At 59.4% G+C, this 113,566-nt stretch carries 112 protein-coding genes, 1 other RNA gene and 3 pseudogenes (1 of these 116 cut by a window edge); 41 read left to right on the plus strand and 75 right to left on the minus strand.

The annotated features are described in order from the left end of the window. Positions 1-184: hypothetical protein (locus tag BUB69_RS29010; RefSeq protein WP_217654465.1), on the plus strand; the 184-nt coding region annotated here is incomplete at its 5' end. On the opposite strand, the gene BUB69_RS15225 is transcribed toward BUB69_RS29010, so the two are convergent. Continuing rightward, positions 161-1,102: a cupin domain-containing protein gene (locus BUB69_RS15225; RefSeq protein WP_073168568.1), complete on the minus strand. Its 942-nt coding sequence runs from the start codon at positions 1,100-1,102 to the stop codon at positions 161-163. The two genes, BUB69_RS29010 and BUB69_RS15225, sit on opposite strands and share 24 nt — an antisense overlap. A 323-nt stretch (positions 1,103-1,425) precedes the next feature. Next, positions 1,426-1,506 (minus strand): annotated as a pseudogene (locus tag BUB69_RS29015) (cupin); the annotation flags it as partial. Between the two features lie 159 nt (positions 1,507-1,665). On the opposite strand from BUB69_RS29015, the gene BUB69_RS15230 reads away from it, so the two are divergent. Beyond that, positions 1,666-2,277: a TetR/AcrR family transcriptional regulator gene (locus BUB69_RS15230; protein ID WP_024684896.1), complete on the plus strand. Its 612-nt coding sequence runs from the start codon at positions 1,666-1,668 to the stop codon at positions 2,275-2,277. A gap of 18 nt (positions 2,278-2,295) precedes the next feature. Here BUB69_RS15230 and BUB69_RS15235 read toward each other — a convergent pair whose 3' ends face one another. From BUB69_RS15235 to BUB69_RS15255, 6 genes and pseudogenes are all read right to left on the minus strand, one after another. Next, positions 2,296-2,775, minus strand: a complete 480-nt coding sequence (locus BUB69_RS15235) for a DUF3237 domain-containing protein (RefSeq protein WP_073168168.1) — start codon at positions 2,773-2,775, stop codon at positions 2,296-2,298. A 42-nt stretch (positions 2,776-2,817) separates the two neighbouring features. Beyond that, positions 2,818-3,921 carry a polyamine ABC transporter substrate-binding protein gene (locus BUB69_RS15240; protein ID WP_073168170.1) on the minus strand — a complete coding sequence of 368 codons (1,104 nt, stop codon included), beginning with the start codon at positions 3,919-3,921 and terminating at the stop codon, positions 2,818-2,820. Positions 3,922-3,961: 40 nt separating this feature from the next. Further along, positions 3,962-5,299 carry an alginate export family protein gene (locus BUB69_RS15245; protein WP_073168172.1) on the minus strand — a complete coding sequence of 446 codons (1,338 nt, stop codon included), beginning with the start codon at positions 5,297-5,299 and terminating at the stop codon, positions 3,962-3,964. Positions 5,300-5,398: 99 nt separating this feature from the next. Then, positions 5,399-5,545 carry a DUF2845 domain-containing protein gene (locus tag BUB69_RS29640; RefSeq protein ID WP_425439376.1) on the minus strand — a complete coding sequence of 49 codons (147 nt, stop codon included), beginning with the start codon at positions 5,543-5,545 and terminating at the stop codon, positions 5,399-5,401. Beyond that, a pseudogene (locus BUB69_RS15250) lies at positions 5,494-6,678 on the minus strand (serine hydrolase domain-containing protein); the annotation flags it as partial. The gene BUB69_RS29640 and the pseudogene BUB69_RS15250, both read right to left, overlap by 52 nt. Positions 6,679-7,331: 653 nt before the next feature. Then, positions 7,332-7,892: a hypothetical protein gene (locus BUB69_RS15255; protein ID WP_073168176.1), complete on the minus strand. Its 561-nt coding sequence runs from the start codon at positions 7,890-7,892 to the stop codon at positions 7,332-7,334. 501 nt (positions 7,893-8,393) lie between these two features. Between BUB69_RS15255 and BUB69_RS15260 the strand changes: the two genes are divergently transcribed. Beyond that, positions 8,394-8,627 (plus strand): DUF6124 family protein, encoded by a 234-nt coding sequence (locus BUB69_RS15260; protein WP_073168178.1) that lies wholly within the window; start codon positions 8,394-8,396, stop codon positions 8,625-8,627. A 40-nt stretch (positions 8,628-8,667) separates the two neighbouring features. On the opposite strand, the gene BUB69_RS15265 is transcribed toward BUB69_RS15260, so the two are convergent. The 4 genes from BUB69_RS15265 to BUB69_RS15280 all read right to left on the minus strand — a co-directional run bounded on the left by BUB69_RS15265 (position 8,668) and on the right by BUB69_RS15280 (position 11,931). Then, positions 8,668-9,825 carry a phospholipase D-like domain-containing protein gene (locus tag BUB69_RS15265; protein WP_073168181.1) on the minus strand — a complete coding sequence of 386 codons (1,158 nt, stop codon included), beginning with the start codon at positions 9,823-9,825 and terminating at the stop codon, positions 8,668-8,670. 1 nt (position 9,826) lies between these two features. Further along, a complete protein-coding gene (locus BUB69_RS15270; RefSeq protein WP_024684903.1) occupies positions 9,827-10,408 on the minus strand; it encodes a YceI family protein in 582 nt (193 codons plus the stop codon). An 81-nt stretch (positions 10,409-10,489) separates the two neighbouring features. Then, positions 10,490-10,828, minus strand: coding sequence for an amidase (locus BUB69_RS15275; RefSeq protein WP_073168182.1), 339 nt, complete (start codon positions 10,826-10,828; stop codon positions 10,490-10,492). Further along, positions 10,825-11,931 (minus strand): serine hydrolase domain-containing protein, encoded by a 1,107-nt coding sequence (locus BUB69_RS15280; protein ID WP_073168183.1) that lies wholly within the window; start codon positions 11,929-11,931, stop codon positions 10,825-10,827. Before BUB69_RS15280 ends, BUB69_RS15275 begins: the two co-directional genes overlap by 4 nt. A 433-nt stretch (positions 11,932-12,364) precedes the next feature. Between BUB69_RS15280 and olsB the strand changes: the two genes are divergently transcribed. Both olsB and BUB69_RS15290 read left to right on the plus strand, forming a co-directional pair. Further along, entirely contained in the window at positions 12,365-13,120 is a 756-nt protein-coding gene (olsB, locus tag BUB69_RS15285; protein ID WP_073168185.1) for an L-ornithine N(alpha)-acyltransferase, read from the plus strand. Beyond that, complete coding sequence (locus tag BUB69_RS15290; RefSeq protein ID WP_073168187.1) at positions 13,120-13,908, plus strand: lysophospholipid acyltransferase family protein; 789 nt, start codon at positions 13,120-13,122, stop codon at positions 13,906-13,908. The genes olsB and BUB69_RS15290 overlap by 1 nt, the downstream gene beginning before the upstream one ends. On the opposite strand, the gene BUB69_RS15295 is transcribed toward BUB69_RS15290, so the two are convergent. Beyond that, positions 13,839-14,465, minus strand: coding sequence for an acyl carrier protein phosphodiesterase (locus BUB69_RS15295; RefSeq protein ID WP_073168189.1), 627 nt, complete (start codon positions 14,463-14,465; stop codon positions 13,839-13,841). The genes BUB69_RS15290 and BUB69_RS15295 overlap by 70 nt on opposite strands. Positions 14,466-14,629: 164 nt before the next feature. On the opposite strand from BUB69_RS15295, the gene BUB69_RS15300 reads away from it, so the two are divergent. The 3 genes from BUB69_RS15300 to BUB69_RS15310 are packed head-to-tail and all read left to right on the plus strand — an operon-like array spanning position 14,630 to position 17,210. After that, a complete protein-coding gene (locus BUB69_RS15300; RefSeq protein WP_073168191.1) occupies positions 14,630-14,944 on the plus strand; it encodes an ArsR/SmtB family transcription factor in 315 nt (104 codons plus the stop codon). A gap of 28 nt (positions 14,945-14,972) precedes the next feature. Continuing rightward, on the plus strand, positions 14,973-16,139 hold the full coding sequence (locus BUB69_RS15305) for an MFS transporter (RefSeq protein WP_073168193.1): 1,167 nt from the start codon (positions 14,973-14,975) through the stop codon (positions 16,137-16,139). A gap of 21 nt (positions 16,140-16,160) precedes the next feature. Next, complete coding sequence (locus tag BUB69_RS15310) at positions 16,161-17,210, plus strand: alkene reductase (protein WP_073168195.1); 1,050 nt, start codon at positions 16,161-16,163, stop codon at positions 17,208-17,210. Positions 17,211-17,278: 68 nt separating this feature from the next. Here the strand turns inward: BUB69_RS15310 and BUB69_RS15315 are convergent, their stop codons facing one another. The 4 genes from BUB69_RS15315 to BUB69_RS15330 form a co-directional block, all read right to left on the minus strand. Then, a complete protein-coding gene (locus tag BUB69_RS15315) occupies positions 17,279-18,034 on the minus strand; it encodes a hypothetical protein (protein ID WP_073168198.1) in 756 nt (251 codons plus the stop codon). Between the two features lie 150 nt (positions 18,035-18,184). Further along, complete coding sequence (locus BUB69_RS15320; RefSeq protein ID WP_073168200.1) at positions 18,185-19,045, minus strand: coiled-coil domain-containing protein; 861 nt, start codon at positions 19,043-19,045, stop codon at positions 18,185-18,187. 86 nt (positions 19,046-19,131) lie between these two features. Beyond that, positions 19,132-20,124, minus strand: a complete 993-nt coding sequence (locus BUB69_RS15325; RefSeq protein WP_073168203.1) for an NAD-dependent epimerase/dehydratase family protein — start codon at positions 20,122-20,124, stop codon at positions 19,132-19,134. 73 nt (positions 20,125-20,197) lie between these two features. Next, positions 20,198-21,097, minus strand: a complete 900-nt coding sequence (locus BUB69_RS15330) for a LysR family transcriptional regulator ArgP (protein ID WP_073168205.1) — start codon at positions 21,095-21,097, stop codon at positions 20,198-20,200. Positions 21,098-21,192: 95 nt separating this feature from the next. Here BUB69_RS15330 and BUB69_RS15335 point away from each other — a divergent pair, with 95 nt between their 5' ends. From BUB69_RS15335 to BUB69_RS15380, 10 genes are all read left to right on the plus strand, one after another. Next, positions 21,193-21,795, plus strand: coding sequence for a LysE/ArgO family amino acid transporter (locus tag BUB69_RS15335; protein ID WP_073168207.1), 603 nt, complete (start codon positions 21,193-21,195; stop codon positions 21,793-21,795). Between the two features lie 193 nt (positions 21,796-21,988). Further along, positions 21,989-22,570 (plus strand): superoxide dismutase [Fe], encoded by a 582-nt coding sequence (gene sodB, locus BUB69_RS15340; RefSeq protein WP_073168210.1) that lies wholly within the window; start codon positions 21,989-21,991, stop codon positions 22,568-22,570. 394 nt (positions 22,571-22,964) lie between these two features. Next, positions 22,965-25,016 (plus strand): putative bifunctional diguanylate cyclase/phosphodiesterase, encoded by a 2,052-nt coding sequence (locus BUB69_RS15345; RefSeq protein ID WP_073168212.1) that lies wholly within the window; start codon positions 22,965-22,967, stop codon positions 25,014-25,016. 194 nt (positions 25,017-25,210) lie between these two features. After that, positions 25,211-26,581: an imelysin family protein gene (locus BUB69_RS15350; protein ID WP_073168214.1), complete on the plus strand. Its 1,371-nt coding sequence runs from the start codon at positions 25,211-25,213 to the stop codon at positions 26,579-26,581. A 197-nt stretch (positions 26,582-26,778) separates the two neighbouring features. Further along, positions 26,779-27,663: a DUF4123 domain-containing protein gene (locus tag BUB69_RS15355; RefSeq protein WP_073168216.1), complete on the plus strand. Its 885-nt coding sequence runs from the start codon at positions 26,779-26,781 to the stop codon at positions 27,661-27,663. 32 nt (positions 27,664-27,695) lie between these two features. Continuing rightward, on the plus strand, positions 27,696-31,139 hold the full coding sequence (locus BUB69_RS15360; protein WP_073168570.1) for a toxin VasX: 3,444 nt from the start codon (positions 27,696-27,698) through the stop codon (positions 31,137-31,139). 352 nt (positions 31,140-31,491) lie between these two features. Then, a complete protein-coding gene (locus BUB69_RS15365; RefSeq protein WP_073168218.1) occupies positions 31,492-32,205 on the plus strand; it encodes a hypothetical protein in 714 nt (237 codons plus the stop codon). A 103-nt stretch (positions 32,206-32,308) separates the two neighbouring features. Continuing rightward, a complete protein-coding gene (locus BUB69_RS15370; RefSeq protein ID WP_073168220.1) occupies positions 32,309-33,736 on the plus strand; it encodes a di-heme oxidoreductase family protein in 1,428 nt (475 codons plus the stop codon). A gap of 33 nt (positions 33,737-33,769) precedes the next feature. Further along, complete coding sequence (locus tag BUB69_RS15375) at positions 33,770-34,834, plus strand: imelysin family protein (RefSeq protein ID WP_073168222.1); 1,065 nt, start codon at positions 33,770-33,772, stop codon at positions 34,832-34,834. A 16-nt stretch (positions 34,835-34,850) separates the two neighbouring features. Continuing rightward, on the plus strand, positions 34,851-35,948 hold the full coding sequence (locus BUB69_RS15380; protein WP_073168224.1) for a DUF1513 domain-containing protein: 1,098 nt from the start codon (positions 34,851-34,853) through the stop codon (positions 35,946-35,948). Here BUB69_RS15380 and BUB69_RS15385 read toward each other — a convergent pair. From BUB69_RS15385 to colR, 6 genes and pseudogenes are all read right to left on the minus strand, one after another. Then, a pseudogene (locus BUB69_RS15385) lies at positions 35,945-36,301 on the minus strand (hypothetical protein); the annotation flags it as partial. The gene BUB69_RS15380 and the pseudogene BUB69_RS15385 sit on opposite strands and share 4 nt — an antisense overlap. 545 nt (positions 36,302-36,846) lie before the next feature. Further along, positions 36,847-37,074: a hypothetical protein gene (locus BUB69_RS15390; RefSeq protein WP_073168227.1), complete on the minus strand. Its 228-nt coding sequence runs from the start codon at positions 37,072-37,074 to the stop codon at positions 36,847-36,849. Continuing rightward, complete coding sequence (locus BUB69_RS15395; RefSeq protein ID WP_073168229.1) at positions 37,071-37,793, minus strand: lipopolysaccharide kinase InaA family protein; 723 nt, start codon at positions 37,791-37,793, stop codon at positions 37,071-37,073. Before BUB69_RS15395 ends, BUB69_RS15390 begins: the two co-directional genes overlap by 4 nt. Before the next feature lie 5 nt (positions 37,794-37,798). After that, positions 37,799-38,479 (minus strand): class I SAM-dependent methyltransferase, encoded by a 681-nt coding sequence (locus tag BUB69_RS15400; protein WP_073168231.1) that lies wholly within the window; start codon positions 38,477-38,479, stop codon positions 37,799-37,801. Positions 38,480-38,687: 208 nt separating this feature from the next. After that, the gene (locus BUB69_RS15405) at positions 38,688-39,977 is read right to left on the minus strand and encodes a sensor histidine kinase (protein WP_073168233.1); all 1,290 of its coding nucleotides are present in this window, start codon (positions 39,975-39,977) and stop codon (positions 38,688-38,690) included. Continuing rightward, positions 39,967-40,650 carry a two-component system response regulator ColR gene (gene colR, locus BUB69_RS15410; RefSeq protein ID WP_004881475.1) on the minus strand — a complete coding sequence of 228 codons (684 nt, stop codon included), beginning with the start codon at positions 40,648-40,650 and terminating at the stop codon, positions 39,967-39,969. The genes BUB69_RS15405 and colR overlap by 11 nt, the downstream gene beginning before the upstream one ends. A 178-nt stretch (positions 40,651-40,828) precedes the next feature. Between colR and BUB69_RS15415 the strand changes: the two genes are divergently transcribed. Continuing rightward, entirely contained in the window at positions 40,829-41,569 is a 741-nt protein-coding gene (locus BUB69_RS15415; RefSeq protein WP_073168572.1) for a phosphatase PAP2 family protein, read from the plus strand. 101 nt (positions 41,570-41,670) lie between these two features. Here the strand turns inward: BUB69_RS15415 and groL are convergent, their stop codons facing one another. The 4 genes from groL to BUB69_RS15435 form a co-directional block, all read right to left on the minus strand. Further along, a complete protein-coding gene (gene groL / locus BUB69_RS15420; protein WP_024686728.1) occupies positions 41,671-43,314 on the minus strand; it encodes a chaperonin GroEL in 1,644 nt (547 codons plus the stop codon). A 49-nt stretch (positions 43,315-43,363) separates the two neighbouring features. Next, entirely contained in the window at positions 43,364-43,657 is a 294-nt protein-coding gene (locus BUB69_RS15425) for a co-chaperone GroES (RefSeq protein ID WP_004881479.1), read from the minus strand. 254 nt (positions 43,658-43,911) lie between these two features. Then, entirely contained in the window at positions 43,912-44,406 is a 495-nt protein-coding gene (locus tag BUB69_RS15430) for an FxsA family protein (protein WP_073168235.1), read from the minus strand. 67 nt (positions 44,407-44,473) lie between these two features. Beyond that, complete coding sequence (locus BUB69_RS15435) at positions 44,474-45,205, minus strand: HugZ family pyridoxamine 5'-phosphate oxidase (RefSeq protein WP_073168237.1); 732 nt, start codon at positions 45,203-45,205, stop codon at positions 44,474-44,476. A 137-nt stretch (positions 45,206-45,342) separates the two neighbouring features. On the opposite strand from BUB69_RS15435, the gene BUB69_RS15440 reads away from it, so the two are divergent. Next, entirely contained in the window at positions 45,343-46,101 is a 759-nt protein-coding gene (locus BUB69_RS15440; RefSeq protein WP_073168240.1) for an SDR family oxidoreductase, read from the plus strand. 53 nt (positions 46,102-46,154) lie between these two features. On the opposite strand, the gene BUB69_RS15445 is transcribed toward BUB69_RS15440, so the two are convergent. Then, positions 46,155-47,162: a DUF481 domain-containing protein gene (locus tag BUB69_RS15445; RefSeq protein ID WP_073168242.1), complete on the minus strand. Its 1,008-nt coding sequence runs from the start codon at positions 47,160-47,162 to the stop codon at positions 46,155-46,157. 157 nt (positions 47,163-47,319) lie between these two features. On the opposite strand from BUB69_RS15445, the gene BUB69_RS15450 reads away from it, so the two are divergent. From BUB69_RS15450 to BUB69_RS15465, 4 genes are all read left to right on the plus strand, one after another. Continuing rightward, positions 47,320-47,676 carry an MGMT family protein gene (locus BUB69_RS15450; RefSeq protein WP_073168244.1) on the plus strand — a complete coding sequence of 119 codons (357 nt, stop codon included), beginning with the start codon at positions 47,320-47,322 and terminating at the stop codon, positions 47,674-47,676. Positions 47,677-47,730: 54 nt separating this feature from the next. Continuing rightward, complete coding sequence (locus tag BUB69_RS15455) at positions 47,731-49,281, plus strand: AmpG family muropeptide MFS transporter (protein ID WP_073168246.1); 1,551 nt, start codon at positions 47,731-47,733, stop codon at positions 49,279-49,281. A gap of 39 nt (positions 49,282-49,320) precedes the next feature. After that, positions 49,321-49,671 carry a hypothetical protein gene (locus BUB69_RS15460; RefSeq protein WP_073168248.1) on the plus strand — a complete coding sequence of 117 codons (351 nt, stop codon included), beginning with the start codon at positions 49,321-49,323 and terminating at the stop codon, positions 49,669-49,671. A 109-nt stretch (positions 49,672-49,780) separates the two neighbouring features. Then, positions 49,781-50,092, plus strand: coding sequence for a hypothetical protein (locus BUB69_RS15465; RefSeq protein ID WP_073168251.1), 312 nt, complete (start codon positions 49,781-49,783; stop codon positions 50,090-50,092). An 80-nt stretch (positions 50,093-50,172) separates the two neighbouring features. Here BUB69_RS15465 and BUB69_RS15470 read toward each other — a convergent pair whose 3' ends face one another. Further along, positions 50,173-51,003, minus strand: a complete 831-nt coding sequence (locus BUB69_RS15470; protein ID WP_073168253.1) for a mechanosensitive ion channel family protein — start codon at positions 51,001-51,003, stop codon at positions 50,173-50,175. Positions 51,004-51,120: 117 nt separating this feature from the next. Then, on the minus strand, positions 51,121-51,600 hold the full coding sequence (locus BUB69_RS15475; RefSeq protein ID WP_004881488.1) for a YajQ family cyclic di-GMP-binding protein: 480 nt from the start codon (positions 51,598-51,600) through the stop codon (positions 51,121-51,123). A 171-nt stretch (positions 51,601-51,771) separates the two neighbouring features. On the opposite strand from BUB69_RS15475, the gene BUB69_RS15480 reads away from it, so the two are divergent. From BUB69_RS15480 to BUB69_RS15490, 3 genes are read left to right on the plus strand one after another with little or no spacing between them, the layout of a single operon-like run. Continuing rightward, the gene (locus BUB69_RS15480) at positions 51,772-52,692 is read left to right on the plus strand and encodes a putative 2-dehydropantoate 2-reductase (protein ID WP_073168256.1); all 921 of its coding nucleotides are present in this window, start codon (positions 51,772-51,774) and stop codon (positions 52,690-52,692) included. A 44-nt stretch (positions 52,693-52,736) separates the two neighbouring features. After that, entirely contained in the window at positions 52,737-54,773 is a 2,037-nt protein-coding gene (locus BUB69_RS15485; protein ID WP_073168258.1) for a sensor histidine kinase, read from the plus strand. Between the two features lie 15 nt (positions 54,774-54,788). Further along, the gene (locus tag BUB69_RS15490) at positions 54,789-55,367 is read left to right on the plus strand and encodes a cob(I)yrinic acid a,c-diamide adenosyltransferase (protein WP_073168259.1); all 579 of its coding nucleotides are present in this window, start codon (positions 54,789-54,791) and stop codon (positions 55,365-55,367) included. 555 nt (positions 55,368-55,922) lie between these two features. On the opposite strand, the gene BUB69_RS15495 is transcribed toward BUB69_RS15490, so the two are convergent. The 4 genes from BUB69_RS15495 to secA form a co-directional block, all read right to left on the minus strand. Next, a complete protein-coding gene (locus BUB69_RS15495; protein WP_073168261.1) occupies positions 55,923-56,870 on the minus strand; it encodes a Nudix family hydrolase in 948 nt (315 codons plus the stop codon). A 2-nt stretch (positions 56,871-56,872) separates the two neighbouring features. Beyond that, entirely contained in the window at positions 56,873-57,499 is a 627-nt protein-coding gene (locus tag BUB69_RS15500) for a glutathione S-transferase family protein (RefSeq protein WP_073168263.1), read from the minus strand. 51 nt (positions 57,500-57,550) lie between these two features. After that, positions 57,551-58,768, minus strand: a complete 1,218-nt coding sequence (argJ, locus tag BUB69_RS15505) for a bifunctional glutamate N-acetyltransferase/amino-acid acetyltransferase ArgJ (protein ID WP_073168265.1) — start codon at positions 58,766-58,768, stop codon at positions 57,551-57,553. Between the two features lie 110 nt (positions 58,769-58,878). Then, on the minus strand, positions 58,879-61,617 hold the full coding sequence (gene secA, locus BUB69_RS15510; protein ID WP_073168267.1) for a preprotein translocase subunit SecA: 2,739 nt from the start codon (positions 61,615-61,617) through the stop codon (positions 58,879-58,881). Positions 61,618-61,922: 305 nt separating this feature from the next. Between secA and BUB69_RS15515 the strand changes: the two genes are divergently transcribed. Further along, positions 61,923-62,378 carry a DUF721 domain-containing protein gene (locus BUB69_RS15515; protein ID WP_024687123.1) on the plus strand — a complete coding sequence of 152 codons (456 nt, stop codon included), beginning with the start codon at positions 61,923-61,925 and terminating at the stop codon, positions 62,376-62,378. 94 nt (positions 62,379-62,472) lie between these two features. Here the strand turns inward: BUB69_RS15515 and lpxC are convergent, their stop codons facing one another. From lpxC to rsmI, 18 genes are all read right to left on the minus strand, one after another. Continuing rightward, positions 62,473-63,384 carry a UDP-3-O-acyl-N-acetylglucosamine deacetylase gene (gene lpxC, locus BUB69_RS15520; RefSeq protein WP_073168272.1) on the minus strand — a complete coding sequence of 304 codons (912 nt, stop codon included), beginning with the start codon at positions 63,382-63,384 and terminating at the stop codon, positions 62,473-62,475. Positions 63,385-63,496: 112 nt separating this feature from the next. After that, positions 63,497-64,684, minus strand: coding sequence for a cell division protein FtsZ (gene ftsZ, locus BUB69_RS15525; protein WP_024687125.1), 1,188 nt, complete (start codon positions 64,682-64,684; stop codon positions 63,497-63,499). A 78-nt stretch (positions 64,685-64,762) separates the two neighbouring features. Beyond that, positions 64,763-66,019: a cell division protein FtsA gene (gene ftsA / locus BUB69_RS15530; RefSeq protein WP_004881500.1), complete on the minus strand. Its 1,257-nt coding sequence runs from the start codon at positions 66,017-66,019 to the stop codon at positions 64,763-64,765. Between the two features lie 14 nt (positions 66,020-66,033). Further along, the gene (locus BUB69_RS15535) at positions 66,034-66,900 is read right to left on the minus strand and encodes a cell division protein FtsQ/DivIB (protein ID WP_024687126.1); all 867 of its coding nucleotides are present in this window, start codon (positions 66,898-66,900) and stop codon (positions 66,034-66,036) included. A gap of 3 nt (positions 66,901-66,903) precedes the next feature. Beyond that, entirely contained in the window at positions 66,904-67,863 is a 960-nt protein-coding gene (locus BUB69_RS15540; protein WP_073168274.1) for a D-alanine--D-alanine ligase, read from the minus strand. Continuing rightward, a complete protein-coding gene (murC, locus tag BUB69_RS15545) occupies positions 67,860-69,320 on the minus strand; it encodes a UDP-N-acetylmuramate--L-alanine ligase (protein ID WP_073168276.1) in 1,461 nt (486 codons plus the stop codon). The genes BUB69_RS15540 and murC overlap by 4 nt, the downstream gene beginning before the upstream one ends. Next, on the minus strand, positions 69,313-70,383 hold the full coding sequence (gene murG / locus BUB69_RS15550; protein ID WP_024687129.1) for an undecaprenyldiphospho-muramoylpentapeptide beta-N-acetylglucosaminyltransferase: 1,071 nt from the start codon (positions 70,381-70,383) through the stop codon (positions 69,313-69,315). The genes murC and murG overlap by 8 nt, the downstream gene beginning before the upstream one ends. Further along, positions 70,373-71,587 (minus strand): putative lipid II flippase FtsW, encoded by a 1,215-nt coding sequence (gene ftsW, locus BUB69_RS15555; protein ID WP_073168278.1) that lies wholly within the window; start codon positions 71,585-71,587, stop codon positions 70,373-70,375. Before ftsW ends, murG begins: the two co-directional genes overlap by 11 nt. After that, a complete protein-coding gene (gene murD / locus BUB69_RS15560) occupies positions 71,584-72,930 on the minus strand; it encodes a UDP-N-acetylmuramoyl-L-alanine--D-glutamate ligase (protein ID WP_073168280.1) in 1,347 nt (448 codons plus the stop codon). Before murD ends, ftsW begins: the two co-directional genes overlap by 4 nt. A gap of 5 nt (positions 72,931-72,935) precedes the next feature. Continuing rightward, complete coding sequence (gene mraY, locus BUB69_RS15565; protein ID WP_024687132.1) at positions 72,936-74,018, minus strand: phospho-N-acetylmuramoyl-pentapeptide-transferase; 1,083 nt, start codon at positions 74,016-74,018, stop codon at positions 72,936-72,938. Then, a complete protein-coding gene (locus BUB69_RS15570; protein WP_073168283.1) occupies positions 74,018-75,388 on the minus strand; it encodes a UDP-N-acetylmuramoyl-tripeptide--D-alanyl-D-alanine ligase in 1,371 nt (456 codons plus the stop codon). Before BUB69_RS15570 ends, mraY begins: the two co-directional genes overlap by 1 nt. Next, a complete protein-coding gene (locus BUB69_RS15575) occupies positions 75,381-76,844 on the minus strand; it encodes a UDP-N-acetylmuramoyl-L-alanyl-D-glutamate--2,6-diaminopimelate ligase (RefSeq protein WP_073168285.1) in 1,464 nt (487 codons plus the stop codon). Before BUB69_RS15575 ends, BUB69_RS15570 begins: the two co-directional genes overlap by 8 nt. Beyond that, on the minus strand, positions 76,844-78,571 hold the full coding sequence (locus BUB69_RS15580; RefSeq protein WP_163032155.1) for a peptidoglycan D,D-transpeptidase FtsI family protein: 1,728 nt from the start codon (positions 78,569-78,571) through the stop codon (positions 76,844-76,846). The genes BUB69_RS15575 and BUB69_RS15580 overlap by 1 nt, the downstream gene beginning before the upstream one ends. Continuing rightward, complete coding sequence (ftsL, locus tag BUB69_RS15585) at positions 78,571-78,864, minus strand: cell division protein FtsL (RefSeq protein ID WP_024695252.1); 294 nt, start codon at positions 78,862-78,864, stop codon at positions 78,571-78,573. The genes BUB69_RS15580 and ftsL overlap by 1 nt, the downstream gene beginning before the upstream one ends. Further along, positions 78,861-79,802 carry a 16S rRNA (cytosine(1402)-N(4))-methyltransferase RsmH gene (gene rsmH, locus BUB69_RS15590; protein ID WP_073168289.1) on the minus strand — a complete coding sequence of 314 codons (942 nt, stop codon included), beginning with the start codon at positions 79,800-79,802 and terminating at the stop codon, positions 78,861-78,863. Before rsmH ends, ftsL begins: the two co-directional genes overlap by 4 nt. Positions 79,803-79,804: 2 nt before the next feature. Continuing rightward, a complete protein-coding gene (gene mraZ, locus BUB69_RS15595; protein WP_004881513.1) occupies positions 79,805-80,260 on the minus strand; it encodes a division/cell wall cluster transcriptional repressor MraZ in 456 nt (151 codons plus the stop codon). Positions 80,261-80,566: 306 nt separating this feature from the next. Beyond that, an RNA gene (rnpB, locus tag BUB69_RS15600) (RNase P RNA component class A) lies at positions 80,567-80,924 on the minus strand. Positions 80,925-81,012: 88 nt separating this feature from the next. Continuing rightward, on the minus strand, positions 81,013-81,882 hold the full coding sequence (rsmI, locus tag BUB69_RS15605; RefSeq protein WP_073168291.1) for a 16S rRNA (cytidine(1402)-2'-O)-methyltransferase: 870 nt from the start codon (positions 81,880-81,882) through the stop codon (positions 81,013-81,015). A gap of 274 nt (positions 81,883-82,156) precedes the next feature. Here rsmI and BUB69_RS15610 point away from each other — a divergent pair, with 274 nt between their 5' ends. From BUB69_RS15610 to BUB69_RS15625, 4 genes are all read left to right on the plus strand, one after another. Continuing rightward, the gene (locus BUB69_RS15610; RefSeq protein WP_073168293.1) at positions 82,157-83,971 is read left to right on the plus strand and encodes a penicillin-binding protein activator; all 1,815 of its coding nucleotides are present in this window, start codon (positions 82,157-82,159) and stop codon (positions 83,969-83,971) included. Continuing rightward, positions 83,968-84,342, plus strand: coding sequence for a YraN family protein (locus BUB69_RS15615; RefSeq protein ID WP_073168295.1), 375 nt, complete (start codon positions 83,968-83,970; stop codon positions 84,340-84,342). The genes BUB69_RS15610 and BUB69_RS15615 overlap by 4 nt, the downstream gene beginning before the upstream one ends. Before the next feature lie 124 nt (positions 84,343-84,466). After that, the gene (locus BUB69_RS15620) at positions 84,467-85,060 is read left to right on the plus strand and encodes a phosphoheptose isomerase (RefSeq protein WP_073168297.1); all 594 of its coding nucleotides are present in this window, start codon (positions 84,467-84,469) and stop codon (positions 85,058-85,060) included. Continuing rightward, positions 85,057-85,635: a BON domain-containing protein gene (locus tag BUB69_RS15625; RefSeq protein ID WP_073168300.1), complete on the plus strand. Its 579-nt coding sequence runs from the start codon at positions 85,057-85,059 to the stop codon at positions 85,633-85,635. The genes BUB69_RS15620 and BUB69_RS15625 overlap by 4 nt, the downstream gene beginning before the upstream one ends. A gap of 49 nt (positions 85,636-85,684) precedes the next feature. Here the strand turns inward: BUB69_RS15625 and BUB69_RS15630 are convergent, their stop codons facing one another. From BUB69_RS15630 to rplM, 7 genes are all read right to left on the minus strand, one after another. Then, entirely contained in the window at positions 85,685-86,101 is a 417-nt protein-coding gene (locus BUB69_RS15630) for a ClpXP protease specificity-enhancing factor (RefSeq protein WP_073168302.1), read from the minus strand. 17 nt (positions 86,102-86,118) lie between these two features. Beyond that, positions 86,119-86,736, minus strand: a complete 618-nt coding sequence (locus tag BUB69_RS15635) for a glutathione S-transferase N-terminal domain-containing protein (RefSeq protein WP_073168305.1) — start codon at positions 86,734-86,736, stop codon at positions 86,119-86,121. 222 nt (positions 86,737-86,958) lie between these two features. Next, the gene (locus BUB69_RS15640) at positions 86,959-87,738 is read right to left on the minus strand and encodes a cytochrome c1 (protein ID WP_073168307.1); all 780 of its coding nucleotides are present in this window, start codon (positions 87,736-87,738) and stop codon (positions 86,959-86,961) included. Then, positions 87,738-88,949, minus strand: a complete 1,212-nt coding sequence (locus BUB69_RS15645) for a cytochrome b (protein WP_073168310.1) — start codon at positions 88,947-88,949, stop codon at positions 87,738-87,740. Before BUB69_RS15645 ends, BUB69_RS15640 begins: the two co-directional genes overlap by 1 nt. Further along, the gene (gene petA, locus BUB69_RS15650; RefSeq protein WP_073168312.1) at positions 88,949-89,542 is read right to left on the minus strand and encodes a ubiquinol-cytochrome c reductase iron-sulfur subunit; all 594 of its coding nucleotides are present in this window, start codon (positions 89,540-89,542) and stop codon (positions 88,949-88,951) included. Before petA ends, BUB69_RS15645 begins: the two co-directional genes overlap by 1 nt. Before the next feature lie 254 nt (positions 89,543-89,796). Further along, entirely contained in the window at positions 89,797-90,189 is a 393-nt protein-coding gene (gene rpsI / locus BUB69_RS15655) for a 30S ribosomal protein S9 (protein ID WP_024687149.1), read from the minus strand. Positions 90,190-90,203: 14 nt separating this feature from the next. Further along, positions 90,204-90,632 (minus strand): 50S ribosomal protein L13, encoded by a 429-nt coding sequence (gene rplM / locus BUB69_RS15660; protein WP_004881525.1) that lies wholly within the window; start codon positions 90,630-90,632, stop codon positions 90,204-90,206. 493 nt (positions 90,633-91,125) lie between these two features. Between rplM and BUB69_RS15665 the strand changes: the two genes are divergently transcribed. Next, entirely contained in the window at positions 91,126-92,022 is an 897-nt protein-coding gene (locus BUB69_RS15665) for a GlxA family transcriptional regulator (RefSeq protein ID WP_163032153.1), read from the plus strand. 77 nt (positions 92,023-92,099) lie between these two features. Here the strand turns inward: BUB69_RS15665 and zapE are convergent, their stop codons facing one another. The 3 genes from zapE to BUB69_RS15680 form a co-directional block, all read right to left on the minus strand. Next, a complete protein-coding gene (zapE, locus tag BUB69_RS15670) occupies positions 92,100-93,194 on the minus strand; it encodes a cell division protein ZapE (RefSeq protein ID WP_073168318.1) in 1,095 nt (364 codons plus the stop codon). A 61-nt stretch (positions 93,195-93,255) separates the two neighbouring features. Then, on the minus strand, positions 93,256-94,605 hold the full coding sequence (locus BUB69_RS15675; protein ID WP_073168321.1) for a tryptophan--tRNA ligase: 1,350 nt from the start codon (positions 94,603-94,605) through the stop codon (positions 93,256-93,258). A 27-nt stretch (positions 94,606-94,632) separates the two neighbouring features. Next, positions 94,633-95,262, minus strand: coding sequence for an alpha/beta hydrolase (locus tag BUB69_RS15680; RefSeq protein ID WP_073168324.1), 630 nt, complete (start codon positions 95,260-95,262; stop codon positions 94,633-94,635). Between the two features lie 145 nt (positions 95,263-95,407). Between BUB69_RS15680 and BUB69_RS15685 the strand changes: the two genes are divergently transcribed. Next, on the plus strand, positions 95,408-95,842 hold the full coding sequence (locus BUB69_RS15685; RefSeq protein ID WP_073168326.1) for a Z-ring associated ZapG family protein: 435 nt from the start codon (positions 95,408-95,410) through the stop codon (positions 95,840-95,842). Between the two features lie 183 nt (positions 95,843-96,025). Here BUB69_RS15685 and cysN read toward each other — a convergent pair whose 3' ends face one another. The 3 genes from cysN to BUB69_RS15700 form a co-directional block, all read right to left on the minus strand. Beyond that, positions 96,026-97,924 carry a sulfate adenylyltransferase subunit CysN gene (gene cysN, locus BUB69_RS15690; RefSeq protein WP_073168329.1) on the minus strand — a complete coding sequence of 633 codons (1,899 nt, stop codon included), beginning with the start codon at positions 97,922-97,924 and terminating at the stop codon, positions 96,026-96,028. Positions 97,925-97,936: 12 nt separating this feature from the next. Continuing rightward, entirely contained in the window at positions 97,937-98,854 is a 918-nt protein-coding gene (gene cysD / locus BUB69_RS15695; RefSeq protein ID WP_073168331.1) for a sulfate adenylyltransferase subunit CysD, read from the minus strand. Positions 98,855-99,007: 153 nt separating this feature from the next. Continuing rightward, positions 99,008-99,766 (minus strand): Nif3-like dinuclear metal center hexameric protein, encoded by a 759-nt coding sequence (locus tag BUB69_RS15700; RefSeq protein ID WP_073168333.1) that lies wholly within the window; start codon positions 99,764-99,766, stop codon positions 99,008-99,010. A gap of 110 nt (positions 99,767-99,876) precedes the next feature. Here BUB69_RS15700 and algW point away from each other — a divergent pair, with 110 nt between their 5' ends. Continuing rightward, positions 99,877-101,037 carry a Do family serine endopeptidase AlgW gene (gene algW / locus BUB69_RS15705; RefSeq protein WP_024687158.1) on the plus strand — a complete coding sequence of 387 codons (1,161 nt, stop codon included), beginning with the start codon at positions 99,877-99,879 and terminating at the stop codon, positions 101,035-101,037. Between the two features lie 291 nt (positions 101,038-101,328). On the opposite strand, the gene hisC is transcribed toward algW, so the two are convergent. From hisC to BUB69_RS15755, 10 genes are all read right to left on the minus strand, one after another. Next, a complete protein-coding gene (gene hisC / locus BUB69_RS15710) occupies positions 101,329-102,381 on the minus strand; it encodes a histidinol-phosphate transaminase (RefSeq protein WP_073168336.1) in 1,053 nt (350 codons plus the stop codon). Continuing rightward, complete coding sequence (gene hisD, locus BUB69_RS15715) at positions 102,381-103,727, minus strand: histidinol dehydrogenase (protein WP_073168338.1); 1,347 nt, start codon at positions 103,725-103,727, stop codon at positions 102,381-102,383. The genes hisC and hisD overlap by 1 nt, the downstream gene beginning before the upstream one ends. Positions 103,728-103,851: 124 nt before the next feature. Continuing rightward, the gene (hisG, locus tag BUB69_RS15720; RefSeq protein ID WP_004881537.1) at positions 103,852-104,487 is read right to left on the minus strand and encodes an ATP phosphoribosyltransferase; all 636 of its coding nucleotides are present in this window, start codon (positions 104,485-104,487) and stop codon (positions 103,852-103,854) included. A gap of 155 nt (positions 104,488-104,642) precedes the next feature. After that, positions 104,643-105,908, minus strand: a complete 1,266-nt coding sequence (gene murA, locus BUB69_RS15725) for a UDP-N-acetylglucosamine 1-carboxyvinyltransferase (RefSeq protein WP_073168341.1) — start codon at positions 105,906-105,908, stop codon at positions 104,643-104,645. A gap of 22 nt (positions 105,909-105,930) precedes the next feature. Beyond that, positions 105,931-106,170, minus strand: coding sequence for a BolA family protein (locus tag BUB69_RS15730; protein WP_073168343.1), 240 nt, complete (start codon positions 106,168-106,170; stop codon positions 105,931-105,933). A gap of 113 nt (positions 106,171-106,283) precedes the next feature. After that, complete coding sequence (locus BUB69_RS15735) at positions 106,284-106,589, minus strand: STAS domain-containing protein (RefSeq protein WP_073168345.1); 306 nt, start codon at positions 106,587-106,589, stop codon at positions 106,284-106,286. After that, positions 106,586-107,239 (minus strand): MlaC/ttg2D family ABC transporter substrate-binding protein, encoded by a 654-nt coding sequence (locus tag BUB69_RS15740; RefSeq protein ID WP_073168347.1) that lies wholly within the window; start codon positions 107,237-107,239, stop codon positions 106,586-106,588. The genes BUB69_RS15735 and BUB69_RS15740 overlap by 4 nt, the downstream gene beginning before the upstream one ends. A gap of 10 nt (positions 107,240-107,249) precedes the next feature. Next, positions 107,250-107,717 (minus strand): outer membrane lipid asymmetry maintenance protein MlaD, encoded by a 468-nt coding sequence (gene mlaD / locus BUB69_RS15745; protein WP_024687466.1) that lies wholly within the window; start codon positions 107,715-107,717, stop codon positions 107,250-107,252. Further along, on the minus strand, positions 107,717-108,514 hold the full coding sequence (gene mlaE, locus BUB69_RS15750) for a lipid asymmetry maintenance ABC transporter permease subunit MlaE (RefSeq protein ID WP_073168349.1): 798 nt from the start codon (positions 108,512-108,514) through the stop codon (positions 107,717-107,719). Before mlaE ends, mlaD begins: the two co-directional genes overlap by 1 nt. Continuing rightward, a complete protein-coding gene (locus tag BUB69_RS15755) occupies positions 108,514-109,323 on the minus strand; it encodes an ATP-binding cassette domain-containing protein (RefSeq protein ID WP_073168351.1) in 810 nt (269 codons plus the stop codon). The genes mlaE and BUB69_RS15755 overlap by 1 nt, the downstream gene beginning before the upstream one ends. A 308-nt stretch (positions 109,324-109,631) precedes the next feature. Here BUB69_RS15755 and BUB69_RS15760 point away from each other — a divergent pair, with 308 nt between their 5' ends. The 6 genes from BUB69_RS15760 to BUB69_RS15785 all read left to right on the plus strand — a co-directional run. Further along, positions 109,632-110,606, plus strand: coding sequence for a KpsF/GutQ family sugar-phosphate isomerase (locus BUB69_RS15760; RefSeq protein WP_073168353.1), 975 nt, complete (start codon positions 109,632-109,634; stop codon positions 110,604-110,606). Beyond that, positions 110,606-111,145: a KdsC family phosphatase gene (locus BUB69_RS15765; protein ID WP_073168356.1), complete on the plus strand. Its 540-nt coding sequence runs from the start codon at positions 110,606-110,608 to the stop codon at positions 111,143-111,145. Before BUB69_RS15760 ends, BUB69_RS15765 begins: the two co-directional genes overlap by 1 nt. Positions 111,146-111,154: 9 nt before the next feature. Further along, a complete protein-coding gene (gene lptC / locus BUB69_RS15770; protein ID WP_073168358.1) occupies positions 111,155-111,727 on the plus strand; it encodes an LPS export ABC transporter periplasmic protein LptC in 573 nt (190 codons plus the stop codon). After that, positions 111,714-112,262 carry a lipopolysaccharide transport periplasmic protein LptA gene (gene lptA / locus BUB69_RS15775; RefSeq protein ID WP_073168360.1) on the plus strand — a complete coding sequence of 183 codons (549 nt, stop codon included), beginning with the start codon at positions 111,714-111,716 and terminating at the stop codon, positions 112,260-112,262. The genes lptC and lptA overlap by 14 nt, the downstream gene beginning before the upstream one ends. After that, complete coding sequence (gene lptB, locus BUB69_RS15780) at positions 112,263-112,988, plus strand: LPS export ABC transporter ATP-binding protein (RefSeq protein WP_024687473.1); 726 nt, start codon at positions 112,263-112,265, stop codon at positions 112,986-112,988. Positions 112,989-113,168: 180 nt separating this feature from the next. Next, on the plus strand, positions 113,169-113,566 hold the beginning of the coding sequence (locus tag BUB69_RS15785; RefSeq protein ID WP_073168362.1) for an RNA polymerase factor sigma-54. It continues 1,096 nt past the right edge of the window; the window shows 398 of its 1,494 coding nt (coding positions 1-398); its start codon is at positions 113,169-113,171; the stop codon falls past the right edge of the window.

Raw genomic sequence — 113,566 nt, forward strand, 5'->3', positions numbered from 1 at the left:
CGGCAATGACCTGGGCCTTGAAGGTTTTGGAATAGGAACGGCGTTCTTGTGGCATGGGCGTCCGCTTAAAAAGGCTAAAAATGGTGTCCACTTAAGTTTAGGTGGACACCATCGCCTCAAGCGACGGTGTCAGGAAGGTGTATTGGCCGGACGGTTACATTTAGCTGAACCGAATATCCAGTGATCGCAGATAGGTCTGTAGCCCTGCATCCTGAATCGGGATCAGAAATGCTTCGCGATCCGACTCGTTGAAGTGGGCATGCCAATAGCCAGGTGGTGTGACGAACGCCAGCCCTGGTGTCCAATCTACGCGTTCTGGATTGCGAATCTGGCCATTTTCTTCCAGCTCAGTACCGACAAGCGAATAGCACCCGGCTGGGCAGTCAATGATAAAGTCCAGGGCGATGGATTGGTGCCGGTGGGGTTTTTGGATCGAGCCGGCTGGAAGGATGCCATACATCGCCCACAGTACATGGGTCACTGTCCGTGTCTGAGGGAAGTGACTGTTACCCAGCAGAATGCTGATACGGCTGCGATCCTGCGCACGTGGATCATCAGCGGCTTCACGAAGCTTTGCCGATGCGACATCCGCTGGGTACAGAGTCGGGGTAAAGCGGTCTTCGCTTCTGCTCACGCCTAAGTAGCGAAGAAGAGGCTCATCATGGACCCAGTAGAATCGTGCGTCCGCCGACGCCTTAAGGAGTGTGCTGTTCATCCCTGGCAGGGCGATAAAACAACCTTTCGTCCATTCAAACGCCTCTTCACCATATGCAAGGCTGCCGCTACCCTCGATGACATACAGAACCTGTGAGGTCGCGTTCGGCGCCAATGTGACGCCGTCGCCGGCGTTCAGTCGAATAAAACTAGCGCAAAGACCTGGGCCGGTTGCTGGGCCTTCACACCCTAGTTTTTCGCTCAAATCGAGAGCAACTGTTCGAGATGGGCCCGAATCATAGAGCGAAGCAGGGAAACTCTGGTAAGGGATGCGGGTGATCAAGTTTGCGCTGATCGGATTTGCCGCTTTGCTGTATTCGAAGTATTCGGCGTCGATCTCGTGTGGAGATACTTCCAGGTTTGAATACGGTTGAATTGCACTGTTCATAATGAACTCTCGTTTTGGGGGTCTCATCATCAGCACGCTGCGGGAGCCAGCACGCCACGGTGGACTCAATATACGAGTCTGGTACGGCGCCATGAAGAACCGCACGAGCACATCACTTGTGTGTAAAAGGGTGTTGATTCCCTCCCGATCCTGGCTTTGAAAGATTGGGGTAAGCGCATTGCGGCTTCGCCGCATCTAACATGGCAATGACCCGGGCTAACGCCGTTTCGGCGCCGACGCGCATGTCCATCGGTTCGGTGGGGAGCCAGATCGCATCGATTCGAATCACCGCAACAGGTCTCGTAGAAAGGAGGCACAGGCGAGTGCATATCTACCGTCCCGTCGAGGACTGCGAACACGTCCTCACCCTCGCTGACATGCCACTTATAGGGCTGGTCGGTCCAGCACTCACGCTTGCAGTGTGCCATTACCCTTTCATGCAAACGGCAGTGGTACACGGAATCATCCGCAATTAGCGCTTTAAAAAATTTATTCAATTAAGTATTTTGCAAGAGCACCGGGGCGGCAAGCGCTCCTCTTTTTACTCGTGACAAGGATCTCCTGTGAGCGGACTGCGTGAACGTCAGAAGGCCGAACGCCGGCAAGCCATCAGCAAGGCCGCGATCGAGCTGTTTGAGCGCCAGGGTTTCCAGAACACCACCATCGAACAGATCGCCAGCCAGGCCGGGGTGTCGCCGCCGACGGTGTTCAAGTACTTCGGCAACAAGCAGGAAATCATCCTGGAAATCCTGCACGGTGCCGATCAACGTGCAATCACAGACACACGCAGCCTGATCCACGAAATAGACGACCCGGTCGAAGCGCTTTGCCACCTGGAACGGTTGCTCACGGGGTATGCACTGGAAGTCATGCACCCCAGCCTCTGGCGTGAACTGCTGCCGCTGATCCTGTTCGGCGGCAGCAACGAACTGCCCGAGGGCTATCGGGCCATGAACGATGCGCTCAGGGCCGAAATCAGCGAGTTGCTGCGGGAATTGCAACGGGCCGGCAAACTGCGTCCACAACTCGACGTGGAATTGGCCGCGTTCCTGTTGAACGACTACTCGCACCTGCAACTTTTCCGGCTGGTGAACCAGGAACCCCCGGATATCAACGCACACTCTACCCAGGTCAGGCGTATCACCGAGCTGCTGTTCTACGGTATGCAGGCCTGAAGTGTCCTGGGTCGAGCCTCAGTCAAAGCGATAGCAACGAATCACCACCTGGTCGGCGCTCGGGTAATGCACCAGGCCGATAAAACTTGAACGGCTGAGCCAGTCCAGCCGCCCCTTGGGCACCTGGAACACCGGCGTGCACGTGCAGCGGTACTCCGCCTCAGGAATCGGCCATTGACCGTCGCGCTCCAGCTGTCGCCCGTACTCAGTCATGGTCAAAACTCCGCGGTTACGGATGTTGATCACCTCACCTTCGTCGGTCCTCAAGCTATAGCGGGCATCCAGTTGACCGACGCCATCCGGGCGCAAAACAAAGCAATCATCCCCGCCCGCCAGGACCTGGCCGCTGATACCAGCCCCCTCGAAATCCCCGCCCACAATCGGGTAGTTACAACGCAAACCGTCAACGCTGGCGCCCAACATCACTCCCGGCCCTATCACGACGCGAAGGGTCAGCACCCGCTGCAAGTTGGGGATAATGTCCATCAGTTCAGTCATGGCAAGCTCCAGGCCCGGCGCGCACGCACCGGGCCATACTGATCAACGGTTACTCTTGATGGCGGTCCAGGTGCGGGTACGAATGCGCTCCGCGGCGGCCGGGATCGGCTCCAGGGCGAACAGGGTCTTGCGCGCTTCCTCTGGCACATACATGTTGGGGTTGTTGCGGATGCTCGCGTCCACCAGCGCGGTGGCGTCCTTGTTCGGGTTGGGATAGCCGATTTTGTTGCTGATGCGCGCAATCACCTCAGGGCGCAGGATGTAATTGATGAACGCATGGGCCTCCGCAAGATCGGGTGCATTGGCCGGGATCGCCATTACGTCAGACCACATCGGCGCGCCTTCCTTGGGCAGCGCCATCTCGACCTTGACGCCCTTGCCAGCAGCATCCGCCAATCGCTTGGCCAGTGCCACACCACCGGACCAGCCCACGCCCACGCAGATGTCTCCGTTGGCCAGGTCCATGCCGTAGCGCGACGAGTTGAAGTAAGTGATGTGAGGGCGAATCTTCATCATCACGGCCTGAGCTTGCGCATACTCCTCGCGCTTCTGGCTATTGGGGTCGAGCCCCTTGTAGTGCAGGGCAATGGGCAGGATCTCGCTGCCGGCGTCAATAAAACCCACCCCGCAACTGGCTAGCCTGGCGAGGTTTTCTTCGTTGAAGATGATCTCCCAGCTGTTCATCTGCACGTCGGGGCCTAGCACCTGGCGAACCTTGTCGACGTTGTAGCCAATAAGCGTGGTGCCCCACAGGTAAGGCACGGCGAAGCGGTTACCGGTGTCACCCACGGCTTCCAGGGATTGCATGAATTGCGGGTCCAGGTGCTGCCAGTTCGGCAACTGCTTGCGGTCCAGCGGCTGCACGGCACCGGCCGTGATCAAACGCCCCAGGCTGGCGGAGCCGGGGAACACCACGTCATACCCGGAGTTGCCCGTCAGCAACTTGGACTCCATGGTTTCGGGACTGTCGAACACATCATAAATCGGGCGAATGCCGGTTTCTTCCTGGAAACTCTTGAGCACCTCGGGTGGCAGGTATTCGATCCAGTTGTAAATTCGTACGGTTCGTTCTTCAGCCAGGCAAAAACCACTGATGAACAAAGAGGCAAACGTACCTAGCAAGGTATTACGCAAAAATCTGTTCATGATCAAAACACTCCAACGCGGCCGCGATGGCTCGCAGCACTTAATAGCGGTAGGTGAAATACAGTTCCAGTGCACTGAACATCTGGTCATCGCCGAACACCTGTTTGGCGGCGGCCAGTGGTTTTACCCAGTTGTAGGACAGCGACGTATAGAACGATGGCGTGGGTGTCCAGTCGAGGAAAACCACGCTTTCGTCAGCAAAGCGCCGGTCGCTGACGGGGGTGCCCAGATAGTTCTTCTCATCCAGCCAGAACTGGTAGTGAATCGCGCCGAGGGTCAGGGTTTCGTTGAGATGGGTCTTGAGGGAGAACTGCTGGACGTTTTCGTTACTGTTGAACAGCAGGTAGTTGCCGACCACATCCCCGACCAGCCACGTGCTCCAGTCGACGAAGCCTTTGCTCAGTGGGTCCCAGGCTTTTTGTCGGGTGTCGGAGAGGTTGTCGTCGCCGGAAAAACTGGCGTAGCGGTAGCCAAGGACCGGCGTCAGCGGCAAGGTACTGAAGGCATAGTCGGCCTGGGCATACCAAGCGTTGGCATCGTAGTCGCCCCCCTCGCCGCTGCCGCGCTCCAGCGCGTACTCGGCATTCAGGGTCAGCGCCTCTACGCCGGGCACCTTGGCGTTGAGCGCCCGCACGTTGTACACCTGCATCCCGTCGCGACGACGCGGGAGCGTGCTGCCTCTGGGGCCAAGGGCATTGACCTTCATGGCCATCGCCCCCAGCGTCACCCGGTCATCGACGTTGTAATCGAGGTTGACACCGGTCATGCGAAAATCGCCCAGGTCATCATCGGTACGCAACGTGAAAGCCTGAGACTTCAGCGGGCCATGATCCCAGGCCAGGATCGCCGAATCCTTGAAGGCGGTTCGCGGGCCGAGCCAGTAGGCGGCATCCTTGTACTGGTCGAGGTTACCGTCCATGACGATGAACCCCGTACCGATCATGTAGTTCTGGCGGCCGGCTGTGAACTTCCACTCGCCGACGCGAAAACCGCCATAGAGCTCTTCGGCTGCGACCTTGCCATCGGAGCTGCGGCTGAAACCACCCGCATCGCCATCGCCAAACGTGCTCGCCCCCACCAGTGAACCGCCCGCCAGCAGGCTGAAATCCGGTTGCAACGCATACTCGAGTTTGACCCCAGGTTTTACGTAGACCTCTTGCCAGTTGATACTGGAACCGCCGTTTTTACCGTTGCGCGCATTGACCTGGCCGCTGCCAAAGTTGACGCCACGGGTAAACAGCGTCGCCCCTCCTGCCGTGAGATTGACTTCACCCTTGAGGTTGCCGTCCTCAAAGGTATAACCCGCCAGCGCGACGTGGGTGGTCAAGGGTAAGCCGAGCGCTAACAGCACTCGGGGAAAACGCCTGATAAAAACCATAAGAAGCTCCTGTGGAATTATTGTTGTTACAGGGCAGTCAATGGCGACGCAGAGCGCCGCCAACACCTGGGCAAGCCAGGTGAATAGAACGCAAGACTCTTATTTTTGGGCGTGGATCAGTGACTCAGGTGGGCGGCGATCGCGCGCAGCATGCGCACGCTGTCGGTATCGAACGGGCTGACCGCATCGGTGAGCGACGATTGCTTGACGATCACCACGCCGGACGGCTTGTCGATAAAAAGGTATTGACCATGGATCCCCCCGGCCATCAGGGCTTGGCTGTGGTCGTTGAACACGTACCACTGGCTGCGATAGGACGCACCCGGCGTCCAGCTAGAGAACTCGGCATTTTGCGCGTAGATCGCCGGATCAGAACCGGCGGCGATACGGGCCACCGTCTCGGGTGACAGCAGCTCAACTCCGTCTTGGCGACCGTCATTGGCCAGCAGCCGGCCGAAGCGTGCCATGTCTCTCAAGGTGGCACTGAAACCCGCCCCGGCAACGTTGCGGCCCCAGGGATCGGCCATGAAATAACCGTCGCGGTCGCACCCCAGACGTCCCCAGATCTCTTCCAGCATCTGACTGCACGCCTTGCCCGAGACTCGCTCCATGACCCATGCCAGGACTTCGGTAGTTGCGGTCACGTAATGGAAAAAACCACCGTGGCTGCCGCGCTTCTTGAGAGACGGCAAGTACTGGTATAACGAGTCGAACTGGGCGTACTGCGCAGGGGCCGGTTGAAAGCCGCAGGCATAACCGTACTGCGAGCTCTCAGAGCCAGGGTCGTCATACACCTCGCTGTAGTCGATGCCCACCGCCATATCAAACAACTGACGCACCGTGGCATCACCAAACGCACTGCCTACCAGCTCTGGCACGTAGTACGCGACGGACAGCTCGGGTTTGAGCAGGCCGCTGGAAACCAGTTGTTCGCCAAGAGTACCGACCAGCGACTTGGTCACCGAGAACATGATGTGCCGGTCATCCGCGCGCTGGCCGTTGAAGTAGCGCTCGAACAACACCGTGTCACCCTGCATCACCAAAAAGGCATCGGTCTGGCTGGCGACGAGGTGCTCGATAACACTGATGCTCAGCCCGCACTCGCTGTCGAAACACAGGCGGTCCAGCGCTTTAGGCGCGTCCTTGAGCGGACCGGCAGGCCTTGAACCCGCCGCCACATCAATCGTGGGACGCAGCCGCGCCAGATGACGGAACCCCCACTGACTGAAGGGCGCGCGCATCCAGTTGTGCCACGTTACCCGGTGTTCCGGCTCGGCCGGGAAGCCCTGCATCAGGACAGGTGACACGCGGGTTGCAACGGACGACTCATTGGCCTCGACGTAAAGAGTCGCCAGTACAGACGGTTTTTTAAGACTCATCGGGATAACCCTGAAGATGACTCTGCATAAGAGCAGATGCACAGGAATAATTATCCGATATTTTATTTTAGTCAATAAAACTTTTTATCAGGAAAATTTAAGATCAGCCATACGACAACAACCCAGTGCCAAGGAGCTATCCTCGATAAACGCCCACGCCGTGGCCTCGCCGCCGTTCCTGGACTCGATCCACTTCAATCCAGACAAGCTTTACCCGAGCGATGCTATTTCCAGGCACCCTGAATTCGACGGGGATCGCACTCTGAATAGACGATGATGAACCGTGTACCTCGGTGTCAGGAGCACAGCGTTTGCATAGAGCAACATGAGCCAGGGGATGACTTCTGGATGTATGTCACGTGTGGGATTTCAGCAGCTCGAACCTAACGATTAGCCGGGCAATCAAGTATTTCCCCCCGCCACTCAGTCAGGCCAGCTCTACCAGACACATTGATGACTGCGTCTGCCGACCGTTCACGTCCTGTCATCTAGGCTGATGAGCGCTGGAAAAACCGCGCTGTTCGTTGCTCGGGCGTTAACACGAGACAGACGCAGCCTTATCGATTCGCTGTCGGGCCAAGCCACTGATCAAGGCTGCAAACCCACAGTTGCTCAACGAGTGGACAAGAACCTGTGCGGGGTGGTCTGGCACCTCACTCTCCCACCCGCGCAACATCCGGAGTCGGATAGATAACTTCATGCGTATCCAGATTGCGAATCTCGGATTTGATGTGGATGGTCGAGATCTCGCGGCCCGGAGGGCCTTTGGTCTCGTCACGGGTGGAAAAATCCACGACGTAACGCTGGCCCGTGCGGAACTCGACATCTCGGGCACCAAAGCCACATTTCCCGCCGCCTGTACCCAGCGCGCTCATTGACACCCAGCACCAGCCCAACGAGTGTTTGCCTGGCGTCAAACGCAGTGCCTGCATACCGGAGATGTCGAGAATTGAGCGTCGGCCAGCGCCTGGCAGCAGTTGGTCATCCACGTGCGTGGCCAGTAAAAACCGGTGGAACGGCACACCTAACCCGCGAAACTGGGTCGTTGCGAAGTACACGACCGGGGCGTCAGCGGCGTTATCGGACAGGTCATAGGGCGTCATCGTCTCCGGCACCCACTCGCCCTGATAATCCTTGTAGTGGTAGTTGGAGCACGCGGTGCTCAGAGCAGCGGCCAGCAGGACAGCGGGTAGCATGAAATACGATGTATGCATTGTTCTTCCTTGAGTACAGGTCCTACAGAAAACTGCGACGATGCAGTCAATCCACAGGCTCAACCAGAGTGCGCGCATGCTAACACCCTCGTTCCGACGAAGACATTTCAGCCGGCTCACTGCCCGTCACTACCCGAATCAAGTCTCTGCCGGCAGTCGATTTTAGCCGCCTATCCCCTCCAGTAGCAGGATGCCTCTCTATCCGTTGAGTGAAATTTCCGAGAGAATCCCAACCCCTTGCGCCTGCCTACTCCGGTCTCTAGGCTGCCCCGGTCGCTGCAAAATCAGCGATCAGGTTTGGTAGACCTGAGCTAGCCCGGCGCAATGCGCCACCTCTGTGGGGCGCTTTTTTACGGCCTGCTTTTATGGTGGCCGTGCGCTCGGCGTCTTCGGACGCACCGGTTCGCCTGGCTGCCGGTCTACCAACTTGCGTACGGCCACCACCCTAATCGTTTGGTAGCGACGGGTGACGGCTCCTTAAATAAGCGAGGATAAAAACAAATGCGCGAAAAACTCATCCCCGACCCACCGAACGCCCTGTACACCATCAACCCGTCCGTCACGCAGGAACAGGCGCTCAACTACGCGTCAGACCTGTTGCGCTGCATCATTACCACGGCTTACGAGTCGGGGGATAACGCCGAAGGCACCAGTCGGGATCTGGTGTTTGCGGTGTTGCACATGGCGGAGTTGGCAAAGGCCATGGTGGATCGCTCGCTCGACAGTATCGTCTAGCGAGCTGAGCTGCGGGGGCCGTTGCCGGCCCCTTCCCTGTTCAGTTGCGCTGGTCCAGCAGGTTGACCACCAATCGGTCGATCCAGCCCCAGAGGCGCTGCTTGACGCGTCGCCACAACGGCCGGGCTTTCCAGTCGGCCAGCGTGGTTTCGACGCTGAGGGCGAAGTCTTTTTCGAAGCTTGCAACCACGTCGCGGGTCAAACCGGGATCGAGGGCTTCGACGTTGGCTTCCAGATTGAAGCGCAGGTTCCAGTGGTCGAAGTTGCATGAACCGATGCTCACCCAGTCATCGATCAGCACCATTTTCAGGTGCAGGAAACACGGTTGGTACTCGAATATCTTCACGCCTGCGCGCAACAAGCGCGGGTAATAGCGATGGCCTGCGTATCGGACCGATGGGTGATCCGTGCGCGGGCCGGTCAGCAACAAGCGCACATCGACACCCCGCGCCGCGGCCCTGCGCAGGGCGCGGCGTACTTTCCAGGTGGGCAGGAAGTACGGCGTTGCCAGCCAGATGCGTGTCTGGCCGCTGTTCAAGGCGCGCACCAGAGATTGCAGAATGTCGCGGTGCTGGCGTGAATCGGCGTAAGCCACGCGGCCCAGCCCTTCTCCAGAGGTTGGCACACTGGGCAGGTGCGTCAGGCCAAAGTGCTCTTTCGGGCGCCAGGCGGTGCGGTGCGGGTTGACGTGAAACTGTCGGTCGAACAGCGCCTGCCAGTCGATCACCAGCGGCCCGGTGATTTCCACCATGACTTCGTGCCACTGGCTGACGTCCTTGTCCGGCTCCCAGAATTCATCGGTCACACCGGTGCCGCCGATCACGGCCAATGCCTTGTCCACGACCAGTATCTTGCGATGGTCGCGGTAGAGATTGCGCAAGCCGCGCCGCCAATGGATCGGGTTGTATAGGCGCAGGATCACGCCGGCATCGGCGAGCTGTTTGCGCAAGCCTGCGTCGAAGGCTTGCGAACCAAAATCATCGAACAGACAACGCACGATCACGCCGCGTCGGGCGGCGTCCACCAGCGCACGAACCACGGCCTCGGCACAGGCGCCGGCTTCCACCAGGTACAGTTCCAGATCGACCTGCCGTTCGGCACGGTCGATGGCCGCGATCATGCGCGGGAAGAAGGCAGGGCCGTCGATGAGCAAGCGAAACTGATTGTTCTCACGCCACGGAAAAATCGCACCGTTCATGTCAGCGCGCCGTGAAGATCAGGACAGCCCCGACAGGGACCGACAGGCTGATCGCCGAAAGACCTGCGTTACCGCGTAATGCGTTGAAGTCTGGCACCAGATCGAAGTCCTGAGCGTGCACCACCAGAGGTTCGAGCGTGACCACCTGAAAGCGTCGGTCATCCAGACGCGTTGCCAGCAGTTCGGCGTTATAAGTGTGAGTCTTGCCGCGCAGGCTCACCGTCAGCGGCAGGCGCAGTTCCAGCTGTGCGCCGGGGGCCAGCGCATTGATGGGGCGCATGTCGAGCTGGGCGTTGATCCGGGCAGCGGGAAAGCTGCGAATCTGAAACACCTGATCACGCAGACGCTCGTCGCGCTGGGCAATGCCGGTACTGACCGACTCCAGTTCGACTTCCACTTCGGCCAACCCTTTACCGTCGACCTTGCCGTGCAGCACCAGAAAGCGATGCACTTCAGCGACATCGGCGTTTTTGGTGGAGGTGAACGACAGGCGTGATGACTCGTTATCCAGATACCAGCTTGCGTGGGCAGGAAGCGCCGCAGCGGCCAAAATGGCCAGCAGCCAGCGAATAGTGTTGAGCATGCAGACTCCGGGCGGGCAATTGAGGAGCACCTTATCCGCCTGTCAGACCGCTGGCAAACCGCTACGTTCGTCTATCGGTTGTCATGGTGTTTCGGGCAGCAGGCGACACCCCTCGCGCGGGCCTTGCCACACGGCGCTGCTGGTGCGTCCAAGACCGCTGGCCGTCACCCTTTTCAATTCAGGCTGGTCGATCAATGTGCTGGGCACGTACTGTTTGACGTAGGCCCGGCAGTAGTCCTCGGGGTTGTTCACCACATAACGGCATGAGCAGTATTCCTTGGCGGTGTAGGCACTGATGATGGTGGGAAACGCCTGCAGGGCAACACGGTACTGGAAAATAAGTACGACGAAGGCCGCAAGCATCAGCAACAGCAGACTGATGAAGGGACGACGCAGAATGAACGCTCGACGCCTGCTCATTGCCCGTTCTCCTTGCCAAACGCTGCCTGGATACGTTTGAGCATCTGGTCGTGGTCATAACGACCGTCGCGATCATCGGCGTAGCGCACGATGACCAGTTTCTGGCTGGGGATCACGTACAGCGCCTGCCCCCAATGACCCAACGCCGCAAAGGTGTCAGGCGGCGCATCCGGCCAGGGCCCGACATGACCGTCAGCCGTGCGGTTGAGCCACCATTGACCGCCGGGCACTTCGACGTTGGCCTGCACGTGCTCACCCTTGAAGGGCGTGAGTACGAAGTCCATCCATGCCTTGTTGAGGAGCGGTTTGTCCTGCCACTGCCCGCCCCGCTGCATGAGCAGGCCGACACGTGCCAGATCCCGGGCGGTCATGTAGGCGTAGGAGGATCCCACGAACGTGCCGCTGGCATCTTTTTCCCAGATGGCGCTGCGAATGCCGAGCGGATCGAACAGCGCAGTCCAGGGATAACCTGGATAAGCCTGAACCCCGACCATGCTTTTCAAGGCGGCGGCCAGCACATTGCTGTCGCCGCTGGAATACAGGTAGCGCGTGCCAGGAAGAGCGGCCGCCTTGTGGCTGGCAGTGAAGCGCGCCATGTCGTTACGGCCTCGGGTGTAAAGCATCGCGACCACCGATGAGTTGAGGGGCGCGTATTCGTAATCTTCCTGCCAGTCCAGACCGGACGCCCAGTGCATCAGGTCTTGAACGGTGATCTCTGGATGGTTCTTGAACGGCGGGTAGAACATTGCCACCGGATCGTTCAGTTGAAAGCGCCCTTCACCGAACGCCACGCCCAGCACCGTCGCCATGATGCTTTTGCTGATCGACCACGTCAGGTGAGGCGTCTGCGCATTGGTCACGCCGGTGTAGCGTTCATAGACGATCTCGCCGTCATGAATCACCAGCAGCGCATCGGTGCGGATGCCTTCACGCGTGGCCTCGTCGCGGGGCGGGAAGGCGTAGGTTTCCAGCGCATCGAGCGCGGCGGTGCGGGGGGATGGACGTGAAGACCATTGCTCGCCGGGCCAGATTTCGGCCTGTGCATTCAAAGTGTTCGCAGCCAGAACAACCCACAGACACAGGCGAGCCAACCGAGACAGCATGACGAGTCCTCGCAAAATTATCCGGCCACAGTAGCAGCCGATTGTGACAGTGGTCCGCACAATCGTGATCGGGGAACTGTGGAAGGGCAACCGGTCTGGGCGGCACTCCGACGATGAACGATGACACGGATCTCCTGATACACCGCGTCGACTTCATCGCCGGCAAGCCGCCTCCCACAATCCCGTGCTGGCTGCGAGACAGCACAGCCCCAAAGAAGCAGCGAAGCGAAATCTCCCACACTGATCACGTTGCTTCAGTGGGCTCTGTGGTACGCGGAATGTGTATTCCATCGACACGTCTGTGGCCGTCACACAACCATCACCAAAGCTTCATGGGCATGACACGCCATCTCCCTAGCCTGCAACTACAGCAAAGCGCTTGGACTAATCAGTCGACCGGCCATTTATGCAAGGCTGGCTCATGGAGATTCGTATGACCCAGATCGCACGCATTCGTGAAAACACATCTGAACGCCGTCTTCAGGCCGAGCGCCTGATAGGAACACGGGCTCTGCAGGAAGCACAGGCCTTGCGTTTCAGTGTGTTCAGCGAGGAGTTCAACGCCCGTCTCAACGGGGCAGAACAAGGTCTGGATATTGACGACTACGACGTGCATTGCTCGCACATCGGCGTGCGTGACCTGAACACCGGGCGACTGGTCGCCACCATCCGGTTGCTGGATCACAAGGCCGCCAGCACGCTGGGGCGTTTCTACAGCGAAGAAGAATTCAGCCTGCACGGCCTGGTGCATTTGCAGGGTCCGATTCTGGAACTGGGCCGTACCTGCGTCGATCCGGCCTACCGCAACGGCGGCACCATCGCGGTGTTGTGGAGCGAACTGGCTGAAGTCCTGAACGAAGGCGGTTACAGCTACCTGATGGGGTGCGCGAGTATCCCGATGCAGGATGGCGGCATTCAGGCCCACGCGATCATGCAGCGTCTGCGCGAACGCTACCTGTGCAACGAGCACCTGCGCGCAGAACCGAAAAACCCGCTGCCTGCCCTCGACATTCCAGGCAACGTCATCTGCGAAATGCCGCCGCTGCTCAAGGCTTACATGCGTCTGGGCGCGAAGATCTGCGGCGAGCCGTGCTGGGATGAGGATTTCCAGGTGGCCGATGTGTTTATCCTGCTCAAGCGCGACGATCTGTGCCCGCGCTATGCACGCCACTTCAAGGCGGCGGTGTGATGAGCCGGGTCCGCGGCTATGCCCGGGTGGTCAGGGTGCTGCTGGTAGTGGCGCTCGGGCTGACGATTGCGGGTGCCTTTGCGGTGCTTGAACGCCTTAAAGTCGGCGGTTCGGAGCGCCGTCAGCGCTGGAGTCGCTGGTTCATGGCGCGCCTGAGCAGCGCGCTGCCGTTTCGCGTGACCATCACCGGCGAGCTGCCGCGCCAGCCGATGCTATGGGTCAGCAATCACGTGTCCTGGACTGACATCGCACTGCTGGGCATGCTTGCGCCGCTGTCGTTTCTGTCCAAGGCCGAAGTACGCACCTGGCCGGTCGCAGGCTGGCTGGCCCTGAAAGCCGGCACCCTGTTCATCCGTCGTGGTTCGGGCGATAGCCGTTTGATCCAGAAACAGATGAGCAACCATCTGCAACAGGGCAACGCTCTGCTGATCTTTCCGGAAGGCACCACCACCGACGGCAAGAGCCTGCGCACGTTCCATGGTCGCCTGCTGTCCAGCGCCATCGAAGCAGGCGTAGCGATTCAGCCGGTCGCGATTGCCTACACCCGCGACGGCAAGCCTGATCCGATTGCGCCGTTCATTGGTGACGATGACCTGCTGTCACACTTGCGTCGTCTGTTCGCCAATGAACAGAGCGATGTGCATATCCACTTGCTCACCCCTATCCAGACCGCCAATCAGGAGCGCGCCGCGCTGGCGTTCAAGGCGCAGCAGGCCGTTCAGGTCGCTTTGTTCGGCGAAAGCGCGCAGCCCGGCGAAGTGGTCTCGCGCCCTGCCAGGGCAGCCTGAGCGAAGTCCTGCAACTGCGGATAGAACTCAGCGAAGTCTGCACTGAGGGGTTGGTACAGCGTCTGCAATTCCTGCATGCCGCCTGCCAGCCCTTCGGGTCTTGAAAGGCGCCGGGCTATCCCGCCCAGCACCTGCTCCAGCACCTCGAACTCTCGATACGAACCCAGCCAGTCCTGCGCTGCCATACGTGGGGCAATCAGCGCCAGGCGTTCCGGCAGCTGCGGTTCGGCGGCCAATACGCCGTAGACCTTCCCGGTGAAGACCTCCAGCGGCAGATCGGCGTAGCGATGCCAGTCACGCGCCAGGCAGTGATCGAAAAACACGTCGAGCATGATGCCGGCGTAGCGCCTGCGTTGCGCCGGAAACCGGGCGATGGACGCCTTGATCAGCGGGTGGTTGTCAGTGAACGCGTCGATGCTGCGATGCAAACGGATGGCCGCCTCCAGCTCCGCAGGAAAACGCCCCGGCAGCGGGCCTTTGACGAAGTCGCCGTAGAGGCTGCCGAGCAATTGAGCGGGCCGATGGCCGCCTAGATGAAGATGTGCCAGATAGTTCATGAGCCCAAGCGTACGCCGCTTTCCGGGGTCAGGTCCATATATCGATATAACCCGATATCCCGATTCAGGCTGAGCTCAGTCCAAAATCATATTTGTATATCGCGAAATACAGATATAAGGTTCGCCCTATCGCGATATATCGCTACACCGCCTGTGAGAACGACATGCCTATCGACCTCGACGACATCATAAAAGCACTGGCCCACCCGGTCCGCCGAGACATTCTGACCTGGCTCAAGGACCCGCGCGCCTCGTTTCCCGCCCAGGAACACTCGATCGAGCACGGCGTCTGCGCCGGGCAGATCGACCAGCGCGCCGGGCTCTCTCAGTCCACGGTTTCTGCGCATCTGGCCACCTTGCAACGCGCAGGCCTGATCAGCAGCAAGAAGGTCGGCCAGTGGCATTTCTTCAGGCGCAATGAAGAGACCATTCAGGCGTTTGTGCAGGCGTTGGTGCAAGAGCTGAACAACCCAGCCTGATCTTTCCACTTTTCCAAGGAGACGCCCCGTGCCTCTTTCACTCCTCATTCTGGCCCTGAGCGCCTTCGCCATTGGCACCACCGAATTTGTCATCATGGGCCTGCTACCCGACGTGGCGGCCGATCTGGGGGTGTCCATTCCCGGTGCCGGCTGGCTGGTGACCGGCTACGCACTGGGCGTGGCCATCGGTGCGCCGTTCATGGCGATGGCCACGGCAAAACTGCCGCGCAAGGCCGCACTGGTCACGCTGATGGGCATCTTCATCGTCGGCAATCTGCTCTGCGCGCTGGCCAGCGACTATGACGTGCTGATGTTTGCGCGGGTCGTGACGGCGCTGTGTCACGGCGCATTCTTCGGCATTGGCTCGGTGGTCGCGGCAGGTCTGGTGCCTGCCAACCGCCGCGCGTCGGCCGTGGCCTTGATGTTCACCGGTCTGACCCTGGCCAATGTGCTGGGCGTGCCACTGGGCACCGCGCTGGGTCAGTACGCAGGCTGGCGCTCGACCTTCTGGGCAGTGACTGTGATTGGCGTGATTGCCCTGATCGGCCTGATCCGTTTTCTGCCGACCAGACGCGATGAAGAGAAACTCGACATGCGCGCCGAACTGGCTGCGCTCAAGGGCGCTGGCATCTGGCTGTCGCTGACCATGACTGCGCTGTTTTCGGCGTCGATGTTCACGCTGTTCACCTACGTGGCACCGCTGCTGGGTGACGTGACCGGCGTCTCGCCTCAAGGCGTGACCTGGACACTGCTGCTGATCGGTCTGGGCCTGACAGTCGGCAACGTGATCGGCGGCAAGATGGCCGACCGCAAGGTGTCCTCAACGCTGATAGGTGTGTTCATCTCGATGGCGGTGATCTCAACGGCACTGAGCTGGACCAGTACGGCGCTGATCCCGACCGAGATCACCCTCTTCCTCTGGGCCGTCGCCGCCTTTGCCGCCGTGCCTGCATTGCAGATCAATGTCGTGACCTTCGGCAAGGCCGCACCCAACCTGGTATCGACCCTGAACATCGGCGCATTCAACGTCGGCAACGCACTCGGTGCCTGGGTCGGCGGCAGCGTCATCGCCCACGGTCTGGGCCTGACTCGCGTGCCGCTGGCCGCAGCGGCTCTGGCAGTGCTCGCCCTGCTCATCACCCTGATTACTTTCCGTCAGACCGGCGATCCCGATCTGGCTCCGGCAACTCATTGATCTATAGAGAGGATTGGACACATGACGACTATCTTTGACCCGATCACCATTGGCGACCTGCAACTGCCCAACCGCATCATCATGGCGCCATTGACACGGTGCCGCGCCGACGAGGGCCGCGTACCGAACGCGATGATGGCCGAGTACTACGTACAGCGCGCATCGGCTGGCCTGATCATCAGCGAAGCGACGTCCGTGACGCCAATGGGCGTGGGCTACCCCGACACGCCCGGTATCTGGTCCAACGATCAGGTGCGTGGCTGGAGCAACATCACCAAAGCGGTACACGCTGCGGGCGGACGCATTGTGCTGCAGTTGTGGCACGTGGGCCGGATTTCGCACCCGCTCTACCTGAACGACGAAGCGCCGGTTGCACCCAGTGCCGTTCAGCCTGAAGGGCATGTGAGCCTGGTGCGCCCGATTACCTCGTTCACGACGCCACGTGCGCTCGAACTGGCGGAAATCGGTGATGTTGTCGAGGCCTACCGTGTGGGAGCGGAAAACGCCAAGGCTGCCGGTTTTGACGGCGTAGAAATCCACGGCGCCAACGGCTACCTGCTCGACCAGTTCCTGCAGACCAGCACCAACCAGCGCACCGACCAGTACGGTGGTTCGCTGGAAAACCGTGCCCGCCTGCTGCTGGAAGTGACGGACGCTGCCGTTGAGGTCTGGGGCGCTGGCCGCGTGGGCGTGCATCTTTCGCCTCGCGCGGACCTGCACGACATGGGCGATGACAATCTGTCGGAAACATTCGGCTATGTCGCCAAAGAGCTGGGCAAGCGCGGTATTGCGTTCATCTGTGCGCGTGAGCGTGACGCAAGTGACAGCATCGGTCCGCAGCTCAAGAAGGACTTTGGTGGCGTGTACATTGCCAACGAGAAATTCACCAAGGACAGCGCCAATGCCTGGCTGGCTGAAGGCAAAGCCGATGCAGTGGCGTTCGGCGTGCCCTACATCGCCAACCCGGATCTGCCAGAGCGCCTGGCCAGCGATGCCCCCTTGAATGAAGCCCGCCCGGAAACGTTCTACGCCAAGGGCCCCGTCGGCTACATTGACTACCCGCGTTTGTAACCGGCACACAGCACTGAAAAAACCTGACGCGTGAGCGTCAGGTTTTTTATTGCCCGCGGCAGAGCCGCTTACTTGGCAACGACCGGGTCGGTGACGCCAATGACGTTACCATCGGCATCGGTGACGGTGCCGTCCGCCATCTTCCAGCGGCCATCGGGGTAGTGGACCGAACCGTCGGCAAATACCCAGGTGCCGTCTTTATGCAAGACATTGCCTTCGGCATCTTCAGTGCTGCCATCGGCATGCACCGTGGTGCCGTTCAGATTCTGTACGGCGCCATCTGGCCGAGTGACCGAGAGGGTTTTGGTGTCTGCAACGCTGCCGTCCGGGTAACTGACGGTGCCGTCCGGGTTGAACACACTGTTGAGTGGGTGAACCAGTTGCAGGACGCCGGTGGCTGTATTGACGATGCTCAGCAACTTTTCCAGCCTTGATGGGCGCGCCGGCTCTTCTGGCATCTTCATCTCAACCGGTGGTTTTTCGGCAGGTTTGACGGGAGGCTTGGCCGGAGCCTTGACCGCTTTGGATACCGGTGGCTTTCCGGGCGTCTCGACAGGAGGTTTGACCGGAGGCTTCACAGGCGGCTTGACCGGAGGCTTCACAGGCACTTCGACCGGGGGCTTCACAGGAGGCTTTACCGGAGGCTTCGCAGGCGGTTTGACGGGCGGCTTGGTCGACGTGCCCAGTAACTCGGCTGGAACGGCCGGTGCAGTTCCTCGTGCGGCTTCACTGTGTTTTTTGTCCTTGGCGTCCATCTTTTCAGCGGCAGCAAGATCAAAGCGGTTGTCATGGTCCTTGGGATGCATCGTATTGATTCCTTTCATGAGTGATACTCCATTGGGTAAACAGCAACGCAAGCATAAGCCGCCGTTTTTTCGGCAGTTCCATATGTATTTAGTGGTGAGTGATTTTTTGCGCAGGGGTGCCTGACAGCCTCCACCTGCCGCACCGTATGCGGCAGGTGGCAGGCGGCGTCAGCGGCGGGCGTTGAGCTGTTGCGACAGGTTCTGAATCTGACTGGTGAGGGTGTTGATATTGCGCGTCACCTGAGCACGAAAGGCATCGAACTCGGCAGTGTTACCCGCAGCCGCAGCCGCAGCCGGCGCCTGGCGGTTTTCCTGCTCGCTCTTGAGCACGATCAGATCCTGCTCGAGACGCTCGATGGCCGCAGACGGATTACCCTGCTTTTTCAGGGTGGCGACATCGGCGGCCAGGCTCTTGAGCTGAGTGTCCAGCTTGCCCTGATCGGCCTCAGCGGTTTTCAGGTCCGGCAATGCAGCCTTCAGCGCAGTCAATTCGGTGACCACGGCCTTGAGTTGCTCCTGCAATTGGGCGCTTTCAGTCTGTTGCTGCGTGGTTTGCGCGGCCATCTGTTCCAGTCGCTTGTCGAGGCTGCTTTGCTGGCCCTCGACGCCTTCACGCTGCTTGTCCTGGTCTTCCAGCTGCGCTTCCAGCAACTTGATTCGCTGCTTGAGCGCCTCGCCATCGCTGGACAATGATTCGGTCGCCACGACCTTGCCGGAAATATCCTGCAAGCGTCCGGCAGCCTCCTCACTGATGCGCGCGAAGCTTTCCTGCGTGGCAACCAGTTGCTGTTCCATCAGCGAAACCTGCTGAAAACTCCACCAGCCCAGACCGCAGAATGCAATGAACAGCGCCCCGACCAAGGCCCAGAGCGGCCCCGTGCTCGGGCCTTTGACCTTGACCACAGGCGTTGTGCGCGAATAGACCGTGGTACGTTCGCGTGCGCCCTTGGCGGGCACGAAATCGTCATCGTCGTCCTTGGCGCTGAGGTTGGGAACGTCATCGACGTCGTCGTATGGATCGTTACGCATGAGCAACCCTTCAAGAAGCTGTTGAAACCAAAGCCTTGCAGTATAACAACGGCATCGAAAGTAGCTTTCATTGTGCCATCACTGACTCAGCTCGATTGTTGGGCCTTCCACCAGCCGCAGAACTCATCCAGCGCCGCCCAGACACTCACGCGGGGCTGGTAATCCAGATAATGCACGGCGCGACTGATATCAAGCGTGAAATCCCGATTCATGACCTGCATGCCCAGACGCGACAGCGTAGGTTCAGGTCGGCCAGGCCACAGCATGCACGCGCCCTCGTTGACGGCCGCAGCCATGTAGGCCAGGCCGTAGGCGCGGTAACGTGTGACCTCTGGCAACTGCATTTGCCGCATCACGTAATTGATGGCATCCCACAGCGGGACCGGCGTGCCATTGCTGATGTTATAGGCCTTGCCCAGCGCAGAGCCTGTGGCCAGCAGACTGCTTAACATGGCCTCGTTAAGGTTCTGCATGCTGGTGAAATCCACCACGTTCAACCCGTTGCCGACAATGGACAAACGCTTCTTGCGTTGCATCTGAAGCAGGCGCGGAAAAATACTGTTGTCGCCCGCCCCGGTCACGAAACGAGGCCGCAGGGCAATCACTTCCAGCCCGAACTCCTCTGCCCCGAATACCTTCTGCTCGGCAAGAAACTTGGTCGCCGCATAGTGATTGTGAAACCGCCTGGGCACCTGATCTTCCTTGATGCCGCGGTGCGAGTGGCCATCGAAGTAGATCGAAGGCGACGAAAGATGGACCAGCCTTCGCACCCTTTGTTTCAGACAGCCCTCGACAATGTTTTCGGTGACTTGCACATTGCCCTGGATGAAATCCTGGCGTCGACCCCAGATGCCGACCGAACCTGCGCAGTGCACCACGGCCTCCACATCATTGCAAAGCGTCCTGACGAGTTGTGGATCACTCAGATCACCCTGTACGAACTCGGCACCCCGTCTGACCAGATGTTCGACACCCTCGGCACGACGACCATTGATCCGCACGCTCATGCCCTGCTCCAGGGCAAAACGCGCAAAGCGTCCGCCGATGAAGCCGCTTGCGCCGGTGATCAGAATCTTCATTTACCGCTCCATAACGCGTCTGCAGAAGAGCACGCACTCTACCCGCATTGATTTCATATAACCCTGTTGACGCTCATTCGTCGCTTAGCGGCACCAGCCAGCGTCCAGACTTTTGTGCCAGATGCTCGGTCAGGCGGGTCAGCAACTGGCCGCCCGTGCGCCAATGATGCCAGTACAGCGGTACATCGATGAACCGATCAGGCAGCAGTTCGCGCAAAGTCCCGCTGCGCAGTTGCTCACGAACCTGCAATTCAGGCACCAGTCCCCAGCCGAGCCCGGCTTCGATCATGCGCAGGAAACCTTCGGATGAGGGGCACAAATGATGCTTGAAACCTTCCGGTGCCCCCAGCAACGCCAGGTAGCGATGCTGCAGAAAGTCATCGGGGCCGAATACCAGCGCGGCCGAGCGTGCGAGTTTGCCTGGGCTGACACCGTCTGGAAAATGCCGCTCAATGAAGGCCGGCGATGCCAGTGCACGATAGCGCATGGCACCCAGCAGCTGGCTACGCGCCCCGGCCACCGGCCGCTCACTGCCGCACAGGCAGGCCGCGACGTCACCGGCACGCATGCGTTTGAGCCCGACGTCCTGGTCCTCGACCACCATGTCCAGCAGCAGGTGATGTTCTGCGCAAAAATCCCCCACCGCCTGCGCCCACCAGGTTGCCAGGCTGTCGGCGTTCAGGGCGATGCGCAGGCGCTCAGGCATGCCCTCTTCATCAAGTGCGGGCACCTGGCTTTGCAGATCGCGCTCCAGCAGACGCACCTGTTGCACATGGTTGAGCAGACGCCGTCCGATGTCGGTCGGGCTCGGCGGTGTGGCGCGAACCAGCACCGGCTGACCGACGCGCGCTTCCAACAGCTTGATGCGCTGGGAAACGGCCGATTGAGACAACCCCAGCACCTGGGCAGCACGCTCAAAACCGGCCTGCTCGATGACAGCGGCCAGCGCTGACAGCAGTTTGTAGTCAAACATCAGTTTTCCTAATGGGTAATCAGGATTATTGGTTTTTCTTATATATCGCCACTCCCCACAATCGCCACCTGAACCTGACTTGTGGAGCATCTTTCATGTGGCAAAGCTATCTCAACGGTCTGCTGGTGGCGGCGGGCCTGATCATGGCCATCGGCACCCAGAACGCCTTCGTCCTGGCTCAGGGGTTGCGGCGTGAACATCACGTTCCGGTGGCGTTGCTGTGCATCGTCTGCGACGCGCTGCTGATTGCCGCCGGTGTGTTCGGCCTGGCCAATGTGCTGGCGCAGAACCCGACCTTGCTGGCGGTGGCGCGTTGGGGTGGGGTGATCTTCCTGTGCTGGTACGGCTTGCAGGCGTTGCGTCGGGCGTGCTCATCCCAAGGGCTCGAAGACTCGGGCGCCGTGGGCCTGAAGTCGCGCCGCGCCGTTCTGCTCAGCGCACTGGCCGTCACGCTGCTCAACCCGCATGTGTATCTGGATACCGTGCTGCTGATCGGCTCCCTCGGTGCGCAGCAGACCGTACCTGAGGCTTATGTGATGGGCGCGGCCAGCGCTTCGCTGCTGTGGTTTTCAAGCCTTGCCATCGGCGCCGCCTGGCTTGCCCCATGGCTGGCGCGACCCGCAACCTGGCGCCTGCTGGATGTCATGGTGGCAGTGATGATGTTCAGCGTTGCCGTGCAACTGATTCGTACCGCGTGATGCCTTTTGATGACCCTTGCGCCGAAAACGCTGGAACCTCTATCCCACACAGTTGTTGCGTGGTTATGCCACAGGCCGGGTGCTATAGTCCGGGGTCTGCGCCGCAAAAGAGTAAAACTCCCGGTGCATGCTGTATCCGGCCGCCCGTGATCGGCCGTGCGATTACCGTAATTGACCTGAAAGGAGATAAACCATGGCTTTTGAATTGCCGGCACTGCCTTATGCCCACGACGCTCTGGCGCCGCACATTTCCAAGGAAACGCTGGAATATCACCACGACAAGCACCACAACACCTATGTCGTGAACCTGAACAACCTGGTGCCAGGCACCGAGTTCGAAGGTAAATCCCTGGAAGAAATCATCAAGACTTCTTCGGGCGGTATCTTCAACAACGCCGCTCAGGTCTGGAACCACACGTTCTACTGGGAATGCCTGGCACCAAACGCTGGCGGCGAACCTACCGGCGCACTGGCAGAAGCAATCACTAAAGCGTTCGGCTCTTTCGAGAAATTCAAGGAAGAGTTCAGCAAGACGTCCGTTGGCACCTTCGGCTCCGGCTGGGGCTGGCTGGTGAAGAAAGCTGACGGCTCCCTGGCGCTGGCCAGCACCATTGGTGCCGGCAACCCGATGACCAGCGGCGATACACCTCTGCTGACCTGCGACGTCTGGGAACACGCCTACTACATCGACTACCGCAACCTGCGTCCAAAATACGTAGAAGCGTTCTGGAACCTGGTGAACTGGGACTTCGTGGCCAAGCAATACGCCGCGTAATCTCCAGCACGACCGAAGAACCCGGCCCTGCGCCGGGTTTTTTATTGCCCTGGCGTGGCCCATCCTGCCCCTGAACTGCCCTCCCGAACCGCATGCGTCGCCAATGTGTCATCCAAAAACATGAAGATGATGGCTTTTCGTCAGCAATCTCAGCTTTGTGTATTGTCAGAAAGCGCTATCTGGCTAATATCACAAATCGGTTCTTTGACAGTGTTACTCTCAAGTTACAAGTGCTGCCGTCCGACACAGTGGGCTCAAACCGCCCACCCGTCGATTGCTCCGTGAATCCGGGGTGAGACAGAAAACAGGGATCCAACCGGGTGCAGGCTCTTTGAACATCCGGTTTCGAGGTTGACTGGGCTATCAGCCCGCGACTTGAATTAAGGAACGGCCATTGAAGCTGGAACTCAAGAACAGCTTGTCGGTTAAGTTACTGCGCGTGGTGCTGCTCTCGGCGTTTCTTGTGGGCGTGGTGCTCAGTTGTGCGCAGATCGTCTTTGATGCCTACAAGACACGCCAGGCAGTCGCCGAGAACGCCGAACGGATTCTGGACATGTTTCGAGATCCCTCGACTCAGGCGGTCTACAGCCTGGATCGGGAAATGGGCATGCAGGTGATCGAGGGCCTGTTTCAGGACAACTCGGTGCGCATGGCCTCCATCGGCCATCCCAACGAGACCCTGCTGGCCGAAAAGGATCGCCCCCTCAAAGCCTCCCCCACGCGCTGGCTCACTGACCTCATTCTGGGGCAGCAGCGCAGCTTCACCACGCAACTGGTGGGCCGCAGCCCCTACAGCGAGTATTACGGCGACCTGCGTATCACGCTCGATACCGCCAATTACGGTGAAAGCTTCATCATCAATGCGGTAATCATCTTCATCTCCGGCGTACTGCGGGCGCTGGCGATGGGCCTGGTGCTGTACCTGGTGTATCACTGGTTGCTGACCAAGCCCTTGTCCAAAATCATCGAACACCTGACGGCCATTAATCCCGATCGCCCCAGCGAGCACCAGTTGCCGCCACTCAAAGGCCATGAAAAAAACGAACTGGGCATCTGGGTCAATACCGCCAACCAACTGCTGGCCTCCATTGAGCGCAATACTTACTTGCGCCATGAAGCCGAGAACAATCTGCAACGCATGGCGCAGTACGACTTTCTGACCGGCCTGCCCAATCGGGTGCAGCTCCAGATGCGCCTGGACAAGATTCTGGAAGACGCGGGACGCAAGCAGGACCGGGTCGCAGTGCTGTGTGTGGGGCTGGACGACTTCAAAGGCATCAACGAGCAGTTCAGCTATCAGGCGGGCGATCAGTTGCTGCTGGCGCTGGCCGATCGACTGCGCGCCCACAGTGGCCGACTGGGCGCACTGGCACGGCTGGGTGGCGACCAGTTCGCACTGGTCCAGGCGGATATCGAACAGCCTTACGAGGCAGCGGAGCTGGCGCAGAACATTCTGGATGAACTCGAAGCGCCCTTCGAAGTGGACGAGCATTCCATTCGCCTGCGCGCCACGATCGGCATCACGTTGTTCCCGGAGGATGGTGACAGCACCGAGAAGCTGCTGCAAAAAGCTGAGCAGACCATGACACTGGCCAAGGCCCGCTCGCGCAACCGTTATCAGTTCTACATCGCCAGCGTCGACAGCGAAATGCGTCGCCGCCGTGAACTTGAAAAAGACCTGCGCGAAGCCCTGCCGCGCAGCCAGCTGTATCTGGTCTATCAGCCTCAGATCAGCTATCGCGACCACACCATTGTCGGCGTCGAAGCGTTGATCCGCTGGCAGCACCCCGAGCACGGCCTGGTGCCCCCGGATGTCTTCATCCCGCTGGCCGAACAGAACGGCACCATCATTGCCATCGGCGAGTGGGTGCTCGACCAGGCCTGTCGCCAGTTGCGCGAGTGGCATGATCAAGGTTTCGTGGATCTGCGCATGGCCGTGAACCTGTCCACCGTTCAGTTGCACCACTCGGAGCTGCCGCGCGTGGTGAACAACCTGCTGCAGATCTACCGCCTGCCGCCACGCAGCCTTGAACTGGAAGTCACTGAAACCGGCCTGATGGAAGACATCACGACCGCCGCCCAGCATCTGCTGAGCCTGCGTCGCTCCGGCGCGCTGATTGCCATCGATGACTTCGGCACCGGCTACTCGTCATTGAGCTACCTGAAAAGCCTGCCGCTGGACAAAATCAAGATCGACAAGAGTTTCGTGCAGGACCTGATCGACGACGATGACGACGCAACCATCGTGCGCGCCATCATCCAGCTGGGCAAAAGCCTGGGCATGCAAGTCATTGCCGAGGGCGTCGAAACCCTTGAACAAGAGGCGTACGTGATTTCCGAAGGCTGCCACGAAGGTCAGGGCTACTTTTACAGCAAGCCGCTTCCAGGGCGTGAACTGCTGGCTTACCTGAGGCAGACCAAACGCAGCAACGCGGCGATTCACTAGCGCGCCGATGCCCTCGGGCGATGAAACACGCGTACGCTCTATGCCAGTCTTGAAACCGAATGTTACAACCTGTCCAATACCGGATCGCGACCCGATGGGCGTTTTGCCTTTACATCGAATGCAAATCTTTCGCATTATGTCGCAGCTTTTCTGGGCGCCCGCCGCCATAACCCCTTTAGACGCAGGATTCCGTCATGATTCGTATGCCTCTGGCAACCGCCAGTCTGCTGGCCATCGCTATCTCTCTCGCCGGTTGTGGCGAAGGCAAGGACAAGGCTGCGGCCCCCGCTCCTGCTGCTGCGCCTGCCGCTCCTGCAGCACCGGCTGCTGCTGCCCCGACACCTGCTGCCCCTGCCCCGGCGGCCGCCGCCCAGACCAATGACGCTGCCGCCAAGGCGGTCGTTGCCAATTACGCAGCCATGGTCTCTGCAGTGTTCAGCGACGCCGAAGCCGGCGCGAAGAACCTGGGCACTGCGGTCGATGCGTTCCTGGCCAAGCCCAATGACGAAACCCTCAAAGCCGCTCGCGACGCGTGGGTGGCTGCTCGCGTGCCTTACATGCAGAGCGAAGTCTTCCGCTTCGGCAACACCATCATCGACGACTGGGAAGGACAGGTGAACGCCTGGCCACTGGACGAAGGCCTGATCGACTACGTCGCCAAGGACTACCAGCACGCACTGGGCAACCCTGGCGCAAACGCCAACATCATCGCCAACACTGAAATCCAGGTCGGCGAAGACAAGGTCGACGTCAAGGAAATCACCCCCGAGAAGCTCGCCAGCCTGAACGAGCTGGGCGGCTCCGAAGCCAACGTCGCCACCGGCTACCACGCCATCGAATTCCTGCTGTGGGGCCAGGACCTGAACGGCACCGGCCCTGGCGCGGGCAACCGTCCGGCCAGCGACTACCTTGAAGGCGCTGGCGCCACCGGCGGCCACAACGACCGTCGCCGCGCGTACCTGAAAGCGGTCACTGACCTGCTGGTGAGCGACCTCGAAGAAATGTCCGGCAACTGGAAAGCCGGTGTCGCTGACAATTATCGCGCCACGCTGGAAGCCGAATCCGGCGAAGACGGCCTGCGCAAGATGCTGTTCGGCATGGGCAGCCTGTCGCTGGGCGAACTGGCGGGCGAGCGCATGAAAGTGGCGCTGGAAGCCAATTCCAGTGAAGACGAACACGACTGCTTCAGCGACAACACGCACAACTCGCACTTCTACAACGGCAAGGGCATTCGCAACGTTTACCTCGGCGAATACACCCGTACCGACGGCACCAAGATCAGCGGCCCGAGCCTCTCGTCGCTGGTTGCCAAGGCAGACCCTGCAACCGACGCCACCCTGCGCGCCGACCTGGATGACACTCAGGCCAAGCTGCAGGCCATCGTCGATCACGCCAACAAGGGTGAGCACTTTGACCAGTTGATTGCAGCCGGCAATACCGCTGGCAATCAGGTTGTCCGCGACGCCATCGCTGCACTGGTCAAACAGACCGGCGCCATCGAACAGGCCGCAGGCAAACTGGGCATCACCGATCTGAACCCGGACAACGCTGACCACGAGTTCTGATCCGCAACGCTGCCTGACGCACGAAAATGCCGGTCTTGCTGACCGGCATTTTTTTGTCTTCCGAATAGAAACACCCCACCCTGCCAGTGATATTTCAGCGCTGTACGTAGGGCCTTTCCCAAACGTTGTTCAGCGTATTGATAACACTTCCGGCTCCACGGAATATCCGCGCCCCATGCCCTCGTCAAGGCGCGCACATGCCAGAGTTTGAAACCGGCCCACTCGATCTGCCCTGGTCGAAAAACGCTTATCTGTTGCTCAACGCAGCCAACGTCCCGGACCTGAAAAGAAGGATCTTTGAATGGGAAGTGAGCCAGGCCTGCACGATGCTGTTCTTGCAGACCCGGTTCAGCGAGCTGCTGGAACGCTCACCGGCCCTGATTCAGATCCAGGGCCCACACGACCCCATACTTGCGCGTTTTCTGGCCCACGCCCGTGAGGAATGGGGGTTATTGCTGTTCAGCCCTGCCGACCGCAAAACCCTTGTCCGCCATCTGCGCTGGCTGATGTTTGTGGAGAAGCCGACAGGTCAGACCTGCTACCTGAACCTGTCCGACGCGTCGGTCGCGAACGCCCTGTTCAGCTTGCACCCCGCGCACATCGACAACCGTATCTTCGGCCCTATCGATCAGGTGTATGCCGCCGACAAAATGACAGAGCAGTGGCGCAGCCACACACGCATTGGCGAGGCAGCACCTGTCGATGTGAACGCTGTGTATCGCTTGAATACCAAACAGGTCGAGGCGCTGGGCGACGCTGTCTTTCGTCTGACCGTCACCCACCTCGATCAGCATCTACGGCGCTTTTTCCCCGACTACCTGGCTGACGCGCCTCTGAGGATCCGTTACCAACAGGTGCATGCGCTGGCCAGCAGCGCGTACGAAAAAGGCTTCAAGAGCGAAGTGGATACCTTCCACTACGCCAATGTCATGTGCTTTCTCGCCACCGAGCCAGACGACGCTCATCCTGACATCCGGAAGCTGCTGCTTGACACCTCTGAGCTAACCCCGTCGCAGCGTATCGAGAAGGCCAACTGGCTTGTGGTGCTGCACGCCCGTCAGCAGGAAGGAACCGCACAGTGACCCAGCCAGAGAACCCGAAAAAACTCCCGATCATGGACAAAGCCTTCTGGGAGTCCAGAACCAGACGCCATACCGACACCCGCAGCAACGCGAACAACTGCCCGTCCCCGAGCAACAAAATCCAGTTGCTGCCACTGCGCTACGGCCGGGTCGAACGGCTTCGCAGCAAGCCGGATTCGACGCAGTACGCAGGCCTCAAGCGCCCCGTGGGCCTGCGTCTGCTACGTGATGGCTACCTGTATGTGATCGATGACCGCACCGGCTACCTGCACGAATACCGGATCGAAAAAGGTGTGCCCATCAAGCGGCTTTGGCAGGGCCGCGAGGTGGTTCAGGATGTCCGCCAGAGCAGCTCGGGGGAACACGCGCTGGTCTTTCCCCAAGACAGCACGCTTTACGTCGCCTACTCGGAACTGCAATGGACCGCTGCCAAATGCGCCCACATTCTTGGCAGCGCTGCAGACCGTTTCTATTTCATGCAGAAAGTGAATCTTGCCGAGGCTGACTGCCTGAAAGGCGGCGTTCATCTGCGCATCGAAAAACAGATCAGCGAACAGCTCGCCGAACTCGCCGAAGGCCCCGCACAGCACTGCTCGACCCCCGACATCCCGGATGCGGAGCAGCAGGATTACATCTGGGAGCATCAGCCCCTGTTTCGCGAAGCCCACCTGGGTGAGCTGAAACATCTAATCAAAGCGAACCACGAGAAAAGCCATCTGTATCTGGTGCTCGAAGACAGCCTCGGCATCCTCCGCGATCTGGCCGAAGAACAGGACACCGTGGTCGGCTGGATAGAGGAATGGCGCGAACGAAACAACAACGAAACCCGCTTTCTTACGGCTACTTACATCGACACGCTGATGACCGTTGGCGACACCACTGCCCGCCAGGTCAACCCCGATTCAACGCTGCTGAAAAAGACCACGCCGCCGCAACGTTCGCGCATCTACGACTACCTCAACGCCCGTAACCAGTGGCGTCGGGAGAAAGGCTTGGGACCAGAGCCGGTTTATCGAACAACTGGCCAATATTCCACTATGCGAGGCGACGTTTACCAGGAGCGCTCTCAAACCCGGTTCGCCCGACTGGACATGGAAAACAAGCACGCGCAGATGAAATCGGCGCTGGGCGAGAAGCGCTACAAGGAGCTCGAAGCGGATATCGAAGCGCTGGATGAAAACAGCCAGGGCACCCTGAACGGTGTCGGTCTGGGCTCGCGCGGCATCAACGACCTGATTCGTCACGGCGAGATGCAACGCTATCTGGCCCAAGAGCGCTCGCACCTCAGGCGCTGGACTCAACGACTGGATGACATCACCCATGATCGTTTGAGTCTGTTCACCCGGGGTGAACTGTATCGCAGCGCCTGGTACTTCGATCCGGATCACCCTGACCAGTTGAATAACGCGCTGACCATGGAGCTCAACTGCACCCGAGACCTGTGTCGCACGGAAGAAAGCCTGCAGAAGGTGGGCGACTATTTTCACAGCAATCCGCATTACATCATGCCGGTGTTTTATGGACGCCTGAACCTGGATTTCCTGCGCTCCAAATCGGGCGATCTGCTCAAGTGGCTGGACGATATTCGCAACGTCGGGCCGGGTCTGGTCGATGCCCATAACCGGATGACTCAAGTCAGCCACATCATGGGCAATCACTGGACCACCACCCTCCATCTGCCTGCGGCCGCACAGCCGCTGCATCAGGCGGTACTTGCCAGCTACATCCCGTCCATCGCCCTGCGTATGGAGCAGTGGATGGTGGAGATGAAAAACAAGTTGAACGACGCGCAAGTGCGCCAGCATCTGGACAGCTTTAATAAGCATAACAACCGGGCCCAACGCCTGGGCGCGCTGGTGGCGATGCAGCAAGAAGCCGTCACGCTGAGCGTTGCCGGCGAAGCCGACGTGCAGAAATACCGTGACGCGTTCCTGCGTCTGAACCAGCTGATCCACTCCGAAAACGAGCTGATCAGGGAACGAAACCGCCTCAGCAAACTGAGCAGCAAACACTCGCTGACCCCAACCCAGCGCAACGAACTGGCCTACGACAGGCAGTACAACCAGCAGCAATTGCTACAGACACGCAACCAGTTGGCGGCCGTGCGCCGTGAACTGGAGACCGCCATCACCCCGACCGGCAGACCGATCAACGGGTCCATCGGGGTGAAGCTGAACATCAGCGACGCGCAGTTGCGTGTGCTGGAAGATGAGATTGCGCGTTTGCGGGCTGGCGCGATAAGGGGGTATGGGACTCCGGGGGCTGTAGGGAGCGCGTTCAAAGGCAGCTTGTTTCCGTTGCTGGCGATGACGTTGCAGATTGGGAATCTGGGGGAGGCTTGGGCGGTTTGGGAGAAGACGGAGGGGGATAGGGCTTTAAGAGATACGGTGATAGTAGTCGGAGCTTTGCTATCTCCTGTAGCCGCTGCGCTTTCAGTTTACCAATCCGCACATATAGCGTTGGTCGACAACGTACTACAGAGATTGGCACTTAATCCTGCAGGAACATCCGGGGGACTATTTGCGGTCCGGCTGGGGAAACTAGGCCTGGGCTTAGGTGCTTTAATTGCGCCACTCAGCCTGCTGGGTGCCGTCGGCACAACATTGAACAACTGGGAAAAATGGACCACTGCGCTGGACATTGGCACAACGGGTGAACAGTTCGGTGCCGGGACGGCACTGGCGGGCGATATCGGATCTACCGCTGTTAACTCGATACTAACTGGCCACGCCGGCATTGAACTATATGGCCTTCTTAGAGAAGTCAGAGCAGCACCTTTAGCCGAGCGAAAGTTGGTCGCCAGCCTGGCCTGGGCAACACGAGGCGCACGTTTCCTGCGGTGTGGGATGCGCATGACCCCTTGGGGGCTTATCTCCGCCGCACTGCAATTAGGCGGGGAATCGCTTTACAACTACTTCAATCTGGATGACCAACAGCGCTGGTTACTCGGTTGTCTTTGGGGCAAAGAACCTGAGGGCTGGGACTGGCCTGGTCACGCGCAAAAGCTCGCTGAAACCAACTTGCGTCCCACCCTGCTCGACAAGGGCATGATTCATCGCGAGGTCGATGGCGAACCTGTGCGCAGCCTGCACCTGGTGATGCCCGGCCTGACCCGCACCAGCTTCGACGACACGTCATTACGCTGGTCGGCGCAGTTGCAGAACGTATCCGATACACAGGATGTCAGCGAAGCCCTTTGCCAAGGGCTTTCGATAGTCGCCGCATCTCCCTTGACCCTGGCGCTGGAGATTCCAAACAGTTGGCAAGGGCATCACGCCCTGCTGCTCCTGCGCGTAGCAGTCAAGCCAGCGTTGGTAACGACTTATCTAAAAGCCGATCAGGGCTACCTGACTTACCGCATTCCGCTTGGCATAGACACTGTGAACAAGCCTGTCAGCGCATCGGTCGAGAAACCTGCGGAAACTCTACAACTCCCGGCCACACAGATCACAAGAGAACGTTTGAATGACTTCTGACAAATACGAACGCTTACCAAGAGCCGGAGACACGGAAAACGAATCTGGCACTGAGGTTTTCTACCTTGCACCACGACCGGTTCCAACGGGTGTTGCAGCTTTTAGCTCACACAGCCTTCACCAGTACGCCAATGAAGTTTATCTAGACTTCGGACTAAGCTGCGCAACAGTAGAGTTTGCAGTCCGCGTTAGCATTGGCTCCGTCATGTCTCTTGTTATTTTTTTCATACTGATCTCCATAGGATTAGGAGTTCATGATCACATCAAATATGGACGCCCAGTTTTTGAGATCTTTGTAACTCTGTTCTTGCCAAATTATTATCTGTGGGGGTTCGCGGGCGGCTTGGCACTCATGTATTTCTGCTGCTTCGTCCACGCCGTCTACCCCCACTCCAGAATCCCACCTACCCGCTTCAACCGTCAGCGCCGCGAAATCGCCTACGTTGCCAAACGCGGCGAGCCACCACGTTTCATCCAGTGGGAAGACGTCATCGCCTGCGTCAGCAGCAGCGTGGTCGCCACTCAGTACGGCACGCAGCAGAAGTTTGCCCTGATGATCGGCCTGCGGGACGCGTCCGACGGGCAGGTGGTGTGGCTGACCGTGCCCAGCTACACCCTCGGCATGGCCGTCGGTGAGTGGGAAGCGATTCGCGCTTACATGGAAGAAGGCCCCAGCGCGCTACCGCAGCCAATGATGGGCGAAAACATGGAGGAAGGCACCGTCGAATTCTTCCACATGTGCCGCAAGGGTTATCGCCACGATCACTGGTACATACGCTACCTGTTCGGCTTCCTGCTCATCCAGTTCTGCAGCGGCTGGACCCTGCCCTGCCACATCGCCGCCTGGGTCGAACGCCTGCCTAAAAAGGCGTTTCCCAAGGCCGTGCTCAACTGGTCCAAACCCTTGCCGCCCGAGCAATGGCAACGCCCAAGCGACGAATTGATCGAACAGAGCAAAGCCGTGCGCAAGACGCTTCGCAAGGGGCTGAGTGTGTTCGATCACTTCAGTGCAAAAACAGCGCGTGACGCGCGAAAAAACGCGGCCGTTGAACCGGAGAATTCGTAACAACACATTGCCTGAGAGGCGGCAAACGATAATCCCTCTTATTCAAACCTCAAGAGGCTGATAAGCTTGCACGCCCTGATTTTCAGCTCTTTGCAGGATGTGTATGGCTACGCGGCTTCGTCTATCTCTTGCGCTGCTCACGACCCTGGTCGTGAGCGCGTGCGATGACGCCCCGCGTTTTACGCAGGCTGAACCGGGCGAGGCGTTGTCAGGTGGCAGTGCGACCGTCAGGAAGAGCGACCAGAATGCGTTCTCCATGCCATCGGCCAATCTGTCCCCGGTGCGTCGTCTGGACTTCAGCGTGGGCAACAGTTTCTTTCGCAGCCCTTGGGTTATAGCCCCGTCCACCACCACGGCGCGGGACGGGCTGGGGCCGCTGTTCAACACCAATGCGTGTCAGAACTGCCACATCAAGGATGGTCGAGGCCACCCGCCCGAGGCCGGAGACACCAATGCCGTGTCGATGCTGGTCAGGCTGTCGATTCCTGACGATCCGGCCTTTGCCGACCTGATCCAGCGCAATGGCGTGCTGCCCGAACCGACCTATGGCGGGCAGTTGCAGGACATGGCGAACCCCGGCGTGGCGCCGGAGGGCAAGGTGCGTGTCGAATACGATGCGCTGACGGTCAATTTCCGCGATGGCACAGCGGTCGAATTGCGTCAGCCTACGTTGCGCATTACCCAATTGGGCTACGGCCCCATGCACCCCGACACTCACGTTTCAGCGCGTATTGCGCCGCCCATGATCGGCCTCGGCTTGCTTGAAGCGATTCCCGATGCCGCGATTCTGGCCAACGCCGACCCGGATGACAAAGACGGCGACGGCATCTCGGGCCGGGCCAACTGGGTCTGGGACGATGCCCAGCAAAAAGTCGTCATGGGCCGCTTCGGCTGGAAAGCCGGGCAACCCAACCTCAACCAGCAGAATGTTCATGCGTTCTCCGGCGACATGGGGCTGACCACCAGCCTGCGTCGGTTTGACGATTGCACGCCAGCCCAGACCGATTGCCTGGCCGCACCGAATGGCAATGGCCCGGACGGTGAGCCTGAGGTGAGCGACAATATCTTGCGACTTGTCGAGTTCTACACGCGTAACCTTGGCGTACCCGCGCGTCGTAACGTCGAGGACCCGAAGGTTCTGGCGGGCAAGAATCTGTTTTTCGAAGCGGGTTGTCAGCAGTGCCATGTCCCGTCGTTCAAGACCCGACCGGACGCCGCCGAGCCTGAACTCGCCAATCAGGAAATTCGACCTTACACCGACCTGCTGCTGCATGACATGGGCGAGGGACTTGCTGACAATCGCACCGAATTTCAAGCCACTGGCCGTGAATGGCGCACACCGCCACTCTGGGGGCTTGGTTTGACCTCTGCGGTCAATGGTCATACGCAAATGCTGCACGATGGTCGCGCGCGCAATGCCCTTGAGGCGATACTCTGGCACGGCGGCGAAGCCCAGGCGGCGCAGCGACAGGTATTGGCGTTCAACGCCGAACAGCGCGAGGCGCTGTTGGCCTTTCTGAATTCATTGTGATTTTTTCTTTTTTCCAAGATTAAGGAGCCGGACATGTTCCGACCCAAGTTGTTGCTGACCAGCCTTGCGGCTCTCGCATTGGGTGCCTGTTCGCCATCCGACCCTCAGGCAGTTACCTCTGCTGCCATTGCCAAGCAGGTGATCCTGCCGACCTACAGCCGCTGGGTGGATGCCGACCGTCAATTGGCAAGCAGTGCGCTGGCGTTCTGTCAGGGCAAGACGGATCTGGCAACGGCACGTGCCGACTTCCTGAAGGCGCAGAAAACCTGGGCCGAGTTGCAACCGTTGCTGATTGGTCCGCTGGCCGAGGGCAATCGCGCCTGGCAGGTGCAGTTCTGGCCGGACAAGAAGAATCTGGTCGGCCGTCAGGTCGAGCAACTGGTCGCTGCCCAGCCGCAGATCAACGCAGAAGAGCTGTCCAAGGCCAGCGTTGTGGTTCAGGGCCTGTCCGCTTACGAGTACATTTTGTTCGACGCAGAAATCGACATGGCAAACGCTGAGCAGAAAGCTCGCTACTGCCCGCTGCTGATGGCCATTGGTGATCGTCAGAAGACGCTGGCCGAAGAAATTCTCAGTCGCTGGAACACTAACGACGGCATGCTCGCGCAGCTCAGCAAGTTCCCGAATCAGCGTTACGCCGACTCTCACGAGGCCATCGCCGAACTGCTGCGGGTTCAGGTAACGGCGCTGGACAGCCTCAAGAAAAAGCTCGGCACGCCATTGGGTCGCCAAAGCAAGGGGCAGCCTCAGCCTTTCCAGGCCGATTCATGGCGCAGCAAATCGTCGCTCAGCAGTCTGGAAGCCAGTCTGGCGAGCGCCGAAACCGTGTGGACCGGCGTCGACAACAAAGGCCTGCGCAGCCTGCTGCCCGCCGAGCAGAAACCGCTGGCTGATAAAATCGACGCGGCCTACGCTAACAGCCGCAAATTGCTGTCGGAGCTCAAGCCGCCACTGGCCGATTTGCTGGCCACCGAAGCCGGACGCCAGCAACTCAATGCGTTCTACGACAGCTTGAACGCGGTCCATCGCCTGCACGAAGGTGAACTGGCCAAGGCGCTGGGTATTCAGTTGGGTTTCAACGCCAACGACGGCGATTGATCGAGAGGATGAAGTGATGTTCAGACGTCAGGTCCTGGCCATTGGCAGCCTGTTGCTCAGCGCCTGTACGCTGGGCGGCTGGACCCTGTTCAAGCAAAAGGATCAGGGGCCGCTGCTGCTCTCTGCGCGCGATGATGCAGAGGGCAGGCATTACGCGGTGGGTTACCGCCTTGACGGCAAACAGGTGTTCGCCACTCAAGTGGGCCAGCGCTGTCACGACATCATCAACCACCCGTCCCTGCCGCTGGCGGTGTTCATTGCGCGCCGCCCGGGCACCGAAAGCTATCTGATCGACCTGCGCGACGGGAGCCTTTTGCAGACCGTCACCTCTGGACCTGATCGACATTTCTACGGCCACGCGGTCATTCACCGCGATGGAGAATGGTTGTACGCAACGGAAAATGACACGCGCGATCCTGGTCGTGGCCTCTTGGGGGTGTATCGATTCGTTGGCGAGCGGCTGGAGCATGCGGGGGAGATTTCCACTCATGGAATCGGGCCGCATCAGGTGTCCTGGATGCCGGATGGCGAAACCCTGGTCGTCGCCAACGGCGGGATTCGTACCGAGGCGGAAAGCCGCGTCGAGATGAACCTCAATGCCATGCAGCCCAGCCTGGTGTTGATGCAGCGCGACGGTACGTTGCTGAGCAAGGAAACCCTCTCCCAGCAGATGAACAGCGTGCGGCACATGGGCATCGCCAGCGACGGGACTATTGTCGCCGGTCAGCAATTCATGGGGGACTCGCACGAGTTGTCCGAGCTGCTGGCAATCAAGCGACCGGGTCAGCCTTTTCAGCCGTTTCCGGTGGCCGAAGAACAACTGCGCGCGATGAACCATTACACCGCCAGTGTTGCGGTACACAGTGACCTGCGTCTGGTTGCGCTGACCGCCCCTCGGGGCAACCGGTTCTTTATCTGGGACCTGGACAGCGGCGCAGTGAAGCTGGACGCGCCGCTGCCGGACTGTGCAGGCGTCGGCGCTGTGGCAGACGGTTTTGTCGTGACCTCCGGCCAGGGTCGATGCCGGTTTTACGATTGCCGCAAGCCGGAACTGCTGGCCAAACCACTGGACCTGCCGACCGGCTTCTGGGACAACCATTTGCATCTAGCCTAGGCGCGTCGCGAACGATCAGCAATGGCGCGGATACCTTCAACCGCGTCGCTGAGCTGAGCGACGATACGATTGCCTACGTCAGCGCTGTCACCGCCCATCCTTTGATTGCGAACAAATGCCTTCTTGATCTGCTCCCAGCGGCTGGCCTGCTCATCGCTCAGCTGTCCACGCAGCTCAGCCAGTTTCAGCAGATTTTCTTCCGCGCCGTGAGTGAGCAATTGCGACTCCCCACGGTAATGATCTGAAATCAGCTGATCGATCTCTGTCCCATTCATGACAGCAGAGACCTTCTCGGCCAGCTTGTTCATGTTGCGATAGCTGCCCTGCAAACGAAAAGGCGGTTCGGGCCGGTGAGCGCTGTGAATCTCCTGATCGAGGATGTGCAGCGCCTGCCGGGCCATAATGACCCCTGCTGCTTCGCTGGCACCGCCGCGCAAGGCAGTCACTATTTTCGTCCAGATACGGGCCACGACATTTTTCCTTCGGCGCATTGCTCGAGCTCTGACAGCTCGGTAAACATCCGACGAAAGATGACATATGCGCCAACAGCGTTATGCCAGAACGGTCTTTTAAAAAAGTAAGAAACTTCCACAGAAGTTGAAATTCAATAAACGCCCTACCGCGCCTGTTTCAGGTACTTGCGTTGCCCGATAAGTGTCAAACACTGCGATTGAGATTGAACTGACGCAAAGGTCCGCTGCAAATGTTCCGGGATGTCGAGGCTGTTACGTCGCCGCATGATGATCATGCTGGGCGCTGGCTTGCTGATGGCGCCAGATACGCGGATAACCTGGCCCTCTAGCGTATCGGGGTCTATCAGGTCCTTCAGACAGATTGCACGGTTAAAATCCGCCCATAAAAAAGGCCCCGACAGGGGCCTTTCAGGTCGAAAGTATGTTCAATTTCTGGATCCGGTTCCCTGGGCAAGGCTGTACATCAGAAGCAACAAGTCGTGATCGGGTTTCATTGCTACCGGACTCTTGACCACGCGTGGCAAGGGGCAATGACCTTCTCCATGCTGGGCACTCAGAATCTTTGTTGCAGGCTGCTGGAGCGCAGCCGTAGCGAGTGTCGCTGTCGCCAGGGCCGCAAACACGAACAAACCTCTAGCCATTTCGAGTTTCATGACTCTAAACCTTTGATAGAGCTGCCAAACGCCGCCTGGTAAAAATAGACCAGCTTTTGCCAGTCTGCGGCGCTGAATGACGAATGGCGTTTGAGTTGTCTCATGTCGTGCTGCGCGGCACCGTACGCCGTCCAGCGACGTCGTCCCTTCTCGAGATCAAGCAAAGCAACCTCGGCTCTCGCCTGTGTGCCTTCGCCTGTCACGCGCACGAAAATATGCTTGCTGTACAGGCAGCTGTGCTGCCAGCGCCCCAGGTGCATGCGGGCCAGAGTCATGCCGATTTCGTTGAGCATCTGCTCGTAAAGCAGCTCGCCGTATTGCTCACGTCCACCGCCTTCAACCCACTTGTCGAACTCTTCAAAACCGTCCAGCGCAACGGTAACCAGCAGCGCCCGCCATTCATTACCTTCACTGCGTTCAGCGCCGCAAAACACGATCTCCGGCACAACGACGCCCAGCCTGCGCAGGCCTTCCAGGGCGTCTCGCTCACGCAATACGGTCGGACGCCCCAAGGGATGCATCAAGCTGCGATAGATGTGACCAGTCTGGCGTTTGCTGTAGAAGGTTTGCCCGTCGTCCGTGACAACCCGTTGCACACCACTTTCGCCGCCACGACGCACGTTGGGCTCTTCAACCCATTCGCCGCGCTGACTCCAAAAGTGATTGAACCCATTCTCACCGGGTTTTCCAACGGACTGTTTCGTGGACTGCAAACCCATATGCTTTACCTTTTACGCAATACATAGACACGCCACATGGCGTACATCGGCAGGAAATCCATTCGCTTCTGAATGCGAAAACCCGCCTGTTCAAATTCGGCTTCAGCAGTAGCAACCGGTAACACAAACCGGTTCTGGTAACTTTCCTGCCCATTTTTTCGCTGCCGGTCACTTTCAAGCCGTCTGCGTTTCCAGGCCTTGAAATTGCCATCAACCCACAGCGAAACGATCACGCTGTCACGGGTCACTCGCTGAAACTCCCGCAATAGAGCCATGCGGTCACTGGACTGCCCAACATGGTGCAGTAGACGCATGCAAAAGATGCTGTCGACGGCGTTATCGGGTAGATCGATCGCGAAAGCAGATGTCTGCAAGGGTTGTACCCTTTTCACCACATCAGCGGGTTGAGACTCACACGCGGTGCGCAGCATGTCAGCAGAATTGTCGGCACCGATGATCGAACGATTAGGCTTTTCGGCCAACATGGGCCAGAAACGTCCTGCGCCACACGGCAGATCCAGGACCAGACCGGGATCACCTGCCAACTGCAGCGCCTTTCTGGCCAATTGTTCATCACGGTAATGCGACAGCTTGCGCCACAAACCATCCTGATGCTTTTCCAGATACTGACGGGCATGCGCCTTGTCGTACTTACGGGAAAACTCAAGTTCTATACGCTCGCTCATGGGAGCATCTCCTGACGTTGATGCCGGCTAACTTAGTGAGTCAGCCGTCACCGTCAGGTCATCTCAATGTGAAAAAAATGTCACATTGGCCCAGAAGATGTTTCGAGATTTTACATAGACTTACGCGTGATGTCCCTGACGCCCGATGACTCAGACAATTCTTCGACGCATGGCAGGCCGGCTGCCAGCGTCGAATCATCGCTCCGATTCAGGCCTTGGGAAGGAAGAGCGTGACCTTGAAACGGCAGCCGTGGGGTTCCATGGGGGTCAGGTCGACGCTCCAGCCCTGATTGGCACAGATGCGCTGTACAAGAGAAAGTCCCAGGCCGAGACCCTCGCCACGCTGCTCGTTGCCGCGCACGAAGGGCTCGAACATGGCTTCGCGTTTTTCTTCCGGGATGCCCACGCCGCTGTCCTCGACCATAAAGCCCTCCTCCTGCAAGGTCAGCGTGATAAAGCCATGGTCGGTGTAATGCAGCGCGTTGCGCAGCAGGTTGCCCATGACGGCATGCAGGAAGGTTGCGTTGTAGCGGATTTCCGACAACTGGTCATCCGGGGGCGGGTTGTAGTTCAGTTGCAGGCCTTTGCCTTCTATTGGATCGCGCCACTGCGAGATCAATTGCTCGGCGACCCCCACCAATGTGGCCTTTGGCGTCATGGCCGGGTCTTCGCGCTGGGTGCGGGCAAGCATAAGGAAGGTCTGTACCAGGTCACGCATCTCTTCGCAGGCGCGACCGATACGCTCGACCTGACGACGCGCACGCTGATCGAGTGCAGGGTTTTCCAGCAGCAGCTCACAGGAACTGGCCAATACCATCAAGGGCGTACGCAGTTCATGGCTGACATCGCTGGTAAACATCCGCTCGCGAATCAGGGCCTGCCTCAGCCGTCCCAAGGTGGCGTCGAACGCCACTGCCAGTTCACCCACTTCATCGGCCGCGTAGTCAGGCGCCAGCGGTGGCGCAAGACCTAGCAACTGATCGCGGTGACGAACCTGCCGGGCCAGGCGCACGACCGGTGCCATCACCCGTCGGGCCAACACCCAGCCAAGGAACACAGCCAGCGCCAGTGCCAGCACAAAGCCAACCAGCACCACCGCGAACAGCACCCGCTCGCGCTCTTCGAAATCGCTCTGGTCCTGCAGCAGGGCGTAGTGACGGCCATCGACCACTTCGATCATCGCGTGATAGGACAGCGGCCCGCGAAACACCTCGTGAAAGCCAGGCTCAAGGTGGCGCAGGTCCTTGGGCAGGTCGAAATCGCCCGGGCCATTGGTGAAGTAGAACAGCTGGTCAGGCTTGGGGCGGTGGCTCCAGTCGCTGACGCTGTCCATCAGCATCAGGCGGTTGAGGTCGCCCCCAAGACCTGCGGAAATCAGTTTTTCTTCGACCAGGTGGACGGTGGAAATAATGCCGATTGCGAAGGATCCGGCGACCAGCGCACTCATCAGGGCAAACGCGATGATGATCCGCTGAGCAAGGCTCTGTTTAAACTCCATCCCGGCCCTCGGCCAAGCGGTAGCCCACACCATGAACGGTTTGCAGCAATGGCTTGGAAAACGGTTTGTCGATCACCTGACGCAACTGATGCACGTGACTGCGCAGGCTGTCGCTGTCAGGACAGTCGTCACCCCACAGCGCTTCTTCGAGAATTTCGCGACGCAGCACGTGCGGGCTCTTCTGCATCAACACGGCGAGCAGTTTGAGCCCGACCGGGTTGAGTTTGAGCATCCGTCCTTCGCGCGTCACCTCCAGCGTGTCCAGGTCGTAGATCAGATCGGAGACCTGCAAGGTACGACGGCCTCCACCCTGGGCACGACGCAGAACGGCTTCGATACGCGCCGCCAGCTCAGACAAGGCAAAGGGCTTGAGCAGGTAGTCATCGGCGCCGGAGCGGAAACCCTGCAGCCGGTCATCCAGTTGGTCACGTGCGGTGAGCATGATCACCGGCGTGTCGCGGCGGGCGTCTTCGCGCAGTCGCTTGCACAAGGTATAGCCGTCGATACCGGGCAGCATGATGTCCAGCACGATCAGGTCGTAGTGTTCGGTGGCAGCCAGATGCAGTCCCGAGAGGCCATCCTGTGCGCAATCGACGGTATAGCCCTTCATGCCCAGGTAGTCGGCCATGTTTGCCAGGATGTCGCGGTTGTCTTCAACCAGAAGAATTCGCATGGAGCACTCTCATATGCAATTTAGGCTGGCGCAGCTTAAGACGAAGTGGGCCTCAGGGCCAGCGCCGTAAATGGCCTAACGATTTTTTCACCCAGGATTGACAACTCCCATGACACACTTCGAAACAAACTGTCGCGTTCGCTGACTGCGGCCTGTGTCCCACCGAACTGGATTTGCCATATTGAAAGCTGCCTCCCCGCCCTACTCCCGTCCGCTTAACCGTTGGATCTATCTGGGCATCCCTGCCCTCACTGCCTTGATACTGGCGCTGCTGGAACTGACGTCCGTAGACATGGACCTCGCCAAGATAGCCTTCGACCCTGCGACCGGCGAATTCATCGGCAAGCACAGCTATTTTCTGGAGAACGTGCTGCATGATCGCGCCAAGCAGTTGGTCATCGCATTGGGACTTCTGGCGCTGATCAGCTTTGCGGCTTCGTTCAAGGTCGAACGACTGATCCCGTGGCGTCGCGAGCTGGGTTGCCTGGTGCTGTCCATGGCGCTTTCGACCGCGTTCGTCACGCCGGTCAAAGTAGTGACCTCGGTGCAGTGCCCATGGAGTCTGACCGAATTTGGCGGACAGGAAACGTACAGCGAGCTGCTCAGCCCGCGTCCGGCCACCGACAAACCCGGCCGCTGCTGGCCTGGCGGCCATGCGGCAACCGGATTTACCCTGTTTGCACTGTTCTTTATGCTGCGCGACCGCAAGCCACGTCTGGCCAAGGCTGGACTGATATTAGCGTTCAGTCTGGGATCGATCTTTTCAGTGGGCCGTATGCTGCAGGGTGCGCACTTTCTGTCGCATAACATCTGGACAGCTGTGTTTTGCTGGTTGATTTGCCTGGGGGTTTATTACTTTGTCTTGTACAGGCCCGCCCCCCGACCGGACGCATTATCTGCCGCTCGGCCATCGCGCTGAGCGGATCGTGGATAACAACCGAGCTGACTGAAATCAGCTCATAAAAAAACCCCGCACAAGGCGGGGTTTTTTACAGGTACAGCCTAAGCGGTAAAGCTGGCTTACATCATGCCGCCCATACCACCCATGCCGCCCATGTCCGGCATGCCGCCGCCTGCTGGCTTGTCGTCAGCCACGTCAGCGATCATCGCTTCGGTGGTGATCATCAGGCTGGCAATCGAGGACGCTGCCTGCAGAGCAGAGCGAGTGACCTTGGCCGGATCCAGGATACCCATTTCGATCATGTCGCCGTACTCGCCGGTAGCAGCGTTGTAACCGAAGTTACCCGAACCCTGCTTGACCTTGTCGACCACAACGCTTGGCTCGTCACCGGAGTTGGCAACGATCTGGCGCAGAGGTGCTTCGACTGCACGACGCAGCAGAGCGATACCGACGTCCTGATCCGCGTTGTCGCCTTTCAGACCTTCGATGGCCTGCAGGGAGCGAACCAGCGCTACGCCACCGCCAGGTACCACGCCTTCTTCGACGGCTGCGCGGGTTGCGTGCAGGGCGTCTTCAACGCGGGCTTTCTTCTCTTTCATTTCAACTTCGGAACCGGCACCGACCTTGATCACCGCAACGCCGCCCGACAGCTTGGCCAGACGCTCTTGCAGTTTCTCTTTGTCGTAGTCGGAGCTGGTGTCGCCGATTTGCTGGCGGATCTGAGCGATGCGCGAGTCGATGTCGGATTTGACGCCAGCACCATCGATGATGGTGGTGTTTTCTTTGTTCAGCACGACGCGCTTGGCATTACCCAGGTGTTCCAGGGTAGTGGTTTCCAGGCTCAGGCCGATCTCTTCGGAGATAACGGTACCGCCAGTCAGAACGGCGATGTCCTGCAGCATGGCCTTGCGACGGTCGCCGAAACCTGGAGCCTTGACGGCTGCAACTTTCACGATACCGCGCATGTTGTTCACAACCAGCGTCGCCAGGGCTTCGCCTTCAACGTCTTCGGCAACGATCAACAGTGGACGACCGGCCTTGGCGACAGCTTCCAGAACCGGCAGCATTTCGCGAATGTTGGAGATCTTCTTGTCAACCAGCAACAGCAGCGGGCTGTCCAGCTCGGCAACCATGGTGTCCGGCTTGTTGATGAAGTACGGGGACAGGTAACCGCGGTCGAACTGCATGCCTTCAACGACAGACAGTTCGTTTTCCAGACCCGAACCTTCTTCAACGGTGATAACGCCGTCTTTGGTCACTTTTTCCATGGCTTCGGCAATGATGTCGCCGATGGAGTGATCAGAGTTGGCCGAGATGGTGCCGACCTGGGCGATAGCCTTGGTGTCGGTGCATGGCTTGGACAGCGACTTGAGCTGAGCAACGATGGCGATGGTCGCCTTGTCGATGCCGCGCTTCAGGTCCATCGGGTTCATGCCGGCAGCGACGGCTTTCAGGCCTTCGTTGACGATGGCCTGAGCCAGAACGGTAGCGGTGGTCGTACCGTCGCCAGCGTCATCGTTGGCACGGGAGGCAACGTCTTTGACCAGCTGCGCGCCCATGTTTTCGAAACGGTCTTTAAGCTCGATTTCCTTGGCAACCGATACACCGTCTTTGGTGATCAGCGGAGCACCAAAGCTCTTCTCGATGATGACGTTACGACCTTTTGGACCCAGGGTCGCTTTTACTGCGTCAGCCAGGACGTTTACACCGGCGAGCATTTTTTTGCGGCCAGAATCGCCGAATTTAACTTCTTTAGCAGCCATGATCATTATTCCTTGAATACTTTGTAGTAACGGAAATCAGTGCGAGCACTCAGCCTTCGATAACAGCGAGAATTTCGTTCTCGCTCATCACCAGCAGGTCTTCGCCATCTACTTTCACAGTGTTGCTGCCGGAATAAGGGCCAAACACCACTTTGTCACCCACTTTCACGGCCAGCGCACGTACTTCACCGTTGTCCAGCACGCGGCCGGTACCCACAGCGACGATCTCGCCACGGTTTGGCTTTTCAGCAGCCGAACCTGGCAGAACGATACCGCCGGCAGTTTTTGTTTCTTCTTCGCTGCGACGGATTACGACGCGGTCATGCAGAGGACGAAGCTTCATTGTCGATCTCCTGATTAGGGTTGTTGAGCATCCGGTGAATGCACCGGCCTGTTATACATTCCGGACTTGCCGGTTACGGTTCGACGCGCGAACCGCAGAATACGGTCTGGCAATCAGGCCAGAAACCTTGCGGTGACCCATACATAAGGGCGAGCAAGGCTATTACAAGGCTTGGGCAAGAAAATTTTTACAAACCAACACGCGCCACAAACGAGCGCGGCACCCGAAGGTGCCGCGCCGCAATGCTCTGGCGATCACTTGTCGCGGTGTTCGAATTCGCCCTCGATCACGTCAGGCTCGCGGGTCGGCTGGTGAATCGCATGGGGACGACCGCCCGCCGCGTCCTGATTGGCGCGGGTCTGCAGATCATCGGCAAAAGCGCGCTGACGCATGGCTTGGGCCTCGGCGCGCTGGCGGACCTTGTTGATCAGTATCCGACGGGTCACAGGCAACAGGCAGATCACGCCCAGAATGTCACTGATGAAGCCTGGCAATAGCAGCAAGCCACCGCCGACAGCCACCATCAGACCTTCGAGCATTTGCTGCGCAGGCAGCTCACCGCGGGACAGGCTTTCACGGGCGCGCAGCGCCGTTGCAAAACCCGCCACACGCATGACGAAAAGCCCCAGCATCGAGGTCGCCAGGACCAACAGGAATGTCCAGAGAAAACCAATGGACATGCCGACCCGAACCAGAATGAACAGTTCGAGTACCGGAAAGAGTAAGAACATCAGCAAAAAAACACGCATCAAATCAGTTCCTCAGCGCAAGGGTGCCTTGCAAGTAGACCGTATGTGATGTCAGAAAGTCGTTAATTCAAGCGTGTTGCGCTTCATTTACCGGCCATTGTTGAGCGTGAGCCAGCTGAACCAAGGCTTCGCGGACTTGTGTCGGTGTATTACAAGACTCGCTGAACGCCAGCCAATGCAGGCTGTGACCGATGCGCAGGTGCATGCCTTCGCTGTCGATGCCGACCAGTTGCGCAGGCTCGGTGCGCGGCAGATCCGCCAATTCGACGTAGTGCGCGATCGCCTTGGCGTGGTCCTGATTCATGTGCTCGACCATGCCGGTTTCTACCTTGCCCGCAAACGGGTTGGCCAGTGCGACCTCGTCCAGCCAGTGAATGGCCCCGAAACCGCCGATGTAGCGATAGCGCACCGGCTCCAGCACCCAGAAATCAAAGTCGTGGGCTGTGTGATAGCTCTGCGACTCAGGGAAAAACCGGTAATAGCGCAGGGCGGCAGCCTCGATCACATCTGGCTCGCTGAGCTCGCTCGCTTGCGCCAGCACCGTCACGCGACCGACCGCCTGAACATCCTCAGCGCCACGCTCGCCCACCAGCAACGAGCACTTGGGCTCCAGCGCCAGGTTGTGGGTGTGCTGGGCGATGCGACTGATCAGGATGAGGGGCCGCCCCTGATCATCCAGGCAGTAAGGCACGACCGAACCGAACGGGTAACCCGGCATGGATTTGGAATGGGTGGACAGTACGGCCCTGTATTCCTTGAGCAGGAGGTGTCGGGCGTGCTTAGAGGCTTTCGCGCTCATCTTGTGACTCCTTATAACGTTTTCGTCAAATTGAAGACGAACGCGCGGAAACAGAATATAACGTGCTCTGGGCATGGCATCCGGACTCGCAGCGAGTCAGCGAAGCCATCAAGACGATCCGTTGATTGGGCACGCACATGGAATTGAAAGACAAGTTAATAATAATCACCGGCGGTGGCCAGGGTCTGGGCCGCGCCATGGCCGAATACCTGGCTGGCAAGGGTGCAAACCTGGCGCTGGTGGATCTGAATCAGGAAAAGCTCGATCAGGCCGTTGCCGCCTGTGTGGCACAGGGCGTGAAAGCCCGGGCCTATCTGTGCAACGTGGCCAGTGAAGATCAGGTTGTGGACACCGTGAACAAGGTGGCCGAGGATTTCGGAACCATTGATGGCCTGGTCAACAATGCGGGCATCCTGCGCGATGGCTTGCTGGTCAAGGTCAAGGACGGCGTGATGACCAAGCTGAGCCTGGCGCAGTGGCAGTCTGTCATCGACGTCAACCTGACCGGCGTTTTCCTGTGCACCCGTGAGGTGGCGGCGAAAATGATCGAGCAGAAGAGTCAGGGCGCGATCATCAACATCTCGTCGATTTCACGGGCGGGCAATATCGGCCAGACCAACTATTCGGCCGCCAAGGCCGGTGTTGCGGCAGCGACTGTGACTTGGGCCAGGGAACTGGCGCGCTACGGCATTCGGGTGGCGGGCGTTGCGCCAGGCTTTATCGAGACCGAGATGACCGGCAGCATGAAGCCCGAGGCGCTGGAGAAGATGACCTCGGCCATCCCGCTCAAACGCATGGGCAAGCCGGACGAGATCGCCCACTCAGTGGCGTACATTCTGGAAAACGATTATTTCAGCGGGCGCATCCTGGAGCTGGATGGCGCGATGAGGATCTAGATCTGCCTGACCGGCAAGCGACGCCGCCTGAGCGTGCGTCGCCTGCCAATCACTTACCAACTGACGCCGAAGCCTGCGGTGTAGCGTGTCTTGTCGACATCGCCGTTGCTGGAGCCGCTGATGATGTTTTTCTCGGCCTTGACGTTGAGCGATGCCCAGTCGGTGACCTTGTAACGCAGACCCGCCTCGACGTCCGCCGAGTAATCGGCCACGCCGCTCAACGGTTTGCCCAGTTCGCCGTTGGTGAAGAACTCGACCTTTTTACCGATCAGGTAGCGGTTGTAGTCCCAGGTGCCAGCCACCGAGTAGAAGTTCTCTTTCTCACCGTTGGAGAATTCGAAATCGGTGCGGTTGAGCAGTGCACCCACCTTGAATGCGCCCAGCTCATCATCCCAGAACTGATAGCCAGGACCGGTACCCACGGTACGCTGACGAGACAAGTCTTCGATCTTGTCGCGCTTGTAGGTGATGCGCGCGTCCCAGAAGAATTTCTCGGTCAGGAAGCGGTCCAGCGAGTACTCGGCGCTCCAGTTATCGGTGCCAACAGTATCGTCCGTCGTCTCGCGGTTGTAATCGCCCTTGGCGTTGTGACGCCATTGGCCATGACGTGCCGAGGTCTTGAAGGCGATGTTGTAATCATCGGTATCGTTCTCGGCCTGCTGGAAGTCCAGCGCGGCATCGATATTGCCCTTCCAGACCAGATCGGTAATGACCGGCTTGGGCTTGATGATCTGCTGAATGCTGGCCAGCTCGACCGTCTTGGGTGCTTCGCCGTTGGCCAGTACGACCTTGCCGTCATCGGACGCTTTCAACGACTTGGCGACCTCACCCTGATATTGATCCTGCTTGACCAGCAGTGGTTGATCGCTTTCAAGGGTCTTGACCTGTTTCCAGTCCAGCGGGATGGCGCCGCCGTACTCGGTCTGCAGCAGCAGTTTGCCGCCGTCGAAAACCTTGATGGTCCCGGTCAGCCGGTCACCATTCTTCAACCAGACGGTGTCAGCGAGCAAAGGAGTGGAAACGGTGGTGATTGCAAGGCACAGAAGAGTTCTGGACAACATAAGCGAGTACTGGGCTCTGTTTGGCGGAATCGGGCATCATTGCGCTGGAGGACGTCAAGGCAATCCATGGACCGCCGGGAACAGGTAACACTGACCGCATGATCCGTCCGTAGTTCCAGGTAACGACAATCAATCTCGTTTTATACAGGATAAACGCGTGACCGACGCTGTTTCAGAACAAAATGACCCAAGCGGATTATCCCCTGCCGACATACGGCGCACGGCACTCTATCTGACGCTTGCCCAGGTGCCGGAAGGCAAGGTGGTCAGCTACGGGCATCTGGCTGAACTTGCCGGTCTCGGCAAGGCCGCCCGCTGGGTAGGCCGGACCTTGAGCCGTTTGCCCGAGGGTTCTTCACTGCCCTGGCATCGGGTGATCGGTGCCGGTGGCAGGCTCAGTCTGCCACCGGGAACGCCTTCGGGCGACGAACAGCGTGCCCGTTTACGTGCCGAAGGCCTTACCATTCTGAACAATCGGGTTGATATGCAGCGTCATGGCTGGCGCCCCACGTAGTTCAACGGTTAGAGTGCGCCCTTTGTTTTCGTAACCTGAGGCAGATTCCAGCCCATGCCCCGTAAAACCTGGCGCGCCGCGCTCGCTGCCTATGCCAGCCCATCGACTTTAGTGTTGCTGCTGCTCGGATTCGCTGCGGGCATGCCTTACATGTTGGTCTTCTCAACGTTATCCGTATGGTTGCGCGAGGCAGGTGTCGCTCGTGAAACCATCGGCTATGCAAGTCTCATCGGCCTTGCTTATGCCTTCAAGTGGGTCTGGTCACCGCTGCTCGATCAGTGGCGCCTGCCGCTACTGGGAAAACTGGGACGCCGCAGGTCCTGGCTTGTTCTCTCTCAAACACTGGTGATTCTCGGCCTGATCGGCATGGGCTTCTGCGATCCGCAGCAGCACCTGTCGTGGCTGATCGCGATTGCTGTGGTCGTGGCATTTTCCTCTGCGACCCAGGACATCGCCATTGATGCCTATCGCCTGGAAATCGCCCAGGACACTCAGCAGGCTGCGCTGGCGGCCAGCTACATGTCCGGCTACCGCGTCGCTGCATTGCTCGCCACGGCAGGTGCCCTGTATTTCGCCGAAGGCTTTGGCTCGACCGGTTTTGCCTACAAGCACTCGGCATGGACCGGCACCTATGTATTGTTCGGCCTGCTGATGCTGCCCGCGCTGATCACCACGCTGGTCATGCGTGAGCCACCCGTGCCGCTGCGTACTCAGCTGTCGGCCGCGCGCTACGGTTTTACGCATCAACTGGCATCGGTCTTCGTGCTGATCGTGCTGCTGGTCTCGGTCCCGGCGATGTTCACCCAGCTTTACAACACCGACTTCGCCAGCGTGCTGTTCGAAGGCACCAGCTGGATGGACCTGCTGCTGGAGGACCGGGCGTTTCTGCGCTCGATCCTTTACACGCTGCTCACCATCGGCTGCCTGTCTTCGATGGGCCGGCGTGGTCTGGCACCCGTCCTGACGCCGATCAACGACTTCATCATGCGCTACCGCTGGCAGGCGCTGCTGTTGCTGGGCCTGATCGCGACCTACCGCATGTCGGACACGGTCATGGGGGTCATGGCCAACGTGTTTTACATCGATCAGGGCTTCACCAAGGATCAAATCGCCAGTGTCAGCAAAATCTTCGGGCTGATCATGACCCTGCTGGGCGCAGGTGTCGGCGGCCTGTTGATCGTACGTTTCGGCATCATGCCCATCCTGTTCATCGGCGGCCTCGCGTCGGCATCGACCAATATTCTGTTCCTGCTGCTGGCGGACATGGGGCCGAATATCAGGATGCTGATCCTGACCATTTCGCTGGACAACCTCAGCTCAGGACTTGCGACCTCAGCCTTCGTGGCCTACCTGTCGAGCCTGACCAACCTCAAGTTCTCAGCCACTCAGTACGCCCTGCTCAGCTCGATCATGCTGCTGCTGCCGCGCCTGATCGGTGGTTACTCTGGCGTGATGGTGGAGAAGTTCGGTTATCACAACTTCTTCCTGATCACGGCCCTGCTCGGCGTCCCGACGCTGATCATGATCATCCTGCAGTGGAGCCGGGAAGCCCGGACCGCCAAAGTCGAGGAGCCGGTCGAGACACCGACCATCGAAAAGCCTTGATCAGGTTCCAGGCCGATGGCCGAGAGGCATCGAGAAGAAATGCATAACGTCAGCAAAACCCATCCCGCTCACTACCTCATCCTTGCGTTGATTGGCCTGGGGATCTGGGTACCCGTTATCGGGGTCGCGTTGTGTCTGTACGTGCTCAGGAGCGCCAGTGGCCTGGGCATGGGTGGGCCGGCTGTCGTCGGCACCCTGTTCTCGCTCCTGAGCGTAGAACTCGCCGCCACCGTCCTGCTGCTCATCTACGCATTCCGGGCAAAGCCATGGCGGCGTGTCAAAAGCGTCCGTATGGGCTTTTACGTGCATGCACTGGGAGCAGGCGTCAGCGCAGTTCTGGTTCTTGTGTTCGTTTTCGCCGTGACGATGTCCCGCACCGGCGGCCATTGAGTCGTGGCCGGGCGATCGCGCGCAGCGCCCCCAAACGCGTTAGGATGGCCCGAATTTTTCTGACTGCCAGGCACATCGGCTGGCACCCTCACCTGCTTAAGGACTGGAATTGAACACCGCAAAAAAGACAGGCTTCAACCAATACCTGCTGCTGGTCCTGATCGGCCTCGGAATCTGGGTCCCCGTTATCTGGACGGCGCTGGCGTTTTACGCCTCCAGCGCGGAGTCGCCAATGACAGTAGGCAGCGCGATTGTCCTGCTTGGCCAACTGGAAATCTTCGCAATCATTTTTCTGGTGATCTACGCGTTCTGTTTCAAGCCGTGGAGACTCTCGACAACAGCGCGCCTCGGGTTCTTTTTCAACGTGCTGGGGGCAGCTGTCGCGGCTGTCGGCATCATCGTTGCGCTGGCAAACATGTAGCCCACCCCGGCGCCATTAAAAAAGCCCTGACGCTCGCGCGCCAGGGCTTTTTCGTTTCCCGGTAAAGCAACCGCGCAGGATTACTCCTGAACGACCCGCATCATCCGCTGTGGAGCCGGGATATCGATGCCGGCGTCTCTCAAGCGATCACGTGCCTCGATATTGAAGAACGACACCACATCACCGAAGTCGCCAGTCTTGGTCCAGACCCGCAACGACAGGGTGATCGCGTTTTCGCCCAGCGCCGCCACCACGGCCTGCGGAGCCGGATCTTCGAGCACACGCGGATCCTTGGCCATATCCAGCAGGACCTGCAACGCCTTTCTCAGATCTGCATCGTGGCTGACACCGATGTCGAACACGACCTTACGGGTCGGCTGACGGTTGGTGTTGGTGATGATGCCGTTGGACAGGTTGCCATTGGGCATGATCACGGTGCGGTTGTCGCCGGTACGCAGCACCGTGTGAAAGATCTGGATGCTGTCGACCGTTCCCGACACACCCTGTGCTTCGATCCAGTCGCCGATGCGGAAGGGACGAAACAGCAGGATCAGCACGCCACCGGCAAAGTTCGCCAGGCTGCCCTGCAACGCCAGACCAATCGCCAGACCTGCAGCACCAATGGCCGCCACGAACGACGTGGTTTCGACGCCGATCATCGATGCGACACTGACCACCAGCAGAATCTTCAGAATGATATTGGCCAGGCTGCTGACAAAGCCTTGCAATGCCAGGTCCGCATGACGCAACGCCAGCAGGGCGCCGAGCTTGCCGGTCAGCCTGTTGATCAGCCACCAACCGATGCACAGCGTGACCAGTGCCAGAAGCAGACGGCTGCTGTACTGCATGATCATCGGAATCCAGGCCTGCGACGCTTGCCACAGGTGACCGACTTCTGCGTTTAAATCCATCTTTCTCTCCTTAACCTGACGAACTGGTGTCGATAACCACCAAGGCTTTCAACTCGACACCCAGGGCGATTCGGACTGGCCGGGCAACTCAGGGTTCCCGGCGATCACTGCGCCTCGTCAGTCGCGGAAGTTATTGAACTGCAGCGGCATGCCCGAATCGTAGGCGCGCAGTGCAGCGATGGCTTCTTGCAGGTCGTCACGTTTCTTGCCGGTCACACGGACCTGCTCACCTTGAATCGCGGCCTGTACCTTGAGCTTGGCTTCCTTGATGTGAGCGACGATTTTCTTCGCCAACTCCTTGTCGATGCCTTCACGCAATACCACTTCCTGCTTCATCAGCTTGCCGGAGGCGTAGGCGTCCTTGATTTCCAGGCATTTGGCGTCGATCTTGCGCTTGACCAGTGCCAGCTTGAGGATCTCGATCATGGCCTCCAGCTGAAAGTCGGCTTCGGCGGTCAGGCTGACGGTCAGTTCCTTGAACTCGAACGTCCCCTTCCCTTTCAGGTCGTAGCGACGGTCCAGCTCTTTGATGGCATTGTCGACGGCATTCGTGACTTCGTGTTTATCCAATTCGGACACTACGTCGAACGAGGGCATGTATGTTCTCCAATTGAACGGCGCGCACGGCAATCAACGGCGCGCATGACTTGACGGTATGAAAGAACGCTCATTATAACGAGACTTTTCCGGCCTTCACTGTGAGCCTTTCATGTCCACTACTGATTTCGTTGCTCCGGGGCCGCTTTTGTCCTTCAAGGTCGATAGCTGATGGCTACGACCTGGCATGTACTGGGCGCAGGCAGTCTGGGCAGTCTGTGGGCCACGCGATTGGCACGGGCGAACGTGCCGGTGTGTCTGGTGCTGCGTGATGCGGCTCGCGTGGCGGCGTATCAGGCCAGCGGTGGCTGCCTGACCTTGATAGAAAACGATGCGCCGCGTTCGTTCCCGATACCTGCACAGCCCCTCGACGATGCACAGCCGATCACGCGGCTGCTGGTCGCTTGCAAGGCCTACGATGCCGAGCAGGCGGTGGCGCAACTGGCGCATCGCCTGACCGCCGATGCAGAAATCATCCTGTTGCAGAACGGCCTCGGCAGCCAGGCTGCTGTTGCAGCGCAAGTGCCCCATACGCGCTGTGTATTTGCCTCAAGCACAGAAGGTGCGTTCCGCAAGGCTGACTGGCAGGTGGTGTTTGCCGGTCATGGCTTTACGTGGCTGGGCGATGTTGCGAATCCTGCCCCGCCATCGTTCCTGCAGGACCTGCAAAACAGTGCGATCCCTCATGAATGGACCCCGGACATTCTTACGCGCCTATGGCGCAAGCTGGCGCTCAATTGCGCGATCAACCCGCTGACGGTGCTGCACGATTGCCGCAACGGTGGACTGCTGGAGCATCACTGCGAAGTGTCCACGCTGTGTGCCGAGCTGACTGACCTGCTGCACTGCTGCGGCCAGCCAGCCGCCGCAGCGGACCTGCACAGCGAAGTGTTACGGGTCATCAACGCCACAGCGGCCAACTTCTCGTCGATGTATCAGGACGTTGCTCAACAGCGACGAACCGAAATCAGCTATCTGCTGGGTTATGCCTGCGCGGCAGCCGAGCGCCATCGCTGCCCGGCACCGCATTTACAGCAACTGCAGACTCGTCTGATCATGCATCTGGCAAGCAAGGGTTTGCGTACTGACTAGCCCGCGCTACCCTGCTCGCTCCACCTGCCATTGCGACTCGCCCCATGCCCTTGCGCCAACGCCTGGAAAACCTGCCTGTCGGCCAGAAGCTGCTGGCCGCCCTGCTGGTTCTGATGACCACCGTGCTGCTGGTTGCCAACCTGACCTTCATCAGCGCGGCCTATTACATTTCCCAGGAAGCCATGGCCCCGCAGGCACTGCAGACCATCGGTCGCCTGATCAGCAGCGCCAACCTTAATGAAAATGCGCTGAATTCCCCTGACGACGCGCGCGCCCTGCTCCGGGAGCTGAAAAGCTACGGCCCGTTGCGGGCGGCAGCCATTTACGACAATGACGGCCAGCGCCTGGCACAGGTGCAGCAAGGCGAAAGTCTGGAGCTGCCACATCACTTCAAGGACCTCGAAAGCTGGCGTCTGACCGAGTTTCGCAGCACGCAGGTGATTACGGTGCCCAAGGGCGAGCAACCGCCGGGCCACCTGCTGCTGGTCGCCAGCAGCGAACTGCCGCCTGCGTTCTACACCGGCACCCTGACCGCCAGCCTGGGCATCCTGGTGTTCAGTGTGCTGTTGTGGCTGGTCGTGGCGCGACAGATTCGTCGCCTGATCACCGAGCCCATCTATCAGTTGGAAGAACTGTCGCGCCAGGTGACCCGCGAAGAAAACTACGCGCTGCGCGCAGAGCCCGGCAACGAGGACGAAATCGGCAGTCTGGCCGAGGCCTTCAACACCATGCTGTCGCGCATCGAAGCCCGGGAGCAGCAGCTCAAACGCGCCCGCGACGATTCTCAGGAAGCCTACGATCAGGCGCAGGGCATGGCTGAGGAGACCCGTCACACCAACCGCAAGCTGGAGCTGGAAGTCCAGGTCCGCAGCAAGATCGAAAAGAAGCTCACGGGTTTTCAGAACTACCTCAACAGCATCATCGACTCCATGCCATCGGCCATGATCGCGCTGGACGAGCAGCTTTACGTGACCCAGTGGAATCAGGAAGCCAGCGCGCTTTCGGGCACGACCCTGGACGAAGCAATGAACCAGCCGATCTTCATCGCGTTCGAGCCGATGCGCTCGTTCCTGCCGCAGATCAAGCAGACAGTGGAGCGGCACAGCGTCACCAAGATCGAGCGCGTGACCTGGATCAAGAACGAAGAGCCGAGCCATTACGCGCTGACGTTTTACCCGCTGACCGGCGACGCAGGCCGTGGCGTGGTAATCCGCATCGACGACATCACCCAGCGCATCTCACTGGAAGAAATGATGGTGCAGTCGGAAAAAATGCTTTCGGTCGGCGGCCTGGCAGCGGGCATGGCGCACGAAATCAATAATCCGCTGGGCGCGATCCTGCATAACGTGCAGAACATTCGGCGACGTCTGTCGCCGGACCTGCCAAAAAATATCGAGCAGGCAGAAACCGATGGCATCGACCTGGCGATAGTGAACCACTACCTGACCAGCCGCGAGGTGCCGCAATTGCTGGATGGCATTCAGCAGGCGGGCGCACGCGCGGCGAAGATTGTCAGCCACATGCTTAACTTCAGCCGCCTGAGCAACCGTCAGTTATCGCCCTGCGACCTGCCAGCCCTGATCGACCAAGCGGTAGAGATCGCCAGTAACGACTTCGACCTGACCATCGGATTCGACTTCAAGGGCCAGCACATCATTCGTCAGTTCGACCCGGAACTGGGGCCTGTGCCATGCATCGCCAATGAGCTGGAACAAGTGCTCCTGAACCTGCTGAAAAACGCTGCACAGGCCATTCATCAGCGCCCCGATGGCGAGGAGCCAGGGCGCATCATCCTGCGCACCCGGCTCAACCCGCCGTGGGCCGAGATTCAGGTGGAAGACAACGGCATCGGTATGTCCGAAAGCGTGCGCAAACGAACGTTCGAGCCGTTTTTCACCACCAAGGAAATCGGTCAGGGCACCGGACTGGGGTTGTCGGTGTCGTACTTCATCATCACCAACAACCACAAAGGCCAGATGGAAGTGCAATCTTCCGTTGGCAGCGGGACCTGCTTCACCTTGCGCCTGCCGCTGATCGCCAATCAGGCGAGTGTGCAGCAACAGGTTATTTCCAAGCCATGACCAGGAGCCAATGAAATGGGCTTTCGTTTGTCGAAGATCTATACACGCACCGGAGACGCAGGTGAAACCGGACTGGGTGACGGCCGCCGGGTCTCCAAGGATCATCCACGGGTCGAGGCCATTGGCGAAGTTGATACGCTCAACAGCCAGCTCGGCCTGCTGTTGGCTGGCCTCACTGAGCGAGCGCCGGTCGTTTCCGGGCTCGACGAGGTGATCGAAGTATTAGCGCCCTGCCAGCATCGGCTGTTCGATCTGGGCGGCGAGCTGGCGATGCCCACGTACAAGGCGCTGAACAGCGCCGAGGTCGAGCGCCTTGAAGCGGCGATTGACGTGTGGAACGAGGAACTGGGACCGCTGGAAAACTTCATTCTGCCCGGCGGCTCCGCACTGATCGCTCAGGCGCACGTGTGCCGCAGTCTGGCCCGCAGTGCCGAGCGCCGCTGTCAGCACCTGAATGCGGTCGAACCACTGGAAGGAGCTGGCCTGGCGTACATCAATCGATTGTCGGACCTGCTTTTCGTCGCAGCGCGAGTGATTGCCAGAAGACAAGGCATCGCCGAGATCCTGTGGCAGCCTGCGCCGAAGCCGGAGTGAGGTCGTTACGCGTCTCGCTGCGCTGAAGACCCGAGCGAGCTTGCTCGCGAAGGCGGTGTGTCAGGCGCTACATCCCTGCCGACTGTACCGGCCTTTTCGTGAGCAAGCTCACTCCCACGAGGTGTGGTGTCAATCCAGTGAAGCTTGTGTGTCACGCCACGCGAGACGCACAGGTAAGGATCAGCACTTATCAGGGTACGCGTCTTGCTGCCCGAAGATCCCGTGGGAGCGAGCTTGCTCGCGAAGGCGGTGTGTCAGGCGCTACATCCCTGCCGACTGTACCGGACAAAAAATGGGTATCAATCCAGTAAAGTCTGTGTGTCACGCCACGCGAAACGCACAGGTAACGATCAACACTTATCAGGGTACGCGTCTTGCTGCTCTGAAGATCCCGTGGGAGCGAGCTTGCTCGCGAAGGCGGTGTGTCAGGCGCTACATCCCTGCCGACTGTACCGGCCTTTTCGTGAGCAAGCTCACTCCCACGAGGTGTGGTGTCAATCCAGTGAAGCTTGTGTGTCACGCTACGCGAGACGCACAGGCAATGATCAGCACCTCTTAGACCTCTTGCGGCCAGAACGCACGTATTCCTGCAACGCCCTGAGCGCCGCTCTCCCACGCTTTGAGTTGCTCGGAGGGCCCCACGCCGCCCAACAGGTAAACCGGCCTGGTGAAGCCTTTGATAAGCTCGGTAGCCACCTCCCAGCCCAACGGCTGCGCATCGGGATGCGTCAAGGTTGGCTGTACCGGCGACAGGGTCACAAAATCCACGCCCATCTGTTCGGCCAGTGCCAGTTCTTCGGCGTTATGGCATGAAGCGGCCAGCCAGCGATCTTCTGGAAACGGACGCCCACGACTGGCGTACTTGCGCAGCTGCTCAGCAGTCAGGTGCCAGCCGGCAGAGGGGAAATCCCCAAGCCACTCCAGCGGCCCCTTGAGCATCAGTTGCGCCTTGCCCGCGCACAACCCCGCAGCATCCACCGCCATGTCGCGGTACTTGGGGTCGTAGCCGCCCGGCGCACGCAACTGAACCAGTTTGATGCCACCGGCGACAGCTTTCTGGATGCCGCGCAGCACCTCGATGTTGTCCAGCCCTTCCGGGGTGATCAGGTACTCGCCCGGCAGGCGTGCTGCCGCGACAATCGGTCGATTGGCCGCCGGAAAGTCGTAATTGGCCAGCTCACGTGAACTCGCCCAGGCCAGCGGCTGGCCTTCGGCACCGTGTGGCTCGCCGGTGAACGCCGAGACTTCCCACACATCCAGCAGCACGTGTTTGTCTGGATAGTCGTGCTGAATCTTGATCAGCGGACGTGCCGCAGTGACCATGATGCCCAGCTCTTCCTGCAGTTCACGCCGCAGCGCCGTCTCGACCGCCTCGCCCTCTTCGACCTTGCCGCCGGGAAACTCCCACAAACCGCCCTGGTGCTGACTGTCAGCCCGTCTGGCGATCAGGATCTTGCCATCAATGCCACGGATGACAGCGGCGGCCACGTGAACTCGTTTCACAATCAGGACTCCTCTAGAGCGGCCTGCTGCCAGCGCTGGAAAGCAGGCCACTGGTAGATGGCTTCAATGTAAGCAAGCGCCTCGTCAGGCAGCGCCACGCGATAGCCGCGCAAGCGGATCGCCACAGGGGCGAAAAACGCGTCGGCGATGCTCGGAAGACCGAACAGGAATGGACCGGCTTCCTTTGCGGCGGTGCGGCACTCGGCCCACAGCTGGACGATACGGTCGATGTCGTTCTGCGTGTCGACCGAAATCACTTCCAGCGCCTGATCGCGACGCAGGTCCATCGGCATGTTCGAACGCAGACTCACGAAACCGCTGTGCATCTGCGCACAGGCAGAACGCGCCTGAGCACGGGCGGCGGTGTCACGTGGCCACAACTCGATGTCCGGGAAACGCTCGACCAGGTACTCACAGATCGCCAGCGAATCGATGATGGTGCCGTGCTCGCACTGCAACGCGGGCACTTTGCCGGTAGGCGAATACTTGAGGATGTTCTCACGGGTGTCAGGCTGATTCAGGCGGACAACCTGATCGGTGAACGGTGCGCCGGTCATCTCCAGCACCAGCCAGGGACGCAGCGACCAGGAGGAATAGCGTTTGTCGCCGATGATTAGGTGCAGGCTCATGTTCAACTCCATTGAGTGGCGCAGGCGACCGAGCGCCCGCGCCGGAATGAATCAGGTGCGGTATTCCGCGTTGATCTTCACGTATTCGTGGGACAGATCGGTGGTCCAGATGGTTTCGCTGCAATCACCACGGCCCAACTCGATGCGGATAGTGATTTCTTCTTCAGCCATGACCGCCGAACCCTGCTCCTCAGTATAGGTTGTCGCGCGGCAGCCCTGGCTTGCGATGCAGACGTCGCTCAGGAACACGTCGATCTTGCTGACGTCCAGATCCGGCACACCTGCACGGCCAACGGCGGCCAGAATGCGGCCCCAGTTCGGATCGGAGGCGAACAGCGCGGTCTTGATCAGTGGCGAGTGAGCCACCGCGTAGCCGACGTCCAGACATTCCTGATGATTGCCACCACCATTGACTTCGACCGTGACGAACTTGGTCGCGCCCTCGCCGTCGCGCACGATCGCCTGAGCGACTTCCATGCACACTTCGAACACGGCTTTTTTCAAGGCTTCGAACAATGGGCCTTTGGCTTCGGTCACGTGCGGCACATTGGCCTGCCCGGTCGCGATCAGCATGCAGCAATCGTTGGTCGATGTGTCGCCATCGATGGTGATGCGGTTGAACGACTTGTTCGCGCCGTCGCGGATCAGGTCCTGCAGAACGCTCTGAGAAACCTTGGCGTCGGTGGCGATGTAGCCGAGCATGGTCGCCATGTTCGGCCGAATCATACCTGCGCCCTTGCTGATACCGGTCACCGTAACGGTCACGCCGTCGTGCTGGAACTGGCGGCTGGCGCCCTTGGGCAGGGTGTCGGTGGTCATGATGCCGGTGGCCGCAGCCGCCCAGTTATCCACAGACAGGTCGTCGAGGGCCGCTTGCAGCGCACCTTCGATCTTTTCCACAGGCAGCGGCTCACCGATAACGCCGGTGGAGTACGGCAGCACCGCAGACGCATCGACGCCGGTCAGCTCAGCCAGTTTCTCGCAGGTGCGACGCGCCGCGATCAGGCCTGGCTCGCCAGTGCCGGCATTGGCGTTGCCGGTATTGGTCAGCAGGTAGCGCACGGTGCCTTGCACGCGCTGCTTGGCCAGAATGACCGGTGCAGCGCAGAACGCGTTCAGCGTGAACACACCGGCAACGCTTGAGCCTTCGGCGCAGCGCATGACCACCACATCCTTGCGCCCCGGGCGTTTGATGCCGGCAGAAGAAATGCCAAGTTCAAAACCGGGAACCGGGTGCAGCGTAGGCAACGGACCAAGACCAACAGCCATCGGGGTGCTCCTCATGGAGTGTGTGCGCCGCCCACATCGGTACGGCGATCAATGAAAAAACGCCGCGACGGGCAAGCCGGTCGCGGCGCGGGTATTGCAGTGTCAGGACCTTAGTTGATCTGGCCGTGACAGTGCTTGAATTTCTTGCCCGAACCACACCAGCACAGCTCGTTGCGACCCAGCTTCTGGTCATTGCGAACCGGCGTTGTCGCTACAGCAACGGCCTCGCCCTCTTCCTCGATCAGCGCAGGCTGATCGATACCAGGGGCTTCAGCGTGTTCGAACTGCATGCGCTTGGCCAACTCCTCGGCTTCCTGACGCTGACGCGCCTCTTCTTCCTCGGGGTCTTCGCGACGAACCTGAACGTGGGACAGCACGCGGATGGTATCGCGCTTGATGGAGTCCAGCAGTTCCTGGAACAGGGTGAACGACTCGCGCTTGTATTCCTGCTTCGGGTTCTTCTGGGCGTAGCCACGCAGGTGAATACCGTGCCGCAGGTGATCCATGGTCGACAGGTGGTCTTTCCACAAATCGTCCAGAACACGCAACAGAATCTGCTTCTCGAAGGAGCGCAGCGCTTCGGCACTGGCCTGATCTTCCTTCTCGTTATAAGCGACCAGCAGTTGCTCCATGATCTTGGTGCGCAGGCTGTCTTCGTGCAGGTGATCGTCTTCGTCGAGCCATTGCTGAATCGGCAGCTTCACGGCGAAATCGGTGTTCAGTGCAGCTTCCAGACCCGCAACGTCCCACTGCTCAGGCAGCGATTGTGGCGGAATGTGCTGACTGATCAGGTTGTTCAGCACTTCTTCGCGGAAGTCGGTGATGGTTTCGCCGATATTGTTGGCGGCCAGCAACGTGTTACGCATGTGATAGATCACTTTGCGCTGCTCGTTGGCCACGTCGTCGAATTCCAGCAACTGTTTGCGAATGTCGAAGTTACGACCTTCGACCTTGCGCTGTGCTTTCTCGATGGCATTGGTGACCATGCGATGCTCGATGGCCTCGCCGGACTGCATGCCCAGCGCTTTCATGAAGTTCTTCACCCGGTCAGAGGCGAAAATGCGCATCAGGCTGTCTTCCAGCGACAGATAGAAACGGCTGGAGCCGGTATCACCCTGACGACCGGCACGACCGCGCAACTGGTTGTCGATACGGCGCGATTCGTGACGCTCGGACGCGATCACATGCAGACCGCCTGCCTCGATCACCTGCTGATGACGCTTCTGCCAGTCGGCCTTGATCTGCGCGACCTGCTCAGGCGTCGGGTCTTCAAGATTGGCAACTTCGACTTCCCAGTTACCGCCCAACAGGATGTCGGTACCGCGACCGGCCATGTTGGTGGCGATGGTCAGCGCGCCCGGACGACCCGCCTGAGCGATGATTTCCGCTTCTTTCTCGTGGAACTTGGCGTTCAGAACCTTGTGCTCGATGCCTTCTGCGTTAAGCAGACGGGACATGTGCTCGGAGGTCTCGATGGTCGCCGTACCCACCAGCACCGGACGGTTTTCCGCAAGGCAGGCCTTGATGTCAGTCACGATGGCCGCGTACTTCTCTTCCGCCGTCAGGTAGACGAGGTCGTTGAAGTCTTTACGGGCCAGCGGCTTGTTCGGCGGGATGACCATCACGGCCAGGTTGTAGATCTGGTGGAATTCGAACGCCTCGGTGTCGGCGGTACCGGTCATGCCGGACAGCTTGTTGTACAGACGGAAGTAGTTCTGGAACGTGGTCGACGCCAGTGTCTGGCTTTCGGCCTGAATGTTCAGGTTTTCCTTGGCTTCGATGGCCTGGTGCAGGCCCTCGGACAGGCGACGGCCCGGCATGGTACGACCGGTATGCTCGTCAACCAGCAACACCTGACCATCCTGGACGATGTACTCGACGTTGCGGTTGAACAGCTTGTGCGCACGCAGACCGGCGTAGACGTGGGTCAGCAGGCCCAGGTTATGCGCCGAATACAGGCTTTCGCCTTCGGCCAGCAGGCCGACTTCGGTGAGCATCTCTTCGATGAACTGGTGACCGGCTTCGTTCAGCTCGACCTGACGGGTCTTCTCGTCGACGGTGAAGTGACCGGCCTTGGTGACCTGACCTTCCACTTCCTCGATGTGCTGCTCGAGTTTAGGGATCAGTCGGTTGATTTCGGTGTAAAGCCTGGAGCTGTCTTCAGCCTGGCCGGAGATGATCAGCGGCGTCCGCGCTTCGTCGATCAGGATGGAGTCGACTTCGTCGATCACGGCAAAGTTGAGTTCACGCTGGAACTTGTCGTCCATGCTGAACGCCATGTTGTCGCGCAGGTAATCGAAGCCGTATTCGTTGTTGGTGCCGTAAGTGATGTCGGCGGCATAGGCTGCGCGCTTCTCTTCCGGCGGCTGGAACGGCGTGACGATCCCTACGGTCAGGCCGAGGAACTCGTACAACGGACGCATCCAGTTGGCGTCCCGGCGTGCCAGGTAGTCGTTCACGGTTACGACGTGAACGCCCTTGCCCGACAGCGCGTTGAGGTAGACCGCCAGGGTACCGACGAGCGTTTTACCCTCACCGGTACGCATCTCTGCGATCTGACCTTCGTGCAGGGTCATGCCGCCGATCAACTGGACGTCGAAGTGGCGCATGCCCATGACGCGCTTGCCCGCTTCACGCGCGACAGCGAATGCTTCCGGCAGCAATTGATCGAGGGTCTCGCCTTTGGCTATGCGGGCCTTGAACTCTTCGGTCTTGGCGCGCAATTGCTCGTCCGAAAGGGCCACCATTTGCTCTTCGAAGGCATTGACGAGCTGAACCGTCTTGAGCATGCGTTTGACTTCACGCTCGTTCTTGCTTCCAAAAAGTTTTTTTAACAAAGGCGCAAACATATCGACAGGATCTTCCACACATAGGAATGGAGGGCGGCCCCGTGAGTCGCCCGTGCAGCCCTGATGGCTGCATGCGAACGAGCATTCTACCCGGAAACGATGGTGAGGAAAGTGGCGTTATTCCACGATGCTGGCACAGCGCTGTGACGGGGCAGATTTACAATGGGGCCATTTTCAAGCACTTCAACCCATAAACAGGGGAAGTTACTCATTGATTTGCATATGAAAGCACGGAAAGGCCTCTGAAAGCAGCCGTTACAATGCTTTCTGTTAAGATGACCGCCTTGTCACCGAGGCACATCACCATGGCTTTCCGCCCTCTGAACGCTCGCGCGCCTGCGGTCCTGCTGCGCGAAGCCAAGCCCCTGAAGGCTATCTTCCGGCACGCCGAACGCCTGAGCCATTTGCAGCGCCTGCTTGAAAGCCAGCTGCAGCCTGCCGCCCGCGAGCATTGCCATGTAGCCTCGTGGCGCGAAGGCAGTCTGTTGCTGATCGTAACGGACGGCCACTGGGCCACTCGCCTGCGCTATCAACAGAAACGTTTGCACCGACAGCTGATTGCGTTCGACGAGTTCATCAACCTGACCCGCATCGTGTTCAAGGTACAGCCGCCGACAGCGCCACGGGGCGCGGCGACGCACACCATCGACCTGTCCACGGTCGCCGCCGAAAACATCCAGGCCACCGCTGAAGGCATCACTGACCCCAAGCTGCGCGCCGCACTGGAACGGTTGGCCAGCCATGCCAAGGATCGCAAATAAGCGCTCTGCCGCCTGCGCACTGGCTTCACGGAAATAAAAAAAGGCCGCCCGAGGGCAGCCTTTAAAGAACAAAAGGAAAGAGAGTAAAGCTTGCTTACACGGCCGCGACAGGACGCATGTAAGAAATAGGTGCCGTACTGGCATCCTCGAAGGTCACCACTTCCCACGCATCTTTCTGCTCGATCAACGTGCGCAGAAGACGGTTGTTCAGTGCATGCCCCGACTTGAAGCCCTTGAACTCACCAATCAGGCTATTGCCCAGCAGGTAGAGGTCACCGATGGCATCCAGGATTTTATGTTTGACGAATTCGTCCTCGTACCGCAGGCCGTCTTCGTTCAATACACCATCCTTGTCGACCACGATGGCGTTTTCCACACTGCCGCCGAGTGCGAGGTTGTGCTTGCGCAGGTACTCGATGTCACTCATGAACCCGAAGGTACGGGCACGGCTGACTTCCTTCACAAAGGAAGTGCTGGAAAAGTCCACGCTTGCACTCTGGGTGCGGTCACGGAAGACGGGGTGATCGAAATCGATCTCGAAACTGACCTTGAACCCTTCGAAAGGCACGAAAGTAGCGCGTTTACCGCCATCTTCCACTGTGACTTCACGCAGGATCCGGATGAATTTCTTCGGCGCGTCCTGTTCTTCCAGGCCTGCCGATTGAATCAGGAATACGAAAGGGCCTGCGCTGCCGTCCATGATTGGGACTTCGGAGGCAGAGAGCTCGACGTAGGCGTTATCGATGCCAAGGCCAGCCATGGCCGAGAGCAGGTGTTCCACCGTGTCAACTTTGACATCGCCGTTGACCAGCGTTGTCGAGAGTGTGGTGTCACCGACGTTTTCCGCACGCGCAGGGATCTGCACGACAGGGTCGAGGTCGGCTCGGCAAAACACGATGCCGGTATTCACAGGTGCGGGCTTGAGGGTCAGGTAAACCTTCTCCCCGGAGTGCAGACCTACACCTGTGGCACGGATAATATTTTTCAGGGTGCGTTGTTTAATCATGGCATGGGCCGCTTCAGCGCAAGTTGCGAACTGGTATCAACAAAGGCTGGCGATGATAGCAGACCATGCCTTTGCTGAACACCAATCACCCTAATACCCCTGATACATTTCATCAATCGGCCTGACGACGCAGGAAAGCCGGGATGTCCAGGTAGTCCAGATCATCGTTCGGGTTCATCTTCGCCGCTGCAGTGGCGCCAGCGTGTGCCTGATTGCGCATCACGGTAGGACGGTCCAGATCGCGATAGTTCACCGACGGGGCTTCCTGACGGGCCGCTGGCTGAGCCGAAGCCTGCTGAGTGGTCTGCAGGGTGTTGTCGATGACCTTCACAGGCTTCTCGATTTTCGCGCCCAGACCGGTCGCAACCACGGTCACGTGCAACTCGTCACGCATGTCCGGATCGATAACGGTACCGACCTTGACCATGGCGTGCTCGGAAGCGAACGCTTCGATGATGCTGCCCACGTCCGAGTACTCACCCAGAGACAGGTCAGGACCGGCAGTGATGTTGACCAGGATGCCACGCGCGCCCTGCAGGTTGACGTCTTCGAGCAGCGGGTTGCGAATGGCGGCTTCAGTCGCCTCACGTGCACGGTTCGGACCGCTGGCGCAGCCAGTGCCCATCATCGCCATGCCCATTTCGCTCATCACGGTACGTACGTCGGCGAAGTCGACGTTGATCATGCCCGGACGCTTGATGATGTCGGAGATACCGCGAACGGCACCCGCCAGTACATCGTCTGCCTTGGCGAAAGCCGACAGCAGGCTGGCGTCTTTACCCAGGATGGTCAGCAGCTTCTCGTTGGGAATGGTGATCAACGAGTCGACGCTTTCGGACAGCATGCGGATGCCTTCATCGGCGATCTGCATGCGCTTGCGACCTTCGAACGGGAACGGACGAGTGACGACTGCAACCGTCAGAATGCCCATTTCCTTGGCCACTTCGGCAATGATCGGTGCTGCACCGGTACCGGTACCGCCGCCCATGCCCGTGGTGATGAACACCATATTGGTGCCTTGCAGGACTTCTGCAATGCGCTCACGGTCTTCCAGTGCGGCCTGACGACCGACTTCCGGGTTGGCGCCAGCGCCAAGGCCCTTGGTCACGCCTGTGCCCAGTTGCAGAATGGTGCGCGCGCCGATGTTTTTCAGCGCTTGAGCGTCGGTGTTGGCGCAGATGAATTCGACGCCTTCAATGTTGCTCTTGACCATGTGATTGACAGCGTTACCGCCACCACCGCCTACACCGATGACCTTGATTACCGGGCTTTGCGGGACGTTGTCTACGAGTTCGAACATTTTCTCTCTCCTTCCGCTCTCTAGTTAGTTTGCCTACTGCCTGCCGCTATTACTTTTGAAGCCTTGAAGCTTTGAAACTCAGAAATTGCCCTGGACCCAACGCTTGATACGCTCAAGCACCGGGGCCTTGGGTTCGTCGCCGTAACTGCTGTTGCCGACAATCCCTGACAGCGAAATGCCGTCCGATTGTTTTTGCAGGCCGTACAGCAGCAGACCTACGCCTGTGGAGTAGATCGGGTTGCGCACGACATCAGCGAGCCCTTTGACGCTATGCGGAACGCCGAGGCGCACCGGCATGTGGAAGATTTCTTCGGCAAGTTCCACCGCACCTTCCATTTTCGAGGTACCGCCGGTCAGTACGATGCCGGCCGGGATCAGGTCTTCATAACCGCTGCGACGCAGCTCGGCCTGAATGAGGGTGAACAGCTCGTCGTAACGAGGTTCGACCACTTCGGCCAGGGCCTGGCGCGACAGCTCGCGAGGTGGACGGTCGCCCACGCTCGGTACTTTGATGGTTTCACCCGCACCGGCCAGTTTGGCCAGGGCACAGGCATAACGAATCTTGATTTCTTCGGCGTACTGGGTCGGGGTGCGCAACGCCATGGCGATGTCGTTGGTCACCTGATCGCCCGCAATCGGGATGACGGCAGTGTGACGAATCGCGCCTTCGGTGAAGATCGCGATGTCGGTGGTGCCGCCACCGATGTCCACCAGGCAGACGCCCAGCTCTTTCTCGTCATCGGTCAGGACCGAATAGGCCGAGGCCAGTTGCTCCAGAATGATGTCGTCGACTTCCAGGCCGCAGCGACGCACGCACTTCTCGATGTTCTGTGCAGCGTTCACTGCGCAGGTCACCACATGCACCTTGGCTTCCAGACGTACGCCCGACATGCCCAGTGGCTCACGCACGCCTTCCTGGTTATCGATCACGTAGTCCTGAGGCAGGGTGTGCAACACGCGCTGATCGGCAGGGATCGCGACGGCCTGGGCTGCGTCCAGTACCCGCTCCAGATCCGCAGAGCTGACTTCACGGTCGCGAATCGCCACGATGCCATGGGAGTTCAGGCTGCGAATGTGGTTGCCCGCAACACCGACGAACGCCGAGTGAATGCGGCAGCCAGCCATCAGTTGGGCCTCTTCCACGGCGCGCTGGATCGACTGCACGGTCGATTCGATATTCACCACCACGCCCTTCTTCAGGCCGCGGGAAGGATGAGTACCGATACCCACGATTTCCAGCGAGCCATCGGCCGCGACTTCGCCTACCAGTGCCACCACCTTGGAGGTACCGATATCCAGCCCGACGATCATTTTGCCGCTTTGCACATTTGCCATGGTCCTGCCTCTTATCAATTCTTCGCGACGGCGGGTTTGTCCGTCGTCGGCGCTGCCTGTTCACGCCACCCGACCGCCAGGCCGTTGGCGTAACGCAGGTCGATGCGCGCAATATTCGTGATTTGGTCTTTAAGCGTTTTGTCGTAAATCGCGATGAAGCGGCGCATTTTTTCAACGAGATGGTCGCGTCCCAGCAACAACTCGATTCCCGGACCGGCATTACCGGCCCCCGTGGTCAGGAACCAACTGCCACGCTCGCGCAATTCCAGGCGCACGATCGAAAATCCCAGGGGGCGCAACATCTGGCTCAATACCTGGTACTGCTGCATCACCTGCTGCTGAGCCCGCTGTGGGCCGAACAACTGGGGAAGGTGTTCATAATTGGACAGTTCACGCGGTGTGAAAGCCTGTCCCTGGTTGTTCAGCAAGGCTTCGTCACCCCAACGGGCAACGGGCAGTTGCTCTTCCAGGCGAATCACCACCTGGTCCGGCCACACGCGCCTGACTTCTGCGTGTGCAATCCATGGCATTTGCTCAAGCTCGGTGCGCATGGCCGCCAGATCGATCTTGAAGAAGCTCGACGCCACGAACGGTGCAATCCGCTGCTGCACGGCCTGCTGACTGATGTAACTCAGATCGCCCTGCACATTGATGCGCGTGATCGGGCGGTCGGCGTACGGCATCAATCGCAGGGCAGCCTCGTAAGTCCCGAACCCCAGAACGACCAACATGACAGGCCAGAACAGTCGCTTCAGGAAGCTGAAGTTCGGCTTGGGCATGCGCGACGACAGCGGTTCCTTGGCCACCATACGGCTGGCGCCACGAGGCACCGGCTTGCGGCCGGGGGCTGGTGGCTGTTGACGTGCCGAAGCGCCGTACATGCCTTACCCTCTCGCCTGAACGCTGTCGGCCAGAATCGCCAACACCAGTTGCTGGAAATCAAGGCCCGCAGCACGTGCCGCCATCGGGACCAGACTGTGGTCGGTCATGCCTGGCACCGTGTTGACTTCAAGCAGCCAGAACTTGCCGTTTTCGTCCTGCATGACATCCGTACGCGCCCAGCCTGCGATGCCAATGGCTTCGCACGCACGTGCTGTCAGTTGTTTGAGTTCCTGCTCGCGATCGTCGGCAAGCCCGCTCGGGATCCGATACTGGGTATCGGAGGCCAGGTACTTGGCGTCGTAATCATAAAAACTGTGAGGAGTGCCCAGGCCGATGGGCGGCAACACCTGGTCGCGCAGAGACGCCACAGTAAACTCGGGCCCCTGAATCCACTGCTCGACCAACACTTGCGAATCGTAGGTACTGGCGGCTTTCCAGGCGGCGATCAATGCTTCGACGCTGGTCACTTTAGCCATACCGATACTTGAGCCTTCATGGGCCGGTTTGACGATCAAAGGGAAGCCCAGTTCCGTCGCCGCGCAAATACAATCCTGCTCGCTGCCAAGTACCGCGTGCAAAGGCGTTGCAAGGCCCAGACTCTGCCACACCTGCTTGGTGCGCAGCTTGTCCATCGCCAGTGCCGAAGCCAGTACGCCGCTGCCGGTATATGGAATGTCCAGACATTCCAGCAGCCCCTGCATCGTGCCGTCTTCGCCACCGCGACCGTGCAATACGATGAAGGCGCGATCAATCTTTTCGCTGACCAGACGCTGCAGGAAATCGTCACCCACGTCGATGCCGAACGCGTCCACGCCCGCCGCGAGCAAAGCGTCCAGCACTGCTTGCCCGGACTTCAGGGAGACTTCCCGCTCGGCACTCTTGCCGCCGAACAGCACGGCAACGCGGCCGAAGCTGTTCGGCGCCAGTGTCGAGCGCAGGGAAGACGGGGTAACGGCTGTCATTTCAGCTTACCTTCGGTTGAAGCCACTTTTGCGCCGACGAACAGCGGACTCTTGAGCAGTTGCGGAGCCAGACCACCAATGTCGCCCGCGCCCTGGCACAGCAGGATGTCGCCGGCACGCAGCAGCGGCTTGACCAGCGGGGCCAGTTCGACGCCGCGTTCGATGTAGATCGGGTCGAGCTGACCACGCTGACGAATGCTGTGGCACAGGTTGCGGCTGTCTGCACCGGGGATCGGTTCTTCACCGGCCGGGTAGACTTCCATCAGCAGCAGAACGTTGGCATCGGCCAGAACCTGCACGAAATCGTCATACAGATCGCGGGTGCGGCTGAATCGGTGCGGCTGGTAAACCATGACCAGACGCCTATCCGGCCAGCCACCGCGCACGGCGTTGATCACTGCTGCCACTTCACGCGGGTGATGGCCATAGTCGTCGACCAGCATCACGTTGCCGCCGTCGACCGGCAGTTCGCCGTAAACCTGGAAGCGACGACCCACGCCCTGGAAGCCCGACAACCCCTGAACGATGGCCTCATCACTGACGCCTTCGTCAGTGGCGATGGCAATGGTTGCCAGCGAGTTGAGGACGTTGTGATTGCCCGGCATGTTCACGGACACGTCCAGCGGCTCGCGGTCGCGACGCAGCACGGTGAAGAACGTCAGCATGCCATCCTGGCGCACATTGATGGCGCGCACGTCAGCCGTCTCGCTGAAGCCGTAGGTCAGGGTCGGACGCTTGACCAGTGGCAGAATCTCGCGCACCACCGGATCGTCGATGCACATCACCGCCAGCCCGTAGAACGGCAGGTTATGAAGGAACTCGACAAACGTCTTCTTCAGCTTGTTGAAGTCGCCTTCATAGGTCGCCATGTGGTCGGCGTCGATGTTGGTGACCACCGCAACCAGCGGTTGCAGGTGCAGGAAACTGGCATCACTTTCGTCAGCTTCGGCGATCAGGTAACGGCTGGTGCCCAACTGTGCGTTGGTGCCTGCAGCATTCAGACGGCCACCGATCACGAACGTCGGGTCCAGGCCACCGGCCGCAAACACCGAAGCGATCAGGCTGGTGGTGGTGGTCTTGCCATGCGTGCCGGCCACGGCAATACCGTGGCGGTAGCGCATCAGCTCGGCGAGCATTTCGGCACGTGGCACAACCGGGATACGGCGTTCAAGCGCGGTCGCCACTTCCGGGTTGGACGTGTTGACCGCACTGGACACCACCAGCACATCAGCGCCTGCCGTGTTTTCAGCACGATGACCGAGGAAGATCTGCGCGCCGAACGATTCGAGGCGTTCGGTCACGGCGGAGCTCTTGAGGTCGGAACCCGACACTTCATAGCCCAGGTTCAGCAGCACCTCGGCAATACCGCACATGCCGACGCCGCCGATACCGACGAAGTGGATACGACGGATACGACGCATTTCAGGTTGCGGCATGGCGCGTTGATTCTCAACCATTGACCACCTCCACACAGACATCGACCACGGTATTGGTTGCATCGGGCTTGGCCAGGCGACGTGCCGTGCGGGCCATGCTGTTCAATTGTTCGGGTTGCATCAAAACCTCTTTCAGGCGAGCAGCCATCTCGGCTACGCCAGTTGTCGCTTGCGGCATGACGAAGGCTGCGCCTTCGCGGGCCAGATAGTCAGCGTTACGTGACTGATGGTCATCGATCGCGTGGGGCAGCGGGATCAACAACGATGGCAGGCCAGCGGCCGCCAGTTCGCTGATGGTCAACGCACCTGCGCGACAAACCACCAGATCGGCCCAGCTGTACGCTTGAGCCATGTTCTGGATAAACGGCGCGACCTGCGCCTCGACACCTGCTGTGCGATAGCGCTCGGCAGTGATTTCGTCGTGATGTTTGCCGGCCTGGTGGAACACCTCGGGACGCAGGTCCTCGGGCAATTGCGCCAGTGCTTCAGGCAGTAACTTGTTCAGCGGCTCGGCACCCAGGCTTCCACCCAGCACCAGCAGACGTGCCTTGCGCCCGACCAGTGTCTGACGCGGCGTTTCAAGGAACAGCTCGACACGCACCGGGTTGCCGGTGGTACGGCGCTTGCCAGACGCAGCGAATGTATTCGGGAACGCCTCGCACACGCGGCTGGCGAATGAGGCCAGGCTGCGGTTGGCGGTGCCCGCGACAGCGTTCTGTTCGTGAATGATCAACGGCACGCCCGCCAGCTTCGCCGCCAGACCACCGGGGCCTGTGACATAGCCGCCGAAGCCGACCACGCAGACAGGTTTAAGCTCACGCACGACCTTGCGGGCCTGCATCAGCGCCTTGAACAGCATCAGCGGCGCTTTGAGCAGGGACAAACGACCCTTGCCGCGCAAGCCGGTCACATTGATCAGGTGCAGCGTGAGACCCGCCTGCGGAACGAGTTCGTTCTCGATCCCGCGCGGCGTGCCCAGCCAGTGAACCTTGTAGCCACGTGCCTGGAATTCGCGGGCGCAGGCGAGCGCCGGGAACACGTGCCCGCCGGTGCCGCCTGCCATGATCAGCACATTAGCGTCCATGGGGCGTCTCCTCGGCGAAGTCGCTTTCCTTGAACTCGGCCTCTTCACTGCCCATGTTGTTGCGCGATTCCCACTCGATGCGCAGCAGCAGGCCAAGGCTTGCACAGCAGATCACCAACGAACTGCCGCCATAGCTCAGGAACGGCAAGGTCAGCCCCTTGGTGGGCAACAGGCCGACGTTCACGCCGATGTTGATCAGGAACTGACCGATCCACAGGAACGACAGACCGTACGCGACGTAGGCACCAAAGAACTGTTTGGCCCGTTCTGCCCACATGCCGATGTACATGCCGCGGATACTGACGAACAGGAACAAGGCGACCGTGAGCAGCGAACCCACCACGCCCAGTTCTTCAGCGAGCACGGAGAACACGAAGTCGGTATGCGCTTCCGGCAGATAGAATTGTTTCTGAACGCTGTTGCCAAGGCCCACACCGAACCATTCGCCGCGCCCAAAGGCAATCAACGCCTGGGTCAACTGATAGCCGGAACCGAACTGGTCAGCCCACGGGTCGGTGAAGTTGGTCAGACGCGCCATCCGGTAAGGCTGAGCCTGTACCAGCACCACGACCGACGCGACAGCCAGCACCACCATCAGCGAAAAGCGGAACAGGCCCACACCGCCGAGAAACAGCATTGCGGCCGCAGCGCCCATCATCACGACCGTTGCCCCGAAGTCAGGCTCCATCAGCAACAGGCCCGCCATCGGCAGCAGCACGATGAACGGCTTGAAAAAGCCCATCCAGCTCTCGCGCACTTCCTGCTGACGACGGATCAGGTAGCCGGCCAGGAAGATCACGACGAACACCTTGGCGATTTCCGAAGGCTGCACGTTGAACGCACCGAAGCCGATCCAGCGCATCGAACCATTGACCTCGCGTCCGATGCCGGGCACCAGCACCATCAGCAGCAGGCCGAAGGCACCGATCAGCATCAGCCAGCCCAGACGTTGCCAGGTGGCGACCGGGATCATCATGGTCACGCCGCACGCGCCCAGGCCGATCAGCAGGTAGACCAGGTGGCGGGTCATCATGTAAAGGGTATTGCCCGATTGCACGGCAGCCACTTCCGATGACGCGGAAGTGATCATCACCAGACCCAGGCCCAGCAGTGCGAGACAGCCAACCAGCATCGGGAAGTCGAGGTCGATGCCCCGTCCGCTGATCAGGGGCGATGGATACGGCTTGATCACACCGAAGATCATGACAAGCACTCCACTGCCTGCGCGAACACTCGCCCGCGCTCTTCATAATTCTTGAACATGTCCAGACTGGCGCAGGCCGGGGACAGCAACACTGCGTCGCCGTCCTGAGCCAGTTCAGCGCTACGCTCGACCGCGGCTTGCAGCGTGTCGACACGTACCAGCGGTGCGGCGTCGCCCAGTGCCGCAGCAAGCCGCTCGGCATCACGCCCCAGCAGCACGACAGTGCGGCAATGCGCAGCGACGGCCGAACGCAGAGCACCGAAATCAGCACCTTTGCCGTCGCCACCGGCGATCAACACCAGCTTGCCCGGAATATCGGCACCCAGGCCTTCGATGGCAGCCAGTGCAGCGCCGACATTGGTGGCTTTCGAATCGTTGTAGTAATGAACGCCGTTCAGTTCCCTGACCCACTGGCAGCGATGCTCAAGACCGGTGAATTCGCGCAGCGCAGCCAGCATGGCGTCGAACGGCAGACCGACCGCATGGCCCAGCGCCAATGCCGCCAGTGCGTTGGCCTGGTTATGGGCGCCGCGCATTTTCAGGTCGCGAACCGGCATCAGGTTCTCGAACTGGAACGCAAGGTACTTTTCGCCACCCTCTTCACGCAGGCCGAAGCCATGGAAGTCGGGCTTGTTCAGACCGAAGGTCCAGCACGGCAGACCCTCGCCGATCAGCGGACGAGACAGTGCGTCCTGACGATTGACCACCACCTGACGAGCGCCGCGGAAGATCCGGTGCTTGGCCAGATGGTAGGCAGGCAGGCCGCTGTAACGGTCCATGTGGTCTTCGCTGATGTTCAGCACGGTCGCCACTTCGGCGTTGAGCTGATCGGTGGTCTCCAGTTGAAAGCTGGACAATTCCATCACGTACAGCTCAACGTCGTCGCTGAGCAGATCCAGCGCCGGAGTACCCAGATTACCGCCCACGGCAACACGCTTGCCTGCGGCCACGGCCATATCGCCAACCAGCGTCGTGACAGTGCTTTTCGCATTGGAACCGGTGATGGCCACGATAGGCGCTTTCGCGTAGCGCGCGAACAGCTCGATATCGCCCGCCATCTTCACGCCACGCGCCTGCGCCTGCTGCAAGGCAGGCGTCGCGAGGGCAAGCCCCGGGCTGACGTAGACTTCGTCGGCACGGCAGAGGAACTCGACGTCCAGCTCGCCACAACGCACTTCCACCTGCGGGTAATCCCGGCGCAAGGTCGCCAGTTCCGGCGGATTCTCCCGCGTGTCGGCCACGGCAAACGACACGCCCTGGTTCGCCAGGAAGCGAACCAGGGACATGCCGCTTTTGCCTAGACCCACGACAATGCGGAAGCGGTCGGAAACGATCAGGGACACTCGCTCTACCTCAGTTTCAGCGTGGCAAGGCCGATCAGCACGAGAATCACGGTGATGATCCAGAAACGGACGATCACGCGTGGCTCGGGCCAGCCTTTGAGTTCAAAGTGGTGGTGGATGGGCGCCATACGGAAAACCCGGCGACCGGTCAGTTTGAAAGACGCAACCTGAATGACCACTGAAAGGGTTTCCATCACGAACACGCCGCCCATGATGAACAGCACGATTTCCTGACGGACGATCACTGCCATGGTGCCCAGTGCAGCGCCCAGCGCCAGCGCACCGACGTCGCCCATAAAGACCTGGGCCGGGTAGGTGTTGAACCAGAGGAACCCCAGTCCCGCCCCGATCAACGCCCCGGAGAACACAATCAGTTCGCCCGCCCCCGGTACATAGGGAATCAGCAGGTATTCAGCGAATTTCACGTTACCCGACAGGTAGCAGAAGATACCCAGCGCGCCGCCAACCATCACGGTCGGCATGATCGCCAGACCGTCCAGGCCGTCGGTCAGGTTGACCGCGTTGCTGGAGCCGACGATCACGAAATAGGTCAGCACCACAAAACCGATGCCCAACGGGATGCGGACATCCTTGAGCATCGGCACGATCAATGTGGTTTCGGTGGCCGAAGGCGCAGTCGTATAAAGGAAGATCGCAGCACACAGACCGAATACCGACTGCCAGAAGTACTTCCAGCGGCTTGGCAGGCCACGGGAGTTCTTTTCGATGACCTTGCGGTAGTCGTCGACCCAGCCAATGGCACCGAACAGCAGGGTGACGAGCAGCACGACCCAGACATAACGGTTGCTCAAGTCAGCCCACAGCAAGGTGCTGATGCCGATGGAGGAAAGAATCAGCGCGCCGCCCATGGTGGGCGTGCCCGATTTGGACAAGTGCGATTGCGGACCGTCGTTGCGCACGGACTGACCGATCTGACGCATCTGCAGGGTGCGGATCATCCATGGGCCCAGGCACAGCGAAAGCGTCAGCGCAGTGAGCACGCCAAGGATCCCGCGCAGCGACAGGTACTGAAAGACTGCGAAGCCTTTGTAGAACTGTTGTAAGAACTCGGCCAACAGCAGCAGCATCAATGTTTCTCCAGGCTAGAACCGCACAAGGCGGCCACGATGTTTTCCATCGCGGCACTGCGCGAACCCTTGATCAATAAAGTGGTGTTTTTGTCTTGCTCAGCGCCCAGCGCTTCGATCAGCTCGGCCTGAGTGATGAAATGGCGCGCATGCGGGCCAAAAGCGCTCACGGCGTGGGTCATCAGTGGCCCTACGGCATACAGCGCCGACACCTTGCCGGCAGCATAGGCGCCCACATCGTGGTGGCCCTGCTCGGCCCACTCACCCAGCTCGCCGATGTCGCCCAGCACCAGAACGGTACGCCCTGCAAAGCTGGTCAGCAGGTCGACTGCAGCGTTTACAGAAGACGGATTGGCGTTGTACGTGTCGTCAATCACGCGCATGCCATTGCTGGCAATGTGAGCAACGGCGCGGCCCTTGACCGGCTGCACGTCGTTCAGGCCAGCTACGATGCCTTCAAGACTCACGCCCAGCGCGCAGGCAGCAGCAGCAGCGGCCAGCGCATTGGTCACGTTGTGTGTGCCCAGCAGATTCAGTTGTACCCGCGCAGTACCCAGCGGGCTGTTGAATACGAAACCCGGGCATCCACGTGCATCGCGGCTGAGGTCACTGGCATGCAGGTCAGCAGCAGCGTTGCTCAATGCAAACGTCAGGACCTTGCGATCACCTGCACGCTTGCGCCAGACAGGGAATGCCTTGTCATCAAGATTCAGAACGGCAGTGCCACTGGCGTTGAGCCCCTCGATAATTTCGCCTTTGGCTTCGACGATGCGATCAGGACCACCAAACTCGCCGACGTGGGCTGTGCCTGCGTTGGTCAGAATGGCCACATGAGGTTGGGCCAGGCTCACAGTAAACGCGATTTCCCCGACACGCGACGCACCCAGCTCGATGACCGCAGCGGTGTGCTCGGCACCCAGCTCCAGCAGCGTCAGTGGCACACCCAGTTCGTTGTTCAGATTGCCACGGGTCGCAAGCACAGGGCCGCGCGTACGCAGAATGCTGGCGAGCATTTCCTTGACCGTGGTTTTGCCACTGGAACCGGTTACGGCGGCAACCGGCCGGTCAACGAAGGCATTACGATTCAGTGCGCCCAATTGCGCCAGTGCCTTGCGGGTATCCAGCACCACCAGTTGTGGCAGGCTCGCGCCCACCACTTCACGCTCGACCAGAGCACCCACCGCGCCGCTGGCTGCAACCTGCTCCAGGTATTCATGCCCATCGAAACGAGGGCCGGTCAGCGCCACGAACAACTGGCCGGGCTTGATCGCACGGCTGTCGGTGCTGACACCGTCAAAGCTGCAGTCGCTGCCCACCAGACGGGCATCGAGCGGGGCAATCAATTCGCTGAAGGTCAATGGCTTAAGCATGCGCAGGCTCCCAGACGGCCAAGGCTCTGGCGGCCTCTTCCAGATCGGAGAAGGCCTGACGCTGACCGTCGATTTCCTGATAGTCCTCGTGCCCCTTGCCAGCCAGCACGACCACGTCATCGGCTCCGGCGCTGGCGATCATTTGCGCAATGGCCTGACCGCGCCCCTCAATGAACGTCACCTTGTCAGCGGCAGCGAAGCCGGCACGGATGTCATCGAAGATCCGGGCAGGCGCTTCGCTGCGAGGATTGTCATCCGTCACGAGCACACCATCGGCCAGTCGCTCGACCACTTCGGCCATCAACGGGCGCTTGCCGCGATCCCGATCGCCGCCGCAGCCAAACAGGCACAACAACCGCCCCTTGGCGTGCGGGCGCAAGGCTTCCAGTACTTTTTCCAACGCATCGGGCGTGTGAGCGTAATCGACCACGACCAACGGTTTGTCTGCGCCACCCAGACGCTGCATGCGTCCGACCGGGCCTTCCAGTTTCGGCAGCACCTTGAGAATTTCGTCCAGCGCGTAATCCAGACCGAGCAACGCGCCGATTGCGGCCAGCACGTTGCTCAGGTTGAAACGCCCCAGCAGACCGCTGCGCAGGAAATGCTCACCTTGCGGAGTCACCAGCGTGGCGCGTACGCCATCGTCGTCGAACTTTGCGTCGCGGCAATAAAGATACGCAGCGCTGTCGAGCAGGCTGTAGGTGATCAACCGTGACTCATGCTTGTTGGCCGCCAGTTCACGACCGAATGCGTCATCCAGGTTGATGACCCGGCAACGCAGGTCAGGCCAGGCAAACAGCTTGGCCTTGGCCGCGCCGTAGGCCTGCATGGTGCCGTGATAATCCAGATGGTCCCGGGACAGGTTGGTCAGCACCGCAACATCGAAGGCCAGCGCGGTCGCACGCCCCTGATCCAGACCGTGGGAAGACACTTCCATCGCTACCGCGCGTGCGCCCGCCTGCCTGAGGTCGGTCAGCGTCGCCTGCACGGCAATCGGGTCCGGCGTGGTGTGGCGGCCACTCTGCAGTGCGCCGTAAAAGCCGGTGCCCAGCGTGCCGACGATGCCGCAATGCTGCCCCAGCAGGTCAAGCGCCTGAGCAACCAGCTGGGTGACGCTGGTCTTGCCATTGGTGCCGGTGACACCGACCAGATTCAGGCTTCGGCTCGAGTCGCCATAAAAGCGCCCGGCAATGGCGGACAGTTGCGCGGCCAGCCCCTTGACCGGGATCAGCGGCACATCGGTAATCGGTAATACGGTAGCCCCTTCGGTCTCATACGCGACGGCCGCTGCGCCACGTTGAAGCGCATCGGCAATGTGCGTACGACCATCGACCTTGAGACCTGGAATTGCCAGGAACAGATCACCCGGACGGACGTTGCGGCTGTCCAGCGTCAACTCGCGAATCAGCGCGTCACGGTCGGTATGTGCGAAAAGCTTGCTCAGATTAAAGGACATCAACCACGCCCTCCTTTAACAACTGCCGGAGCAGCATTGACCTGTTCGGGTGCGAGGTTGTCGGGAGATACGTTCATCAAGCGCAACGTACCGGACATGACCTTGCTGAATACCGGGGCCGAAACCAGACCGCCGTAGTAACCGCCCTTGCTCGGCTCGTCGATCACGACAACGATGGCGTAACGCGGATTGCTCATCGGGCCGAACCCAGCGAACAGCGACCGGTAAGAGTTCTCGGCGTAACCCTTGGTGCCGATGGACGTCTTGCGCGCCGTGCCGCTCTTGCCACCCACGTGATAGGACGGCACACGGGCGCGATACACGCCGCGCGGGTCCTCGATCACTTGCTGCAACATGCCTTGCAGGGTCTTGGCGGTGGCCTCAGGGATAGCCTGAACCGCCGTCGGAGCCGCATCGCTTTTCAGAATGGTCAATGGCACGATCCGGCCATTGTTGGCCAGCGCACCGTAGGCGTGTACCAGTTGCAGCGCAGTCACCGACAAACCGTAGCCGTAGGACAGCGTGGCGGTTTCTGCCTTGCGCCACTCGCGATAGTTCGGCAGGTTGCCCACGCGCTCACCCGGGAAGCCCAGGCCTGTGTATTGCCCGAAGCCGACGCGCTGCATGGCGCGGAAAATCGATTCGCCGCCCACGTCGAACGCGACTTTACTCATGCCCACGTTACTGGAGTTGATCAAAATGCCCGTCAGGTCGAGCACCGGACCTTCGGTCTTGGTCACGTCGCGAATCGTGTATTTGCCGATCTGCAGCGTGCCCGGATACACCTCGACCTTGTCGGTCGGCTTCCAGCGGCCGCTGTCCAGCGCGGCTGTCATCGAAATCGGCTTCATGGTCGAGCCCGGCTCGAACACGTCGATGATCGCCCGATTACGCATGGCCGCAGGCACCATGGTACGGCGGTTGTTGGGGTTGTAAGTCGGCTGGTTGACCATCGCCAGCACTTCGCCGGTCTTGACGTCCATGATGACCAGACTGCCCGCCTTGGCTTCGTTCTCGACAATGGCGTTGCGCAGCTCGCGGGTTGCCAGGTATTGCAGGCGCAGATCAATGGACAAAGCCAAGGTCTTACCGGCCTTGGCGTTCTTGGTAACCTGTACGTCCTTGATCAGTCGGCCTCGCCGGTCCTTGATGACCTGACGCTTGCCGGGCACGCCGGCAAGCCAGTCGTCGTAGGCCAGTTCGACGCCTTCGCGACCATGATCGTCAAGGTCGGTAAAGCCGACCATGTGTGCAGTCACATCGCCTGCCGGGTAGAAACGACGAAATTCCTCGATGCCATAGACACCGGGAACCTTGAGGTCGAGTACCGACTGACCCTGCTCGGGTGTCAGCCCCCGAACCAGGTAGATGAATTCCTTGGTGGCCTGCGAGTCGAGACGTTCGGTAAGGACTTTCACGTCCTGGCCCAGCGCTGCGGCGAGCATCGGCCACTTGGCTTTGTCCTGCTGCATTTCGCGTGGATTGGCCCACAGCGTGGTCACCGGCGTACTGACCGCCAGAGGCTCGCCATTACGGTCGGTGATCAGCCCGCGGTGAGCCGGAATCGGGATGTGACGAAGACTGCGCGCATCGCCCTGTTCCTTGAGGAAGGTGTGGTCGATGACCTGCAGGTCAACGATGCGCCAGCAGATGGCGAGCACAAGACAGACCAGCAAACCGACAACAACGCGGAAACGCCACGGATACAGTGCACCTTCAAGCTTCATCATGGCGCCACCATCCGCACTTCGGCAGCGCTGGGGATGCGCATTTTCAGCTGTTCGGTGGCCAGGGTTTCAATGCGACTGTGGGCGGTCCAGGTGCTCTGCTCAAGGATCAGACGACCCCATTCGGCCTGAGCCTTGTCGCGCACGCTCATTTCAGAATAAAGCGAGTTGAGCAATTGACGGTTCAAATGCGCGCTATAGGAAACGCCAATCGCCGAAATCAGGACGGCGACGAACAACAGCAGCATAATCGAGCTGCCGCCAGGCAAGGGTTTCAGGAAGAGACGGCTCACCTGAGCTTCTCCGCAACGCGCATGACAGCGCTGCGCGAGCGTGGGTTGGCTTTGGTTTCGGTGTCGGAGGCAAATTGAGCCTTGCCATGAATCTTGATTTTCGGCTCGAACGCCTTGTACTGGATCGGCAGATTGCGCGGCATGTTGTCCGCTTCGCCTTTGGCCAGCTTGCGCATGAACAGTTTGACGATGCGGTCTTCGAGCGAATGGAAGCTGATCACCACCAGACGACCGCCGACTTCCAGTGCTTCCAGCGCGGCCTCAAGACCGGCTTCGAGATCGCCCAGTTCGTTGTTGACGTGGATACGCAGCCCTTGAAAGGCGCGTGTCGCAGGATTCTTGCCTTTTTCCCAGGCAGGGTTCGCCACCTTGAGCACTTCAGCCAGGTCAGCGGTGCGTTCGAAAGGCTGAACTTCACGGCGCTGCACAACAGCATTGGCCATGCGTTTGGCGAAACGCTCTTCGCCGTATTCCTTGAAGACCCGAGCGATTTCCTCGGCGGGCGCTGTGGCGATGAACTCGGCCGCGCTGACACCGCGGGTCGGGTCCATACGCATATCCAGAGGGCCGTCGTTCATGAAGCTGAAGCCGCGTTCAGGATCGTCAAGCTGCGGCGAAGACACACCCAGATCAAGCAGGATGCCGCTGACCTTGCCCGCCAGGCCGCGTTCTTGAGCCTCGGAGCCCAGTTCGGCAAAGCTGCGCTGCACAATGACAAAGCGGCCGTCTTCGGCCGCTAGCGCTTGCCCTGTGGCAATCGCCTGAGGGTCCTTGTCGAACCCTAACAGCCGGCCGTCCGGCCCCAGATGACTGAGTATCAACCGACTGTGACCGCCACGACCGAACGTGCCATCCAGATAACAGCCATCAGCGCGCACCGCGAGAGCCTCCACGGCTTCTTCGAGCAATACGGTGATGTGGGTAAAGCTGCTATTCATAGTCACAGGATCAGGTCACGTAATTCATCGGGCATCGCGCCAGGTTGTTGAATGGCAGCAAGGTCGGCATCAGCAAGTGCGTTCCAGGCGTCCTCGTCCCACAATTGAAACTTGTTGAGTTGCCCCACCAGCATCACGCGCTTATCCAGCTTGGCGTATTCACGCAGACGCGGTGGGACCAGAAAACGCCCGCTGCCATCCAGCTCCAGATCGACTGCATTACCAATCAAAAGCCGCTGCAACCGACGGTTCTCTTCACGAAACGTAGCGAGCTCACGAAGTTTGGCTTCTATCAGTTCCCACTCGGACAGCGGATAAAGACACAAGCAGGGGTCAACGGCGTCTATGGTCACGATCAACTGACCGGCACTACGCGAATCCAACTCGTCACGGTACCGGCTCGGCATAGCGAGACGGCCCTTGGCATCGAGATTGATCGCGTTGGCACCACGGAACACAGGCGCATTCTCCAAATATTAGCTTTTTGCGCTCAAAAAACCCACTTCGTGCCACTTTCTGCCACTTGCGCACACTATAGGAATGCGCCCACCACACCGTCAAGGCACGGTCTTAAGGAAAACCCTTACATTTCGCAGATTTAGGAGTGGTATTGGAGGTGTAAAGCTGAATTCAGGAGAGATCTGAAAGATATTTCCCACTTACCTCAGGCCACTAGGACTTGAAGTTAAAGTGATTTATGAAGTGTAAGATTTTTTTGGTATTACGAAAGGCTTCTGCTGTTGAAAAGCAGAGGAAGGAAAAAGGTGGAGAGTCGATCTGTAAGCCGGGTTCTGTCGAGGACAGTCATTCCTCTACGACGGCCATCACTGGACGTCTTTAGCAACCTACCCGGTTCCAGCGCGGGCCACGCCTAGGAACCCTATTTGGTCTTGCTCCGAGTGGGGTTTACCTTGCCACGAACTGTTGCCAGACGTGCGGTGCGCTCTTACCGCACCTTTTCACCCTTACCGGCACCGAAGTGCTTAGGCGGTTATTTTCTGTGGCACTTTCCGTAGGCTCGCGCCTCCCAGGTGTTACCTGGCACTCCGCCCTATGGAGCCCGGACTTTCCTCCCCCCCTTGTTGCGGAACAACAAGAGGCAGCGACTGTCCAATCGACTCTCCGCTGACAAGGTTAGCGGCACACGCCACCGAGAACAAGCTTTAAAAGCCTGTAAGGCTGGCGTGAGCCTCTGAAAATGAGTGCTCGACTACTCTTTCTGCTTGTCCAGCGCGACCTGATACAGCAGATTCTTGCGCACCCCGGTTATCTCTGCGGCCAGCGCTGCGGCGCGCTTGAGCGGCATTTCCTCAAGCAGCAGATCCAGAACCCTGCGCGCTTCAGCGCCAATCACATCCTCATCCTCAGGCGGCGTCCAGCCTGCCACCAACACCACGCACTCGCCGCGCTGCTGATTACTGTCGGACTCGACGAATGCTCGCAACTCTCCCAATGGAAGACCCTTGAGAGTTTCGAACGTTTTGGTTATCTCACGCGCCAGCAAGGCAGGACGCTCGGCGCCGAACACCACTTCCATGTCCTGCAGGCATTCGAGAATACGATGTGGCGCCTCATAGAAGATCAGCGTACGAGGCTCTTCCTTGACGGCTTCGAGCCTGGCTCTGCGCCCGACCGCCTTGGCAGGCAGAAAACCTTCGAATATGAAACGATCAGAAGGAAGACCCGCCGCCGACAGCGCTGCGATCAAGGCGCATGCACCCGGCACGGGCACGACCGGCACACCGGCTGCGCGCGCCTGACGAACAAGGTGATAGCCAGGATCGGAAATCAGTGGCGTGCCCGCATCGGAAATCAGCGCGACATCATCGCCGGCCAGCAACCGGGTGATAAACCGGCTACCCTCATCTCGCTCGTTATGCTCATGGCATGCGGCCAGCGGCGTCGATATGCCGAAGTGTTGCATCAGGCGCGACGAGTGTCGCGTATCCTCGGCCGCAATCAACGCAACCTCGCGCAGAACCTTCAGCGCCCGCACGCTCATGTCATCCAGATTGCCGATAGGGGTAGCCACCACATAAAGCGAGCCAGGGGTGGAATTCGAAGCAACCGGGACAGTCAAAGCGCAGACCTCATGTTTAACAAGCAGGGTGTCGGGAAAAACGCATTGTACAGGCAACGACCCTGATCAGCGGTTTGTGCATCAGGGAAGTCCATAAAAAAGGAATAAGGACGCATGATCTTTCTTCAGCGCTGCATACCGTCGCCTGCCGCAGTCCTACGGATTGCAGGATAGAAGACGCGGTCACACGCAATATCACACCTTCGAAGTCGCGCCCCGGCCAGTGCTTGGGTACAATTCGCCGTTAATTCGCTCGAGTATCAGGAACACATCAATGATCGCCTGCCTGCGGCTGTTCTCTGCCCTCTGCCTCGCTGCACTTCTTGCAGCCTGCGCCAGCTCGCCCTCGTCCAGTCTTGGCGAGCTTCCTCGCACCCCGGATGCCAGTATCGAGCAACTGCTTGAACAGGCGTCGGCTGCCAAGACCCCGGAACAGGCCGCAACCCTGCGCCTGAGCGCTGCCGATCTGGCCAACCGCCAGAATGATGCCGGGCGCGCCGCGCAGATTCTTGGTCAGGTGCAACTGGATCAGCTCAAACCAGGCCTGCAGGTGTTCGCCAGCACGCTGTCCGCCGAACTGGCCATGGGCCGCAACCAGCCCAAGGCTGCCTTGACTGCACTCAACCACCCAAGCATGCAACGCCTGGGCGAGCTGTCGGTCGAGCAGCAGGTTCGCACTCACATGGTCAAGGCGCGCGCACTGGAAGCCGATGGCCAGATCCTGCCTGCCGCCAGCGAGCGTGTGTTTGCAGGCCCGCTGCTGCAAGGCGCTGACGCCAGCGCCAATAACGATGCTATCTGGAAACTGGTGTCGTCCCTGCCGGCCGAACAGCTGCAAACCAATGCAACCGGCGACATGGCTGGCTGGATGAGCCTGGCCCGCTCGGTCAAAGGTGCAGGCACGCTGGAACAGCAACAGGCAGCCATCGACACCTGGAAAGCACAGAACCCCCAACACCCTGCCGCACTGCAACTGCCGACCACCCTCGCCCAGCTGCGCGCCCTGACCAGCGAACCACTGACCAAAATCGCTTTGCTGCTGCCCCAGGATGGCCAACTGGCTGCCGTCGCGAAAGCGCTGCGTGAAGGCTTCATGGCCGCTCACTACCAGGCTCAGCAGGCCGGCCAGAACCCTCCGGCCATCCAGGTATTCGACAGCTCGCGCCTGACCTCGATGGACGAGTTCTATCGTCAGGCACAGGCAGCCGGCGTTCAGTTGGTCGTAGGTCCACTGGAAAAGAATCTGGTCAAGCAGTTGAACAGTCGTGAACAGCTTCCCATCACTACGCTGGCGCTCAATTACAGCGATGCGGGCAACGAAGGCCCTCCTCAACTGTTCCAGTTCGGCCTGGCCGCAGAAGACGAAGCACGCGAAGTCGCACGTCGTGCCTGGGCCGACGGCAAGCGCAGTGCGGTTGCCATGGTGCCCAAGGGCGAATGGGGCGACCGCGTGCTGGATGCGTTCCGCAAGAGCTGGCAAGCCAAGGGCGGCACACTGATCGCAGCCGAACACGTTGACCAGCCTGTCGAACTGGCCCAACAGGTCGCCGATCTGTTCCAGTTGCGTAAAAGCGAAGGCCGCGCCCAGCGCCTGCAAAGCACCGTAGGCACCCAGGTTGCCGCACAGCCAAGCCGCCGCCAGGACATCGACTTCATGTTCCTCGCCGCCACGCCGCAACAGGCCCAACAGATCAAGCCGACCATGGTGTTCCAGTACGCCGGTGATGTTCCGGTCTACGCCACGTCCCACCTGTTCACCAACAGCAATGACCATGCCCAGTACATGGATCTGAACGGTGTGCGCTTCTGCGAAACACCCTGGCTGCTCAACGCCAACGACCCACTGCGCCAGCAAGTGACCGCCCAGTGGCCGCAAGCCTCTGGCAGCCTGGGCCGTCTGTACGCAATGGGCATCGACGCCTATCGTCTGGCGCCACGTCTTGGCCAGCTCAAGACAATGCCGGACAGCCGCATCGATGGCCTGTCGGGCAGCCTGAGCATGACCCCTGGCCGTCGCGTGGAGCGTCAGTTGCCGTGGGCCGAGTTCGTCGACGGCAAGGTCCAGCGCCTGCCGGACACCGCCCCTTGATATCACGCAACACCCGGCAACAGGCAGGGCGCGAGGCAGAAGCCTACGCCCTGCAGTATTTGCAACAACAGGGTTTGCGCCTGATTGCACAAAATTGGCTATGCAAACGTGGCGAGCTTGATCTAGTCATGCTCGACGGCGATACAGTAGTATTCGTCGAAGTTCGCTACCGACGTCATTCCGGCTGGGGTGGCGCGGTGGAAAGCGTGGATTTTCGCAAACAGGCAAAGCTCGTCACCGCTGCACAGTTTTTCCTGCAACAAGAGTCAGGCTGGGCCCGCTACCCCTGTCGTTTCGACGTGATCGCGGTTGAAGGAGCATCAGGCGCATCAGCTCCCTTGAACTGGATCAGGAACGCTTTTGACAGCTGACAGGCTTGCAGCGCAGTCATGACCGGCACGAAGCCACCACCACTACCGATTTCGCTATTGCTTTGCGGGCTGCACACCGGCATGCCGGAGGCAGCCGCCGTACGCTCTAATTAAGGTCACATTGATGGACATGCAATCCCGAATTCGCCGGCTGTTTCAAGCCAGCATCGATACCAAGCAACAGGCGATGGAAGTCCTTGCACCCTATATCGAGCAAGCCAGTCAGGTCATGGTCAACGCGCTGCTTAACGAGGGCAAGATGCTCGCCTGCGGCAACGGCGGATCAGCGGGCGATGCCCAGCATTTCTCATCCGAATTGCTCAACCGGTTCGAGCGCGAGCGGCCAAGCCTGCCGGCAATCGCGCTGACCACCGACAGCTCGACCATCACCTCCATTGCCAACGATTACAGCTACAACGAGATCTTCTCCAAGCAGATCCGCGCACTGGGTCAACCTGGGGACGTATTGCTGGCGATTTCCACCAGCGGCAACTCGGCGAACATTATTCAGGCCATCCAGGCCGCACATGATCGCGAAATGATTGTCGTAGCATTGACGGGACGCGACGGTGGCGGAATGGCCTCGCTGCTCTTGCCGGAAGACGTGGAGATTCGCGTACCGGCCAACGTCACGGCACGCATACAAGAAGTCCATCTGCTGGCGATCCATTGCCTCTGCGATCTGATCGACAGCCAACTGTTCGGGAGTGAAGAATGACCCCTAATCGTCTTAGCCTACTGGTTCTGACACTGTGCCTGAGCATCACCGGATGCAGCTCGGTTATCACCGCCGCTCGCGAAAAGCCGATCGAGGACGATCGCGGTACACGCACCTTCGGCAGCAAGATCGATGACTCACTGATCGAAACCAAGGCAGCCGTGAATATCTCCAAGGCCAACCCTGACCTTGCCGAGGGCTCACACATCGTTGTTACCAGCTTCAACGGCATCGTGCTGCTGGCTGGCCAGACTCCGCGCGCAGACCTCAAGGCCATGGCCGAACAGGCTGCAAGCTCCGTACAGCGCGTCAAGAAGGTCAACAACGAGCTGCAGGTGATGGCACCTTCCTCGCTGCTGGCGCGCAACAATGACGCCTGGCTGACCACCAAGATCAAAAGCCAGATGATTGCTGACGCATCCATTCCCGGTTCGCGCATCAAGGTCGTGACCGAGAACGGTATCGTGTTCCTGCTGGGTCTGGTAACTCAGGACGAAGCCAATCGCGCCACCAACCTGGTGCAAGGCGTGTCCGGGGTTCAGAAGATCGTCAAGCTGTTCGAGTACATCGACTGACAGCCCGATGGCAGACATGAAAAAGGCGATCCTTGCGGATCGCCTTTTTTCATTTCACGACTTTAAGGCTCGGCCTGCCCGTCGGGCGAGGCGGCTCGCTGTCCGGCGGCGAATCATCGCCATCGTCCAGCTCGATATCGTCTTCCTCCTCCATCGAAGGCTCCAGATCGAAAACCATGCCCTGACCGTTCTCACGGGCATAAATACCCAGGATGGCGGCGACAGGGACGTAAAGCGTATGCGGCACACCGCCAAAACGGCCTTCAAAGCTGACGGCTTCGTTATCCATATGCAGATGACGCACAGCACTTGGCGAAACATTCAGGACAATCTGCCCATCGTTGGCAAACCCCTGAGGGACCTGCACGGATGGGTATTCCGCATTGACCAGCATATGCGGGGTGCAATCGTTATCAACGATCCACTCATAAAGAGCACGAACCAGATAAGGGCGACTGGAGTTCATCAACGGCTCCTTAAGCCTTAGCGCATTTCACGCTCGGCATCAGACAGACTTGCCTGAAAAGCCTCGCGTGCAAATTGACGCTCCATATAATCAAGCAACGGCTTGGCAGGCCGTGGCAATTCAATACCCAGAATCGGCAAACGCCAGAGTATGGGCAGTAGACAGCAATCGACGAGACTTTGCTCGTCACTCAGGAAAAAAGCTTTGTCGGCAAACAAGGGGGAAACCCCCGTCAGGCTTTCCCGCAATTCCTTGCGCGCCTGCACACGAGCCTGCTCCTTGCTGCGCGTATCCAGAATCAGATCCACCAGAACGCACCAGTCACGCTGTATCCGATGGATCAGCAGCCGACTGTTGGCACGTGCAACCGGGTACACGGGGAGCAGAGGCGGATGCGGATAGCGCTCGTCCAGATACTCCATCACCACCGTCGACTCGTACAACGCCAGGTCGCGATCAACCAGCGTCGGCACACTGCCGTACGGATTCACTTCAATCAGCTGGGGCGGCTGACGGCCGGCCACAACATCAATGATTTCAGCGCTGACACCCTTCTCGGCGAGCACGATACGCACGCGATGAGAATAGTGGTCGGCGGGGTCGGAGTAACAGGCCAACCGGTTGGTCACGCCCATGGCGATCCTCCTCGCTTGTTAAATTTATCGGACAGACGAACGAACACGCTTCAAGTGGCTGCGATAACGCATGCAACGTGGCAGGTGCTCATCGCGGGCGACACGATAGCTCATTTACGCTCACTAATTTCTGTAATCTTGCCCTGCCAGGCTATTCGCCGCATATTTGAGCGCCATTGCGACTGCAAAGACGCATTTGTGTAAAGCTGGCGGGGCATCTGCTCAACGGATGTCCTTCCAGTACTCGCGCTTGAGCAAGTAGACGAAGATCAACAGCAGGGCCAGGTAGAGCAATACGTAGGCGCCGATGCGCTGGTGCCGCAGCTTGACCGGGTTGGCCGAATAATCCAGAAACGTCACCAGATTCCTGATTTTCTCATCGAATTGAGCAGGCGTCAGACTTCCTGAATGGGGGACGATGATCAACTGATCACAAGCCTCATGGGTCAGCGGCGCGCCACTCAGCGAATCGTATTGTTTCTTGCCCTCGACCTCGCGCTGCACCTGTTTGCACCCCATCACCTGACGCCCCTGCAGCGAGACCAGTACATTCGGCATCGCGACGTCGGGGAAAACCTTGTTGTTGCCCCCCCAGGGTCGCGCCGGATCCTCATAGAACGAGCGCAGATAACCGTAAAGCCAATCCGTCCCACGCACCCGAGCCACCAGCGTGAGATCGGGCGGCGCCGTACCGAACCAGGCTTTGGCATCCGCTGGCTGCATGCCCGTCAGCATGTGATCGCCGATCTTTGCGCCTGTGAACACCAGCTTTTCAAGCATCACTTCATGGGGAATGCCCAGGTCATCGGCAACGCGCTCATAGCGCTGGTACTTGGCGCTGTGACAGCCCATGCAGTAATTGACGAACGTGCGCGCGCCGTCCTGCAACGCCGCCTTGTCGGATACGTCAATGTCGACATGCTCGAGCGGCGAGTTGCTTGATACCCCGAACACAAACGCGGGCAACGCGGCAAAGATCAATACAGCCAGGAGTCTTTTCATCACCCCGTCACCCGCTCCGGAACCGGCCGCGTGCGTTCAAGCCGGGTATAAAAAGGCATCAACAGGAAGTAAGCGAAGTACAGGCAGGCGCAGACCTGTGCCACCAGCGTGCGCCCCGGCGTAGGCGGCTGCACCCCAAGATAGCCGAGGGTCACGAACGACACACAGAACAGAATCAGCGCCACCCGGCTGATCCAGCCCTTGTAGCGCATGGACCTGACCGGACTGCGATCCAGCCACGGCAGCACGAACAGGACGGCGATGGCCGAGCCCATGGCCATGACCCCCATCAGCTTGTCTGGAACGGCGCGCAGGATTGCGTAGAACGGCGTGAAATACCAGACCGGCGCAATGTGTTCCGGGGTCTTGAAGGCGTTGGCCGGCTCGAAGTTCGGCTTCTCCAGAAAGTACCCGCCCATTTCCGGAAAAAAGAACACGACCGTACAGAACACGAACAGAAACACCACGACACCCACCAGATCCTTGAGGGTGAAGTAAGGATGAAAGGCGATGCCGTCCAGCGGCTTGCCGTTCTCATCCTTGTGCTTCTTGATGTCGATGCCGTCCGGGTTGTTCGACCCCACTTCATGCAGCGCGAGAATATGCAGCACCACCAGACCCAGAATAACGATGGGCAACGCCACGACGTGCAGCGCAAAGAAGCGATTGAGGGTGATGCCGGAGACCAGATAATCTCCGCGAATCCACTGGGTCAGGTCCTCGCCGATGAAAGGAATTGCCCCGAACAGCGAGATGATCACCTGCGCCCCCCAATAGGACATCTGCCCCCAGGGCAACAGATAGCCCATGAAGGCCTCTGCCATGAGGCTCAGGTAAATCAGCATGCCGAATATCCAGACCAGTTCACGGGGCTTCTGATAAGACCCGTAGAGCAATCCGCGAAACATGTGCAGGTAGACGACAATGAAAAACGCCGAGGCGCCCGTCGAGTGCAACAGGCGCAGGATGGCGCCGTACTCGACATCGCGCATGATGTACTCAATCGACGCGAAGGCCCCCTCAGCCGTGGGCGTGTAGCTCATGGTCAGCCAGATGCCGGTCAGAATCTGATTGACCAGCACCAGCAAGGCCAGCGAACCGAAGAAGTAGAAAAAATTGAAGTTGCGCGGGACGTAATACTTGCTCAGATGCTCTTCCCACATTCTCGTGGCGGGGAAGCGCGCATCGATCCAGTCCACCAGCCTGCCCATTACACACCCTCCTGATCGACACCAATGACGATGACCGTGTCCGACTCATAGGAATACGGGGGTACAGGCAGATTCAGCGGGGCGGGCTGCGACTTATACACCCGCCCTGCCAGATCGTAATGAGAGCCGTGACAAGGACAGAAATAGCCGCCCAGCCAGTCCTTGCCAAGGTCGACAGGCGCCACTTCAGGACGGAAGGTCGGCGAGCAGCCCAAGTGAGTACAGATACCGACCAGCAACACGATATCCGGCCTGATCGAACGCACTGCGGGGTCTACGTAAGCGGGCTGAGCCGAGGCCCTGGATTGGGGATCGGACAACTGCCCGGTCAGCTTGCCCAGGTTATCGAGGATTTCAGGCGTACGCCTGAGGATGAACACCGGCTGGCCACGCCATTCGGCAACCATTTGCTGCCCCGGCTCTATCTTGCCGATGTTGACCTTGACCGGCGCACCTGCCGCACGAGCCTTGGCGCTCGGAGACCATGAGCCGACGAACGGAATAGCAGCCCCAACTGCTCCGGCCGCCCCCAATACGGACGTGGCAGCCACGAGAAAGCGACGCCGGCCATCGTTCACGCCGTCATTGCTCATTCGACCCCCTCCCATCAGCGACACGGCCTGTCGGACGCAGGCGTCTACCTGATAACAATTTAGCTGTTCTGAACGCTGGCAGGGGGTAAAAAACCCCTTCGCCAGACGACCGCCCCAAAAGCAGTCGAAGGCTGTTAATCAAGCGTTACAGCCCGCCCCACGGTCTCCATGAAAATGAGCGGAGATAAACCGGCCCATAAAAAAACGCCCAACTCGATAAACGAGGTGGGCGTTCTTTTTGAACGAAGAGCGAATTAACGCTTCGAGTACTGCGGACGCTTACGCGCTTTACGCAGACCGACTTTCTTACGTTCAACTTCACGAGCATCGCGAGTTACGAAGCCTGCTTTGCGCAGTGCGCCACGCAGGGTTTCGTCGTACTGCATCAGAGCGCGAGTGATACCGTGGCGGATTGCGCCAGCCTGACCACTTACACCGCCACCGATAACGGTGACGTAGATGTCGAACTTTTCAACGGTCTCGGTCAGTTCCAGCGGCTGACGAACTACCATGCGGGCAGTTTCGCGACCGAAGAACGAGTCCAGAGTGCGGTTGTTGATCGAGATGTTACCAGTACCCGGACGCAGGAAAACGCGTGCGGTTGCGGTCTTGCGACGGCCAGTGCCGTAATTTTGAGTCGCCGACATAATGAACTATTCCGTTAAAACTTCAGTTCTTGGGGCTGCTGAGCAGTATGAGGGTGTACAGCGCCCGCATAAACTTTCAGCTTACGATACATGTCGCGACCCAGCGGGTTCTTAGGCAGCATGCCTTTGACCGCGGTCTCGATCACGCGCTCAGGAGCTTTGTCGATCAGCTTTTCGAAGTTGATCGACTTGATCCCGCCCGGAAAACCGGAGTGTGAGTAGTAGATCTTGTCGGTAGTCTTGGCACCGGTCACGCGGATCTGCTCGGCATTGATCACGACGATGTAGTCGCCGGTGTCAACGTGCGGAGTGTACTCCGGCTTGTGCTTGCCACGCAGACGGCTCGCGATTTCGGTGGCCAGACGACCCAGGGTCTGACCAGCAGCGTCGACGACGAACCAGTCGCGCTTAACTGTTTCCGGTTTAGCAGTAAAAGTTTTCATTCTTTATAGCCTCAGGGGCCGCCCTGAAAATTAGACGGCGGATCTTACTGAATAGTGCGTACTTTGACAAGTCAAAGGCAGCCGGAAACAGACGCTATCGGGGGCTCGGGTCAGCGCGTCCGTTATACGGCAAGATTCTTCGGCAGACGGCGCATCACTTCCACTGCAAAGAGCTGGCGGATTATACAGGCTCGAAAAATAACCTCAACCGGATTTTTCGTTCACGTTCTGTTTATTGCCCCGGACCGCCGCGATGAAGGATATTTGCCGCCTGGAATCGCACCCTCTCACAGCCTCCGCCCTTTCGACTGTCGCGAGGCGACTGGACAGGTCCGGGAAAAAATAAGACGATCCAGCCGTTGATTGACCATTTACCCATATAAGAATAAAGATTATGCCAACCCAACACTCCGCCCCTCTGCGGCGCGTCAGCATTCTGGCCACCGATAAAGTGTTTGCCTCGACACTGATGCAGGCCAAGGATTTTTTCCACCTGGCCAGTCTCAGGTACAGCAGGCAACTCGGTCACGGCCTGGTGCCTGCTTTCGAGATACGCCTGGTCAGTCCGGACGGCCTGCCCGTTGGCAGCTTCAGCGACGTCACGCTGCCCGTGGACGGCGATCTGTGCCCGAGCGACATCATCGTGATCCCGGCTTTCTGGGACGATTTCGACGCACTCTGCCAACGCTATCCGCAGGTATTGCCATGGCTGCGCGAGCAGCATGCTCAAGGTGCGGTTCTGTGCGCAGAAGCCACAGGCGTGTTCTGGCTCGCCGAGGCCGGGCTGCTCGATGGCAAGGAAGCGACGACCTACTGGCGCTTCTTCACCCAGTTCGCCGAACGCTATCCGAACGTGCTGCTCAATCAGGAAAAACACCTGACCGACGCCGACAACTTGTACTGCGCAGGCGGCACCACATCGGCCTGTGACCTGTACATCTATCTGATCGAGCGCTTCTGCGGGGCCAATGTCGCGCAGGCGGTGGCCCGTGACATTCTTTATGAAGTACGGCGCACCTATTCGCCGGGACGGATTGGCTTTGGCGGCCAGAAGCTGCATCAGGACGTGATCATCCTGCAGATCCAGCACTGGCTGGAGGAGCACTTCGCGGAAAAATTCCGTTTCGAAGACGTCGCCCGCGAACACGGCATGAGCATTCGCAACTTCATGCGCCGCTTCCAGACCGCTACTGGTGACAAGCCGTTGCATTACCTGCAACGCCTGCGCATCGAAACCGCAAAGGGCCTGCTGTCCGGCTCGCGAAAAAGCATCAAGACCATCAGTTACGAAGTCGGCTACGACGACGCGAGCTTCTTCGCCCGCCTGTTCCGCCAGCACACCGAGCTGTCGCCCAACCAGTATCGTCAGCAGTTTCAGCAGGCAGCCTGACCCGATTCAGGCATCCACCCCGCAAAAAACGAAAAAGGCCTGCAATGCAGGCCTTTCCGTATCGGGCGATCAAACCGTCAGGGTTTGTGTGCCCGCGACAGGAACTCGTGGGACTGCATTTCAAGCAGGCGGCTCAAGGTGCGCTGGAACTCGAACATCAGTCGACCGCCGGTGTACAGGTCCTTCAGTTCGACTTCTGCCGAGATGATCAGCTTGACGTTGCGGTCGTAGAACTCATCGACCATGTTAATGAAACGACGGGCGATGTCGTCTGTGGAGACGTCCATCTGCTCGACACCGCTGAGCAATACGGCATGGAAAATCTTGCCCAGCTCGATGTAGTCGTTCTGGCTGCGCGGGCCGTCGCACAGCTCGCGGAAGTCGAACCACGCCACGTCATCACAAGTGCGCAAGGCGCGAATCTCGCGATTTTCGATCACCAGCACATCGTTTTCGAGGGTCTCTGCGCATTCCGGCGTCAGCGCCTTGAAGCTCTTGCGCATGCTCTCCTGCGCCGCCTCATTGAGCGGGAAGTGGAACAGCTCAGCTTGTTCCAGATGACGCAAACGGTAATCGACGCCACTGTCGACGTTGACGATGTCAGTATTCTGCTTGATCAGCGCAATGGCTGGCAGAAAGCGAGCACGCTGCAAGCCGTCCTTGTAGAGGCCGTCCGGAACGATGTTCGACGTGGCAACCAGGGTCACGCCGTTCTTGAACAGTTCTTCCATCAGGGTGCCGAGAATCATGGCGTCAGTGATGTCGGACACAAAGAATTCGTCGAAGCAGATGACCCGCGCCTCATCGGAAAAACGCTTGGCGATGATGGTCAGCGGGTTCTTCTCGCCCTTGAGGGTTTTCATTTCCTCGTGCACGCGCTTCATGAAGCGGTGAAAGTGCGTGCGAACCTTGTCCTTGAACGGCAGGGCGTCGAAGAACGTATCGACCAGATAGGTTTTGCCGCGCCCTACTCCGCCCCAGAAATACAGGCCTTTGACCAGGGTCGGCTCTTTCTTGCCAAATAGCTTGCCGAACAGGCCGGGCTTGCTGTCATGGGAGGCGACCAGGTCGTCGTACAGGCGCTGCAAATGACGCACAGCATTTTCCTGCGCGGCATCATGGAAAAAGTCCGGGCGCTTCAGATCAGCTTGATATCGTTCTAGGGGCGTCATATTCGTTAGCAGGGCAACAAAAACGGGTCGTCACTGTAACGACGACCCCGGGGAATGGCAATCAGTCCTGTTGAGGAGCAAGTGCCGACTTGAGCGCCTGGATGGCATTGTCGCGTGCTGCCGTATCGGCGAACACCGGGCTGTCGGCCACACAGGCATCGTCCAGCCAGAGCGTGAAGCGATCAGCCTCAATGCGCAGATCAAGCTCGCCGCCCTGCTGCAATTGCTTGCTGGCCGCGCCTGCCGCTTTGCCATCGGCAAAATGGCGCGACAACAGCAGTTGTTCGCCATCGGCCGCCAGCAGACGGAAACGGAAACTGCCGTCGTCTTCACGGAAGCTCACAAAGCGTGCGCCTTTGGCGGCTTTCTTCTTGCCGGTATCGGCCCCCTGTACCACCGTGCGGAACGAGCGCAAGCCAACGGCCTCACGCAGCTCACCCAGGAATGGCGTGGCAACACGACGGGCTTTCTCGGCACCGGCCAGCAGAATATCTTCCAGATCGGCCGGGCGCTCGATCAGATTCAGGTACGTTTCACGCTTCTGGGCCAGCTCGGCGTCCAGCAAGGTGAACAGACGATTCTTCGCCTCGCCCCAGCCCAGTCCGTCCAGCAGCTCAGCGCGGAACCCGGCGCATTGCTCAGGCGTGGAGAACGCCTGATACAGCGTAAACAGGTGGGCGTTGTCTGGATCCTTCGCCTCGCCCGGCGCACGCGAGTCGGTGACGATGCGCGAAATGGCGTCCTTCATCTCCTTGGCGCTGCTGAACAAGGGGATGGTGTTGTCGTAGCTCTTGGACATCTTGCGACCGTCCAGGCCCGGCAGCGTTGCCACGCTTTCCTCGATCAGCGCTTCGGGCATGACAAAGAATTCCTTGCCCTTGCCGAACAGGTGGTTGAAGCGCTGGCCGATATCACGGGCCATTTCGACGTGCTGAATCTGGTCACGCCCCACGGGCACCTGGTGTGCGTTGAACATCAGGATGTCGGCGGCCATCAGCACCGGGTAGCTGTACAGGCCCATCGTGATGCCCGAGTCCGGGTCTTCACCGCCCTCGACGTTCTTGTCCACCGACGCCTTGTAAGCGTGCGCACGATTGAGCAGGCCTTTGGCCGCTACGCAGGTCAGCAGCCAGGTCAACTCGGGAATTTCCGGGATGTCGGACTGGCGATAGAAGGTCACCCGGTCAACATCCAGACCAGCGGCCAGCCAGGTCGCAGCGATTTCCAGACGCGAGCGCTGAATGCGTTGCGGGTCGTCGCATTTGATCAGCGCGTGGTAATCGGCCAGAAAATAGAACGAATCGAAGTCGCTCTGACGACTGGCGACGATAGCCGGGCGAATCGCGCCCGCGTAGTTGCCCAGATGGGGGGTGCCGGTGGTCGTGATACCGGTCAGGATACGAGTGGTCATGGCAGGTCGCTTATCTATGGGCTGCAATCAATTGGAGAGGCGCGGCAGGATCAATTCTTTGAGATCGGTCAGCTTGCCGTGAAAAAAGTGTCCGCATTCTGCCACTTTCAGCAGCTCATGGGGACGCTGCAGCTCAGCCGACCAGGCGTAGACGGTTTGCGGGTCGATGACTTCATCGGTTTCCGGCTGAATCACCGTCAGCGGGCAGTTCTGAGGCAGCACACTGTGGTCCTGCAGACGCGCAGCGGCGGCGGCCACCAAAAACAGATGCGTGAGCGTTTCGCCTTGCGCTTCCAGGCGGCCGCCCAGATTGGCTGCAACGTAACCGCCAAAGGAAAAACCGAACAGGGTCATGGGCAGATCAGGGTGTTTTTCACGCAGCCATCTGGCAGCAGCTTGCGCATCGTCGATCTCGCCAGGCCCTGCCACTGAGGTGCCAGCACTGGCCCCTACGCCGCGATAGTTGAAGCGCAGCGTGATCAAACCTTCGTCCCGTGCGGTACGCTGCAACGTGGAAACGACTTTATTGAGCATCGTTCCACCCTGGATCGGGTTAGGATGGCAAATCAGTGCGACGCCTCTGGCATCGGGTACGTCCTGATACAGTGCCTCTAGCTGGCCCTCTGGGCCATCGATGAATAACGGGGTTTCGCGCATGAGCAAAAAAGAACTCCGTGACCTTGAAATGGGTCGACTCGTCTAGCTGATTGTCTGTGGCTGGCATATCAACGACGCGTCGCGGGTATACAGCGCAGGTTCGAGCCGTTAACGTAAAGCAAAGCCGTTTATAGAGGAAGGACTCGTGGAACACTCGCTCTTAGTTTGGTTGTTGCCGACTCTCGCCCTGGTTGCCGGTGTCGTCATTGGTTTCCTGGTCGCACGTCTGCTGCCCAACACCGTTCCGAACAGCACCCAGCGCCAGCTGGATGATATTCAGGAGCGTTTCGATACCTATCAGAACGAGGTGGTCACTCACTTCAACAGCACGGCTAACCTGGTACAAAAGCTTTCGCAAAGCTATCACGATGTACAGGAACATCTCGCCGAGGGTGCCAACCGCCTGGCCCTTGACGAACTGACCCGCCAACGTCTGCTGGCCGCTCTGCACCCGGAGGCCAACCAGGCACCTCGCGATCGCCTGACACCGCCACGCGACACCGAAACCCCGAAGGATTACGCGCCCAAATCGCCTAATACTCCAGGCATGCTGGACGAGCATTACGGCTTGAAGAAGTAATACGCCGTGAGTGACACCCCAATCCCGCCCCTGATTGATTCAGCGGCGGGATTTTTTTTGAGCAGTGACTTCACCGGGCTGACCAGCGCCTGCTGACGAAGGCGTCAGCAGGCGCCTATCAACTGCGGCGCTTGAAACAGAAAACCCGCCATCATCGGCGGGTTTTCTGTAACAGGCTGAGACTCAGATCGCGCCGCGGCTGCGCAACATATCCAGCACAAGCTTCACGCCTTCATCCACTGTCAGCGCCTGGGTATCGATCACCAGATCGGCATCCAGCGGTACGTCGTACGGGAAGGACTCGCCCGGAATATTGTCGCCATCGGCAGCATAAAGGCCCTGAGGGTCGCGCTCACGGCATACCGCAGGCGATGCCTGAACGTACACGGTGACCAGACGCTCTTTGCCGATCAGCGCTTTCACGCGCTCGCGGCCTTCCGCATCCGGCGCCACGAAGGCAGCCAGGGTCAGCAGGCCGGCTTCGTTGAACTGACGCGCCACATGAGCGGCACGGCTCCAGTTCTCGGTACGACCCGCGCGGTTCTGCGGCAGACCTTTGTTCAGGTCATGACGCAGGTTCTGACCGTCCAGCACGTACACGGCACGCCCCATGTCGAACAGCTTGCGCTCGACTGCGTAAGCCAGGGTGCTCTTGCCTGCGCCCGACAGACCGCTGAACAACACGGTCGCCGGCTGCTGACCGAAGCGCTGTGCACGCTCCTGAGTGGTCACGTGAGCCAGGTCGCCATGATGCGTCGCGCCGCCAGCATTGACCGGCTTGGCGATGATCATGCCTGCCGCCACGGTGCCGTTGGTCAAGCGATCAATAACGATGAACGCGCCCGTGGTGCGGTTGCTGTCGTAACCGTCCAGCGCGATAGGCGCGTCGAGACTGATCTTGACGCGGCCGATCTCGTTCAACTGCAGCGAACTGGCAGGACCTTCGACCAGCGTGTTCACATCCACACGATGCGTGATGCTGGCAATCGAACCCGGCACGTAGCTGGTGGCGCGCTTGATGTCGTACTTCTTGCCCGGCAGCATCGGCTCTTCGGCCATCCAGACCAGCATCGCGTCGAACGCATCGCTGACCTGTGGAACGTTGTCGGCGTGCACCAGCAGGTCGCCACGGGAGATGTCGATCTCGTCTTCCATGGTCAACGTGACAGCCTGACCCGGACCGGCCTGTTCCAGCTCGCCTTCAAAGGTGACGATGGACTTCACGCGGCTGCTCTTGCCCGACGGCAGCACGACGATTTCATCGCCCTTGTGCACGATGCCGCTGGCCAGGGTGCCTGCAAAGCCACGGAAATTGAGGTTCGGGCGGTTAACGTACTGCACCGGGAAACGCAGGTCGGTGTAGTTGCGGTCACTGGCGATTTCGACGGTCTCGAGGATTTCCATCAGCGACTGGCCGGTGTACCACGGCGAACGCTCGCTGCGGTTGACCACGTTGTCGCCCTTGAGCGCCGACATGGGCACGAAGGCCATGGTGGTCGGCTTGAAGGCGATACCGTCTGCGAACTTCAGGTAATCGGCCTTGATCGACTCGAACACGCTCTCATCGAAGCCGTTGAGGTCCATCTTGTTGATGGCGACCACGATGTGTTTGATGCCCAGCAGGGACGCGATGTAGCTGTGGCGGCGAGTCTGGGTCTGAACGCCATAACGTGCGTCCACCAGGATGATCGCCAGGTCGCAGGTCGACGCGCCAGTGGCCATGTTGCGGGTGTACTGCTCGTGGCCCGGCGTGTCGGCGATGATGAACTTGCGTTTGGCCGTCGAGAAATAGCGATAGGCGACATCGATGGTGATGCCCTGCTCGCGTTCGGCTTGCAGCCCGTCCACCAGCAGCGCCAGGTCGACGTCGTCGCCTGTGGTGCCGGACTTCTTGGAATCACGCGTAATGGCTTCCAGGTGATCTTCATAGATCATCTTGGAATCATGCAGCAGGCGACCGATCAGCGTGCTCTTGCCGTCGTCGACGTTGCCACAGGTGAGAAAGCGCAGCATTTCCTTGCGTTCGTGCTGGCCCAGATAAGCGAGGATGTCCTCACTGATCAAATCGGATTGATGCGACATGTGACACCCCCCTTAGAAATAACCCTGACGTTTCTTTTCTTCCATCGAGCCTGCGCCATCGTGGTCGATGACCCGGCCCTGGCGCTCGGAAGTTCGCGTCAGCAGCATTTCCTGAATGATGTCAGTCAGGCTGGTGGCTTCGGACTCGACGGCGCCGGTCAACGGGTAGCAGCCGAGTGTGCGGAAACGCACCTTCTTCTTGACGATACGGGCCTTTTCCTCGTCGGTGAGGTGCTCAAGGATGCGATCGTCGTCAATCATGATCAGCGTGCCGTTTTTCTCGATCACGTCACGCTCGGCCGCGAAGTACAACGGCACAATCGGGATACCTTCCAGGTAGATGTACTGCCAGATGTCCAGCTCGGTCCAGTTAGACAGCGGGAACACGCGAATCGACTCGCCCTTGTTGACGTTGCCGTTGTACACGTTCCACAGCTCGGGACGCTGGTTCTTCGGGTCCCAGCGGTGCTTGCTGTCGCGGAAGGAGTACACGCGTTCCTTAGCCCGGGACTTTTCTTCGTCACGGCGTGCACCGCCAAAAGCGGCGTCGAAACCATGCTTGTCGAGCGCCTGCTTGAGGCCCTCGGTCTTCATGATGTCGGTGTGCTTGGCACTGCCGTGAGTAAATGGATTGATGCCCTGCGCCACCCCGTCAGGGTTGACGTGGGTGATCAGGTCCAGGCCCATATCCTCGACCATCTGGTCGCGGAAGCGATACATCTCCTGGAATTTCCAGCGGGTATCGACGTGCATGACCGGAAACGGCAGCTTGCCCGGAAAGAAGGCTTTGCGCGCCAGGTGCAGCATCACGGCCGAATCCTTGCCGATCGAGTACAGCATCACCGGGTTATCGAACTCGGCGGCGACCTCGCGGATGATGTGGATGCTTTCCGCCTCCAGCTGTTTCAGATGCGTCAGTTTATCAACCATGGTTTCTCACGGATTACTTACGTTATGGACCGGGAAAACCCGGGGCGGCCTGCGGGCCGTATTCGAGCCGCGCACTTTATCATGCGTGATATCGCTAATCAGCGAAGCGGCTAGATCGAAACGATCTATACATATGCCCCGCCGTTTGATCACTCAGATCGGATTCGGGCAATCGATGAAAATGTGCTCGAGCGCAAAACGACGGGCCAGGTAATCGCCCAGTGCCTGAACGCCGTAACGCTCGGTGGCGTGATGGCCAGCAGCGATGAAGCTGATGTCGTTTTCCCGCGCACTGTGAAAGGTCTGCTCCGACGCCTCGCCGCTCAGAAAAAGGTCCACGCCTTCACGCACGGCCTGATCGATATAGCCCTGCCCACCGCCCGTGCACCAGCCGACACGACGAATCATCTGGCTGCCCTCAATCAGCAGCGGTTCCCGACCCAGCACTTCCTGCACACGGCGGGCGAAATCACGCGGAGTCATGGGCTCGGACAGGGAGCCGACCAAGCCGACCACTTTCGGGTTTTCCGGATCGAGTGGACCTTCGACCGTAATATCCAGTTGACGCGCCAACTGCACGTTGTTGCCCACATCGGGATGCACGTCCAGCGGCAAGTGATAGGCCAGCAGGCTGATATCATGCTTGAGCAGCGTTTTCAGGCGGCGCTGCTTCATGCCGACCACACAGGGGTTTTCGCCCTTCCAGAAGTAACCGTGATGGACCAGGATCAGATCCGCCTGGGCCTCGACAGCAGCGTCGAGCAGGGCCTGGCTGGCCGTCACTCCGCTGACGATCCGCATCACTTGCGGACGGCCCTCGACCTGCAGGCCGTTGGGGCAATAATCCTGAATACGGGCGCTGTTCAGGTAGCGGTCGGCTTCTTCGACCAGGGTGCTCAGGGCAACAGCCATAAAAGACTCCTAAATATGCAGTTCAGAGCGGCTTTGTGCTCGTATAATGCCCGCCATTATGGCGCACACGCGGCAAAACTTTCTGCGCCGAAACCACCAGGACTTGTTCAATGCTCAAGGCACTGCGCTTTTTCGGCTGGCCATTGCTGGCCGGCGTGCTTATCGCCATGCTGATCATTCAGCGTTATCCGCAATGGGTGGGGCTGCCAAGCCTGGATGTCAATCTGCAACAGGCACCGCAGACCACCAATATCATGCAAGGCCCGTCCTCGTACGCCGATGCGGTCAGTGCCGCAGCGCCTGCGGTGGTCAACCTCTATACCACCAAGATGGTGAACAAGGGTGCCAACCCGCTGTTCGAGGATCCGCAGTTCCGACGCTTCTTCGGTGACAACGCACCCAAACAGAAACGCATGGAGTCCAGCCTTGGGTCCGGCGTGCTCATGAGCCCGGAAGGCTACATTCTGACCAATAACCACGTCACCACGGGTGCAGACCAGATAGTGGTAGCGCTCAAGGACGGCCGCGAGACCATCGCCAGGGTCATCGGTAACGACCCTGAAACCGACCTTGCAGTGTTGAAGATCGACCTGAAAAATCTGCCGGCGATCACCATCGCCCGCTCCGATGGCATCCGCATCGGCGATGTGGCGCTGGCTATCGGCAACCCGTTCGGGGTTGGTCAGACAGTGACCATGGGCATCATCAGTGCCACAGGTCGCAACCAGTTGGGGCTCAACACCTACGAGGACTTCATCCAGACCGACGCGGCCATCAACCCCGGCAACTCGGGCGGCGCGCTGGTGGATGCCAGCGGCAACCTGACAGGCATCAACACAGCGATCTTTTCCAAGTCGGGCGGCTCGCAGGGTATCGGTTTTGCGATTCCAACCAAGCTGGCGATGGATGTCATGAAGTCGATCATCGAACACGGTCAGGTGATTCGTGGCTGGCTGGGCATCGAAGTTCAGCCCCTCACTCAGGAACTGGCCGAATCGTTCGGCCTGAAGGATCGTCCGGGCATCGTGGTCGCCGGTATTTTCCGCGACGGACCGGCGCAGAAAGCCGGATTGCAACTGGGCGACGTGATCCTGAGCATCAATGGTGAACCGGCTGGCGATGGCCGGCGCTCGATGAACCAGGTGGCGCGCACCAAACCCAAGGACAAGATCGCCATCGACGTGATGCGTAACGGCAAGGAGTTGCGACTGAGCGCCGAAGTAGGCCTGCGTCCGCCACCGGCACCGGCACCCGTTGCGAATCCTGAGTGACCTCCGGGCGAGCGCTGTGCACGCAATCATGTGCACACGTCTCGCTGGCTGAATGCAGCGCTGCCTGGGAGCGATCAAACTGATCACTCCACAGGCAAACGGCTGAGTAAACGCAGTCAAAGTGGGAGCGAGCTTGCTCGCGAAAGCCGTGTTCCAGACGCAACATCTCCGCTGGATGTAATGGCCTCTTCGCGAGCAAGCTCGCTCCCACACAGACAGTGCTACCTGCGCAAGGTAGGCGCTCGGCACGTCACCGGCGTTTTGTCCGTGACGCGCTGAGTCACTCTTGCCTCAGATATCGCTCAGCCCTTCCAGCAACGCCTGATGCTGCTCCGGCGTCCCGATGCTGATGCGCAGGAATTGCGCGATGCGCTGCTGCGTGAAGTGACGCACGATCACGCCCTGCTCACGCAGCTTCGCCGCCAATGCGGCCGCGTCGTGCTGCGGGTGGCGGGCGAAGATGAAGTTGGCAGCTGAAGGCAGAACGTCGAAGCCCTTGGCCTGCAATTGCTCGACCAGCGCCTCACGGCTTTCAATGACCTTGTTGCGCGTCACCTCGAAGTGCTCACGATCCTCGAACGCTGCCGCACCGCCCACATTGGCCATGCGGTCCAGCGGGTAGGAGTTGAAGCTGTTCTTGACCCGCTCCAGCGCTTCGATCAGGTCCGGATGGCCGACCGCAAGCCCGACGCGCAGGCCTGCCAGCGAACGTGATTTGGAGAGGGTCTGCGTCACCAGCAGGTTCGGATAGCGATTGACCAGCGTAATCGCGGTCTCGCCGCCAAAGTCGATGTAGGCTTCGTCCACGACCACCACTGAATCCGGGCTGGATTTGACGATCTGCTCGACGGCATCCAGGGCCAGCAGGCAGCCAGTGGGTGCATTGGGGTTGGGGAAGATGATCCCGGCGTTCGGCCGTGCGTAATCCTCGACCCGGATCTGGAACTGCTCATCCAGCGCTACAGGTTCGTAATCGATGCCGTACAGGCCGCAGTACACCGGATAGAAGCTGTAGCTGATGTCCGGGAAGAGCAACGGCGCATCGTGCTTGAACAAGCCGTAAAAGATATGCGCCAGCACTTCGTCGGAACCGTTGCCCAGGAACACCTGGCTCGGCTCGACACCGTAGTAAGTGGCAACGGCCTGCTTGAGCAGATCACTATTGGGATCAGGGTACAGACGCAGGTCGTCGGTGAGCGCACCGCGCATGGCTTCAAGCGCCTTGGGCGAGGGGCCGTAAGGGTTTTCGTTGGTGTTGAGTTTGACCAGCTTGCTCAGTTTTGGCTGCTCACCCGGCACGTAAGGCACCAGATCGCGGACAAACGGACTCCAGAATTTACTCATTATTTGCCTTCCTCTGTGCCGCCGGCTTTCCAGCTCGGGTCGGTAATTCGATATTCGGCGCTGCGGGCATGGCCACTCAGCGACTCGCCACGGGCCAGCACGGAGGCTGTCTTGCCCAGTTCAGACGCACCTTGCGGCGAGCAATAAATGATCGACGAGCGCTTCTGGAAATCGTAAACACCCAGCGGCGACGAAAAGCGCGCCGTACCGGAAGTAGGCAATACGTGGTTGGGACCGGCGCAATAATCGCCCAGCGCCTCGGACGTGTGACGGCCCATGAAGATGGCACCGGCATGGCGAATATGCGGCAACCATGCTTCAGGATCGGCCACCGACAATTCCAGGTGCTCAGGGGCGATGCGGTTGGCAACTTCAATGGCTTGAGCCATGTCCGCCACCTTGATCAACGCCCCACGGCCATTGATGGACGTCTCGACAATCGCCGCACGGTCCATCGTAGGCAGCAGGCGCGTGATGCTGGCAGCCACCTTGTCGAGGAACTCGGCATCCGGGCTGACCAGAATCGCCTGCGCGTCTTCGTCATGCTCGGCCTGGGAGAACAGGTCCATGGCGATCCAGTCAGGATCGGTCTGGCCGTCACACACCACCAGAATCTCGGAAGGACCGGCAATCATGTCGATGCCGACCTGGCCGAACACATGGCGCTTGGCCGTGGCGACATAAATGTTGCCAGGCCCGACGACCTTGTCGACCCTGGGCACACTTTCGGTACCGTAGGCCAGCGCGGCCACAGCCTGCGCGCCACCGATGGTGAAGACACGATCGACACCGGCGATGCAGGCCGCAGCCAGCACCAGCTCGTTGATCTCGCCACGCGGGGTCGGCACCACCATGACCACTTCGGTCACGCCTGCCACTTTGGCAGGGATGGCGTTCATCAACACCGAGGACGGATAGGACGCCTTGCCGCCCGGCACGTAAAGACCGGCACGATCCAGTGGCGTGACTTTCTGGCCCAGCACCGTGCCATCGGCTTCGGTGTAGCTCCAGGAATCCTGCTTCTGTTTCTCGTGATAGCTGCGCACGCGCTCGGCGGCAGTCTCAAGCGCCTGGCGCTGGACGGGCGTGATACGGGTCAGGGCCAGTTCCAGACGCTCGCGGGGCAGAATCAAATCGGCCATCGACGCAACCTGCAGGCCATCAAAGCGCTGGGTGAACTCCACCAATGCCGCATCGCCACGCTCACGCACGGCCTTGATGATGTCGAGCACGCGCTGATTGACCGAGTCGTCAGACACACTTTCCCAGCTCAGCAGATGATCCAGATGTCGGGCGAAATCCGGGTCGGCAGCATTGAGTCGGCGAATTGCAGTGGAAGTGGTCATGGCGAGGGCCTCAATAATTGGCGGATGCTCAGGAGCCTAAAGCTACCAAGCTATCCGCGCAGGCACCTGAGAAACTTGGCTATGACACGGATAGCTGGACGCAACTCAACGTTGCGTGATCGGATCAGCCGCGGTGTCGCGACTCCACTGCCTTGCGCAGGGTGTCGATGAGCGCCTGAATGCGCGCGTGCTGCATTTTCATGGAAGCCTTGTTCACCACCAGACGCGAACTGATGGTGGCGATCAGTTCCTGTGGCTCAAGACCATTGGCACGCAGAGTGTTGCCGGTATCGACCACGTCGATGATCTTGTCAGCCAGACCGATCAGCGGCGCCAGTTCCATCGAGCCGTACAGTTTGATGATGTCGACCTGACGGCCTTGCTCGGCGTAATAGCGTTTGGCGACATTGACGAACTTGGTCGCAACGCGCAGGCGACCCTTGGGCTCGACCGCACCAATGGCACCGGCGGTCATCAGCTTGCACTTGGCAATCTGCAGATCCAGCGGCTCATACAGGCCCTGGCCGGTGTATTCCATCAGCACATCCTTGCCCGCAACACCCAGGTCGGCAGCGCCATGCTCGACGTACGTCGGTACGTCGGTGGCGCGCACGATCAGCAGACGCACGTCAGGCTGGGTCGTGGGAATGATGAGCTTGCGGCTCTTGTCCGGATTCTCGGTCGGCACGATGCCCGCTTCAGCGAGAAGCGGCAGGGTGTCGTCAAGGATGCGGCCCTTGGACAGTGCGATGGTCAACATGGGAAACGTAAGTCCTTATCAGGAAACTTTTGGCATGACGCAAACGGCGCATGACAACCCTCAGGCAACGGATGCCGGAGGTGGAACGAATCAGAAAATCACACCCGCTATCGAACAGCAACCCTGACGCCGAAAAGCGTCAGGGTCACGTACGACTAACCCGGAACGCGACGGATCTTGGCGCCCAGCATCTGCAGCTTCTCTTCGATGCACTCGTAACCACGGTCGATGTGGTAAATGCGGTCGATCAGCGTGTCGCCTTCAGCCACCAGGGCTGAAATCACCAGACTGGCCGAAGCACGCAGGTCGGTCGCCATGACGGGCGCGCCCTTGAGGCTTGGCATGCCGGTCACGATGGCCGTGTTGCCTTCCACCTGGATATGCGCGCCCATGCGGTGCATCTCATACACGTGCATGAAGCGGTTTTCGAAGATGGTCTCGATCACTGCGCCGGTGCCTTCGGCAATGGCGTTGAGCGAAATGAACTGCGCCTGCATGTCGGTCGGGAACGCCGGGTAAGGGGCGGTCCGCACATTGACAGCCTTGGGCCGCTTGCCGTGCATGTTCAGTTCGATCCAGTCATTACCGGTCGTGATTTCAGCACCGGCTTCCTGAAGCTTGAGCAGGACAGCTTCCAGAATCGTCGGATCGGTGTCCTTGACCTTGACGCGGCCGCCGGTCACGGCAGCGGCGACCAGGTAGGTGCCGGTTTCGATACGGTCGGGCATGACCTTGTAGGTCGCAGGCCCCAGACGCTTCACACCATCGATGGTGATGGTGTCGGTGCCTGCGCCGTGGATTTTTGCACCCATGGCGATCAGGAAGTTGGCCAGATCGACCACTTCAGGCTCACGCGCGGCGTTCTGCAGAACGCTGCGGCCGTTGGCGAGGCTGGCAGCCATCATGATGTTCTCGGTACCGGTCACGCTCACGGTATCGAAAAAGAAGTTGGCGCCACGCAGGCCGCCTTCCGGTGCCTTGGCCTTGATGTAGCCGCCTTCCACGTCGATGATCGCACCCATGGCTTCAAGGCCACGAATGTGCAGGTCAACCGGACGCGAACCGATGGCGCAGCCGCCGGGCAGCGCGACTTCGGCTTCACCGAAACGAGCCACCATCGGGCCGAGCACCAGGATCGACGCACGCATGGTCTTGACCAGCTCATACGGCGCGATCAGTGTCTTTATCGTGCGAGGGTCGATTTCCACGCTGAGCTTTTCGTCGATCACAGGCTCGATACCCATGCGACCAAACAGCTCGATCATGGTGGTGATGTCGTGCAGGTGCGGCAGGTTCTGAACGGTAACCGGCCCATCGGCCAGCAGGGTTGCTGCAAGGATCGGCAAGGCAGCGTTCTTTGCCCCGGAGATGCGGATTTCGCCGTCAAGACGAACACCGCCGGTAATAATCAATTTATCCATTAGAATCTCGACACCAATTGGCTCAGGTGCGCTCGGCCCAGGCAGCGCGGCTGAAAAATTTCATAGTCACCGCGTGGATGCTGCCATCGGCAATCCAAGGGTTCAGATGGGCATAGATCTGTTGCTGACGCTTGACGGGGCTCATGCTGGCCAGCTCGTCACTGATGACGTTCAGCTGAAAGTTGCAGCCTTCGCCTTCAACTTCCACTTTGATTTCGGGCAGCTTTCCTTCAAGGAAGCCTTTAACTTCTACGGCCTGCATGCTTAACCTCGATCGGCGCTGAACGCGCGCGGGTCGGCCATGATACAAAAAAGCCCATGCTATGCGAACCCCGGTGATGGGGCGACGGACAGAGGGCTTTTCCGATCTACCTGTTAATGGATGTCCAGAAGCTCGTTCAGGCCAGAAACCTGAGCGATTTTACGCATGTCTTCGGGCAAAGACTGCACTTTGATCGTCTTGCCGGCTTCACTTGCATCGCGCATGAAAGCCAGCAGCAGGGCCAGGCCCACGCTGCTGGACTTCTCGACGCCAGAACAATCGAGCGTCAGGCTGTTCAAGTCGCCGGACTTGATCAGGGCCGCGCCCTGCTTGCGCAGCTGCGGACCTGTGCGGTAATCCAGTACACCGACCAGTTTCAATTCACCAGGCCCGACCAGGCGGACAGCCGTCTCGGTCATTGTGCGGACTTCTGCGCAGCTTCGTCGGTGGTTTCCTTGGCCTTCGCCACTTCGCCCGCCCAGCCATCGATGGTCTTGTCCAGATCGTTGCCGTTACGCTGCATGGCGTCGGAGAACTGATCACGGAACAACTTGCCGATGTTGATACCGTTGATGATGACGTTACGCACTTTCCACTCACCGCTGATTTTTTCCAGGGTGTAGGAAACCGGGTAAACAGCACCATTATTGCCTTTGACCTGCATGTCGACGCTGGTGCGATCAGCACCCTCATCCTTGGCAGGCGCTACGGTAATGCCCTGGTTGTTGTATTCCAGCAGCGCATTGCCGTAGAACTGCATCAGGCTGCGCTTGAAGTTTTCCTGAAAGCGCTGCATTTGCGCAGGGGTTGCCTTGCGCGAGTACTTGACGGTCATGATGCTGCGAGAAATGCCGTCAGCGTCCACAACCGGACCGACGATGCGGTTCAAGGCATCGTAAAAAGCCCCGGGATTGGCTTTGTACTGTTCCTTGTTGGCGGCCAGGTCGCTCAACAACTCCTTGGTGGTGCGATCTACCAGGTCATGAGCCGACGGCGACGTCGCAGCGTTGGCCAGCATCGGCAGTGTGGCCAGTAATACCAGCAGGCCACGGCGCAGAATAGAGATCATTTAAAGCTCCTTACTTGGCGTCTTTACTTACGGTATTGAGCAGGAATTTCCCGATCAGATCTTCGAGCACAAGCGACGACTGCGTGTCATGGATGGTTGCCCCGTCCTTGAGCAGCGCTTCATCGCCGCCGACGCTCAACCCAATGTATTTTTCACCCAGCAGGCCAGCCGTCAGGATCGACGCAGTGGAGTCCGCAGGAAGGTTGTCGACCTTCTTCTGGATCTCCAGCGTGACACGACCGGTAAAGGAATCACGATCCAGATCGATCGCTGTGACCTTGCCGATGGTGACGCCGGCCATGCTTACCTTGGCTCTGACAGTCAAACCGGCAATATTGTCGAAGTAGGCATAAAGTTTATAACTGTCATTGGTCGCACTGGTGCTCAGACCACTGACTCGCAGGGCCAGCAAGAGCAAAGCCAGTATCCCGGCCAGCAGGAACAGGCCGACACCGGTTTCGATGGCGCGGTTTTGCATCAGAAATCTCCAAACATCAAGGCGGTCAAAATAAAGTCCAGGCCCAACACTGCCAGCGAGGCGTAAACCACGGTTTTGGTCGTGGCGCGACTGATGCCCTCGGAAGTGGGCTCACAGTCATATCCCTGGAAAACGGCAATCCATGTCACCACAAAAGCAAATACGACGCTTTTGATGACCCCGTTGAGCACATCATTCGTGAAGGAAACACTGTTCTGCATGTTCGACCAGAAAGAACCTTCATAGACTCCCAACCAGTCGATCGCGACCCAGGATCCACCCCAGATACCGACCACGCTGAAGATCATTGCCAGAATCGGCAACGAGATAAACCCCGCCCACAGGCGCGGTGCAACGATGTATTTGAGCGGGTCGACGCCGATCATCTCCAGACTGGAGAGCTGCTCGGTCGATTTCATGTTGCCGATCTCGGCCGTCAGCGCCGAACCGGCGCGCCCCGCGAACAGTAGCGCGGCAACGACCGGCCCCAGTTCACGCAGCAAGGTCAGCGCGACCATCTGGCCCACCGCCTGCTCCGAACCGTACTTGGTCAGAATGCTGAAGCCCTGAAGCGCAAGCACCATGCCGATGAACATACCCGACACCACAATGATGACCAGCGACATCACGCCGACCGAGTACAGCTGCCTGACCAGCAATTGAAAGCTGCTGCCGGTTCCGCCACGCCCCAACAGGGCATGACCGAGAAAAATCCCTGAACGCCCCAGAACGGTAACGATATCTATGGCCGAGCGCCCAAGCAGGCGAACACGGTCCATCAATGACTTCTTGCGCATCAGCGCTTCCCCAAAAGATCTTCGCGAAAATCCGGAGCCGGATAGTGAAACGGCACAGGGCCATCCGGTTCGCCGGTCATGAATTGACGAATGCGCGGGTTATCCGAAGACAACAGTTCCTGTGGCGTCCCCTGCCCGAGTACCTGGCCGTCACCCACGACGTACAGATAATCGGCGATGCTCGCCGTCTCGCTCAGATCATGTGACACCACAATGCTGGTAATGCCCAACGCATCGTTGAGCAGGCGGATCAGACGCACCAGCACGCCCATCGCAATCGGGTCCTGACCGACGAAAGGCTCGTCGTACATCAGAATTTGCGGATCCATGGCGATTGCACGCGCCAGCGCAACGCGCCGCTTCATACCACCGGACAGCTCGTCGGGCATCAGTTCGACGGCCCCGCGCAGCCCCACCGCCTGCAATTTCAGCAACACGATGTCACGAATCATTTCTTCGGGCAGATCGGTATGCACGCGCAACGGAAAGGCGACGTTTTCGAACACATCCAGATCGGTGAACAGCGCGCCGCTCTGAAACAGCACGCCCATGTGCTTGCGGGCATCGAACAGATCGCTGCGCGAAAGCTCGGGCAGGTTCTGACCGTTGACCCACACCTGGCCTTCGCTGGGGCGCAGTTGTGCGCCCATCAAACGCAGCAGAGTGGTCTTGCCGCTGCCCGATGGCCCCATGATCCCGGTGACTTTGCCCCGAGGAATACGAATATCGACATTATTGAAAATGCTGCGCGTACCGCGTTTGAAAGAAACCCCTTTCAACTCGACGGCGTAGGCGTCATCAGGACTCATCTAAACTCCTTGCGATACAGCCTCCCTCCTCAGCCGCCGAGTCCCGAAGAAGGAAGACAGGCTGTCCAGGCGGGCCGAACAAGCCGCGAACTATACCATCGTCGTTACGGCCACCCAAGAAGAGAACCAGTAGGTTCAGTTATTCACCGATATTTTTTCAGCCTATGACGCGATAGCTAATTGCCCGACTACAGACCCGTCAACCCGTAGGAAATTCGTTTAAAAACATCACAACGACGATCAGACGTGAGGGAATCGTACATTACCGCTATAATCGCCGGCTTTCAGCAGGCCGACCCTTTCAAGATATGAACCAATCCAGTGACCTGATTCAATCCGCGCAACGCACCATCCGCCTCGAGATAGAAGCCATTGAAGGCTTGCTGGGACGTCTCGATGCCGATTTCGTGCGCGCGTGCGACATGATCCTGGCCAGCAAAGGGCGCGTCGTTGTAGTCGGCATGGGTAAATCCGGCCACGTAGGCAACAAGATTGCCGCGACACTGGCGAGCACCGGCACCACTTCATTTTTTGTACACCCGGCTGAAGCCAGCCATGGCGACATGGGCATGATCACCCGCGATGACATCATTCTGGCCCTGTCCAACTCGGGCACGACCAACGAGATCGTCACCCTGCTGCCGTTGATCAAGCGTCTGGGCATCAAGATGATCAGCCTGACCGGCAACCCGGAATCGACGCTGGCCAAGGCAGCCGACGTCAATCTCAACGTCCAGGTCGCGCACGAAGCCTGTCCGCTCAACCTTGCCCCTACCTCCTCGACCACCGCCACACTGGTCATGGGCGATGCCCTGGCCGTCGCGCTGCTCGAAGCACGTGGATTCACAGCTGAAGATTTCGCCTTTTCCCATCCCGGCGGTGCGCTGGGCCGACGCCTGCTGCTCAAGGTCGAGCACGTCATGCATTCCGGCGATGCACTGCCCACGGTCCAACGCGGCACGCTGTTGCGCGATGCGCTGCTGGAAATGACCCGCAAGGGTCTGGGCATGACCGCGATACTTGAAACGGACGGCACACTGGCCGGGATCTTCACGGACGGCGACTTGCGCCGCACGCTGGACCGCCCGATCGATATCCGCCAGACCACCATCGATGAAGTCATGACCCTTCACGGCAAGACGGCCCATGCGGACATGCTCGCCGCCGAAGCCCTGAAAATAATGGAAGACTTCAAGATCAGCGCCCTGGTCGTGGTTGATCCGCAAGACCGTCCGGTCGGCGCGTTCAACCTGCAGGATCTACTGCGCGCGGGAGTGATGTGATGCAGACTCAGACAGCCCACAGCGAACTGATGCAACGCGGCAAGGCCATTAAACTGGCGGTCTTCGACGTCGATGGCGTGCTGACTGACGGGCGGCTTTATTTCCTTGAAGACGGTAGCGAATTCAAGACATTCAACACGCTCGACGGCCAAGGCATCAAAATGCTGATAGCCTCCGGTGTAACGACGGCTATCATCAGCGGTCGAAAGACACCTGTGGTCGAGCGCCGGGCCAAGAACCTGGGCATCGAGCACCTGTATCAGGGGCGTGAAGACAAGCTGGTGGTCCTTGACCAACTGCTGACCGAATTGAAATTGAGTTATGAACAGGTCGCCTATCTGGGTGACGATCTGCCAGACTTGCCAGTCATCCGACGCGTCGGCCTGGGCATGGCGGTTGCCAACGCGGCCGGGTTCGTTCGCCAGCACGCGCACGGTGTTACACAGGCGCGCGGCGGCGAAGGTGCAGCACGCGAATTCTGCGAACTGATTCTGAGTGCGCAAGGCAACCTTGAAGCGGCTCACTCCGCCTATTTATAGAAGCCATTTATGTTCAGTAAAAAAATTCGGAAGTTCCTGCTTTTCGGAGTACTGGCGCTGTTGCTCGCCGCTGTCGGCTACTGGAACGTAAGCCCGGAAAGCTTCATGGACCAGCCTGTGGCTGCTGTCGACGAAAATGCCATTGATTACTACGCAATCAATGCGCACAGCGTCCAGTACCTGCCCGATGGCAAGCTTCAGTACGACATGACGGCCGACAAGGTCGAGCACGTGAAGGCCACTGACGTGACCCTGCTGACCACGCCCGACCTGCAGATGTACCGCGGCACCCTCTTCCCTTGGCATGTACAGAGCAAGCAGGGCGAGGTATCGCCCGGCGGCGACCAGGTCGAACTCATCGATTCCGTTCGCGTTGCGCGGACCGACGAAAAACAACGTACGACTATCATCACCAGTAGTCGCATGACGGTATTCCCACAGAAGCAATATGCGCAGACCGAGCAAGTCGTTAGAATCGACGGCGCGGGCGGTGTCACTACGGCCAAGGGAATGAAAGCGTATTTGAACGACGGCAGGATGGACCTGCTGTCCAACGTAAGAGGACAGTATGAGGCTCGTTAAAACTCTTCCTTTCTTGCTCGGCCTGGGCGCAGCACTGGGAAGCGCGAGCGCCTGGTCTCTGCCGACCGACCGCGATCAGCCGATCCACATCCAGTCCGACGATGCGCAGCTCGATGACAAGAAAGGTGTTGCCACCTACAAGGGCAACGTCATCATCACGCAAGGCTCGATGAAGATCACCGGCAACACCGTGACCATCACCCGTAATGCACAGGGCGAAGTCGACGTATTCACCTCCGTCGGCAACCTGGCGTACTACGAGCAGAAGCCTTCCGTGGACAAGCCGATCGTGCAGGCCTACGCCGTCACCATTCAGTACTACGCGGCGCAGGATCGTATCGTGCTGATCGACAAGGCCAAGGTCATCAATGACGGCAACACGTCCGAAGGCGAGAAGATCGTCTACGACACCGTCAAGCAGATCGTCAGCGCAGGCCGGGCCAATGGCGGTGCGAAAGTGACAGCCCCGCGCCCACGGATCGACATGGTCATCCAGCCGAAAAAGAAAACCGATCAACCGCAGAAGGCCCAGTAAATGGCGACGCTGAAAGCCCAGCATCTGGCTAAAAGCTACAAGAGCCGTCAGGTCGTACGCGATGTGAGCATTTCCATCGACAGCGGTCAGATCGTTGGCTTGCTGGGCCCTAACGGCGCCGGCAAGACCACCTGTTTCTACATGATCGTCGGTCTGGTACAGGCTGATCAGGGCCGCGTGCTGATCGACGACCTGGACGTCAGCCACCAGCCCATGCACGGTCGCGCACGCGCCGGCATCGGCTATCTGCCGCAGGAAGCCTCGATCTTTCGCAAGCTTTCAGTGGCCGACAACATCATGGCCATCCTTGAGACCCGCAAGGAACTCGACCAGGCGGGGCGTCGCAAGGAACTGGAAAGCCTGTTGCAGGAGTTCCACATCACGCACATTCGCGACAACCTGGGCATGAGCTTGTCGGGTGGCGAACGTCGTCGCGTGGAGATTGCACGTGCGCTGGCCACAGCCCCCAAGTTCATCCTCCTGGACGAACCCTTCGCAGGCGTCGACCCTATTTCGGTAGGCGACATCAAGCAGATCATCCATCACCTCAAGGCCAAGGGCATCGGTGTACTGATCACCGACCACAACGTCCGTGAGACGCTGGATATCTGCGAGACGGCCTACATCGTCAACGACGGGCAATTGATTGCAGAAGGCGACTCGGAAACCATCCTGGCCAACCAGCTGGTGAAGGAAGTCTATCTGGGTCACGAATTCCGCCTGTAATCACCGCATCTGGCCTGATCAGGCGACCAATGCCCAAGCGGCCTGTTGACAATGCATTATTTGTCGAGGTGCTCTAGGCAAACGACCCGCTTTCAGGCATATAATTTGCTTAAGTTGGCGTTTCGGCGCCTGTAGTGGATGGCGCGTGTGCGCCGGCGAATAAGGTGTTTAGCCCCTGCCATGAAACCATCGCTAGTCTTGAGAATGGGCCAGCAGCTGACGATGACACCGCAGCTGCAACAGGCAATCCGCTTACTTCAGCTATCCACTCTGGACCTCCAGCAGGAGATTCAGGAGGCGCTGGAATCGAACCCTATGCTGGAACGTCAGGAAGAAGGCGACGACTTCGACAATTCCGACCCTCTGGCTGACAACATCGAGCAAAAACCCAATCCCGACGTCCAGGAACCGACCTATCAGGAGTCTGCCCCGACTGTAGACAATCTTGAGGACGGCGAGTGGGGCGAACGTATTCCCAACGAGCTGCCTGTGGATACCGCCTGGGAAGATATCTACCAGACCAGCGCCAGCAGCCTGCCCAGCAACGACGATGATGAGTGGGACTTCACCACCCGCAC

Source organism: Pseudomonas asturiensis, assembly GCF_900143095.1.
Taxonomy (GTDB): Bacteria; Pseudomonadota; Gammaproteobacteria; order Pseudomonadales; family Pseudomonadaceae; genus Aquipseudomonas; species Aquipseudomonas asturiensis.

Bases quoted from the DNA above. Each gene is read 5' to 3' on its own strand.
- lptB (WP_024687473.1), top strand. From the start codon at position 112,263: ATGGCGACGCTGAAAGCCCAGCATCTGGCTAAAAGCTACAAGAGCCGT.
- BUB69_RS15245 (WP_073168172.1), bottom strand. From the start codon at position 5,299: ATGGTTTTTATCAGGCGTTTTCCCCGAGTGCTGTTAGCGCTCGGCTTA.
- mlaE (WP_073168349.1), bottom strand. From the start codon at position 108,514: ATGCGCAAGAAGTCATTGATGGACCGTGTTCGCCTGCTTGGGCGCTCG.
- sodB (WP_073168210.1), top strand. From the start codon at position 21,989: ATGGCTTTTGAATTGCCGGCACTGCCTTATGCCCACGACGCTCTGGCG.
- BUB69_RS15240 (WP_073168170.1), bottom strand. From the start codon at position 3,921: ATGAACAGATTTTTGCGTAATACCTTGCTAGGTACGTTTGCCTCTTTG.
- BUB69_RS15280 (WP_073168183.1), bottom strand. From the start codon at position 11,931: ATGCTGTCTCGGTTGGCTCGCCTGTGTCTGTGGGTTGTTCTGGCTGCG.
- rpsI (WP_024687149.1), bottom strand. From the start codon at position 90,189: ATGTCGGCGACTCAAAATTACGGCACTGGCCGTCGCAAGACCGCAACC.
- BUB69_RS15635 (WP_073168305.1), bottom strand. From the start codon at position 86,736: ATGGGCGTGACCAACCGGTTGGCCTGTTACTCCGACCCCGCCGACCAC.
- BUB69_RS15400 (WP_073168231.1), bottom strand. From the start codon at position 38,479: ATGAGCGAGCGTATAGAACTTGAGTTTTCCCGTAAGTACGACAAGGCG.
- lptA (WP_073168360.1), top strand. From the start codon at position 111,714: ATGAGGCTCGTTAAAACTCTTCCTTTCTTGCTCGGCCTGGGCGCAGCA.
- BUB69_RS15735 (WP_073168345.1), bottom strand. From the start codon at position 106,589: ATGACCGAGACGGCTGTCCGCCTGGTCGGGCCTGGTGAATTGAAACTG.
- BUB69_RS15330 (WP_073168205.1), bottom strand. From the start codon at position 21,097: ATGTTTGACTACAAACTGCTGTCAGCGCTGGCCGCTGTCATCGAGCAG.
- murC (WP_073168276.1), bottom strand. From the start codon at position 69,320: ATGGTTGAGAATCAACGCGCCATGCCGCAACCTGAAATGCGTCGTATC.
- hisD (WP_073168338.1), bottom strand. From the start codon at position 103,727: ATGACCACTTCCACTGCAATTCGCCGACTCAATGCTGCCGACCCGGAT.
- BUB69_RS15470 (WP_073168253.1), bottom strand. From the start codon at position 51,003: ATGGATTTAAACGCAGAAGTCGGTCACCTGTGGCAAGCGTCGCAGGCC.
- BUB69_RS15640 (WP_073168307.1), bottom strand. From the start codon at position 87,738: ATGAAAAGACTCCTGGCTGTATTGATCTTTGCCGCGTTGCCCGCGTTT.
- argJ (WP_073168265.1), bottom strand. From the start codon at position 58,768: ATGGCTGTTGGTCTTGGTCCGTTGCCTACGCTGCACCCGGTTCCCGGT.
- BUB69_RS15295 (WP_073168189.1), bottom strand. From the start codon at position 14,465: ATGAACTATCTGGCACATCTTCATCTAGGCGGCCATCGGCCCGCTCAA.
- BUB69_RS15515 (WP_024687123.1), top strand. From the start codon at position 61,923: ATGGCTTTCCGCCCTCTGAACGCTCGCGCGCCTGCGGTCCTGCTGCGC.
- BUB69_RS15335 (WP_073168207.1), top strand. From the start codon at position 21,193: ATGTGGCAAAGCTATCTCAACGGTCTGCTGGTGGCGGCGGGCCTGATC.
- BUB69_RS15275 (WP_073168182.1), bottom strand. From the start codon at position 10,828: ATGAGCAGGCGTCGAGCGTTCATTCTGCGTCGTCCCTTCATCAGTCTG.
- BUB69_RS15445 (WP_073168242.1), bottom strand. From the start codon at position 47,162: ATGTTGTCCAGAACTCTTCTGTGCCTTGCAATCACCACCGTTTCCACT.
- BUB69_RS15355 (WP_073168216.1), top strand. From the start codon at position 26,779: ATGCCAGAGTTTGAAACCGGCCCACTCGATCTGCCCTGGTCGAAAAAC.
- BUB69_RS15485 (WP_073168258.1), top strand. From the start codon at position 52,737: ATGCCCTTGCGCCAACGCCTGGAAAACCTGCCTGTCGGCCAGAAGCTG.
- BUB69_RS15325 (WP_073168203.1), bottom strand. From the start codon at position 20,124: ATGAAGATTCTGATCACCGGCGCAAGCGGCTTCATCGGCGGACGCTTT.
- BUB69_RS15480 (WP_073168256.1), top strand. From the start codon at position 51,772: ATGGCTACGACCTGGCATGTACTGGGCGCAGGCAGTCTGGGCAGTCTG.
- lpxC (WP_073168272.1), bottom strand. From the start codon at position 63,384: ATGATTAAACAACGCACCCTGAAAAATATTATCCGTGCCACAGGTGTA.
- BUB69_RS15625 (WP_073168300.1), top strand. From the start codon at position 85,057: ATGACCCCTAATCGTCTTAGCCTACTGGTTCTGACACTGTGCCTGAGC.
- BUB69_RS15440 (WP_073168240.1), top strand. From the start codon at position 45,343: ATGGAATTGAAAGACAAGTTAATAATAATCACCGGCGGTGGCCAGGGT.
- BUB69_RS15580 (WP_163032155.1), bottom strand. From the start codon at position 78,571: ATGAAGCTTGAAGGTGCACTGTATCCGTGGCGTTTCCGCGTTGTTGTC.
- BUB69_RS15290 (WP_073168187.1), top strand. From the start codon at position 13,120: ATGAGCCGGGTCCGCGGCTATGCCCGGGTGGTCAGGGTGCTGCTGGTA.
- murA (WP_073168341.1), bottom strand. From the start codon at position 105,908: ATGGATAAATTGATTATTACCGGCGGTGTTCGTCTTGACGGCGAAATC.
- BUB69_RS15300 (WP_073168191.1), top strand. From the start codon at position 14,630: ATGCCTATCGACCTCGACGACATCATAAAAGCACTGGCCCACCCGGTC.
- BUB69_RS15395 (WP_073168229.1), bottom strand. From the start codon at position 37,793: ATGGGTTTGCAGTCCACGAAACAGTCCGTTGGAAAACCCGGTGAGAAT.
- BUB69_RS15270 (WP_024684903.1), bottom strand. From the start codon at position 10,408: ATGCTCAACACTATTCGCTGGCTGCTGGCCATTTTGGCCGCTGCGGCG.
- ftsW (WP_073168278.1), bottom strand. From the start codon at position 71,587: ATGATCTTCGGTGTGATCAAGCCGTATCCATCGCCCCTGATCAGCGGA.
- lptC (WP_073168358.1), top strand. From the start codon at position 111,155: ATGTTCAGTAAAAAAATTCGGAAGTTCCTGCTTTTCGGAGTACTGGCG.
- BUB69_RS15740 (WP_073168347.1), bottom strand. From the start codon at position 107,239: ATGATCTCTATTCTGCGCCGTGGCCTGCTGGTATTACTGGCCACACTG.
- BUB69_RS15360 (WP_073168570.1), top strand. From the start codon at position 27,696: ATGGACAAAGCCTTCTGGGAGTCCAGAACCAGACGCCATACCGACACC.
- murG (WP_024687129.1), bottom strand. From the start codon at position 70,383: ATGGACGCTAATGTGCTGATCATGGCAGGCGGCACCGGCGGGCACGTG.
- ftsZ (WP_024687125.1), bottom strand. From the start codon at position 64,684: ATGTTCGAACTCGTAGACAACGTCCCGCAAAGCCCGGTAATCAAGGTC.
- BUB69_RS15455 (WP_073168246.1), top strand. From the start codon at position 47,731: ATGCCCCGTAAAACCTGGCGCGCCGCGCTCGCTGCCTATGCCAGCCCA.
- BUB69_RS15540 (WP_073168274.1), bottom strand. From the start codon at position 67,863: ATGACAGCCGTTACCCCGTCTTCCCTGCGCTCGACACTGGCGCCGAAC.
- BUB69_RS15225 (WP_073168568.1), bottom strand. From the start codon at position 1,102: ATGAACAGTGCAATTCAACCGTATTCAAACCTGGAAGTATCTCCACAC.
- BUB69_RS15675 (WP_073168321.1), bottom strand. From the start codon at position 94,605: ATGACCACTCGTATCCTGACCGGTATCACGACCACCGGCACCCCCCAT.
- BUB69_RS15435 (WP_073168237.1), bottom strand. From the start codon at position 45,205: ATGAGCGCGAAAGCCTCTAAGCACGCCCGACACCTCCTGCTCAAGGAA.
- mlaD (WP_024687466.1), bottom strand. From the start codon at position 107,717: ATGCAAAACCGCGCCATCGAAACCGGTGTCGGCCTGTTCCTGCTGGCC.
- BUB69_RS15610 (WP_073168293.1), top strand. From the start codon at position 82,157: ATGATCGCCTGCCTGCGGCTGTTCTCTGCCCTCTGCCTCGCTGCACTT.
- BUB69_RS15315 (WP_073168198.1), bottom strand. From the start codon at position 18,034: ATGAAAGGAATCAATACGATGCATCCCAAGGACCATGACAACCGCTTT.
- BUB69_RS15680 (WP_073168324.1), bottom strand. From the start codon at position 95,262: ATGCGCGAAACCCCGTTATTCATCGATGGCCCAGAGGGCCAGCTAGAG.
- mraY (WP_024687132.1), bottom strand. From the start codon at position 74,018: ATGCTGCTGCTGTTGGCCGAGTTCTTACAACAGTTCTACAAAGGCTTC.
- BUB69_RS15630 (WP_073168302.1), bottom strand. From the start codon at position 86,101: ATGAACTCCAGTCGCCCTTATCTGGTTCGTGCTCTTTATGAGTGGATC.
- BUB69_RS15765 (WP_073168356.1), top strand. From the start codon at position 110,606: ATGCAGACTCAGACAGCCCACAGCGAACTGATGCAACGCGGCAAGGCC.
- BUB69_RS15320 (WP_073168200.1), bottom strand. From the start codon at position 19,045: ATGCGTAACGATCCATACGACGACGTCGATGACGTTCCCAACCTCAGC.
- zapE (WP_073168318.1), bottom strand. From the start codon at position 93,194: ATGACGCCCCTAGAACGATATCAAGCTGATCTGAAGCGCCCGGACTTT.
- BUB69_RS15430 (WP_073168235.1), bottom strand. From the start codon at position 44,406: ATGCGTGTTTTTTTGCTGATGTTCTTACTCTTTCCGGTACTCGAACTG.
- BUB69_RS15575 (WP_073168285.1), bottom strand. From the start codon at position 76,844: ATGTCCTTTAATCTGAGCAAGCTTTTCGCACATACCGACCGTGACGCG.
- BUB69_RS15645 (WP_073168310.1), bottom strand. From the start codon at position 88,949: ATGGGCAGGCTGGTGGACTGGATCGATGCGCGCTTCCCCGCCACGAGA.
- BUB69_RS15260 (WP_073168178.1), top strand. From the start codon at position 8,394: ATGCGCGAAAAACTCATCCCCGACCCACCGAACGCCCTGTACACCATC.
- BUB69_RS15475 (WP_004881488.1), bottom strand. From the start codon at position 51,600: ATGCCCTCGTTCGACGTAGTGTCCGAATTGGATAAACACGAAGTCACG.
- BUB69_RS15700 (WP_073168333.1), bottom strand. From the start codon at position 99,766: ATGGCTGTTGCCCTGAGCACCCTGGTCGAAGAAGCCGACCGCTACCTG.
- BUB69_RS15760 (WP_073168353.1), top strand. From the start codon at position 109,632: ATGAACCAATCCAGTGACCTGATTCAATCCGCGCAACGCACCATCCGC.
- cysD (WP_073168331.1), bottom strand. From the start codon at position 98,854: ATGGTTGATAAACTGACGCATCTGAAACAGCTGGAGGCGGAAAGCATC.
- rsmH (WP_073168289.1), bottom strand. From the start codon at position 79,802: ATGAATAGCAGCTTTACCCACATCACCGTATTGCTCGAAGAAGCCGTG.
- BUB69_RS15375 (WP_073168222.1), top strand. From the start codon at position 33,770: ATGTTCCGACCCAAGTTGTTGCTGACCAGCCTTGCGGCTCTCGCATTG.
- BUB69_RS15380 (WP_073168224.1), top strand. From the start codon at position 34,851: ATGTTCAGACGTCAGGTCCTGGCCATTGGCAGCCTGTTGCTCAGCGCC.
- hisC (WP_073168336.1), bottom strand. From the start codon at position 102,381: ATGAGTAAATTCTGGAGTCCGTTTGTCCGCGATCTGGTGCCTTACGTG.
- BUB69_RS15390 (WP_073168227.1), bottom strand. From the start codon at position 37,074: ATGAAACTCGAAATGGCTAGAGGTTTGTTCGTGTTTGCGGCCCTGGCG.
- BUB69_RS15500 (WP_073168263.1), bottom strand. From the start codon at position 57,499: ATGAGCCTGCACCTAATCATCGGCGACAAACGCTATTCCTCCTGGTCG.
- BUB69_RS15265 (WP_073168181.1), bottom strand. From the start codon at position 9,825: ATGAACGGTGCGATTTTTCCGTGGCGTGAGAACAATCAGTTTCGCTTG.
- groL (WP_024686728.1), bottom strand. From the start codon at position 43,314: ATGGCTGCTAAAGAAGTTAAATTCGGCGATTCTGGCCGCAAAAAAATG.
- secA (WP_073168267.1), bottom strand. From the start codon at position 61,617: ATGTTTGCGCCTTTGTTAAAAAAACTTTTTGGAAGCAAGAACGAGCGT.
- hisG (WP_004881537.1), bottom strand. From the start codon at position 104,487: ATGTTGACCATCGCACTGTCCAAGGGCCGCATCCTTGACGACACCCTG.
- petA (WP_073168312.1), bottom strand. From the start codon at position 89,542: ATGAGCAATGACGGCGTGAACGATGGCCGGCGTCGCTTTCTCGTGGCT.
- BUB69_RS15755 (WP_073168351.1), bottom strand. From the start codon at position 109,323: ATGAGTCCTGATGACGCCTACGCCGTCGAGTTGAAAGGGGTTTCTTTC.
- algW (WP_024687158.1), top strand. From the start codon at position 99,877: ATGCTCAAGGCACTGCGCTTTTTCGGCTGGCCATTGCTGGCCGGCGTG.
- olsB (WP_073168185.1), top strand. From the start codon at position 12,365: ATGACCCAGATCGCACGCATTCGTGAAAACACATCTGAACGCCGTCTT.
- colR (WP_004881475.1), bottom strand. From the start codon at position 40,650: ATGCGAATTCTTCTGGTTGAAGACAACCGCGACATCCTGGCAAACATG.
- BUB69_RS15570 (WP_073168283.1), bottom strand. From the start codon at position 75,388: ATGCTTAAGCCATTGACCTTCAGCGAATTGATTGCCCCGCTCGATGCC.
- BUB69_RS15310 (WP_073168195.1), top strand. From the start codon at position 16,161: ATGACGACTATCTTTGACCCGATCACCATTGGCGACCTGCAACTGCCC.
- BUB69_RS15535 (WP_024687126.1), bottom strand. From the start codon at position 66,900: ATGTACGGCGCTTCGGCACGTCAACAGCCACCAGCCCCCGGCCGCAAG.
- ftsA (WP_004881500.1), bottom strand. From the start codon at position 66,019: ATGGCAAATGTGCAAAGCGGCAAAATGATCGTCGGGCTGGATATCGGT.
- BUB69_RS15490 (WP_073168259.1), top strand. From the start codon at position 54,789: ATGGGCTTTCGTTTGTCGAAGATCTATACACGCACCGGAGACGCAGGT.
- BUB69_RS15620 (WP_073168297.1), top strand. From the start codon at position 84,467: ATGGACATGCAATCCCGAATTCGCCGGCTGTTTCAAGCCAGCATCGAT.
- BUB69_RS15365 (WP_073168218.1), top strand. From the start codon at position 31,492: ATGTATTTCTGCTGCTTCGTCCACGCCGTCTACCCCCACTCCAGAATC.
- BUB69_RS15235 (WP_073168168.1), bottom strand. From the start codon at position 2,775: ATGACTGAACTGATGGACATTATCCCCAACTTGCAGCGGGTGCTGACC.
- BUB69_RS15460 (WP_073168248.1), top strand. From the start codon at position 49,321: ATGCATAACGTCAGCAAAACCCATCCCGCTCACTACCTCATCCTTGCG.
- rplM (WP_004881525.1), bottom strand. From the start codon at position 90,632: ATGAAAACTTTTACTGCTAAACCGGAAACAGTTAAGCGCGACTGGTTC.
- BUB69_RS15425 (WP_004881479.1), bottom strand. From the start codon at position 43,657: ATGAAGCTTCGTCCTCTGCATGACCGCGTCGTAATCCGTCGCAGCGAA.
- cysN (WP_073168329.1), bottom strand. From the start codon at position 97,924: ATGTCGCATCAATCCGATTTGATCAGTGAGGACATCCTCGCTTATCTG.
- BUB69_RS15255 (WP_073168176.1), bottom strand. From the start codon at position 7,892: ATGCATACATCGTATTTCATGCTACCCGCTGTCCTGCTGGCCGCTGCT.
- BUB69_RS15405 (WP_073168233.1), bottom strand. From the start codon at position 39,977: ATGGAGTTTAAACAGAGCCTTGCTCAGCGGATCATCATCGCGTTTGCC.
- BUB69_RS15730 (WP_073168343.1), bottom strand. From the start codon at position 106,170: ATGCAGGCCGTAGAAGTTAAAGGCTTCCTTGAAGGAAAGCTGCCCGAA.
- BUB69_RS15370 (WP_073168220.1), top strand. From the start codon at position 32,309: ATGGCTACGCGGCTTCGTCTATCTCTTGCGCTGCTCACGACCCTGGTC.
- BUB69_RS15350 (WP_073168214.1), top strand. From the start codon at position 25,211: ATGATTCGTATGCCTCTGGCAACCGCCAGTCTGCTGGCCATCGCTATC.